Source organism: Actinomadura sp. DC4, assembly GCF_030406325.1.
In the GTDB taxonomy this organism is placed as follows: Bacteria; Actinomycetota; Actinomycetes; order Streptosporangiales; family Streptosporangiaceae; genus Actinoallomurus.
Genome location: NZ_JAUEQY010000028.1, coordinates 1 through 113507 on the forward strand (window position 1 = coordinate 1; position 113507 = coordinate 113507).

Annotated in this window: 102 protein-coding genes and 1 pseudogene (1 of these 103 running past the window's edge); 58 read left to right on the forward strand and 45 right to left on the reverse strand. The window is 72.0% G+C overall.

Annotated features, from left to right (window positions below):
• The first annotated feature begins 135 nt into the window (after positions 1 to 135).
• The 4 genes from QWU11_RS35560 (at position 136) to QWU11_RS35575 (ending at position 5778) form a co-directional block, all read left to right on the forward strand.
• Positions 136 to 381, forward strand: coding sequence for a hypothetical protein (locus tag QWU11_RS35560; protein WP_290118901.1), 246 nt, complete (start codon positions 136 to 138; stop codon positions 379 to 381).
• Between the two features lie 112 nt (positions 382 to 493).
• A complete protein-coding gene (locus QWU11_RS35565; protein WP_290118902.1) occupies positions 494 to 2974 on the forward strand; it encodes a penicillin acylase family protein in 2481 nt (826 codons plus the stop codon).
• Positions 2975 to 3104: 130 nt separating this feature from the next.
• Positions 3105 to 4124 carry a PP2C family protein-serine/threonine phosphatase gene (locus QWU11_RS35570; RefSeq protein WP_290118903.1) on the forward strand — a complete coding sequence of 340 codons (1020 nt, stop codon included), beginning with the start codon at positions 3105 to 3107 and terminating at the stop codon, positions 4122 to 4124.
• A 397-nt stretch (positions 4125 to 4521) separates the two neighbouring features.
• Positions 4522 to 5778, forward strand: a complete 1257-nt coding sequence (locus QWU11_RS35575; protein ID WP_290118904.1) for an MFS transporter — start codon at positions 4522 to 4524, stop codon at positions 5776 to 5778.
• A gap of 39 nt (positions 5779 to 5817) precedes the next feature.
• Here QWU11_RS35575 and QWU11_RS35580 read toward each other — a convergent pair whose 3' ends face one another.
• Entirely contained in the window at positions 5818 to 6369 is a 552-nt protein-coding gene (locus tag QWU11_RS35580; RefSeq protein ID WP_290118905.1) for an MBL fold metallo-hydrolase, read from the reverse strand.
• Between the two features lie 68 nt (positions 6370 to 6437).
• A complete protein-coding gene (locus QWU11_RS35585; RefSeq protein WP_290118906.1) occupies positions 6438 to 7661 on the reverse strand; it encodes an Ig-like domain-containing protein in 1224 nt (407 codons plus the stop codon).
• A 219-nt stretch (positions 7662 to 7880) separates the two neighbouring features.
• On the opposite strand from QWU11_RS35585, the gene QWU11_RS35590 reads away from it, so the two are divergent.
• Positions 7881 to 8375: a hypothetical protein gene (locus QWU11_RS35590; protein ID WP_290118907.1), complete on the forward strand. Its 495-nt coding sequence runs from the start codon at positions 7881 to 7883 to the stop codon at positions 8373 to 8375.
• A 4-nt stretch (positions 8376 to 8379) separates the two neighbouring features.
• Here QWU11_RS35590 and QWU11_RS35595 read toward each other — a convergent pair whose 3' ends face one another.
• Positions 8380 to 10026, reverse strand: a complete 1647-nt coding sequence (locus QWU11_RS35595; protein WP_290118908.1) for a thiamine pyrophosphate-dependent enzyme — start codon at positions 10024 to 10026, stop codon at positions 8380 to 8382.
• Between the two features lie 26 nt (positions 10027 to 10052).
• The gene (locus QWU11_RS35600) at positions 10053 to 11159 is read right to left on the reverse strand and encodes a beta-eliminating lyase-related protein (RefSeq protein ID WP_290118909.1); all 1107 of its coding nucleotides are present in this window, start codon (positions 11157 to 11159) and stop codon (positions 10053 to 10055) included.
• A 103-nt stretch (positions 11160 to 11262) separates the two neighbouring features.
• Between QWU11_RS35600 and QWU11_RS35605 the strand changes: the two genes are divergently transcribed.
• The gene (locus tag QWU11_RS35605; protein WP_290118910.1) at positions 11263 to 11682 is read left to right on the forward strand and encodes an ATP-binding protein; all 420 of its coding nucleotides are present in this window, start codon (positions 11263 to 11265) and stop codon (positions 11680 to 11682) included.
• A gap of 9 nt (positions 11683 to 11691) precedes the next feature.
• On the opposite strand, the gene QWU11_RS35610 is transcribed toward QWU11_RS35605, so the two are convergent.
• Positions 11692 to 12156 (reverse strand): helix-turn-helix domain-containing protein, encoded by a 465-nt coding sequence (locus QWU11_RS35610; RefSeq protein ID WP_290118911.1) that lies wholly within the window; start codon positions 12154 to 12156, stop codon positions 11692 to 11694.
• Positions 12157 to 12217: 61 nt separating this feature from the next.
• Here QWU11_RS35610 and QWU11_RS35615 point away from each other — a divergent pair, with 61 nt between their 5' ends.
• Positions 12218 to 13657, forward strand: a complete 1440-nt coding sequence (locus QWU11_RS35615) for an MFS transporter (protein ID WP_290118912.1) — start codon at positions 12218 to 12220, stop codon at positions 13655 to 13657.
• Here QWU11_RS35615 and QWU11_RS35620 read toward each other — a convergent pair.
• A complete protein-coding gene (locus QWU11_RS35620) occupies positions 13649 to 15361 on the reverse strand; it encodes an IlvD/Edd family dehydratase (RefSeq protein ID WP_290118913.1) in 1713 nt (570 codons plus the stop codon). The two genes, QWU11_RS35615 and QWU11_RS35620, sit on opposite strands and share 9 nt — an antisense overlap.
• Positions 15362 to 15456: 95 nt before the next feature.
• On the opposite strand from QWU11_RS35620, the gene QWU11_RS35625 reads away from it, so the two are divergent.
• From QWU11_RS35625 to QWU11_RS35640, 4 genes are all read left to right on the forward strand, one after another.
• Positions 15457 to 16116 (forward strand): maleylpyruvate isomerase N-terminal domain-containing protein, encoded by a 660-nt coding sequence (locus QWU11_RS35625; protein WP_290118914.1) that lies wholly within the window; start codon positions 15457 to 15459, stop codon positions 16114 to 16116.
• 77 nt (positions 16117 to 16193) lie between these two features.
• Positions 16194 to 17726, forward strand: coding sequence for a TIGR02677 family protein (locus tag QWU11_RS35630; protein WP_290118915.1), 1533 nt, complete (start codon positions 16194 to 16196; stop codon positions 17724 to 17726).
• Entirely contained in the window at positions 17726 to 19093 is a 1368-nt protein-coding gene (locus QWU11_RS35635) for a DUF2398 family protein (protein WP_290118916.1), read from the forward strand. Before QWU11_RS35630 ends, QWU11_RS35635 begins: the two co-directional genes overlap by 1 nt.
• The gene (locus tag QWU11_RS35640; RefSeq protein WP_290118917.1) at positions 19090 to 23331 is read left to right on the forward strand and encodes a TIGR02680 family protein; all 4242 of its coding nucleotides are present in this window, start codon (positions 19090 to 19092) and stop codon (positions 23329 to 23331) included. Before QWU11_RS35635 ends, QWU11_RS35640 begins: the two co-directional genes overlap by 4 nt.
• Before the next feature lie 154 nt (positions 23332 to 23485).
• Here QWU11_RS35640 and QWU11_RS35645 read toward each other — a convergent pair whose 3' ends face one another.
• From QWU11_RS35645 to QWU11_RS35675, 7 genes are read right to left on the reverse strand one after another with little or no spacing between them, the layout of a single operon-like run.
• A complete protein-coding gene (locus QWU11_RS35645) occupies positions 23486 to 25144 on the reverse strand; it encodes a complex I subunit 5 family protein (RefSeq protein WP_290118918.1) in 1659 nt (552 codons plus the stop codon).
• A complete protein-coding gene (locus QWU11_RS35650) occupies positions 25141 to 25485 on the reverse strand; it encodes a cation:proton antiporter subunit C (protein WP_290118919.1) in 345 nt (114 codons plus the stop codon). The genes QWU11_RS35645 and QWU11_RS35650 overlap by 4 nt, the downstream gene beginning before the upstream one ends.
• Complete coding sequence (locus tag QWU11_RS35655) at positions 25482 to 26153, reverse strand: MnhB domain-containing protein (RefSeq protein ID WP_290118920.1); 672 nt, start codon at positions 26151 to 26153, stop codon at positions 25482 to 25484. Before QWU11_RS35655 ends, QWU11_RS35650 begins: the two co-directional genes overlap by 4 nt.
• Complete coding sequence (locus QWU11_RS35660) at positions 26150 to 26419, reverse strand: hydrogenase subunit MbhD domain-containing protein (protein WP_290118921.1); 270 nt, start codon at positions 26417 to 26419, stop codon at positions 26150 to 26152. Before QWU11_RS35660 ends, QWU11_RS35655 begins: the two co-directional genes overlap by 4 nt.
• A complete protein-coding gene (locus tag QWU11_RS35665) occupies positions 26412 to 26684 on the reverse strand; it encodes a monovalent cation/H(+) antiporter subunit G (protein ID WP_290118922.1) in 273 nt (90 codons plus the stop codon). The genes QWU11_RS35660 and QWU11_RS35665 overlap by 8 nt, the downstream gene beginning before the upstream one ends.
• Positions 26681 to 26944: an MrpF/PhaF family protein gene (locus tag QWU11_RS35670; protein ID WP_290118923.1), complete on the reverse strand. Its 264-nt coding sequence runs from the start codon at positions 26942 to 26944 to the stop codon at positions 26681 to 26683. The genes QWU11_RS35665 and QWU11_RS35670 overlap by 4 nt, the downstream gene beginning before the upstream one ends.
• Positions 26941 to 27396, reverse strand: coding sequence for a hypothetical protein (locus tag QWU11_RS35675; RefSeq protein ID WP_290118924.1), 456 nt, complete (start codon positions 27394 to 27396; stop codon positions 26941 to 26943). Before QWU11_RS35675 ends, QWU11_RS35670 begins: the two co-directional genes overlap by 4 nt.
• Positions 27397 to 27730: 334 nt before the next feature.
• On the opposite strand from QWU11_RS35675, the gene QWU11_RS35680 reads away from it, so the two are divergent.
• The 4 genes from QWU11_RS35680 to QWU11_RS35695 all read left to right on the forward strand — a co-directional run bounded on the left by QWU11_RS35680 (position 27731) and on the right by QWU11_RS35695 (position 31508).
• Complete coding sequence (locus QWU11_RS35680) at positions 27731 to 28774, forward strand: S1 family peptidase (RefSeq protein WP_290118925.1); 1044 nt, start codon at positions 27731 to 27733, stop codon at positions 28772 to 28774.
• 87 nt (positions 28775 to 28861) lie between these two features.
• Entirely contained in the window at positions 28862 to 29446 is a 585-nt protein-coding gene (locus tag QWU11_RS35685; RefSeq protein WP_290118926.1) for a TetR/AcrR family transcriptional regulator, read from the forward strand.
• A 74-nt stretch (positions 29447 to 29520) separates the two neighbouring features.
• Entirely contained in the window at positions 29521 to 30279 is a 759-nt protein-coding gene (locus QWU11_RS35690; protein ID WP_290118927.1) for an SDR family oxidoreductase, read from the forward strand.
• Positions 30280 to 30359: 80 nt separating this feature from the next.
• Positions 30360 to 31508 carry an SLBB domain-containing protein gene (locus tag QWU11_RS35695; protein ID WP_290118928.1) on the forward strand — a complete coding sequence of 383 codons (1149 nt, stop codon included), beginning with the start codon at positions 30360 to 30362 and terminating at the stop codon, positions 31506 to 31508.
• Here the strand turns inward: QWU11_RS35695 and QWU11_RS35700 are convergent.
• Genes QWU11_RS35700 through QWU11_RS35710 form a run of 3 tightly spaced genes read right to left on the reverse strand, consistent with a single transcriptional unit; the run spans position 31502 to position 32588 of the window.
• Entirely contained in the window at positions 31502 to 31645 is a 144-nt protein-coding gene (locus QWU11_RS35700; protein ID WP_290118929.1) for a hypothetical protein, read from the reverse strand. The two genes, QWU11_RS35695 and QWU11_RS35700, sit on opposite strands and share 7 nt — an antisense overlap.
• A gap of 44 nt (positions 31646 to 31689) precedes the next feature.
• Positions 31690 to 32163, reverse strand: coding sequence for a CBS domain-containing protein (locus QWU11_RS35705; RefSeq protein ID WP_290118930.1), 474 nt, complete (start codon positions 32161 to 32163; stop codon positions 31690 to 31692).
• The gene (locus tag QWU11_RS35710) at positions 32160 to 32588 is read right to left on the reverse strand and encodes a pyridoxamine 5'-phosphate oxidase family protein (RefSeq protein ID WP_290118931.1); all 429 of its coding nucleotides are present in this window, start codon (positions 32586 to 32588) and stop codon (positions 32160 to 32162) included. The genes QWU11_RS35705 and QWU11_RS35710 overlap by 4 nt, the downstream gene beginning before the upstream one ends.
• Positions 32589 to 32828: 240 nt before the next feature.
• On the opposite strand from QWU11_RS35710, the gene QWU11_RS35715 reads away from it, so the two are divergent.
• Complete coding sequence (locus tag QWU11_RS35715; protein WP_290118932.1) at positions 32829 to 34547, forward strand: GAF domain-containing protein; 1719 nt, start codon at positions 32829 to 32831, stop codon at positions 34545 to 34547.
• Between the two features lie 139 nt (positions 34548 to 34686).
• Complete coding sequence (locus QWU11_RS35720; protein WP_290118933.1) at positions 34687 to 35520, forward strand: universal stress protein; 834 nt, start codon at positions 34687 to 34689, stop codon at positions 35518 to 35520.
• A 17-nt stretch (positions 35521 to 35537) separates the two neighbouring features.
• Here the strand turns inward: QWU11_RS35720 and QWU11_RS35725 are convergent, their stop codons facing one another.
• From QWU11_RS35725 to QWU11_RS35745, 5 genes are all read right to left on the reverse strand, one after another.
• Entirely contained in the window at positions 35538 to 36320 is a 783-nt protein-coding gene (locus QWU11_RS35725) for an HAD-IIA family hydrolase (protein ID WP_290118934.1), read from the reverse strand.
• Between the two features lie 44 nt (positions 36321 to 36364).
• Entirely contained in the window at positions 36365 to 38038 is a 1674-nt protein-coding gene (locus QWU11_RS35730; RefSeq protein ID WP_290118935.1) for a SpoIIE family protein phosphatase, read from the reverse strand.
• Entirely contained in the window at positions 38035 to 38703 is a 669-nt protein-coding gene (locus QWU11_RS35735) for a class I SAM-dependent methyltransferase (RefSeq protein WP_290118936.1), read from the reverse strand. Before QWU11_RS35735 ends, QWU11_RS35730 begins: the two co-directional genes overlap by 4 nt.
• A 322-nt stretch (positions 38704 to 39025) precedes the next feature.
• Positions 39026 to 39415 (reverse strand): hypothetical protein, encoded by a 390-nt coding sequence (locus tag QWU11_RS35740; RefSeq protein ID WP_290118937.1) that lies wholly within the window; start codon positions 39413 to 39415, stop codon positions 39026 to 39028.
• Positions 39416 to 39482: 67 nt separating this feature from the next.
• Positions 39483 to 41090 carry an adenylate/guanylate cyclase domain-containing protein gene (locus QWU11_RS35745; RefSeq protein WP_290118938.1) on the reverse strand — a complete coding sequence of 536 codons (1608 nt, stop codon included), beginning with the start codon at positions 41088 to 41090 and terminating at the stop codon, positions 39483 to 39485.
• A gap of 178 nt (positions 41091 to 41268) precedes the next feature.
• Between QWU11_RS35745 and QWU11_RS35750 the strand changes: the two genes are divergently transcribed.
• Together QWU11_RS35750 and QWU11_RS35755 are read left to right on the forward strand one after the other, a co-directional pair.
• Positions 41269 to 42198: an aldo/keto reductase gene (locus QWU11_RS35750; protein ID WP_290118939.1), complete on the forward strand. Its 930-nt coding sequence runs from the start codon at positions 41269 to 41271 to the stop codon at positions 42196 to 42198.
• Between the two features lie 172 nt (positions 42199 to 42370).
• Positions 42371 to 43318, forward strand: coding sequence for a hypothetical protein (locus tag QWU11_RS35755; protein ID WP_290118940.1), 948 nt, complete (start codon positions 42371 to 42373; stop codon positions 43316 to 43318).
• Positions 43319 to 43466: 148 nt separating this feature from the next.
• On the opposite strand, the gene QWU11_RS35760 is transcribed toward QWU11_RS35755, so the two are convergent.
• From QWU11_RS35760 to fdhA, 3 genes are all read right to left on the reverse strand, one after another.
• The gene (locus tag QWU11_RS35760) at positions 43467 to 45347 is read right to left on the reverse strand and encodes a thiamine pyrophosphate-binding protein (protein ID WP_290118941.1); all 1881 of its coding nucleotides are present in this window, start codon (positions 45345 to 45347) and stop codon (positions 43467 to 43469) included.
• Positions 45344 to 46117 (reverse strand): cyclase family protein, encoded by a 774-nt coding sequence (locus QWU11_RS35765; protein WP_290118942.1) that lies wholly within the window; start codon positions 46115 to 46117, stop codon positions 45344 to 45346. Before QWU11_RS35765 ends, QWU11_RS35760 begins: the two co-directional genes overlap by 4 nt.
• 121 nt (positions 46118 to 46238) lie before the next feature.
• Positions 46239 to 47447, reverse strand: coding sequence for a formaldehyde dehydrogenase, glutathione-independent (gene fdhA, locus QWU11_RS35770; protein ID WP_290118943.1), 1209 nt, complete (start codon positions 47445 to 47447; stop codon positions 46239 to 46241).
• 221 nt (positions 47448 to 47668) lie between these two features.
• Here fdhA and QWU11_RS35775 point away from each other — a divergent pair, with 221 nt between their 5' ends.
• Complete coding sequence (locus QWU11_RS35775) at positions 47669 to 49183, forward strand: LCP family protein (protein ID WP_290118944.1); 1515 nt, start codon at positions 47669 to 47671, stop codon at positions 49181 to 49183.
• Here QWU11_RS35775 and QWU11_RS35780 read toward each other — a convergent pair.
• Positions 49158 to 49622 (reverse strand): GNAT family N-acetyltransferase, encoded by a 465-nt coding sequence (locus QWU11_RS35780; RefSeq protein WP_290118945.1) that lies wholly within the window; start codon positions 49620 to 49622, stop codon positions 49158 to 49160. The two genes, QWU11_RS35775 and QWU11_RS35780, sit on opposite strands and share 26 nt — an antisense overlap.
• Before the next feature lie 50 nt (positions 49623 to 49672).
• Complete coding sequence (locus QWU11_RS35785; RefSeq protein WP_290118946.1) at positions 49673 to 50566, reverse strand: glycosyltransferase; 894 nt, start codon at positions 50564 to 50566, stop codon at positions 49673 to 49675.
• Between the two features lie 115 nt (positions 50567 to 50681).
• Between QWU11_RS35785 and QWU11_RS35790 the strand changes: the two genes are divergently transcribed.
• From QWU11_RS35790 to QWU11_RS35810, 5 genes are read left to right on the forward strand one after another with little or no spacing between them, the layout of a single operon-like run.
• Positions 50682 to 51551: a glycosyltransferase gene (locus QWU11_RS35790; RefSeq protein ID WP_290118947.1), complete on the forward strand. Its 870-nt coding sequence runs from the start codon at positions 50682 to 50684 to the stop codon at positions 51549 to 51551.
• Entirely contained in the window at positions 51541 to 52692 is a 1152-nt protein-coding gene (gene glf / locus QWU11_RS35795) for a UDP-galactopyranose mutase (RefSeq protein ID WP_290118948.1), read from the forward strand. The genes QWU11_RS35790 and glf overlap by 11 nt, the downstream gene beginning before the upstream one ends.
• The gene (locus QWU11_RS35800) at positions 52689 to 54599 is read left to right on the forward strand and encodes a glycosyltransferase (protein WP_290118949.1); all 1911 of its coding nucleotides are present in this window, start codon (positions 52689 to 52691) and stop codon (positions 54597 to 54599) included. Before glf ends, QWU11_RS35800 begins: the two co-directional genes overlap by 4 nt.
• Positions 54596 to 55492: an ABC transporter permease gene (locus tag QWU11_RS35805; protein ID WP_290118950.1), complete on the forward strand. Its 897-nt coding sequence runs from the start codon at positions 54596 to 54598 to the stop codon at positions 55490 to 55492. The genes QWU11_RS35800 and QWU11_RS35805 overlap by 4 nt, the downstream gene beginning before the upstream one ends.
• Positions 55492 to 58131, forward strand: coding sequence for an acyltransferase family protein (locus QWU11_RS35810; RefSeq protein WP_290118951.1), 2640 nt, complete (start codon positions 55492 to 55494; stop codon positions 58129 to 58131). Before QWU11_RS35805 ends, QWU11_RS35810 begins: the two co-directional genes overlap by 1 nt.
• A 4-nt stretch (positions 58132 to 58135) precedes the next feature.
• Here QWU11_RS35810 and QWU11_RS35815 read toward each other — a convergent pair whose 3' ends face one another.
• The 5 genes and pseudogenes from QWU11_RS35815 to QWU11_RS35835 form a co-directional block, all read right to left on the reverse strand.
• Positions 58136 to 59254: a GDSL-type esterase/lipase family protein gene (locus QWU11_RS35815; RefSeq protein ID WP_290118952.1), complete on the reverse strand. Its 1119-nt coding sequence runs from the start codon at positions 59252 to 59254 to the stop codon at positions 58136 to 58138.
• Positions 59255 to 59303: 49 nt separating this feature from the next.
• Complete coding sequence (locus tag QWU11_RS35820; protein ID WP_290118953.1) at positions 59304 to 62114, reverse strand: hypothetical protein; 2811 nt, start codon at positions 62112 to 62114, stop codon at positions 59304 to 59306.
• 200 nt (positions 62115 to 62314) lie between these two features.
• The gene (locus tag QWU11_RS35825) at positions 62315 to 62680 is read right to left on the reverse strand and encodes a GNAT family N-acetyltransferase (protein WP_290118954.1); all 366 of its coding nucleotides are present in this window, start codon (positions 62678 to 62680) and stop codon (positions 62315 to 62317) included.
• A 299-nt stretch (positions 62681 to 62979) separates the two neighbouring features.
• Positions 62980 to 63516 (reverse strand): annotated as a pseudogene (locus QWU11_RS35830) (Clp protease N-terminal domain-containing protein); the annotation flags it as partial.
• A gap of 2 nt (positions 63517 to 63518) precedes the next feature.
• A complete protein-coding gene (locus QWU11_RS35835) occupies positions 63519 to 63749 on the reverse strand; it encodes an RNA polymerase subunit sigma-70 (RefSeq protein WP_290118955.1) in 231 nt (76 codons plus the stop codon).
• Between the two features lie 136 nt (positions 63750 to 63885).
• Here QWU11_RS35835 and QWU11_RS35840 point away from each other — a divergent pair, with 136 nt between their 5' ends.
• The 6 genes from QWU11_RS35840 to QWU11_RS35865 all read left to right on the forward strand — a co-directional run bounded on the left by QWU11_RS35840 (position 63886) and on the right by QWU11_RS35865 (position 70373).
• The gene (locus QWU11_RS35840) at positions 63886 to 64173 is read left to right on the forward strand and encodes a hypothetical protein (protein ID WP_290118956.1); all 288 of its coding nucleotides are present in this window, start codon (positions 63886 to 63888) and stop codon (positions 64171 to 64173) included.
• Positions 64174 to 64276: 103 nt separating this feature from the next.
• Positions 64277 to 65875, forward strand: coding sequence for a carboxyl transferase domain-containing protein (locus tag QWU11_RS35845; protein WP_290118957.1), 1599 nt, complete (start codon positions 64277 to 64279; stop codon positions 65873 to 65875).
• Positions 65876 to 65879: 4 nt separating this feature from the next.
• Positions 65880 to 67805, forward strand: a complete 1926-nt coding sequence (locus tag QWU11_RS35850) for a biotin carboxylase N-terminal domain-containing protein (RefSeq protein ID WP_290118958.1) — start codon at positions 65880 to 65882, stop codon at positions 67803 to 67805.
• Positions 67806 to 67807: 2 nt separating this feature from the next.
• On the forward strand, positions 67808 to 68560 hold the full coding sequence (locus QWU11_RS35855; protein ID WP_290118959.1) for an enoyl-CoA hydratase-related protein: 753 nt from the start codon (positions 67808 to 67810) through the stop codon (positions 68558 to 68560).
• Positions 68561 to 68611: 51 nt separating this feature from the next.
• Entirely contained in the window at positions 68612 to 69385 is a 774-nt protein-coding gene (locus tag QWU11_RS35860; RefSeq protein WP_290118960.1) for a CPBP family intramembrane glutamic endopeptidase, read from the forward strand.
• A gap of 52 nt (positions 69386 to 69437) precedes the next feature.
• Entirely contained in the window at positions 69438 to 70373 is a 936-nt protein-coding gene (locus QWU11_RS35865) for a Ppx/GppA phosphatase family protein (protein ID WP_290118961.1), read from the forward strand.
• A 97-nt stretch (positions 70374 to 70470) separates the two neighbouring features.
• On the opposite strand, the gene QWU11_RS35870 is transcribed toward QWU11_RS35865, so the two are convergent.
• The 4 genes from QWU11_RS35870 to QWU11_RS35885 all read right to left on the reverse strand — a co-directional run bounded on the left by QWU11_RS35870 (position 70471) and on the right by QWU11_RS35885 (position 74328).
• Positions 70471 to 71676, reverse strand: coding sequence for a glycosyl hydrolase family 8 (locus QWU11_RS35870; protein WP_290118962.1), 1206 nt, complete (start codon positions 71674 to 71676; stop codon positions 70471 to 70473).
• A gap of 297 nt (positions 71677 to 71973) precedes the next feature.
• Positions 71974 to 72594: a TetR family transcriptional regulator gene (locus QWU11_RS35875; RefSeq protein WP_290118963.1), complete on the reverse strand. Its 621-nt coding sequence runs from the start codon at positions 72592 to 72594 to the stop codon at positions 71974 to 71976.
• A gap of 120 nt (positions 72595 to 72714) precedes the next feature.
• Entirely contained in the window at positions 72715 to 72861 is a 147-nt protein-coding gene (locus tag QWU11_RS35880) for a hypothetical protein (protein ID WP_290118964.1), read from the reverse strand.
• Positions 72862 to 73029: 168 nt separating this feature from the next.
• Positions 73030 to 74328 (reverse strand): helix-turn-helix domain-containing protein, encoded by a 1299-nt coding sequence (locus tag QWU11_RS35885; RefSeq protein ID WP_290118965.1) that lies wholly within the window; start codon positions 74326 to 74328, stop codon positions 73030 to 73032.
• Positions 74329 to 74380: 52 nt separating this feature from the next.
• On the opposite strand from QWU11_RS35885, the gene QWU11_RS35890 reads away from it, so the two are divergent.
• Positions 74381 to 74527, forward strand: coding sequence for a hypothetical protein (locus QWU11_RS35890; RefSeq protein WP_290118966.1), 147 nt, complete (start codon positions 74381 to 74383; stop codon positions 74525 to 74527).
• Between the two features lie 328 nt (positions 74528 to 74855).
• The gene (trxA, locus tag QWU11_RS35895; protein ID WP_290118967.1) at positions 74856 to 75215 is read left to right on the forward strand and encodes a thioredoxin; all 360 of its coding nucleotides are present in this window, start codon (positions 74856 to 74858) and stop codon (positions 75213 to 75215) included.
• Between the two features lie 10 nt (positions 75216 to 75225).
• On the opposite strand, the gene QWU11_RS35900 is transcribed toward trxA, so the two are convergent.
• On the reverse strand, positions 75226 to 76233 hold the full coding sequence (locus QWU11_RS35900; protein WP_290118968.1) for a hypothetical protein: 1008 nt from the start codon (positions 76231 to 76233) through the stop codon (positions 75226 to 75228).
• 468 nt (positions 76234 to 76701) lie between these two features.
• On the opposite strand from QWU11_RS35900, the gene thrS reads away from it, so the two are divergent.
• Positions 76702 to 78675: a threonine--tRNA ligase gene (gene thrS / locus QWU11_RS35905; RefSeq protein WP_290118969.1), complete on the forward strand. Its 1974-nt coding sequence runs from the start codon at positions 76702 to 76704 to the stop codon at positions 78673 to 78675.
• Positions 78676 to 78721: 46 nt separating this feature from the next.
• On the opposite strand, the gene QWU11_RS35910 is transcribed toward thrS, so the two are convergent.
• Positions 78722 to 79243, reverse strand: a complete 522-nt coding sequence (locus tag QWU11_RS35910) for an Asp23/Gls24 family envelope stress response protein (protein ID WP_290118970.1) — start codon at positions 79241 to 79243, stop codon at positions 78722 to 78724.
• A 141-nt stretch (positions 79244 to 79384) separates the two neighbouring features.
• On the opposite strand from QWU11_RS35910, the gene QWU11_RS35915 reads away from it, so the two are divergent.
• Both QWU11_RS35915 and QWU11_RS35920 read left to right on the forward strand, forming a co-directional pair.
• Positions 79385 to 79936, forward strand: coding sequence for an HIT domain-containing protein (locus QWU11_RS35915; protein WP_290118971.1), 552 nt, complete (start codon positions 79385 to 79387; stop codon positions 79934 to 79936).
• Positions 79937 to 79966: 30 nt separating this feature from the next.
• A complete protein-coding gene (locus tag QWU11_RS35920) occupies positions 79967 to 80356 on the forward strand; it encodes a DUF393 domain-containing protein (protein WP_290118972.1) in 390 nt (129 codons plus the stop codon).
• Between the two features lie 775 nt (positions 80357 to 81131).
• Here QWU11_RS35920 and QWU11_RS35925 read toward each other — a convergent pair.
• On the reverse strand, positions 81132 to 81974 hold the full coding sequence (locus tag QWU11_RS35925; protein WP_290118973.1) for a polysaccharide deacetylase family protein: 843 nt from the start codon (positions 81972 to 81974) through the stop codon (positions 81132 to 81134).
• A gap of 277 nt (positions 81975 to 82251) precedes the next feature.
• Complete coding sequence (locus QWU11_RS35930) at positions 82252 to 84393, reverse strand: elongation factor G-like protein EF-G2 (RefSeq protein WP_290118974.1); 2142 nt, start codon at positions 84391 to 84393, stop codon at positions 82252 to 82254.
• Between the two features lie 253 nt (positions 84394 to 84646).
• Here QWU11_RS35930 and pgsA point away from each other — a divergent pair, with 253 nt between their 5' ends.
• The 4 genes from pgsA to QWU11_RS35950 are packed head-to-tail and all read left to right on the forward strand — an operon-like array spanning position 84647 to position 87853.
• Entirely contained in the window at positions 84647 to 85267 is a 621-nt protein-coding gene (pgsA, locus tag QWU11_RS35935) for a phosphatidylinositol phosphate synthase (RefSeq protein WP_354670929.1), read from the forward strand.
• Positions 85268 to 85277: 10 nt separating this feature from the next.
• A complete protein-coding gene (locus tag QWU11_RS35940) occupies positions 85278 to 86159 on the forward strand; it encodes a phosphatidylinositol mannoside acyltransferase (RefSeq protein ID WP_290118975.1) in 882 nt (293 codons plus the stop codon).
• A 27-nt stretch (positions 86160 to 86186) separates the two neighbouring features.
• Entirely contained in the window at positions 86187 to 87323 is a 1137-nt protein-coding gene (locus QWU11_RS35945) for a glycosyltransferase family 4 protein (protein ID WP_290118976.1), read from the forward strand.
• The gene (locus QWU11_RS35950) at positions 87320 to 87853 is read left to right on the forward strand and encodes a hypothetical protein (RefSeq protein WP_290118977.1); all 534 of its coding nucleotides are present in this window, start codon (positions 87320 to 87322) and stop codon (positions 87851 to 87853) included. Before QWU11_RS35945 ends, QWU11_RS35950 begins: the two co-directional genes overlap by 4 nt.
• A gap of 17 nt (positions 87854 to 87870) precedes the next feature.
• Here QWU11_RS35950 and QWU11_RS35955 read toward each other — a convergent pair whose 3' ends face one another.
• Positions 87871 to 89871: a sugar transferase gene (locus QWU11_RS35955; protein WP_290118978.1), complete on the reverse strand. Its 2001-nt coding sequence runs from the start codon at positions 89869 to 89871 to the stop codon at positions 87871 to 87873.
• Between the two features lie 195 nt (positions 89872 to 90066).
• Between QWU11_RS35955 and QWU11_RS35960 the strand changes: the two genes are divergently transcribed.
• From QWU11_RS35960 to QWU11_RS36020, 13 genes are all read left to right on the forward strand, one after another.
• Positions 90067 to 91089 carry a DUF3048 domain-containing protein gene (locus tag QWU11_RS35960; RefSeq protein WP_290118979.1) on the forward strand — a complete coding sequence of 341 codons (1023 nt, stop codon included), beginning with the start codon at positions 90067 to 90069 and terminating at the stop codon, positions 91087 to 91089.
• A 118-nt stretch (positions 91090 to 91207) separates the two neighbouring features.
• Positions 91208 to 92137 (forward strand): pyridoxal 5'-phosphate synthase lyase subunit PdxS, encoded by a 930-nt coding sequence (pdxS, locus tag QWU11_RS35965; RefSeq protein WP_290118980.1) that lies wholly within the window; start codon positions 91208 to 91210, stop codon positions 92135 to 92137.
• A gap of 161 nt (positions 92138 to 92298) precedes the next feature.
• A complete protein-coding gene (locus tag QWU11_RS35970; RefSeq protein WP_290118981.1) occupies positions 92299 to 92913 on the forward strand; it encodes a hypothetical protein in 615 nt (204 codons plus the stop codon).
• An 81-nt stretch (positions 92914 to 92994) separates the two neighbouring features.
• Positions 92995 to 93600, forward strand: coding sequence for a pyridoxal 5'-phosphate synthase glutaminase subunit PdxT (gene pdxT, locus QWU11_RS35975; RefSeq protein ID WP_290118982.1), 606 nt, complete (start codon positions 92995 to 92997; stop codon positions 93598 to 93600).
• A 145-nt stretch (positions 93601 to 93745) separates the two neighbouring features.
• Complete coding sequence (locus tag QWU11_RS35980; RefSeq protein WP_290118983.1) at positions 93746 to 94498, forward strand: YebC/PmpR family DNA-binding transcriptional regulator; 753 nt, start codon at positions 93746 to 93748, stop codon at positions 94496 to 94498.
• A gap of 72 nt (positions 94499 to 94570) precedes the next feature.
• Complete coding sequence (locus tag QWU11_RS35985; protein WP_290118984.1) at positions 94571 to 95713, forward strand: GNAT family N-acetyltransferase; 1143 nt, start codon at positions 94571 to 94573, stop codon at positions 95711 to 95713.
• A 105-nt stretch (positions 95714 to 95818) separates the two neighbouring features.
• Positions 95819 to 96334 carry a crossover junction endodeoxyribonuclease RuvC gene (gene ruvC, locus QWU11_RS35990; protein WP_290118985.1) on the forward strand — a complete coding sequence of 172 codons (516 nt, stop codon included), beginning with the start codon at positions 95819 to 95821 and terminating at the stop codon, positions 96332 to 96334.
• Between the two features lie 24 nt (positions 96335 to 96358).
• Positions 96359 to 96967, forward strand: a complete 609-nt coding sequence (ruvA, locus tag QWU11_RS35995; protein ID WP_290118986.1) for a Holliday junction branch migration protein RuvA — start codon at positions 96359 to 96361, stop codon at positions 96965 to 96967.
• Between the two features lie 25 nt (positions 96968 to 96992).
• Positions 96993 to 98030: a Holliday junction branch migration DNA helicase RuvB gene (gene ruvB / locus QWU11_RS36000; protein ID WP_290118987.1), complete on the forward strand. Its 1038-nt coding sequence runs from the start codon at positions 96993 to 96995 to the stop codon at positions 98028 to 98030.
• 154 nt (positions 98031 to 98184) lie between these two features.
• Entirely contained in the window at positions 98185 to 98754 is a 570-nt protein-coding gene (gene yajC, locus QWU11_RS36005) for a preprotein translocase subunit YajC (protein ID WP_290118988.1), read from the forward strand.
• Between the two features lie 76 nt (positions 98755 to 98830).
• A complete protein-coding gene (gene secD / locus QWU11_RS36010; RefSeq protein WP_290118989.1) occupies positions 98831 to 100597 on the forward strand; it encodes a protein translocase subunit SecD in 1767 nt (588 codons plus the stop codon).
• Positions 100597 to 101787: a protein translocase subunit SecF gene (secF, locus tag QWU11_RS36015; RefSeq protein WP_290118990.1), complete on the forward strand. Its 1191-nt coding sequence runs from the start codon at positions 100597 to 100599 to the stop codon at positions 101785 to 101787. Before secD ends, secF begins: the two co-directional genes overlap by 1 nt.
• Before the next feature lie 168 nt (positions 101788 to 101955).
• On the forward strand, positions 101956 to 102495 hold the full coding sequence (locus QWU11_RS36020) for an adenine phosphoribosyltransferase (RefSeq protein WP_290118991.1): 540 nt from the start codon (positions 101956 to 101958) through the stop codon (positions 102493 to 102495).
• Between the two features lie 2 nt (positions 102496 to 102497).
• On the opposite strand, the gene QWU11_RS36025 is transcribed toward QWU11_RS36020, so the two are convergent.
• Positions 102498 to 102890 carry a DUF3592 domain-containing protein gene (locus QWU11_RS36025; protein WP_290118992.1) on the reverse strand — a complete coding sequence of 131 codons (393 nt, stop codon included), beginning with the start codon at positions 102888 to 102890 and terminating at the stop codon, positions 102498 to 102500.
• Between the two features lie 401 nt (positions 102891 to 103291).
• Here QWU11_RS36025 and QWU11_RS36030 point away from each other — a divergent pair, with 401 nt between their 5' ends.
• Complete coding sequence (locus QWU11_RS36030; protein ID WP_290118993.1) at positions 103292 to 105460, forward strand: bifunctional (p)ppGpp synthetase/guanosine-3',5'-bis(diphosphate) 3'-pyrophosphohydrolase; 2169 nt, start codon at positions 103292 to 103294, stop codon at positions 105458 to 105460.
• On the opposite strand, the gene QWU11_RS36035 is transcribed toward QWU11_RS36030, so the two are convergent.
• Positions 105450 to 106187 (reverse strand): ABC transporter permease, encoded by a 738-nt coding sequence (locus QWU11_RS36035; protein WP_290118994.1) that lies wholly within the window; start codon positions 106185 to 106187, stop codon positions 105450 to 105452. The two genes, QWU11_RS36030 and QWU11_RS36035, sit on opposite strands and share 11 nt — an antisense overlap.
• Entirely contained in the window at positions 106187 to 106894 is a 708-nt protein-coding gene (locus QWU11_RS36040) for an ATP-binding cassette domain-containing protein (RefSeq protein WP_290118995.1), read from the reverse strand. Before QWU11_RS36040 ends, QWU11_RS36035 begins: the two co-directional genes overlap by 1 nt.
• Between QWU11_RS36040 and QWU11_RS36045 the strand changes: the two genes are divergently transcribed.
• Positions 106889 to 107425 (forward strand): TetR/AcrR family transcriptional regulator, encoded by a 537-nt coding sequence (locus QWU11_RS36045; protein ID WP_290118996.1) that lies wholly within the window; start codon positions 106889 to 106891, stop codon positions 107423 to 107425. The two genes, QWU11_RS36040 and QWU11_RS36045, sit on opposite strands and share 6 nt — an antisense overlap.
• A 395-nt stretch (positions 107426 to 107820) precedes the next feature.
• On the opposite strand, the gene QWU11_RS36050 is transcribed toward QWU11_RS36045, so the two are convergent.
• Positions 107821 to 109050: a DUF349 domain-containing protein gene (locus QWU11_RS36050; protein ID WP_290118997.1), complete on the reverse strand. Its 1230-nt coding sequence runs from the start codon at positions 109048 to 109050 to the stop codon at positions 107821 to 107823.
• A 217-nt stretch (positions 109051 to 109267) separates the two neighbouring features.
• Complete coding sequence (locus QWU11_RS36055) at positions 109268 to 110188, reverse strand: peptidylprolyl isomerase (RefSeq protein ID WP_290118998.1); 921 nt, start codon at positions 110186 to 110188, stop codon at positions 109268 to 109270.
• A 116-nt stretch (positions 110189 to 110304) separates the two neighbouring features.
• Between QWU11_RS36055 and QWU11_RS36060 the strand changes: the two genes are divergently transcribed.
• The 3 genes in view from QWU11_RS36060 to aspS are tightly spaced (at most 41 nt apart) and all read left to right on the forward strand, a layout consistent with a single transcriptional unit that may run on beyond the window.
• A complete protein-coding gene (locus tag QWU11_RS36060; protein WP_290118999.1) occupies positions 110305 to 110988 on the forward strand; it encodes an MBL fold metallo-hydrolase in 684 nt (227 codons plus the stop codon).
• Between the two features lie 8 nt (positions 110989 to 110996).
• Complete coding sequence (gene hisS / locus QWU11_RS36065) at positions 110997 to 112259, forward strand: histidine--tRNA ligase (RefSeq protein ID WP_290119000.1); 1263 nt, start codon at positions 110997 to 110999, stop codon at positions 112257 to 112259.
• 41 nt (positions 112260 to 112300) lie between these two features.
• On the forward strand, positions 112301 to 113507 hold the 5' portion of the coding sequence (aspS, locus tag QWU11_RS36070) for an aspartate--tRNA ligase (protein ID WP_290119001.1). It continues 602 nt past the right edge of the window; 1207 of the gene's 1809 nt are visible here — the first part of the coding sequence; it begins with the start codon at positions 112301 to 112303; the stop codon falls past the right edge of the window.

The following is a 113507-nucleotide window of genomic DNA, read 5'->3' on the forward strand; positions in this document are numbered from 1 at the left end:
GCCGCACCCACCCCTCAAGCGCAGCCCGCTCCTCATCGGTCAATAACAACTCGGCCTTCGGCCGCCCTGTACGCGCCACCCACCGAGCCTACACATATAAACAGAAATTAAGACTCAGGACACTAGCTTCTCCGTATGAAGAAGTCTCTGGAGACGCTGGGCGGTCTCCTCATCGTCGGCGGCCTCGCCGGGTTCGTGCACCACCTGTTCGGCTGGGCGCCCTTCGGCTTCGTCGCCCGCATCGCGCGGGCGACGCCGCTCGTCCGTGACCACGAGTACGTGACGTACGCCGTCCTCATCGTGCTCGGCCTCGGGCTGCTGCTCGTCCCCGGCGACGAGGACGACGAAGACGGCGAGGACGACGACGAGGAGGGGAGCTGAGCCCTGCCGTCCGCCTCCCCGTGCACCCGGCGAGTCGGCCCGTCTTTGGGGAGCCGAAATGGGGCTGATGGTCTAGCCTTCCACCGGTATGTCCAGCTAAGAAGGGGTGTCGATGACCAGGTTCGCGCCACTCGCCCGGTTGCCGCGCCCCGCCCGCTGGCTGGTCCGGGTCCTGATCGTGCTGCTGGTGCTCGTCCTGGTCCTGACGCTGTACGTGCGGTGGACGATCCACCGCTCCTATCCGCAGACGAGCGGACGGGTCACCCTCACGGGGCTGAGCAAGGACGTCATGGTCTACCGCGACAAGTGGGGCGTCCCGCAGATCTACGCCGACGGCACCGACGACCTGATGCGCGCCCAGGGCTACGTGCACGCCCAGGACCGGTTCTGGGAGATGGACTTCCGGCGGCACGTCACAGCGGGACGGCTGTCGGAGCTGTTCGGCAGCACGACGCTCGACACTGACAAGGTCGTACGGACGATGGGCTGGCGCCGGGTGGCCCAGCAGGAGCTGCCCCTGCTGCGCCCCGACACGCGGCGCTACCTGGAGGCGTACGCGCAGGGCGTCAACGCCTGGCTGCGCACGCACGAGAACACCGCGACGCAGAGCCTGGAGTACTCCGTGCTCGGCCTGCAGAACAGCGGCTACCACCCCGAGCCCTGGACGCCGGTGGACTCCCTCGCCTGGCTCAAGGCGATGGCCTGGGACCTGCGCAGCAACATGGACGACGAGCTCGGCCGCGCGCTGGCCGCCACCAAGGTGCCGCGGTCCCAGGTCGACGAGCTCTACCCCGCCTACCCGTACGACCGGAACCCGGTCATCGTCGACGGCGGCAAGGACGCGCGCGGCGGCCCGGTGACCGAGCCCCGCGCGCGTACGCTGCCTCCCGCGCTGGAGAAGGTCTCCGCCGCGATCAACGCGATGCCGACGATGCTCGGCAACGGCGCGCCCGGCCTCGGATCCAACTCCTGGGTGGTCGCCGGCAGCCGCACGAGCACCGGCAAGCCGCTGCTCGCCAACGACCCGCATCTCGCGCCGGCCATGCCCTCGCTGTGGTACCAGGCCGGCCTGCACTGCCGGCAGGTCGGCACGGCCTGCCCGTTCGACGTCAGCGGGTTCACCTTCTCCGGCGTGCCCGGCGTCGTGATCGGGCACAACCAGCGGGTCGCCTGGGGCTTCACCAACCTCGGCCCCGACGTCAGCGACCTGTACCTGGAGCGGGTCTCCGGCGGGACGTACGAGTACAAGGGCAGGAAAGAGCCGCTCCAGACGCGGACCGAGCAGATCAAGGTGGCCGGCGCCAAGACGGTGACCATCACCGTGCGCGCGACCCGGCACGGTCCGCTGCTGTCCGACGCGATGGACGAGGCGCGCGACGCGGGCAACGGGCTCGCGGTCGCGCTCCGCTGGACCGCGCTGGACCCCGGCCGTACGGCGGACGCGATCGGGCTGTTGAACACCGCGCAGAACTGGAACCAGTTCCGTACCGCCGCCGCGTCGTTCGAGGTGCCGGCCCAGAACCTCGTCTACGCCGACGTCGACGGCAACATCGGCTACCAGGCCCCCGGCCGCATCCCGGTCCGTACGAAGGGCGACGGGACCTGGCCCGCCGAGGGCTGGACCGGTGAGCAGGAGTGGAAGGGCTATCTCCCCTTCGACCGCCTGCCCGCCGCGTACAACCCGAAGAAGGGCTACATCGCCACCGCCAACAACGCCGCGACCGGGCCCGGCTACCCGGACCTGCTCACCAAGGACTGGTCCTACGGCTACCGCGCGGCGCGCATCGCCCAGCTCATCGAGCAGACGCCGAAGATGGACGCCGCCGGGATGGCGCGCATCCAGATGGATGACCGCAACGGGTTCGCGCCGACGCTGGTGCCGCACCTGCTGCGCGTCGGCTCGGGACCGGCGGCGGGACTGCTGCGCGGCTGGGACTTCACCCAGGGCGCGGACTCCGCGCCCGCGGCGTACTACAACGCGGTCTACCGGCACCTGCTGCTGCGGACCTTCAACGACGAACTGCCGGACGGCGCCCGCCCCGACGGCGGCGACCGGTGGTTCGAGGTGCTGCGGAACCTGCTGGACAAGCCGGACGACGCGTGGTGGGACAACGTGCGCACACCGGGCGTGAAGGAGACCCGCGACGACGTCCTGCGCCAGGCGATGAAGGACGCCGACACCGAGCTGCGCAAGAGGCTCGGCGGCGACCCGGCGAAGTGGAAGTGGGGCGACCTGCACCGGCTGAGGCTGACCAACCAGACCTTCGGCGACTCCGGGATCGGCCCGATCGAGTGGCTCTTCAACCGCGGGCCGATCAGGCTCGCGGGCGGCGACTCACTCGTGGACGCCACCGGCTCGAACGCCCAGACCGGCTACGGCGTCGACTGGGTGCCCTCGATGCGCATGATCGTCGATCTCGCCGACCTGGACCGGTCGCGGTGGGTCAACCTCACCGGCGCGTCGGGCCACGCGTTCGACGCGCACTACTGGGACCAGGCGAAACTCTGGGCGCGCGGCGAGAGCATCCCGATGCGCGCCACGCCCGGGACGATCCGCCGGGAGGCGCGTCACACCCTCACCCTGACCCCCTGATCGCGCGCGGTATCGCACCCGGAGTGAGGAAAAGAACACGGTCCGGCGTCGGACTGACGTTATCCTGCCGCAGGGGGAGCGGGGGTGTGTCATCACTGATCTGGGGGGATCGGGGGAGCCGGGGCCGCTGTTGCGGTGGCTTCCGTTCGTGGCGATGGGCATCGTCGGGCTGAGCGATCTGCTGGCCGGTCCGGAGCTGAGGTTCCGGCCGTTGCTCGCGCTCGGGCCGGCGTTCGCCGCGCTGTGGTGCGGCATGCGCCGGACCGCGCTCGTGGGCATCGCGGCCGTCAGTCTCGGCGTGCTGCTGAGCTCTTATCACCACGCGCTCGGCAAACGGCAGAACACCCTGATGCTCGCCATGATGGCGGGCATCACGGTGGCGAGCGTGTTCGCCAGCTCCGGGCGGCAGAAGCGCGAGCGCCTGCTGGCGGAGGTGCGGTCGGTCGCAGAGGTGGCCCAGCGGGTGCTGCTGCGCCCGGTGCCGCGCCGCGTGGGCCCGGTGCACGTGGCGGTCAGCTACACCTCGGCGACGGCCGAGGCGCGCATCGGCGGCGACCTGTACGAGGTCGCGTCCACACGGTCCGGCGTGCGGGTGATCGTCGGCGACGTCCAGGGCAAGGGTCTGGAGGCGGTCGAGACGGCGGCGGCCGTGCTCGGCGCGTTCCGTGAGGCCGCCTACGACGAGGCCGACCTGACCGGCGTCGTGGCGCGGATCGAGACCGCACTGAGCCGCCGGCTGTCGGGGGAGAAGTTCGTCACCGCGGTCCTGGCCGAGTTCGACGACGGCGACACCGTGACGCTGCTCAACTGCGGGCATCCTTCGCCGCTGCTGCTGAGCCGCGGCGGCGTGGGCGTCTTCGCCGAGCCGGAGGACGTCGCGCCGCCGCTCGGCCTGACCGAGCTGGTCGACATCCGGCCGTGCCCGTACACCGTCGGGTTCGCGCCCGGCGACCGGATGCTGATCTACACCGACGGGGTGGTCGAGGCCCGCGACGGCGAGGGCCGGTTCTATCCTCTCGCCGACCGCTGCGGTTTGCTCAAGGTGCCCGACCCCGAACGGGCCCTGGAGGAGCTGCGCACCGACGTGCTGCATCACGTGGGCGGGCGGATCACCGACGACGCGGCGATGCTGCTGGTGCGCCGCCGCTGAGCCCCTGGGGCTCGTGTTGACGGTGATGTCTCCTGGAGGGAAGTGCGGTCCACCCGCCCCGCTACTCCTCACGCTTGGCAAAGAGCCCACTACTAAGAGTAGTGGGCTACTGAAAGTAAATCGACGCAGGTCACGGGGGCAGCGAAGCGACGTGCTCCGGGTCCGCCGTGCCATTCGAAGGAGCGGAAATGTCGGCGAGAACACTCGACCGCCTGATCCGGGAGGGACCGGCGATGACGCGATGTCGCCCTCCCACGCGCGCGCCGCAGACCAGACCGCCGGCCGCGCGCCGGCCGGAGATTCCGGCGTTACCGCCGGGGGCGCGTCCGGGTGACCGGACGGGGGGCGCCCCCGCGCGGACGCCGATCCGCCTGCGGGGCCGGTGCGGGGGTGCCGCATGATCTCCACTCTGCGGCAGTTCAGATCCTTCGGCCGGCCGGCCCAGATCCTGTTCATCAACGAGATCGGCGTGACGATCGCCCTTCTCATGCTCGCGCCCTACCTCGCCGACCACCTGGTGCACGGCATCGGGGTGGCGGTGTGGCTGGTCGGCATCGTGATGAGCCTGCGGCACTTCAGCGAGGGGCTCTTCGTCATCGGGGGCACGCTCGCCGACCGCATCGGGTACAAACCGATGATCATCGCGGGGTGCCTGCTCAAGTCCGGCGGCTGCGCGATGTTCGCGGCGTTCACCAGCCTGCCGTGGCTGATCGCCGCCTCGGTGATCACGGGGATCTCCAGCGCGCTGTTCATCCCCGCGAACCGCGCCTACCTCGCGCACGAGGAGAGCGAGCGGATCGTGGATGCGTTCGCGGTCTTCAGCGTCTGCCGGCGGCTGGGGGTCCTGCTCGGACCGCTCCTCGGCATCCCGCTCGTCCACTTCGGGTTCCGCATGGTGAGCCTGACCTCGGTCGCGATCCTGCTCGCACTCGCCGTTGCGCAGTGGCGTCTCCTGCCCGCCATCACGGGCCCGGAGACGGGGTCGTCCCGGCCCATCTGGGCGGACTGGCGCGAGGCGCTGAGCAACCGTCCGTTCCTGGCCTTCGCGGCGACGATGTTCGCGTCGTACGCGCTGCACTTCCAGATCACGTTCGGCCTGCCGCTGGAGATCCGGCGCATCTCCGGCGGGCACGCGGGGATGACGGCCCTGTTCGTGATCTCGGCCGTCCTCGGCCTGGCGCTCCAGGTACGCCTGATCACCTGGTGTGAGAAGTTCTGGACGCCCGGTCAGGCCATGGTCCGCGGGCTGATCGTCATGAGCCTGGCGTTCATCCCGCTGATGCTGCCGCCGCTGCACGGCTCGACCGTCATCCGGCTGCTCCCGATCCTGGTGTGCGCGGCGGCGCTGAGCATCGGATCGATGATGCTGCACCCGTTCGAGATGGCCACGATCGCCAATCTCTCCGAGGGCCGGGTCATCGGGACGTACTACAGCGTCAACAACCTGCTGTCCGGTTTCGGCGGGGTCTTCGGCAACCTCGTCAGCGCCGCCGCGATCAGCCTGTCGCACAGCACGGGCATCGCGAGCCTGCCGTGGCTGGTCCTGCTGCTGCTCGGTCTGTCCTCCGCGGCCTGCCTGCGGCTCGTGGACCGCGGCGGCCGGCTGACGCCGGGCCGCCTGCGGCCACCGCAGGAGGCCGTCGCGGCTCCGTGAGCGAGCGCGCCGCGCGGGGTACGCCCGCGCGGCGCGCGGTCAGCCGTCCACCGCGAACGGAGCGCCGTGCCCGGGGATGATGAGGCTGGGCCGCAGCGCCAGCAGACGCTCGCGCGACGCGCGCAGCGCGGTCGGGTCCTCGGCGAGCGGGTCCTCCTCGGGGCCGTCGGCGTGCCACCACAGGTGGGTGGCGGCGACCAGGCCGTCGGCGGTCTCGACGAGCGTGGCGATGTCCTGCGCGGTGTGGCCCGGCGCCTTCATGAGGCGCACCGACGGCGAGAGTTCGAAGCCCTCGGCGTCGCGGCTGTCCCATCGGTCGCCGGAGTAGATCGCCCAGTGGTCGTGGAACCGCGCCGCCGGGAACAGCGCGGCGTTGAGCGTGTGGTCCGGATGGTGGTGGGAGAACACCACGTCGGTGACGTCCTCGACGCCGAAGCCGAGTTCGGCGACCGGGTCCAGGATCAGCCGCCGGTCGGCCACCATGCCCGGGTCGACGACGGCGACCAGGTCGCCGTCCTGGATCAGCGTCACCGTGCCCGCGACGCGGTCACCCGCATAACCGCAGGTCAGAATGTGGACAGTTGCCGTCATGGCGCCCCCAGAGAACGGAAAACCCGCGGGGGTGATCCCCCGCGGGTTCCATTGTGCGGCCGGTGAGGTCAGCTCGGCGTCGGCGCGGTGGAGGACGGCGTGCCGGCGGCCGGCGGCGTCGTGGCGCCGCCCGTCGCGACGGTCATCACGGCCTTCTTGAGCGCGCCGCCCTTGACCCAGGTCTTCCAGGGCATCTGGTAGTAGCCCCAGCCGTTGTTCCACTCCAGCTTCCGCGAGGTCCCGCTGATGTTGATGACGTCGCCACGCTGGCTGATCTTGTAGAACCATGCCGCCCCGGCGACGGTCTGCCGGACGCAGCCGTGGCTGCAGTTGCGGTGGCCGAGGCATTCGTACTCGCCCGGGCTCTGGTGGAGGTACTCACCGCTGTTGCTGATCTGTACGTCCTTGAGCACCAGCTCGTGGTAGTAACCGGGCTCGTCCTTCTTGATGTTGGGCGAGGTCATCCAGACCTCGGCGAGCTTGCCCATCGCGAGGTGGACGCCGCTGGTCGTACGGAAGTCGTTGCCGTGCGAGTCGGCGCCGCCCATGCCGCCGCTGACCGGGATCGTCTTGGCGAGCTTGCCGTCGATGTAGACCCTGCTCTTGTCGCTCTTGAGGCTGACCTTGGCGATGTGCGAGGCGCCGATCTTGAACGTCCGGCTGTAGTCCTTGGTGCCGTACACCTTGGACGAGGCGCGGACCCCCGCCATGTGGGCGACCAAGGCCACCGACGTGTGCGCCGGCCAGTACGACTTGGTGCGGAAGATGACCTGCTGGGAGGTGATCCAGCGCCAGGCGCCCTCCACCGGCTTGGTGGACCGCACCTCCAGGGCCTTCTCGACCGCGCCCTTGTTGGAGACGGGGCTGTCGAAGTTCACCGTGATCGGCATGCCGATGCCGACCGTCTCGCGCGCCGACGGGGTCACGTCGCTGACCCGGATCGTCGAGGACGCCTTCATCGTGGTGAAGGTGCTCGTCGAGGTGGTGACCTTGCCGCCGCTGTTCTTCGCGGTCGCCGTCACCGTGTAGCTGGTGCCCGGCTTCAGCGTCCATTTGGTCTGCCAGGTCTTCTTGTCCGGCGACAGCGTGCCGTCGACCGTACGGCCACCGCCCTTGACGGTCACCTGGTCGAGCGTGCCGCCGGCCGCGGCCACCTGCACGCCCTTGTCGGGGCGTACCTTCTTGACCCCGTTCGCGGGGGTGATCGTCGCGGCGGCGTCGGGAGCCTTGGCCGCCGACTGACTGGCCGCGCTACCGCTGGAAGAGCAGGCCGCGACCGAGGCGAGCAGCATCCCGGCCACCACGGGAGCGACCCAACGACCTGATCGTGTGATATTCATCCTGCGCTGCACCCCTGTGACCCCACTCTGCTGCAGACCATGCCAACTCAACACAGAGAACCTTCGAGCCGTACATGGGATCGACCCCGCACAATCCGGGCATCATACTATCGATCACCGCAACGCTACGCTGGCGTTTCCCACGGTCCCCACATGATTGATCACGCCCCGATGGTTATCACCCGTTACCGTGCGACCGCCCTCGCTCTCCTGGCTCTCATTCCGGCGTGCGGATCAGCGGCCGGTTCCGGATCCGAGTGCTCGCTCGTCGGCGGCCGGACCGGCGTGGGGCTGGAGGTACGGCCGCCGCTCGCCGCCGGCGTCGCCCGCGCCTCGATGAGGATCTGTCGCGGCGACGCCTGCCGTACGTCCGCGGTCCGGCTCGACCCGTCCACCACGACGCGGCCCGGCGGCTGTTCGGGCGGCACGTGCTCGGGCACGGCGGTGCGGACCGGCGGCGTGCAGGGGTTCGTCGACGTCCCCGGCCTGCCGAAGGCCCCGGTGACGGTGACCGTCGTGCTGCGCGACGCCTCCGGCGGCCGCGTCCTGGACCGTACGCTGACGGTCACGCCGAAGGGCGTCTTCCCGAACGGCCCGCGCTGCGGCGAGGCGGGCCGCCAGACGGGCGTCGTCGCCGCCGGAGGACGGCTGACCGAGCGCCGCTGAGCCCTCAGGCGCCGGCGCGCAGCTCCGCGATCGTGCGCCAGACCGAGATCTGCTCCGGGTCGGTGCGGATCTCGATGACGGCGGGCCGGTCCTGGGCGAGCGCCTCGCGCAGGACGGCCGGGAACTCGGCGTCGGCGGTGACCAGCGCGCCGTACGCGCCGAAGGAGGCCGCGAGCGCGACGAGGTCGGGGTTGCCCAGGTCGGTGCCGATCGTACGGGAGGGATAGCGCCGCTCCTGGTGCATGCGGATCGTGCCGTACATGTTGTTGTTGAAGACGAGTACGACGATGGGCAGCCGGAGCCGTACGGCGGTCTCCAGCTCCTGCACGGTCATCAGGAAGCCGCCGTCGCCGGACAGCGCGACCACGGGGCGGTCCGGGTGCGCGAGCTTGGCGCCGATCGCCGCGGGCAGGCCGTACCCCATGGCGCCGGACGCCGCGCCGACGTAGGTGCGGGGAAGGCGGAAGGGGAAGAACGCGTGCAGCCAGCCGGAGAAGTTGCCGGCGTCGTTGGTGAGCACGGCGTCGTCGGGCAGCCCCTCGCGCAGCATCCGGATGATCTGCCGGTTGTCCACGCGGTCGGTGTGCTCCTCAGGAGGCACCGACATGGCCTCCTCGCAGGCCGTACGGCGCTCGCGCGCCCATGCGGACGCCTCGCGGAGCGGCGGGCCGGCGGCGAGCAGCGCGTCCAGGGCCTCGGTGAGGTCGGAGACCACGCCGAGCTCGACCGGGTGCGACTTGCCGATCATCGAGGGCTCGATGTCGACCTGGGCGATCCGATGGCCGGGCGTGATCGCGGTGTAGCGCTGTGAGGTGATCTCGCCGAGCCGGGTGCCGAACGCGAGCAGGACGTCGGCCTCGCGTACGGTCGCCACGATCTCCGGGTGCGCGCTGAGCTGCAGGTGCCCGGCGTAGAGCGGATGGTCGTTCGGGAACACGTCGTGCCGCCGCCACGCGGCGACGACCGGCACGCCCCAGCGTTCGGCGAAATCCACGAGCCGGGCCTCCGCGCCGCTGAGCCGCACCCCGGCGCCCGCGATGATCAGCGGCCGCTCGGCGTCGGCGAGCAGGCCGTGGAGGTCCTGGACCTCGGCCGCCGAGGGCCGTGGACGGGGGACGCGCACGGGCCGGGCGGGCGGCACGTCGACCTCGCCGGCGAAGACGTCCTCGGGGAGTGAGAGCACGACGGGGCCGGGCCGCCCGGAGACGGCCAGGCTCAGCGCCCGCGCGATCGTCTCGGGCATGCGCCGCGGGTCGGCCTCCTCGACGGCGTGCTTGGCGACGGGCCGCAGGAAGTCGGCGAGTGCGGCCTCCTGGAACGCCTCCCGGCCGCGGTGGCGGGAGTGGACCTGGCCGGCGAGGACGAGCATCGGCGTGGAGTTCTCCCGCGCGGTGTGCACACCGATCGACAGGTTGGCCGCGCCGACCGCCCGGCCGCCGAGGACGACGGCGATCTCACCGCTCGCGGCGGCGTACGCCTCGGCCGCGAACGCCGCGCCGCCCTCCTGCCGTGCCGGGACGAACGCGATCCCGGGCTCGTCGAGCAGAGCGTCCATGAACATCGTGAAGCTCTCCGACGGAACCCCGAACACGCGGCGCACACCGTGGTGGCGCAGACTGCCGACGAGATTCGCCGCGACGGTCGTCCCCATGAGATCGCATCCTCTCCCGAGCCGTGTCACCCATGACTACCACTCGCACGGGCGAGGAGACGGCCACCGATCTCGGCGACGTCCTCGGGGCTCCAGGCGAGTGCGGGGCCGGCGACGGTGATCTCCGCCATCGCGACGCCGGGGACGGCGGTGTCCTTCCATCCCGCGGCGAACCACACCTTCTCCTCCTCGGCGAGCGCCAGCGCCGCGTCGTCGAGGGCCCGCGCCGGGCGCGGCAGCAGGAGGCGGAACTGATGGGTGTGCGGCGGGCCGGGATGCACGCGCGCGCCCGGAAGCGCGGCGAGGGCGGCGGCGATCGTCCGCGCGTGCCGTACGTAGCCCGGGAGGAGCGGGAGCTCGCGGTCGAGGCCGGCGAGGGCGGCCAGCGCGGCCGGCCACTGCTGGAACAGCGTGCCGCCGTAGCGGTGCCGCCAGACGCGCGCGTACGCGGCGAGCGCGCCGGAGCCCGCGAGCGCGGCGCCGCTGATGCCGCGCATCGTCTTGTAGAAGGAGACGTAGACGCTGTCGGCGAGGGCGGCGACCTCGCTCAGGGAGTGCCCCAGGTAGGGCGTCGACTCCCAGATCCGCGCGCCGTCGAAGTGCACGCGGGCGCCGATGGCGCGCGCCGCGCCGGACACGGCGACGAGCTCGTCCCAGGAGGGCAGGACGAAACCGGCGTCGCGCAGCGGGAGCTCGATGACGACGGTGCTCACGGGCTCGCCGAGCGCGGTGATCTCGTCGGCGGTGGGGTTGCGGGGCTCGGCGGTCGGCCAGGTGCCGCGCAGCCCGCTCAGGTGCGCGTAGGCGTGCCGTTCGTGCACCTCCTGATGGCCGAGCGGGTGCAGCGCGACCGTACGGCACCCGCCGTGGTCGGCGCCGTAACGCACCGCGACCTGCTGGGCCATCGTCCCGGTGGGGAAGAAGACGGCGGCCTCGGTCCCCAGGAGCCCGGCCACGCGTTCCTCCAGCGTGGTCACCGGGCCGTCGCCGTAGTAGTCGGGCTGGGCGTCGAGGTTCCCGCCCGCCTCGATGCCGGCGAGCCGCTCCCTCATCGTCGCGGGCCGTTCGCCGGACAGGATCCGCCCGCAGGCGCGCATCGCGGCCATCCGCCGCTCCCGAGTGTTGTCAGGCACCGGGAGATCGTCCCAGACGGCCGCGACCGGGTCCCGGCGGTTTCCGCCCGGCTCGAACGGGAACTCAACGGACCCCATCGACCTCGGCTCTGGAGAAGTGATCGTGAAACTCTCACTGGTGTTGTGCCTGCCCCGGGACGCCGAGACCGTACGCGTGACCAGGAACGTGCTGGACGCCTCCCTGGCCGCGCTGGAAGTGACCGCCGACATCCGCGACGACATCGCCCTGGCGCTGGGAGAGGCGTGCGCGAACGTCATCGAGCACGCCGACTCCAGCGACGAGTACGAGGTGCGGGTCCAGCTGACGAACTGGCTCTGCGTCGTCGAGGTCGTCGACACGGGCCGCGGGTTCGACTCGGCCTCCCTGAACCAGTCCAGAGCCGGGGAACCGGCCACGGCCGAACACGGCCGCGGCCTGCAGATCATCGACGCGCTGGCCGAGAACCTGCAGATCACCAGCCGCCCCCTCGAGGGCGCGATGATCAGGTTCGAGAAGCCGCTCCAGACCTCGGTGTCGATCTGACGCGAGTCGTCAGCTCGGGTCGGGGCCGGCGAGGCTCCAGTCGGGGGCGATCACCTCGCGGGTGAGGTCGCGGCCGTGGACCCGCTCGCCGCAGGTGGCGCAGACCGTCGCCGCGTCCAGGGGGTGGTCGTGGTGCAGGACCTTCAGGGGCGGTGACGTCACGGCCCACTTGTCGCCCCACTCCAGCAGCGCCCGCATGACCGGGCCGAGGTCGCGCCCGGCCTCCGTGAGGTGGTAGCCCTCACGGTTCGCCCGCCGCTCCAGCACACCCGCGTCCACCAGGCTCTTCAGCCGGGCGGCGAGCCGGTCGCGCGGCGCGCCCGTGTTGCGGACGATCTGGCTGAACCGGTGGTTGCCGAACATCACCTCGCGGATGGCGAGCAGTGCCCACCGGTCGCCGATGACCTCCAGGGCGGAGGCGACGGAACAGGGGCGTCCGGGAAGCGTGGCCGGGTCGCGCCGTGGACTGGTCATGATCCCCACGATGTCAGCTCACGGTTTTGATTTCAAACCAAAGTCCGGTTATCGTCCCGGCATGACCCCAACGGTTGGATTTTCAAACCGCTCCCGCGTCGCGGCCGCCGTCGTCGTGCTGGCCGTGTTCATGACCAACCTCGACCTGTGGATCGTCAACGTCGCGTTGCCGGCGATGGGATCGAGCTTCTCCCACGGCGGCCACCCCGCGTCGCTGGCCGACCTGTCCTGGGTGCTCAACGCCTACGCGATCACGCTCGCCGCCCTGCTCGTCGTGCTCGGCCGGGCCGGTGACCGGATCGGGCAGCGCCCGGTCTTCATCGCCGGGGTCGTCGTCTTCACCCTCGCGTCGGCGGCGTGCGCCGTCGCGCCGACGCTGTGGGTCCTGGTGCTCGCCCGCGTCGTCCAGGCGGCCGGCGCCGCCGCCCAGCTCCCGACCTCGCTCGCGCTGCTGCTCGCCACCGTGCCCGCCGAACGCCGGACCGGGGCCACCCGCGCCTGGGCCGCGTTCGGCGGTCTCGCCGCGGCGGCCGGCCCGGTGATCGGCGGCCTCCTCGTGGAGGTCGACTGGCGGTGGGTGTTCGTCGTGAACCTGCCGATCGGGGCGGTCGCCGTCGTCGCCGGGCTGGCCGCGCTGCCCGCGCCCGCCGCACGCGAGGCCGGGCCGCTGCCCGACGTGTGGGGCGCCGTGCTCGTCACCGCCGCCGTCGCCGCGCTCACCGGCGCCCTCGTCGAGGCGCCCGACTGGGGATGGACGTCCGGCCGCACCTTCGGACTGCTCGCGCTGGCCCTCGTCGTCGGCGCGTGGTTCGCGTTCCGGTCCGCCCGTCACGCGAGCCCGCTGCTGGAGATCCACCTGCTGCGCCTGCCGAGGTTCGGCGTGGCCGGCGGCGGCACGTTCGTCTTCGGAGTGGCATTCGCGATCATGCTGCTGTCGAACGTGCTGTGGTGCCAGGACGTCTGGCACTGGAGCGCGCTGCGCACCGGTCTCGCTCTCGTGCCCGGCCCCGCGCTGGTGCCGATCGTGACCGTCCTGACCGCGCGAGCGGTGGGCCGCTTCGGCCACGGCCCGCTGGTCGCCTCCGGCGGCGCGCTGTTCGCCGCCGGGATGCTCTGGCGCGTCGTGGAGGTCTCCACCACCCCGGACTATGTACGCGACCTGCTGCCCAGCATGATCCTGGGCGGCATCGGCGTCGGCCTGACCCTCGGCACGCTCATCGCCGCCGGCGTCCAGTCGCTGCCGGCCGCCCGCACCGCCACCGGATCGGCCCTGGTCAACTCCTTCCGGCAGATCTCGGCCACCGTCGGCGTCGCGATCCTCGTCACCATCCTCGGCGCGCGGGTCGACGCCGGGTCGGTCGACGGCTTCCGCCTGGCCTGGGCCCTCGCCGCCGGCCTCAGCCTGCTGACCGCGGCCCTCGGCGGCCTGCTCATGCGGAGCGTCGCCGCGCCGGCCCCGGTCGTGCGGCCGGCGGCGGAGGTGGACGCCTCCTCAGTGTGACTCGCGCCGTACGTCGCTGCCGCTGGAGCCGGTCAGGAAGTCCAGGTCGGCGCCCTTGTCGGCCTGGAGGACGTGGTCGATGTAAAGCCGTTCCCACCCGCGGGCCGGCGCGGCGTGGGCGGTCGCGGCGGCCGGCTCCCGCGCCTCCAGCTCGCCCTCGGGCAGGTCCACGTCGAGCCGCCGGGCCGGCACGTCGAGGATGATCATGTCGCCGGTGCGCACCTTCGCGAGCGGGCCGCCGGCGGCCGACTCCGGGGAGGCGTGCAGGACGACCGTCCCGTACGCGGTGCCGCTCATGCGGGCGTCGCTGATCCGCACCATGTCGCGTACGCCCCGGGCGAGCAGCTTGGCCGGCAGCGGCGTGTTGCCCACCTCCGGCATCCCGGGGTAGCCCTTCGGGCCGCAGCCGCGCAGCACCAGCACGCTGTTCTCGTCCACGTCCAGGTCCGGGTCGTCCAGGGCGGCCCGCAGGTCCTCGATGCTGTCGAACACGACCGCGCGGCCGCGGTGGCGCAGCAGGGACGGCGACGCGGCGGCCGGCTTGATCACCGCGCCGTCGGGGCACAGGTTGCCGCGCAGGACGGCGATGCCCGCCTCCTCCTGCAGCGGGGCCGTACGGCGCCGGATGATCGTCTCGTCGTGGATCTCGGCCTCGGCGAGACGTTCGCCGATCGGCCGCCCGGTCACCGTGAGCGCGGAGCCGTCGAGCAGGTCGGCCACCTCGTTCAGCACCGCCCGCAGGCCGCCCGCGCGGTGGAAGTCCTCCATCAGGTGGGTCCCGGCCGGCTGCAGGTCGACCAGCAGCGGCACCTTCGCGCCGGCCTCGTCGAAGTCCTCCAGGGTCAGCGGCACGCCGACGCGCCCGGCGATCGCCAGCAGGTGCACGACCGCGTTGGTGGAGCCGCCGATCGCGGCCAGCGCCACGATCGCGTTGAGGAACGACCCGCGCGTGAGGACCGTGCTCGGCCGCCGGTCGGCGGCGACCATCTCCAGGATCGTGCGCCCGGCCTCGTGCGCGCGTTCGAGCAGCCGGCTGTCCGGCGCGGGGATGCCCGCCACGCCGGGCAGCGTCATGCCCAGGGCCTCGGCCACGCAGGCCATGGTCGAGGCGGTGCCCATCGTGTTGCAGTGCCCCCGGCTGCGGATCATCGAGGACTCGGCCTCCAGGAACCGCTCCTGCGACAGCGTGCCCGCGCGCACCTCCTCGCTGAGCCGCCACACGTCGGTGCCGCAGCCGAGCGGCACGCCGCGGAAGTGCCCGGTCAGCATCGGCCCTCCCGGGACCACGAGCGCGGGCAGGTCGACCGACGCCGCGGCCATGAGCAGCGCGGGGATCGTCTTGTCGCAGCCGCCGAGCAGGACCACGCCGTCGACCGGGTTGGCGCGGATCATCTCCTCGGCCGCCATCGCCGCGAGGTTGCGGAACAGCATCGCGGTCGGGCGCAGCTGCGTCTCGCCGAGCGAGGGCACCGGCATCTCCAGCGGGATGCCCCCGGCCGCCCAGATCCCCGCCTTGACGCTCGCGGCGACCTCGCCCAGGTGGCTGTTGCACGGCGACAGGTCCGAGGCGGTGTTGGCGATCGCGATGTGCGGCCGCCCGTCGAAGGCGTCCGACGGCAGCCCGCGCCGCATCCAGGCCCGGTGGATGAAGGAGTTCCGGTCGGTGCCCGAATACCAGTCCTGACTGCGGGGTGTCCCGGCCATGAGCCTGCCTCCTCGTTCGCGGCGTCTACCCGCCCATACTGCGACGTCGGCCCGCCACATTGCGACCCGCCCCGTGATCAGGAGAGTCTTTGCCCATGGAAGACCGGGAAGCCCTCAGCACCGCCTACCGCGACATCGTCGCCGCCGTCCGCGACATCGGCGCCGAGGAGGAATGGCTGCCGACCGGCTGCGCGGGCTGGTCCGTACGCGATCTGATCTTCCACCTGCGCGGCGACGCGCAGCGGGCGCTCGTGGCCCTCGCCAGCCCGGCCGGCACGGCACCCGACACCGACGCGGTCTCGTACTGGACGCACTGGCGGCCGGACACCGAGGGCGCGGCCCTCAACCGGCGCATGACCCGGATCAGCGCGAGCGTCTACTCCGGCCTGCGCCCGATCCTGGACAGCTACGTCGAGACCACCGAGGCCGTCGTGTACGCCGCGGTGCAGACCGACCCCGGCTTCGCGGTACGGACGCAGGGGCACGTGATGCGCGCCGGCGACCTCGTGCGCACCCTGGTCGTCGAGGCGGCGATCCACCATCTGGACCTCGTCGTCGCGCTGGACCGGCCCCTGCCCTCGGCCGGGCCGCTGCGGCTCGTGCGCGAGACGCTCGACGGCCTGCTCGGCGAGCCGCTGCCGCTGTCCTGGGACGACGTGGCGTACGCCCGCGCCGGCACCGGCCGTACCCCGCTGTCCGCGGCCGACCGGACCGCCCTCGGACCCCTCGCCGGACGTTTCCCGCTGTTCGGCTGAGAGCCGATCGGGGCGCGAGTTGTCAGTGGGGTTGCCTACCCTTCCTGGGTCGGGGTGGTGGATGACGGGGGAGACGTGTGACTGGGCGCAGGGCGCTGGACCTTGACTCGCCGGCGGTGAGCGAGCGGTTCCGGCTGTTCAACTTCACCCGCCGCGACGACCACGTCGCCTACCTCTGGGTGCTGCGGGCCATGGACCGGCTGCGCGCGGTGCACCACGTCCAGGTCGACAGCGACCAGGTCGCGGCGGCGCTCACCGAGCTGTCCGAGCTGTACGAGGACGTGCCCACCCTCGACGGCAACGTCCGCAGCCGCCTCGACGCGCTGCACGAGGACCGCGTGGTCCACCGCTTCGACGACGCCTCCCGCGCCGGCAACCTGGTCCGCTACCGCAACCGCCAGTCGGTCTACCAGTTCAGCGAGCTGGGCTACTGGGCCTACACCGCGGTCGAGGACCTCCTCGAGGCCCGCATCCAGGACGCCAACCTGTCCCGCCTGGTCTTCTCCGACATCCTCGAGGACCTCAAGGCGCTCGCCGCGGCCAACCGCGCGGGCGAGACCGAGCAGGTCTACCGCCGGCTGTCCCGGCTCGACTCGGTGATGGTGGACATGGGGCGGCGCTCGGCGCAGTTCCACGTGACCCTGGGGGAGATCGTCCGTTCCACCGACACCTCGCCGGACCTCTTCCTGCGTTACAAGAACGCCCTGCTCACGCACATGACCGACTTCATGGCCGAGCTCGACCGCTACCTCGCCCGGCTCGGCCGGGCGGTGCACGAGGTGGAGGACACCGGGCTGCCCGCCCTGCTCGCCCGCGCCGCCGAGGCCGACGAGCGGCCGTTCATGGCCTACGAGGAGCGGCTCGACGAGTGGGGGCGCCGCTGGACCGCGCTGCGCGAGTGGTTCGCCGCCGACGTCGCGGGCGACGCGCGCGCGGGCGAGCTGCGCGCGGCGACCCGCACCGCGGTCTCCGGCGTGATCGCGCTGCTGCGCCAGATCACCGAGGCGCAGCGCGGCGGCGTCAACCGCGCCACCCAGCTCCGCCACCTGGCCGAATGGGTGTGGGGCGCGCCCGACACCGCCGCCGCGCACGCGCTCATGTCCGGGGCGTTCAACCTGCGCTCGGCCCGCCACCTCGGCGGCGCGCACGACGACGCCGAGCAGATCTCCGAGCGCGCCACCTGGTGGGACGCGCCCGGCGTCGAGCTGTCGATCAGCCTGTTCCGTACGGGCAAGGCGCCCACGACCGGGGTGCCGCAGCCCGTGCGCGCCAACGCGGGCGCGCGGGTCGAGCTGCGCCGCCGGCAGGCCGCCGAGCGGGCGGCCGAGCGCGAGGCGGCCGGGCGGCTGCTCGGCGACGGGCCCTACGACCGGGTCCTGGACGAGACCGAGACCCGGGTGCTGCTCAAGCTCCTCACCCGCGCCCTGGAGGCGCGCACGGTCGTCGCCGGCCGGATCGAGGCCGCCTCGGGCGCGAGCGACACGGTGATGATGCGCCTGTCGCCGTCCGCGACCGGCAGCACGGTCGCCACGACGCGGGGAGTGCTGCATCTGCCCGGCTTCGCCGTCGAGCTCGGGCCCGCCGCGCGGCGCGTCCGCGGGGCCTCCTGATGCGGCGCCCCCGCGCCGCCGCCGGAGTCGAGACCACCGACCTCGGCGCCTACCAGCACGCCGTACGCCGTGTGCTCACCTGCGACCTGATCACCGCGACCCGGCCGCGGCCCGGCGTGCTCGAACAGGTGCTCCGGTGGGCCGACGAGATGAGCCGCGACTTCCGCGAGCTGCTCGGTTACACGCTGATCGCCGACACCCGCCAGGTCCGCCTCGTACGGCGGCTCGACCGGCTCGACCCCACGCAGGGGCTGATGTTCGCCCGCAAGGGAAGACCGTTCGACCAGCGGCGGATGGCCTACCTCTGCCTCGTGCTCGCCTCGTTCCAGCGGTCCCGCGTGGAGATCAGCCTGGCCGACCTCGTCCGCGTCTTCACCCCGGCGGCCAACGCGATCGGCGGCCTCGGCTTCGACCCGACGGTGAGCGCCCACAAGGCGGCGGTCGTGGACGTCCTCGGCTGGCTGGTCGACCGGGGCGCCCTGCGGCTGTCCGACGGGTCGCTGGAGGCGTGGGCGCGCGACAGCGAGCACGGCGACGCGCTCTACGACATCGACCACGACATCTGCACCGTGCTGTTCAAGCCCGCCCGGCCCGTGCAGCACCTCACCAGCGCGGCCGGCCTGCTCGACGACCCGCTGTCGCGCGTCGACGGGGCGGTCCACCCCCAAGCCGTGGCCCAGCGGGCGCGGCGGCTGCTGACCGAGCAGCCCGTCGTCTACTACGCCGACGTGGAGCCCGCCGTCGCCGACCTGCTGCGGCGGCCCGGACTGGCCGAGGACCTCGCGCGGTTCACCGGCCTCGTCGTCGAGCGCCGCGCGGAGGGCGTCATGCTGGCGGACGCGGGCGGGCTCTTCACCGACCGGCCGTTCCCCGGGCGCGGCGGGGCGATCAACCGTACGGCGGGCCTGCTGCTGGCCAAGATGGCCGACCTGCTGGAGGAGCCGGGGCACGAGCCGGTGCTCATCGAGACGCCGCGCCACACCGACGACCACGCCGAGCTCGTGGCGCGGATCGACTCCGGCCTGCCCGTCGCCGGGGTCGTACAGGAGCTCGCGTGGACGCCGCCGGAGGTCACCGACACGGCCGCCACGTCCCCGGCCACCGCTCCGCTGGTCGAGTGGAGCCGGCTCGACACGATGATCGACGAGCTGTTCGAGGAGTTCGGCGCGGCCTCCTTCACCAGCGCGTGGCAGCAGGACCCGCGGGGGCTGCTGGCCGCCGCGGTGACGTTCCTCGCCGAGCTGAGCCTGCTGCGGCCGGTCCCCGGCGGCGTCCTCGTGCTGCCCGCGGCGGTGCGCTACCGCAACATCACGCTGGCCCTCGCCGACAGCGCCCAGCTGTCTCTGTCCGGAGGAGAGACGTCATGACGGCACGGTTCCGGCCCTCACGCGCGGGCGTGATCAACGTCTGGGACTACGCCGACGAGGAGTTCGTCTTCGCCGACGGGCGGCTCGTGCTGCGCGGTCACAACGGCTCGGGCAAGACCAAGGCGCTGGAGGTGCTGTTCCCGTTCGTGTTCGACGGGGTGGCCGACGCGCGGCGCCTCGACCCGTTCAGCGGCGACAACCGGACGATGAAGTCCAACCTGCTCTACCGCGGGCAGGAGGCCGAGTACGGCTACGTCTGGATGGAGTTCGCCGACGGCGAGGGCGAGACGGTGACCCTGGTCATCGGCCTGCGCGCCCACCGCAATCGCGACGGCGTACGCTCCTCCTTCTTCGTCACCGGAAAGCGCGTCGGCGTCGACTTCGGCCTGCTGGGGCCCGACTCGCGGCCGCTCACGGACCGGCAGCTGCGGGAGGTCCTCGAGCCCGGCGCGGCGTACAAGACGGCCACCGAATACCGCGACGCCGTCGACGCGCGCCTGTTCGGCCTCGGCCGGGAGCGCTACACGCAGCTCCTGGACCTGCTCCTGGCGCTGCGCCGGCCCCTGCTGGCCAAGGACCTCGACCCGGGCAAGGTCTCCGACACGCTCACCGCGGGCCTGAGCCCGGTCGATGAGGACCTGGTCGACCAGGCCGCCCGCGACTTCGAGAACCTCGCCGCCGTACAACGGCTGTTCGACGACCTGACCGCGGCGGACGGCGCCGTCACCGCGTTCATGGCCGACTACACGACCTACCTCCAGGTGCACGCCAAGGCCAAGCTGGACCGGGTCCAGGCGGGACTCGACGGCGCCACCGGGCACGCTCATGCGATCGCCGAGGCCCTGGCCGAGGTGGCGCGCGCCGGGCGGGCCCGCGACCGCGCGGCCGCCGCGAGAGACGCCGCCGAGGCCGAGCGCACCACCCTCGGCGCGCGCCTGACCGCGCTCAAGAGCCACGACGCCTACCGCAAGCAGGGCGACCTCGACCGCATGCGCACCCAGATCGCCGCCACCGAGGCGGAGATCGTCAAGGAGCGCGCCCGGCTCGCCCGCGCCGGCGAGGGACTGCGGCAGCTCACGCGCGAGGCGGACGAGGCCGAGAAGCGCAGAGAGTCCGCGCGGGCCGACGCCGGCCGCTGGGCGGCCGCCCTGGAGGACGCCGCCGAGCGCGCCGGCATCACCTCCGACGGCGACGGCCCCGCCGACACGGGCGAGGACCTGCTCGTCGCGGCGAACGCGCGCGGCACCGCGCGGCGCGACGACGTCGCCCACGTGCGCACCCATCTGACGCAGGTCGGCACGGCCGAGACCGACCGCGCCCGCGCCGAGGGGACGCTGGCCGAGGCCGGCGAGAAGCTGCGCGCGCGGGAGGCCTCCTGCGCGGAGGCCGACGAGCACCTCGCGTCCGTACGCCGCGCGGCGGCCGAGAGCCTGGCGGCCTGGGCCACGCGGTGGCCCGAGGTCGCCGAGCCGGCCGGCGTCTCGGCGCTCGCCGCCGCCCTCGACCGGATCGGGGAGGCCGACGCGCCGAGCCTGCTCGAGGTCTTCGCCGAACGCTCCGACGACCGGCGTCTCGCGCTCGCCTCCCACCGGCAGTCGCTCGCCGGCACACGCGAACGGCTGGGCGCGGAGCTGTCGGCCGCCCGCGCGGCGCGCGCGGCGGTCGAGGCCGAGCGGGACGACGCGCCGCAGGCCGGAGACCTGCGCACCGCCGACCGTACGGACCGGCCCGGCGCCCCGCTGTGGCGGCTCGTGCGCTTCGCCGACGGCGTCGGCGACGAGCGAGCGGCGGGCATCGAGGGCGCCCTGTACGGCGCGGGCATGCTGACCGCCTGGATCCATCCCGACCCGTCTTTGACGTCGGCGGCGGTGGAGGCGGGGGAGTCCGACGGTTATCTCGTGCCGGCCTCGGAGCCCGCGGGCCGTACGCTCGCCGACGTCCTGGTCCCCGAGGAGCAGGACCTCGTCCCGGCCGCGGCGATCGCGGCGGTACTGCGCTCGGTCGCTCTCGTCGACGCCCCCGCCCTGTTCGAGAGTGTCCCGGCCGTCACGGACAAGGCGCAGTTCAGCCACGGGGTGCACGTGGGCGCGCGGCCGAAGCCTGCGCCGGAGTTCATCGGCGCGACCAACCGGTCGAACCGCCGCCGGGCGAGGCTGGCCGCCTACGACGAGTCCATCGCCAAGCTGGAGTCGGAGGACGCGGAGGCCGCCGCCGAGCTGTCCCGGCTGGAGACGCTGCTGGCCGGCTTCAAGCGCGCCCAGCGTGAGCTGCCCGCCGCCGGGCCGCTCATCGGCGCGGTCAAGCGCGTCGCGGACCACGCGATCCTGCTGACCGTCGCCCGTACGACCGAGGCGGAGGCGCGCAAGACCTTGGAGGGCGCCTCGGCCGAGGTCGACGCGCGCCGCCGCCGCCTCCGCCAGGCGGCGGCCGAACGCGGCATGCCCGCGACGGCCGACGCCGTCGACACGGTGGCCCAGGCCGTGGAGGACTTCGCCGCGGCGGCGGGCCGGCTGGACGCCACGCGGCAGAACGCCACGTTCCTGGACAACGACGTCGAGGGCCGCCGCGCGCACCTCGAACGCCTCCGCGTCGAACAGGCCGAGGACGCCGAGACGCTGTCCGCGAAGGAGAAGACGCACGGCGCGGCCGTCGAGGAGCTGGCCGAACGCGAACGAGCGCTGGACGCGCCGCTGAAGGAGGTCCTCGCGCAGATCTCGGAGATCGAGAAGCTGATCGAGACGGCGGATGGGGAGTTCTCGAAACAGCAGACGGAGGCGGCGCGCGAGGACCGTGTCCTGGTCAACGCCGAGGCGGACCTCCGCAACGGCCGCAAGCTGGTCGCGGAGGCGATGAGCGGCCTGTTCGAACAGGCGTCGTCGTTCGCCCCGTACACCCACCGCGACCTGCGCGTCCTGCTGGGCGTGAAGGACACCCGCCCCTGGCCCGCCGACGCGACCTGGGCCCCCGACCGCGCGGGCCAGGCCGTCGTCGACGCGTTGTCCGCCGCCACGACCCCCGCCGCCGCGCCCGCCACCGCTGGGTCCGGTCCGGTGGATCCGGCGGCGGCGGTGCGGGGAGCGTTGCCGGACGGGGTGTTCGCGCTGCTGGAGGCGTTCCGCGCCGAGGTCGGGGGCGGGCGCCCGGTCGCGGAGAGCACGCTCAAGAGCGCCGCCGGGCGGATGTCGGACGCGCTGCGCACCTTCGGCGACGCGCTGGCCTCCTGCGAGGCCGACTACCGGCTCGACTACGACCCGACCGGCGTCGTGATGGTCTTCGTCATCGACGAGGACGGCCGCAACCCGGTCGCGGTCTTCTCCCGCCGTGTCGCCGAGCGGGCCAGGGAGCAGGGCGTCCTGCTGGAGGACCGAGAGCGCACCGTCCTGGAGGACGAACTGCTCACCGGCCTGGCCCAGCAGATCCACGGCCGCGTCCTGGCCGCGCGCGACCTCGTACGCGGGATGAACACCGACACGCGGTCCCGCCCGATGTCCTCGGGCACCGCGATCGGCATCAGGTGGGCCCACTCGGACAAGATCGACGAGAGGCAGCGTGCGATCTCACGCCTGCTGGCCCGCGACGCGCAGAGCCTGGGCCCCTCCGGCCTGACCCAGCTCCGCGGCGGCCTGCGCGAGATGATCCGCGCCTACCGGGCCGACCACCCGCGGGCCACGTACAAGGAGGTCCTGGCGGAGGTCCTGGACTACCGCACCTGGCACACGTTCGAGCTGCTGCTCGTGGTCCCAGGCGAGACCGAGGTACGCCTGACGCGGGCCCGCCACTCGGTGATGTCGGGCGGCGAGAAGTCCGCCGCGATCCACCTGCCGCTGTTCGCCGCCGCCAACGCGTTGTACTCCTCGGCGAACCCGGACTGCCCCCGCATGATCGCGCTGGACGAGGCGTTCGCCGGCATCGACGACAAGTACAAGCCGGACCTGCTGGGCCTGACCGTGAAGTTCGACCTGGACCTGTTCATGACCGGCCACGACCTGTGGGTCCACTACGACACGGTCCCGATGGCCGCCCACTACGACATGCACCACGACAAGACCGCCCACGCGGTCTCGGCGATGCTCGTCCTGTGGGACGGCGTGCAGCTGCTCGACGCCGCGGCCGGCTTCGCGGGCAACGACGAACTCGCCGAAGAACTCCTCGGCGTCAAACCCAGCCGCCACGCACCACTCGTCGCCGAGAACACCCTCCTGACCCTCGAGGACGACGAGGAGGAACCCGAGGCCTGATGGCCGCCATCGCGGCCCCGCGATTACGCACGGCGGCCGGCGAAGGCCAGAAGCTCTCTCGAACGGACCGGCGGAGACCTGTCCCGCTCGGTGACATCCAGAAACCGGATGCCGCGCCGCGGGCGAGTTCGACCCGTCCTGACCGCCCGCCGGCTCACGTGAACAGCAGGACGCCGAACGCCGCCACACCCGCGACCAGCCATGCGACATAGTCGCCGATGTGGCCCGAGTGCAGCCGGTGCAGCCGGGCCGCGCGCGGTACGCGGCCCCGCAGGCTCACCACCGCGACGCCGAAGGCCAGCACCACCGCCAGCACGCCCGACAGCACCCCGGACGAGCTCCACGGCGTCGGAGCAGGCCCCTCCAGGTGCGTGTACGACGCGACCGCGTGCCCGACGACCTCCCCCGGCAGCAGGCCCACCAGGACTCCGGCCAGTGCCAGGACGGCTCCCGGAGCGACCATCGTCCACGGCAGCCGGGACAGCTTGAAGCGCGTCTCCGCCTCCTCTCGCGCACCGGAGTCGGCGGACGATCCCGTGCCCGCGCCACGGAACACCCGCAGCCACACCCGCAGGACCGCGCCCGCGGTCAGGGCCGACGCGGTGACCGCCAGGGCCGTCAGCCACCAGCCGCCCGCCTCCTCCATGACCGCCTTGCCCGCCCACGTCCCGTACGGCGGCAGGCCCGCCAGCCCGAGCCCGCCCAGGAGGAAGATCGTCCCGGCCACCGGCATCGACCGGCCCCGGCCGTGCAGGTCGTGCTCGTCCACGGTCTCGAAGCGGTTCAGCAGCAGGCCCGCGCCCGCGAACAGTGCCGCCTTCACGCCCGCGTGGCCCAGGAAGTACGTCGCCGCTCCGGCCAGCGCGTCCTTGTCCAGCAGGCCGACGCCGACGAGCAGCAGCCCGACGTGACTGATCGTGGAGTACGCCAGCAGCCGCTTGATGTGCCGCTGCAGCACGCACATCACCCCGCCGAGCAGCGCGGCGGCGGATCCGAAGACGAGCAGCGCCGTCCGTACCTCCGAGGCCGGGATCGCGTGCGCGAAGCTCAGCACGTACGTGCGCAGGACGGCGAAGACCCCGAGCTCGACCATCACGCCGGAGAACAGCATGCACACGGGCGTCGGAGCCACCGCGTGCGCGTCGGCCAGCCAGAAGTGGAACGGCACCGCCGCCGCCTTGACCAGGAAACCGGTGCAGATGAACGCGAACGCGAGCGTCACCAGCGCGTCGTCCCGTACCAGGCTCTTCCCGATCGCCGTGAAACCGAGCTGTCCCGTACGGGCGTAGACCAGCGCGATCCCGGTCAGGGTGAAGTACGCGCCGAGGGAGTTGACGATGCCGAAGTTCAGCGCCCCGTGCACGGTGTCCGGCTCCTCGGACTTGTAGCCGGTCAACGCGTACGCGACCACGCTCATCAGCTCGAAGAAGACGAACGCGTCGAACAGGTCGCCGGTCAGCACGAACGCGCACATCGCCCCGGTGAACAGCAGCATCAGCGCGTGGAAGATCGCCTGGACCTCGGCGAAGTAGCGCCACGACACGATCAGCGAGGCGAGCGCCACGGCCGCGACCGTCAGCGCGAGACCGAGGCTGAGCGGCGACGCCTCCAGCGCGATGCCGACGCCCTCGTGCCATCCGCCCAGCCAGACGGTGGTCCCGCCGGAGGCCAGGACGACGCCGAGCAGGACGATCAGCGCGGCGACCGTGAGCGTGGCCAGCGCGTCGACCGCGACGCGCGGCAGCCACCGCCCGGTCCCGGCGAGCAGCGTGGCCACGAGGAACGGCAGCCCGACCGCGATCTGCAGGATCATGGTTCGAGGGACCGGAGCCGGTCCGGGTCGACCGTGCCACGCCGCTTGGCCACCTGTACGGTCAGGGCCAGCAGCAGCGCGGTCACCGTCGCGCCGACCACGATGTCGGTGAGCGTCAGCGCCTGCACGACCGGGTCGACCACGTCGCGGGTCGGCTTGACGTCGGAGAAGACCGGCGCGGTCGCGTGACGCCGGTAGCCGATGGTCAGCAGCAGCACGTACGTCGCGGACTGCGCGACCGACAGGCACACCACGGCGTGGACGAGGTTGCGGCTGGTCACCAGCCCGTAGACGCCGATCAGCAGGATCCAGCCGGGGATCAGGTACGGCAGATGGCTCACTCGCTCGTCCTCACCGGTAGCGCCTGCTCGAAGAACTTGGCCAGTACGAGCACGACCGCGCAGCCGACCTCCAGGCCGACCGCGGCGCTCATCGCCGTCACCTGCCCGGCCGCGGCGAGCGCGAGCAGCACGAACGCCCCGGCCGCCACCGCCTCGCCGCTTTCGAACATCGGGATCGGCCGGACCCGCGCCAGCGCGGGATAGTCGCCCGCCAGGTAGATGAGATGGATCGCGCTGCCCAGGACGATGCCGCCCTGGAAGCCGCCGCCGGGCGACAGGTAGCCGTGCGCGACGATGTACACGCCGGCGACCAGCGTGACCGGCAGCAGCAGGTACCCGGTGATCCGCAGCGCGTCGAACACCTCCGCCGGCCCGTACGCGTGCGATCCGGCGGTCTCCTCCCGTACGTCGCGCAGCACGACGACGGCGGCCAGCGCGGACGCCATGAGGATCAGCTCCTCGCCCAGGGTGTCGAACGCCCGCTGGTCGAAGTTGATCGAGGAGACGACGTTCGGGGTGTGCCGCCGGATCGCGTTCGGCAGCGTGCGCTCGCCGTACGGGTGCCAGGCGCCGCCGAAGCCGGGCAGGTCCACCGTCCCGAGGACGAACAGCACCGCGACGCCGGCGCCGCCCAGCAGGAAAAGGATCAGCCGTCCCCGGGGGCTCACGGCTCGTCACCGTCGTCCGGCGAGCGGACGTGGTGGCGGCGGATCGCGTGGATCGCCAGGATCACGATCAGCGGGACGACGACCGTGCCCACCGCCGCCTGCGACATCGCCACGTCCGGCGCCTGGAGCACGACGAACAGGATGCCGAGCACGAGCCCGTACGCCGACAGCACGATCGCCTGGCGCGCCGGGTCGCGGGTGAGTACCACCGCGGTCGCCATGAACGCGGTGAGCAGCAGCGCGGCGGCGACGACCGGCTCATCCATCGCTCGCCCGCATCGTCGCCCGTCCCGCGGTGATCACCGTCGCCGGACCGGTGACGAACAGCAGCGCGCCGATGATCACCAGCTTGGCGACGTCGTGCCAGGACGACCAGGACGCGAGCGCGAGCCCGGCGATGACCAGCGGCGTGGCCAGCACCGAGGCCAGGGAGACGAAGTGCAGGCGCAGGTAGCGGTCGCGCGTCAGCAGCAGCCGTACGGCGGCGAACGCGCACACCGCCGCGCCGGCCCAGATCAGCAGCGTGCTCATACGGTCCGCCCGAGGAAGCGCGCGAACACCAGCGAGCCGGCGAACGACAGCAGCGCCACGACGAACGCCGCGTCGAGGTAGGCGGGCCGCCCGTACCCGGCGGCCAGCAGCAGGAGTACGAGCGTGGCGGCCGGTCCGGCGAGGATCAGCCCCGACAGCCGGTCGACCGGCTCGCCGCGCAGCGTCGCCAGCAGGCAGGGGAACAGGGCCGCGACCAGCAGCGCGAACGCCGCCGGCAGCGCCACGCCCAGGGGGCTCATCGCGACACCGCGCGTTCGGCGGGTGACGGCCGCGGGGAGATCCGGTGCACGACGAGGATGTTCCGGTCCGGGTCGACCGCGGTCACGAAGGTGCCGGGGGAGGTGGAGACGGCCAGCGAGGCGAAGCCCCGCAGCGCCGCGGCCCGGTGGTCCTCCGGCAACGGCAGCTCCGCGAGGCCGCCGCGCGGCCGGACCAGCCGCACCGAGTCGGCGAGGATCTGCGCCGGGATCGGGAGCGCCCACCGCAGCCACCCGGGGCGGGGCCGGTAGCGCTCGGGGTTGTCCGTGCTCAGCAGTGCGCGGCGGGCGACGACCGCGGCGGCGGCCGCCGCGGCCGAGGCGAGCGCGCCGACGACGAGCTCGGTCACGGAGATCTTTGAGATGACCGCGAGGTAGGTGGCGAGCAGTACCGCCCACCACACCGCGGGTTCGGCGAAGTCCCGTCCTGTCATGCCGCCGACCGTTCCCTCTGGACGCGGTTCGATGCGCGGCGCTGGTCAGACGGCCCTTTCCCGTACGGCGACCGAGGTTGTTACCGGCCGGTAACACATTTTTGGGGCGTATGGGGCCTTTGGTGAAATGGCCGGATTGGGACGTTCCAAAAGCCTTGCGGCGATTGACAAAGCTTGTCAGGGTTTTTCGTGGCTAGGCAGCCGGTTCTCACCCCCCGCTCCGGCGGCCGCAGGGAGGCCGACCAGGTCTGCGTGTGCCGCCGGGAGCCGAGCGCCAGTGCCCACGCCACCCGGGGCACGTCATCCGGGCGTGCCCGTTCCCCTGGGAGGCACCTTGCGGTTTCACCCCAACCGGCGTACCGGACTGACCGTCGCGGCCGCCGGAATCCTGGCGGCCGCCGCCGCACCCGCGGCGCACGCGGCCACCCCGAGTCCCACCGTGCAGGCGAAGACGGCCACCACGCTGGCAGAACAGCTGGGTTCCCGCTCCGCGGGCTCCTACCTCGACGCCTCGCACAAGCTGGTCGTCAACGTGACGACCGCGGCCGACGCGAAGACCGTACGGGACGCGGGCGCCACGCCGAAGACCGTCGCGCGCAGCGGCGCGCAGCTCGCCCAGGCCAAGAAGGCCCTGGAGGAGACGGCGGTTCCCGGCACGGCGCGGATGACCGATCCGAAGACCGATCAGGTCGTCGTCGCGGTTGACGGCTCTGTCACGGGCGCCCGTCTCACGAAGGTCGAGAAGGCCGCGTCCGCACAGGGAGCGGCCGTCCGGATACGTCACGTGAGCGGCAGGTTCCGCCCGCTGATCGCCGGCGGCGACGCGATCTGGGGCAGCGGTTACCGCTGCTCGCTCGGGTTCAACGTGACCACGAGCGGCGGTGCCGCCGGCTTCATCACGGCCGGGCACTGCGGCAACGTGGTCGGCACGTGGTACTCGGACTCGGGCGAGAGCAGCGAGCTCGCCACGACCGGCACCAGCGTGTTCCCCGGCAACGACTACTCGATCGCCACGTACACGGGCGGCGCCGCGCACCCCAGCGAGGTCGACCTGTACGACGGCTCGACGCAGGCGATCACCGGCGCGGGCAACGCGACGGTCGGCGAGTCGGTCCAGCGCAGTGGCAGCACGACCAATGTGCACGGCGGCACCGTCAGCGCCACGGACGCGTCCGTGACGTATGAGGAGGGCACCGTCAACGGGCTCATCGACACGGACGTGTGCGCCGAGCCCGGCGACAGCGGCGGCGCGCTGTTCGACGGCGGCACGGCACTCGGCCTCACCTCCGGCGGCAGCGGCGACTGCACCTCCGGCGGCGAGACCTTCTTCCAGCCGGTCCCGGCCGCGCTGAGCGCCCTGGGCGCGAGCATCGGCTGACCGTCTCCGCTCATGCGGGGCCTCGCCATCCAGGCGGGCCCCGCGCTTTATTTGACAGCACGGTCCACTAAGCCTAGTTTCGTGTGCATGGCCCGTACGAAGGAGTTCGATCGCGACCGGGCGCTGCGCCGGGCCGTGGAGGTGTTCTGGGACCGCGGCTACGAGGCCGCCTCCACCGAGGACCTCCTCGCCGCCATGGGCATCGGCCGGCAGAGCATGTACAACGCGTTCGGCGACAAGCGGCGGCTCTACCTCGAGGCGCTCCGGCACTACCAGGCCGAGTCCGGCGCGGAGATGTTCGAGCGGCTGAGCTCGGCGGACTCGCCGCTGTCGGCGCTGGCCGGCGTCCTGCTGGAGGTCGCCCGGCAGACCGAGGAGGAGCGCCGCCGCGGCTGCATGGCGGTCAACGCCAGCACGGAGTTCGGCCAGGGCGACCAGGACGTCGGCGCGATCGTGGGCGGAGGCGTGGACCTTTGCTACGCGTCGTACGAACGCCTGCTGGCCTCGGCCAAACGCGCCGGCGAAGTGCGCCCTGACCTGGACGAACGGGCCGCGGCACGGTTCCTCTACTCCACTCTCGTCGGGATGCGCGTGCAGGCGCGGTCGGGCGCGACGCCCGAGACGCTGCACGACGTCGCGACCGTCGCCATCGACGGGCTGCGCGCGAGATAGACCCCGGTGTCGCCGATACCGGGGCATTCTTGTGCCTTCATTTTGGACAGCACAGTCAAGTAAGGATGATGATCATGAATGGACGACTGAACGGCAAGACCGCGCTGGTGACCGGATCCACCAAGGGGCTGGGGCGGGCGGTCGCGAACGCCTTCGCCGCCGAGGGCGCCCACGTCGTCCTCACCGGGCGGGACAAGGCGGTCGGTGAGAGCGCCGTCGCGGAACTGCGCGCCACCGGCGGGCGGGCCGACCTGGTCGTGGCCGACCTCACCGAGGGCCTGTCCGCCGCGCGGCACGTGGCCGAGGAGGCCGAGCGCCTGCTGGGCGGCCGGGTCGACATTCTTGTCAACAACGCCGGTGTGTTCCCGCTCGCGGCCACGGCCGACTTCGACGAGGAGACCTACGACCGGACCTGGACGGTGAACGTCAAGTCGGCGTTCTTCCTCACCGCCCGGCTCGCCCCGGCCATGGCCGCCCACGGCGGAGGCGTGGTGCTCAACCTCGGCTCGATCGTGACCTCCCACGGCCTCGCCGGCTCGGCCCTCTACAGCGCGACGAAGGCCGCGGTCGAGTCGCTGACCATGTCCTGGTCGGCCGAGTACGGTCCCCAGGGCGTACGGGTCAACACCATCGCCCCGGGCCTGGTGCTCACCGAGGGCACCACGGAGGGCGCCGAGCACCTCGAGGCGATGGCGGCGCACACTCCGGCCGGCCGCCCCGGCCGCGCCGAGGAGATCGGCCCGCTCGCGGTCTACCTGGCGAGCGACGACGCCGCCTACGTCCACGGTTCGTCCTTCACCCTGGACGGCGGGTGGACCACCGCCCGCCGCTGATCGGGGACGCCGGCCGTCTTTCTCCGGTGACGGCTGAACCCGGCGGCCGTGCACCGCGTACAGGGCCGTGGAGGTGTCCGATGACGACCATGACCCCCACGGCCCCGCCGACCGTACGGCTGCTGGCCGCCTACCACGAGTCCGGCCGCGCGGCCGGACTGCGGGACCACCTGGAGAGGCACGGCCCGGTTCCCCCGCCCGCCGCCGGGCAGCACCTGATCGAGGACCTGGAGGAGGCCGGGCTCACCGGCCGCGACGGGGCCGGCCTGCCCGTCGCGCGCACGCTGCGGGCCGTCGTCTCCTCCGGCCGTACGCCCGTCGTGGTCGTCGACTCCGCCGATCGCGAACCGGCCGGCGGCAAGGACCGGCTACTGCTCGCGATCGCGCCCCACCTGGTCCTCGACGGCGCCGTCCTGACCGCGATCGCGGTGGGCGCCGACGAGATCGTCCACGGCGAGGAGGCGGCCGCCGCTGTGGCCGAGCGGCACCGGGCCGGGCTGACCGGCACCCTCATCCGGATGACGCACGCCGGCCTCGACCGCGAGGACCCGGTGGCGGTGGACGGCCGGGCGTACGCCGAGCGCCCCTATGTGGTCGGCGGGCGGCCGAAGCTGGTCCTCGACGCGGAGACCTGCGCCCACATCGCCCTTATCGCCCGTCACGGGCCGGCGTGGTTCCGCGCGTGCGGCACCGAGGAGGCGCCCGGCACCGCGCTGTTCACGGTCTCGGGCGCGGTCGTGCGGCCGGGCGTGGTCGAGGCCCCGACCGGCACGAGCGTCGGGGCCCTGCTGCGCATGGCGGGCGGGCCGTCCGAACCGGTGCAGGCCATCCTGACCGGCGGCTACTCCGGGACCTGGCTGCCCCCGGCGCTGCTGGAGGTGCCCGCGACGCCGTCGCTGCTGGCCCGCGCCGGCGCGACGCTCGGAGCCGGCATCGTGATCGCGCTGCCCGCGCGGGTGAGCGGCCTGGCCGAGTCCGCACGGGTCCTCGGCTGGCTCGCGGACCGGAACACCGGCCGGTGCGGGCCGTGCCTCACCGGCCTGCCCGCCGTCGCCGCCGACTTCGCCGCGCTCGCCGCCGGCACCGCGGACGAGGCCGTCCGGGGGCGCCTCGACGCCCGGCTGTCGATGCTAACCGGCCCGGACGCCTGCCGGCACTCCGTCGGCCCGGCACGCTTCGCGATCAGCGCGCTGCGGGTGTTCGGATCACCTGGCGGGGCGGGTCACTGATCTTGTTCGTCCAGCTGCCGGCTGAGTACCTGTACGGCATGGGTGAGCAAGGCGACCTTGGTCTCGAGCTGGAGAATGCGTTCCTCCAGCAGGGCCGGCGAAGGGGCGCGGACCCCGACGTCGATCTGCCGTGTCATCGTTCCTCTTCCTCTCTCGCGGCACGGGTGATGGCCCCGTGTGGTCAGCCCGGCAGCACCGGCTCGATCCGGTACAAGGCGGGCTGTGCCGCCCGGCCCTCCGCCGCGTGGTGCCGGAGGCCCGCCACCGCCGCGACCAGGTCGCGCGCGGTGACCAGTCCGACCAGCCGCCCGTCGTGGCCCGTGACCGCCACGAAGTCGAGCTGAGCGGCCAGCATCGCCCGCGCGGTCGCGGCGACCGAGTCCGCGACGGTGACGCAGGGGGGCGGGCGCCGGTCAACGACCGTGCTGACGGGCATCCGCATGCGGTCGGGCCCGCCGCCGTCCCAGGCCGCGGCCATGGTCTCGGCGTCGAGGACCCCGATGCAGTGCCCGTCCGTACCCACCACCGGGACGTGGTGGAAACCGCCCTGGCGCATCAGCTCCCACGCCATGAGCGTCGTCTCCTCGGCCGCGACCGTCAGCACGTCGGTGGACATGACGTCGGAGACGAGGTTCTCCTCGAAACTCGAAGTCATCGAGTGGCCTCCAGATAAGTCGGATGGATGCGCCGCCCGCTGACGTACTCACCACGGATCCTGACGAAGTACCCGAGCCCGCCGGGCGCCCAGGACCGGAGGGGGAGCCGGGAGAGACGCTCGACCTCCGTGGCGACGCGTACGACCCGAGCCTCTCCGATCACCGTCACCGACCAGCCCGAACGGCTGCCCGGCTCGAAGGCGTCCGCCTCGAACGCGACGACGGCGTCACGTGTGGCCGACACCAGCTTCGAGTCGGACGGCATCGAGATGATCACGTCGTCGCCGTCGAAGACGAAGTGGACCGGCTGGATCGCGGGCAGCGCGCGGTCGGTGAAGACCACCCGCCCGAGGGTCACCGACCGCATGAGGGCGAGGCAGTCGTCGCGATCGAGGACCTCGAGCCCGTTCGCGTCGAGTCTCATGTCTCGATGCTGCCCCCGGGCCGTACCACCCGGCAGGGGCGAAGGTCCCGCCGCGCCGGGCTTTTCTCCGTGGCGGGCCACCGGCCAAAGACCTTCGCCGGCCGGCGCCGAGGAGTCGCGGGCACGGTCGGCGGGGTAGGACTGACGAGGGACTCGCGAGGTCCTACCTGAAATGCCGCCTGACCTCTTGTTTCATACTGGTTTGAGCGGAACGTGAACACAGGACGGGAGGCATGGATCATGCCCCCTGAGCGGCAGCCCGGCGAGGACCGAGCCCGCATGGTGCTGCCCCAGCTACGACTGGACGATCTGCTCGCGGAGCTGCAGACGCGGCTCGCCGCCGTGCTGGCGACCCGGGACCGGGTGCACGCGCTGCTGGAGGCGGTCGTCTCGATCGAGAGCGACCTCGAGCTGGAGACCGTGCTGCGGCGGATCGTCGAGGCGGCGACCACACTGGTCGACGCCCGTTACGGCGCGCTCGGGGTGATCGGAGAGGGCAACCGGCTGGCCCGCTTCGTGACCGTCGGCGTCACCGAGGAGGAGATCGCCGAGATCGGCTCCTGGCCCACCGGCCAGGGCATCCTCGGCCTGCTGATCAAGGAACCCGGCCCGCTGCGGCTGGCCGACCTGTCCGCGCACGAGGCGTCCTCGGGCTTTCCCGCCGACCACCCGCCGATGCGGAGGTTCCTGGGAGTGCCGGTACGCGTGCGCGACGAGGTGTTCGGCAACCTCTACCTCACCGAGAAGGCCGGGGGCGGGGAGTTCGACGAGGACGACGAGAGCGTGGTCGCCGCGCTCGCCACGGCCGCCGGAGTGGCGATCGAGAACGCCCGCCTCTACCAGGACGCCCGGCAGCGAGAGCGCTGGCGGGAGGCCTCCGCCGAGGTCTCCACCTCGCTGCTGTCCGGCACCGCCCCGGCCGAGGTGCTCGCGCTGGTCGCCCGCCGCGCCCGGGAGATCTGCGACGCCACGTTCGCCACGGTGTCGCTGGCCGACGGTGACGAGATGACGGTCGAGGCGGCCGACGGCGACAATGCCGAGGCGCTGATCGGCCGGCGCGTGGAGATCGACGACGTCGTGGCGCGCCCGGTGTTCCGCGGCGGCGACTCCCTGATCCTCGGCGACACCGCGGAGGCCGCGCGCGGCCTGCGGTCGCCGCCGCCCGTCCCGATCGGCCCGGCCCTGATCGTTCCGCTCGGCACGGGCCCGTCCGTACGCGGCGTGCTGTCCGTGGCCAACGCCCCGGGCCGGCCGGCCTTCACCGAGTCCTCGCAGCGGCTGCTGGAGGCGTTCGCCGCCCAGGCGGCCGTCGCGCTCGAACTCGCCGAACGCCGCCGCGACGCCGAGCGCCTCGTCCTCCTGGAGGACCGGGACCGCATCGCCAAGGACCTGCACGACACCGTGATCCAGCGCCTGTTCGCCACCGCCATGACGCTGATGAGCGCGATCAAGATCACGCAGCGTCCGGACGTCGCCGTACGGGTCCAGCGCGCCGTGGACGACCTGGACGAGACGATCCGGCAGATCCGCTCGACGATCTTCGCGCTGCAGACGACGCCGGGCGACCGGCCGACGCTGCGCAACCGGATCCTCGCGGTCACCGAGGGCTTCACCGAGAGCCTCGGGTTCACCCCCGCCGTACGGCTGGAGGGCCTGCTCGACACCACGGTGAGCGACGAGATCGGTGAACAGCTGATCGCGGTGCTGCACGAGGCGCTGTCCAACGTCGTACGGCACGCCCGCGCCGGCCGCGTCAGCGTGGCCGTGGACGCGGCCGACGAGCTCGTACTCGTGGTCGAGGACGACGGGATCGGCATCGCGCCCGGCGGCCGGCGCAGCGGCCTCCGCAACCTCGCCGCCCGCGCCGGTGACCTCGGAGGCTCCTTCGCGACGCGCGACCGGGAGGGCGGGGGCAGCGTGCTGGAGTGGCGCGTGCCCCTGCCGGCCCCGTCCGGCTGAGCCGCTGGGAGGCGAGCGGCCCCGCACTTGGGACCTTCGGCCTCTTATGAGTCACCGGCCGTCGCCGCGAGGCTGAGGGAGCAGGCTCGCGGCGGTGCAGGGGGTACCCGCCGCACGCGCCGACCATGAGGAGAACGACATGATCCAGCCGATCGTCGTCGGTACCGATGGTTCGTCCCGCGCCGACCTCGCCGTGGAATGGGCCGCCGACGAGGCCACGCTCCGGCGGCGTCCGCTGCACGTCGTCCACGCCGCGGAACGCTGGGAGCCGGATGTTCCCTTCCACCTGGCCCCCGGCATGTGCGAGTCGCTCACCGAGACCGGGGAACGCGTCCTGGCCGAGGCCGCCGAGCGGGCGGCCAAGGCCCGCCCCGGCCTCCGGATCACCACCGAGCTGATCTTCGGCTCGCCGTCGCGCGTGCTGCGGTCGCTGGGCGGCCGGGCCGAGGAGATCGTCGTGGGCGTCCGCGGCCTCGGCGGCTTCGACGGCATGCTGCTCGGCTCGACCGGCCTCCGGGTCGCCGGTCGGGTCCCCGTACCGCTGATCGTGGTGCGGGGCGAGCCGGGGGAGTGCCGCGCCGAGGTGCTCGCCGGCGTGGACCTGTCCCCGGCCTCGGCCGAGATCCTGAGGTACGCCTTCGAGGCCGCGGCGCTCCGCGAGGCGTGGGTGCGCGTGGTCCACGTCTGGCACGTGCCCGCCGCGTTGCGCACCATCTCGGTCCGCGAGACCGCGGCGGTGAACCAGGAACGCCTCACGGACGCCGTCGCACCCTGGCGGGCGGCCCACCCCGGGGTCGGCGTGGTCGAGCAGACGCCGTGCGGCCACCCGGTCGGCGCGCTCGCCGAACGCTCCTCCCGCGCGGCCCTCCTCGTCGTCGGCGCCGCCGGCCGCGGCCCCTGCCTCGGCCCGGTCGCCCACGGAGTGCTCCAGCACGCCGCGTGCCCCGTCGCGGTCGTGACAGCCCAAGAGTGACATGGGGTGACGCGGACTTATTCGACCATGTCCACCAGGTCGGCGATCGAATTGGTGATCCGGGACGGACGGAACGGGAAACGGTCGACGTCGCCCGCCGCGGTCACGCCGGTCAGCACGAGAATGGTGTACAGGCCCGCCTCCATGCCCGAGACGACGTCGGTGTCCATCCGGTCGCCGATCATCGCGGTCGTCTCGGAGTGACCGCCGACGGTGTTGAGCGCGCTGCGCATCATCAGGGGGTTCGGCTTGCCGACGAAGTAGGGCGTGACGTTGGTCGCCTTGGTGATCAGCGCCGCGACCGCCCCGGTGGCCGGCAGCGAGCCCTCGGCCGACGGGCCGACCGGGTCGGGGTTGGTCGCGATGAACCTCGCCCCGCCGTCGATCAGCCGGATCGCCCGGGTGATCGAGGTGAAGCTGTACGTCCGGGTCTCACCGAGGACGACATAGTCCGGGTCGATGTCCGTCAGGACGTACCCCACCTCGTGCAGCGCGGTCGTCAGCCCGGACTCGCCCAGGACGAACGCCGAGCCGTGCGGGCGCTGGTCGCTGAGGAACTGCGCGGTCGCCAGCGCGGAGGTGTAGATCGCGTCGACCGGTACCTCCAGCCCCGCGGCCTTCAGCCGTACGTGCAGGTCACGCGGCGTGTAGATCGAGTTGTTCGTGAGTACGAGGAACCGGCGGCCGGCCGCCGTCAGGCGGGACAGGAACTCCTGCGCCCCGGGCACCGGCCGTCCCTCGTCGACGAGCACCCCGTCCATGTCGGTCAACCAGCATTCGATCTGCTTGCGCTCGCTCATAGGCTCAATATCCCCTAACGACGTGAACGGCGTGTGGACCGGGGTTACAGCGCGAGTTCGAACCACACGGCCTTGCCCGCCGCCGTGTGGCTCGCGCCCCAGCGGTGCGAGAGCCGGCTGACGAGGAAGATGCCGCGCCCGGACTCGGCCTCGGTGTCCGGCTCGTACAGGACCGGCAGATGATGGTCGTCGTCGGTGACCTCGCACAGCAGCGTCTCGGTGCGCAGCAGCCGCATCGTGATCGGGCGCGTGGTGTAGCGGATCGCGTTGGTGACCAGCTCGGTAGCCAGCAGCGACGCCGAGTCGATGTGGTCCTCCAGGCCCCAGCCGGTGAGCGTGGTGGCGATCAGCCCCCGTACGTGCCGGGCCGCCTGGGCGTGCGGGCGCATGATCCAGTTGGCCACGCTGGCGCTCGGGATGCCGTCGAAGCGCGCGATGAGCAGCGCGACGTCGTCCTCGCGCTCGCCGGTGTGCAGCGCCTTCAGGACGTTCTCGCACAGGTCGTCGGGGGTCTCGGTGTTCGTGGTGAGGCTCTCGCGCAGCGCGGAGATCCCCTCGGTGATGTCGCGCTCACGCGACTCGACCAGGCCGTCGGTGCACAGCGCGATCAGGCTGCCGTCCGGTGCCGGCACCTCGATCGTCTGGAACGCGACGTTCCCCACGCCGAGCGGGACGCCGGGCGGCACCGGGATCAGTTCCGTACGGCCGTCCGCGTACCTGAGGACCGGGGGGACGTGCCCGGCGTTCGCGATGGCGCAGCGCCGCGCGACCGGGTCGTACACGCAGTAGACGCAGGTGGCGATGTACTGCTCGCCGTGCTGGCCGACGGTGTCCTCGAAGAGCTGGTCGAGGTGGCGCAGGACCTGGCCCGGCGGCGGGTCGAGGGCGGCGAGGGTGCGCACCGCCGTACGGAGCTGGCCCATGGTCGCGGCCGAGTGCACGCCGTGCCCCATGACGTCGCCGACGATGAGCGCGACCCGGCTGCCGGACAGCGGGATCGCGTCGAACCAGTCGCCGCCGACCTGGGCGGACGGGTTGCCGGGAAGGTAGCGGTAGGCGATCTCGACGCCGGGCAGCCGCGGCGGGTGCTTGGGCAGCATGCTGCGCTGCAGGGCGTCGGCGACGCGCGCCTCGCGCTGGTAGAGCAGCGCCTTGTGCACGCTGATCGCGGCCTGGTCGGCCATGAGCGTCGAGGTCAGCACGTCGATCTCGTCGAAGCCGGGCCGCTCGGGGTCGCGCAGCAGCACGACGAACCCCAGCATGTGCTCGCCGGCCCGCAGCGGCGCGACGAGGAGGGAACCGGGAGTGGCCGATGGCAGGACGCACTGGAGGACCTCGCGGTCGTGGTCCGGGTCCGGCCACATGACGAGCTGCCCGCTGGCCACGCTGGCGGCGAACGGCCCGGTGAGGTCGGAGACGGCCAGCGTGCCGGCGAGCGTACGCTCGCGTGTCCGCGCGTCGTCGGCGACCGAGACCTGCCTCAGGACCGCGTCCGGCGGCGCGCCGGGCAGCGGGGGCAGGTCGCCGTCGGCGAGAACCGCCTCGTAGAGATAGGCGGCGGCGAGATCGGCGAGGCGCGGCACCATCGTCTCGCAGAGGGCCGTCACGACCTGGGTGAGCTCGAGGTCACCGCCGATCCGTACGGTGGCGGCGTGCAGGAACGCGAGGTGCTCGTGTACCTCGGCCGGCTCGGCGCGCCGGCCCCGCCACCTCCTCACCGACGGCCGTCGCGGCGGCAGAACAGGAACAGCTGGACCTCGGGGAGAAGCTCGGTGCTGGCCGGGGCGTACGAGAGATGCCGCAGGCCGATGACCTCGAACCCGGCCTCGATCACGAGCTTCTCCAGCTCGCTCCGTACGTAGCCGGTGACGCGGACGGGGCTTCCCAGGAAATGGATCGGAGTGTCGTCGAGATCGGCCTCCACCATGCTGAGCAGAAAATACCCCTCGGGTTCGATGACCTGGTGGATTTTCGTCAGTGCGGAGGGGATCTCGGCGCGGGGAAGCATCAGCAGGGAGAAAAATGCGACGACCGCCGCGAAAGCGCCCAGAGTGGGATCGAGGTCGGCGATGTCGAGATGACGGAATTCGGCGTCCGGCACGTCCCGGTGGGCAAGGCGGAGCATCTCGCCGGAGATGTCCACTCCGGTCACCTTGTGTCCAGCATCGGAGAGTTGCCGCGCGGTGGGAATCCCGGTGCCGCATCCGACGTCGAGCACCCGCGAACCGGGCGCGAGCCGCTCCAGGAGCCACTCGCCGGCCGCGATCTGCCCCTCTTTGTGCGGGAATGCCGCGTCGTAGTGCTCACCGATGCGATCGAACGCCCAGGCCTGTGCGGCCTGCCGATCAGCACGGGAGTACAGACCGCCGGGGTCCTGCGTCATCACACCGTCCCTCCTCAACCATTGGGGTACACCGAGGCGCGCAGCCTATTCAACACGGATTCCGCCGCAAGCTCGGCAGAACCCCGGTTAGAAGCCTTGACAGAATTGGTCTCCATTAGCGGGTGCGGGAGGAGTGGCCGCCGGAGGGCGGTGAAAGCGTTTTCCGGATGGTCACATACTGCGGGGCGCCTTGCGGAGAAGGCTCGTGGATGGTGTGGAACGCTCCGTTTCCGGGGTGCCCGCCCGGAATGCGGGCTGGCCTTGATCGGCCATCGCGCGTCCGCGCGGTTCACTCGCCGCGCTCCCGGCCCGCCGTGGTCCGTCAGCAGTACGGGCCGAGGGCCTTCCTGATGCGGGCCGGGGCCGGGCGCATGCCCGGTGCGGCGCACAGGCCGTCCGTGCCGTATGTGACGCCGCGCCACGTGCCGCCGGCCCGCCGGAGCACCGCGTGGGCCGGGTCGGCGACCGGCTTGGTGAGCTGCACGGTCGTGGTGGCCCAGTCGCCGTCGCACACGATGGGGCCGGTCACGCGGAAGCCGGTCCAGTCCTTGGCGTCCATCGCCTTGATGAACGCCTCGGCGGACAGGCAGGCCGGCGATGGCGCCGGCGAGGACACGGCAGGGGACGCGGCGGCGGGCTTCGCGCCGGAGTGGCAGGCGGCCGTACCGGCGGCGCACGCCAGGACCGTGAGGCAGAGCAGTGGCCGTGACACCGAACCCCCTGTGCGCGAGTCGTACCGCGCCGACCGTACGCCATTCTTGATCGCCGGCGCACGCGGATCACCTGCGGTGGTTGATGATCCGCAGGACGCGCTGGATGCGGCGGGGCGGCGGGACGCCGAACGGGGTGGCCAGGCGGGTACGGGCCGGGCGGCCCCGCAGGGTCACCGTGTTGCCCAGCCGCCAGCGCGCCGCCTCGGCCGGCTTGGCCGCGGCGACGACCGTGGCCGAGGCGAGGAGGCGTTCGTTGGTGGACTTGGCGATGTCGCTCAGCCGGGCGGCCTCGTTGACCGGGTCGCCGATGACGGTGTACTCCAGCCGCTGCTCCGCGCCGATGTGGCCCGCGACCACCTGGCCCGACGAGACCCCGATGCCGGCGATCAGCTGGGGCAGGTCGGCCTGCAGCCGGTGCGAGAGCGTACGGGCGGCGGCGAGGGCCTGCCCGGCCGGGTCCTCCAGCGGCTGCGGAGCGCCGAAGATCGCCAGAGCGGCGTCGCCCTGGAACTTGTTGATCAGGCCGCCGTGCGCGGACACGACCTCCACGACGATGCCGAAATAGGCGTTGAGCAGGGCGACGACCTCACCCGGCGGCCGGGTCGCGGCCAGGCGGGTCGAGCCCTGCAGATCGGCGAAGATCACCGCCGCGTCGCAGACCTCGCCGCCGCCGAGCGCGACGCCGTGTTCGAGGGCGTGCCGGGCGACGTCCTCGCCGACGTGCCGGCCGAACAGGTCGCGTACGCGCTCGTTCTCCCGCAGGCCCGCGGCCATGTGGTTGAACCCGGCCTGCAGGCCGCCGAGCTCGCTCGCGTCGTACACGGGCACGGAGGCCTGGAGGTCGCCGCGCTCGATCCGGGCCAGCCCCTCGCGCACCGCCCGTACCGGATCGGCGACGGCGCGCGCGGCGATGTAGGTGATCTGGAACCCGACCAGCAGCGCGAGCCCGCCGAGCACGAGGATCGTGACCGCGAGCTGGGTCAGGGCCATCCCGGTGACGACGAGCGCGGACAGCGCGGTGATGACCAGGCCGAGCAGGGGCACGGCGGTGCCGAGCGCCCAGGCGAGCATGGTCCGCGGGGTGATGCCGAACCAGCCGTCGTGCTCGGCCGCCCGTTCCGCCATCACGACCGCCGCGATCGGCCGCAGCAGCCGCTCGGTCAGCAGGTAGACGATCGCGCACGTGGTGATCGCGCCGAGCAGTGTGATCATGCTGACCTTCAGGGCGAGCAGCGGGGAGAAGGCCAGGTCGATCGCGGCCCACCCGACCGCGCCGAACCCCCAGAGCGTCGCCTGCATGGTCATCAGCCGCAGCGGCCCGCGCAGCACGGCCCGCCGCTCGGCCTCACTCGGCTCGCGCTGGTGACCGGCGAAGCGGCGCAGCGGCCGGAACAGCCGCATGCCCCACACCACCCCGAACGGCGCGCCGAACACGACGTACGAGGAGAAGACGACGAGGTTGATCAGCCGGATGCGCTCCGGGTCGCCGAGCCCCGGAGGGTCGGGCATGACGAACGTCGAGAACAGCATGACGAACAGGGCGCCGCTGAGATTCGCGCCGCCGACGGCGAAGATGAGCAACCATCGCGTACGGCGTTCGAGCACGGCACGGGAGGCGCCGGCCGGCCCGTCGAGCCAGGCCCGGAACCCCCCGGCCCGCGTGCTGCCGGCCACCGTCACCTCTCCTCGTTCGTGTCTCGTCCGTGCTCCGTCCGTGCCAGTTGGGGACACCAGTGTTACCGAAACCCGGGAGCGGGGTAACGGGAGGTAGCTGATTTGGGCCCCGAAAGGCGGTTCCTTGGGCGATCGGGCCGCGTGGCCGGGTTCCGCCGGGGCGTGGGAATCTTGGGGGATGACGGCGACGCGGCGGATGGGGCTCGGACTGGCGGCGCTCGGCAGGCCCGCGTACATCAATCTCGGGAGGGACGGGGCGCTTCCCGCCGACCGTACGGTCTCGGCGATGCGGGAGGCCACCTTTCAGGTGCTCGACACCGCGTACGCGGCCGGGGTCCGCTGGGTCGACGCGGCGCGTTCGTACGGGCGGGCCGAGGAGTTCCTGGCCGCCTGGCTGGACGACCGCGATCCCTCCGGGGTCACCGTCTCCAGCAAGTGGGGCTACGCCTACGTCGGGGACTGGCGGACCGACGCCGAGGTGCACGAGGTCAAGCGGCACGACCTCTCGCGGTTCCGGGAGCAGGCGGGCGAGACGCGGCGGCTCCTCGGCGACCGCCTCGACGTCTACCAGGTGCACTCGCTCACCGCCGACAGCCCTCTCTTCGGCGACGCCGGTCTCCGGCACGCCCTGGCCGGGCTCGCGGCCGACGGCGTACGGATCGGGTTCTCCACGTCCGGGCCGGCGCAGGCCGACACCGTACGGCGGGCACTGGAACTGGAGGCCGACGGGCGGCGGCTGTTCACGACGGTGCAGTCCACCTGGAATCTCCTCGAGCCCTCCGCCGGCCCGGCACTGGCCGAGGCCAAGGCGGCCGGCGCGTACGTCATCGTCAAGGAGGGCCTCGCCAACGGCCGGCTCGCCGTCGACCCGCCCGGAGAACTTCGCCGCGCCGCCGAGCGCCACGGCACGGGCGCGGACACCGTGGCGCTCGCGGCCGTGCTGGCCCAGCCCTGGGCGGACACCGTGCTGTCGGGCGCGGTCAGCGTCGCCCAGCTCGCCACCAACCTCGCCGCCGAGACGATCACCCTCGACCCGGACGAACTCGGTGGCCTGGAGACGCCGCCCGGGGAGTACTGGCGGGACCGCGCCGCACTGCCCTGGAACTGAGTCCGCAACCGGGGAAAAGTGATGTCCGGCCCGTGCGGCGAATGCCGGGACATGGTCGTTTCGATACGCGAATATGGCTATTGCCACCCGGCCGCCGAACCGTGACGGCCGGGGCGCGCGCTGGAGACGAGGACATCGATGGCATCTCAACGCCGTACAGAGGGTTCGGCGCATGGGCACGTCTGACATCAGGGGAGCCATCCTGGCGGCGATGGCGACCATCATCTACTACCTGGGGTTCATCGTCTTCCGGGTCGCCGCGACCCGCATGCCCGTGCTCCGCGGCACGCGTCCGCTCCGCCTGGTGCGATACACCTACACCAACTGGCTCTGGCTGACCGGTGTGGTCATCGTGCTGGCCGGCGTCGCCACGCAGGTCGAGGCCCTGACGATGCTGCCGCTGAGCCTCGCCGAGCCGATCTTCGTCGCCTGCCTGGCCTTCATCCTCTTCTACGCGGGCGTCTTCTTCCGCGAACGCCTGACCGCCCGTGAGTGGCTGAGCATCGGCCTGTTCGGCGCGGCCACCGCCTTCATCGGCATCTCGAACGGCGACCGCGAGGTGCTGACCAGCAGCGTCGCGAGCCCGCTCGTACTCGCCACCGTCGTGGTGCCCGGCGTCGTGATCAGCGCGATCGTGCTGGTCGGCGGCGACGTACGCGCCTTCGGCCGGCACGCGAAGCCCCTGACCGGCGTGGCGTACGGCTTCGGCTCCGGCATCAGCCTCGGCATCTCCGAGCTCGCCATCAAGGGCGTCGCGTCGGTCTACAACACGCACGGCCTGGCCGCCGCGGCGTACACCACGCCGTACCCGTACGTCGCGATCGGCATGGCGGTCATTGGCCTGGCCCAGCTGCAGATCGGCCTGCAACGCTGCCGAATCTCGATCGTCGCGACGGTGCTGACGGTGGCGGCGAAGACCGAACTCGCGGTGTTCGGCCCGATCTTGTACAAGGAGCCGTGGCCGGCCGACCGGTTGATGCTGATCCTGCGCCTGAGCGGCTTCGGCCTGGCGCTGGTCGCCCTCGTGATGTTCCCTCGCCACGAGACGTCCCAGGAGACGTCGGGCATCGCGTTCCTCCCTGCCCAGGCGGGCCTGGCCCCGAGACGCGAAAGAGCCTGACCGGCACCTCCCGTTGGGCGGCCGTCCCCCCCGACCGGGCCGCCCTACCTCAGCCGGCGGTCTCGCCTCGGCAGAGCGTCGCACCAGGCGCGGGCCGCCTACCTTTCCATGACCCTCCCCCTTCTCCCGCTCTGGAGAGGATTGTCGTTCAGCGGCCGCGGAAGGCCTCCTCCAGCCACCAGGACGGTCCGCTCGTGACCTTCGCGTGCACTAGCAGGGGGCGGTCGCGTGGGCCGTTGAGCCAGGTGGTCACCGGCTCCAGGTCTTCGACGCGGCGTACCGTGATGGCCTGGCAGCCGAAGCCCCGGCCGATCGCGGCGATGTCCGTCGGCGGGAACCGTACGGTGTCCAGCGGGTGGCCGTCCGGGCCGAAGTGGTGGACCTCTGCGCCGTAGGCCTCGTCGTCGTAGATGACGATCAGTAGCCCCAGACTCAGGCGGACGGCTGTTTCGAGTTCGGCGATGCCCATCAGGGCGCCGCCGTCGCCCAGGGCGGCCACGGTCAGGCGGTCCGGGCGGGCGACCGCCGCGCCGATGGCGGTGGACAGGCCCAGGCCGATCGACTGGAACGCCTGGGTGAAGACCAGCCCGCCCTCGGGGACCTCCAGGAACATCGCGGGATAGGCCATGAAGTTGCCCGAGTCGACCGCGACCGTACGCTCCACCGGGAGGAGGTCGTCCAGGCGAATCGACAGCGTCCGCGGATCGATCGTGGTCGCGTCCGAGGCGTCCTCGTAGGGGACCGCGCGCCAGCGTCCCTCCCTCGCGAGGCGTTCCGCCAGTTCCGGAGAGCGGGCGCCCGCGGAAGCGTGCGAACGCCGGGCGAGCTCCGCCTCGACCGCCAGCGCCGTACCGGACACGTCGCCGATCACGCCCAGGTCGATCGGGCGGTGCGCGCCGAGGGCCTCGCTGTCGAGGTCGATCTGGACGACCGTCGTGTCCTCGCCGACGAGCGAGCCGTGGCGCAGGGTCCACATGTTCATCGAGCAGCCCCACCCGACGAGCACGTCGGCGGAGCGGACCAGCTCGGCCGCCACGGGCGTGGCGAAACCGCCGCTGACGTCCAGGTCGAACGGGTCGCCGCGGAACAGCCCGCGCGCGACCGCCGACGTGGCCAGCAGCGCGCCGACGCGTGAGGCCAGCGCTCGCAGCGGCCCGCCGGCCCCTCGCGCGCCGCGTCCGGCCAGGAACACCGGCCGCCGGGCCCCCGCCAGAACGTCGGCCAGCCCGGCCACGGCCGCCGGGGGCGGCACCGGCGCGGCCGGCGGAGGCACCGAGGACACCGTCACCGGCCCCCGGCCCGCCGCCGGCCCGGCCACGACGGACGATGGTGGCACCGACCCGGCCGACGGGGGCTCTGAAGGCGCCGCCGATGGCCCAGGGTGCGGCACCGCACTCCCGGCTGCCGGAGGTGGTGCGACGGGCGGTGGTGTCGTGGGCAGAGCCGTCGGTCCGTGGTGCGGTGTCGCGGGCCCGATGGCGGGTGGCGGCGGGATCGGGGCGGGTGACAGGGGCACCGGGGGTGGCTCCACCGGGCCGGGGTGAGGCGCTGCCTGTACGTCCAGTGGCAGGCCGAGCACGACGGTTCGGCGTTCCATCACCGCCGTGCGCCAGGCGCGGGTCACGTCCTCCATGGCCGAGGCGGGGGAGTGCACCCGTTCCGGTATCGCGCCCACGGCGGTGGCCAGCGCGGACTGGTCGATTCGGAAGTTGGAGCGCACCGCGGAGGCGGCGGTCTCGGCGGCCAGTACGAGCAGCGGCGTGCGGCTCTTGGCCGCCTCCGTGATGCCGGTCAGGGCGTTGGTCAGCCCCGGGCCCTGGTGCACCGACAGCACGCCGACGCCGCCGCCGGAGCGGGAGAACGCGTCGGCCATCGTCGCGGCGCCGGCCTCGTGCCGGGCCGCCACGAATCGCGCGCCGCCCGCGACCAGCGCGTTGGTGACGTGGAAGTTGCCGCTACCGACGACGCCGAAGACGGTGCGGACGCCGAGCCGGGTCAGCGCGGCGCCCACGGCCTCCGCGACGTTCAATGCTCGACCAGGGCGAGGACGCGCGCCGGGCTGCCCGAGCCGCCGACGATCGGCAGCGGCGAGGCGATCAGCGCGGCCCCGCGTACGGGCAGACGGTCGAGGTCGCGCAGCTGGGTGAGCCCGTACTTGCCCGCGCCGAGCAGGAACGAGTGGCACGGGAACGGCGGGTCCAGGCCCGGCGCGCCACCCGCGTCGGTGCCGACCGTCTCCACGCCGAGCCCGGCGATCGGCGTCTCCTCGGCCAGCCAGCGCGCGCACTCGGCGGAGATCCCCGGCGTGTGCGAGCCGCTCTCGTCGGCGTTGAGGAACTCCTCCTGGTCGCCGGAGCGCGCGTCCCAGCCGGTCCGGTAGAGCAGCCAGCCGCCGTCGGGCAGCGGGCCGTTGGCCTTCGTCCACGCGCGCACGTCGTCGATCTGGAGCAGGAAGTCCGGATCGGCGGCCACCCGGTCCGCGACGTCGAGGACGACGGCGGGCGCGACGAGCCGGCTCGGCGCGACCTGCGAGACGTCCTCACCGTCGCGGCCGGTGACCCAGTGCACCGGGGCGTCGAAGTGGGTGCCGGTGTGCTCGCCGGTGACGATGTCGTTCCAGTACCAGGCCGGCCCCCGCTCGTCGTAACGGCTGATCTCGCGCAGCGAGAAGTTGACCGTGTTGCCGAACGGCTCGGGCAGCTTGAGGATCGGCGTGGTCTCCGACAGAGGCGCGGTCAGGTCGATGACCTCGATCGAGCCGTCGCCGATCGCCGCGGTCAGTTGAGCGAGCAGGGACATGGTTCCTCCCACCGGCCCGTGAGCGGGGGGCGTCCCCGCGGGCAGTGGCCCGAACGTACCGGGCCTGGCACGGCGACGGCCAGCACCCCGCACGACCTGTGGACAACCGCCCGGCGGCGGCTCAGGCGCTCAGCACCCCGTGCGGGTCGAGGACGTACTTGCGCGCCGCGCCCTGGTCGAACTCCCGGTACCCGGCCGGCGCGTCGTCCAGCGGGATGACCGTCGCGTTGACGTTGCGGGCGATCTGCACGCGGTCGTGCAGGATCGTCATCATCAGCTGCCGGTTGTACCGCATGACCGGGCACTGGCCGGTCGTGAGCACGTGCGACTTGGCCCACCCGAGGCCGATCCGGATGCCGAGCTGACCGATCCGCGCGTTCTCGTCCACGCCGCCCGGATCGCCGGTCACGTAGAGCCCCGGGATGCCGAGCCCGCCCGCCGCCCGGGTGATCTCCATCATCGAGTTGAGCACCGTCGCCGGCCGCTCGCCCGCCGACCCCTCCTTGCCGTGGCCGCGCGCCTCGAACCCGACGCAGTCCACCGCGGCGTCCACCTCGGGCACGCCGAGGACCTGCTCGATCTGCTCGCCGAGATCGTCGTGCTGGGACAGGTCGACGGTCTCGCAGCCGAAGCTCCTCGCCTGCCGGAGCCGCTCCTCGACCATGTCGCCGACGATCACGACCGCCGCGCCGAGCAGGAGGCTCGCCGTCGCGCAGGCCAGCCCGACCGGCCCCGCGCCCGCGACGTACGCCGTCGAGCCGGTCGTGACCCCCGCGGTGTACGCGCCGTGGTACCCGGTCGGGAAGATGTCCGACAGCATCGCCAGGTCGGTCAGCTTGGCCATCACCGTGTCGCGGTCGGCCGGGATCCTGAGCAGGTTGAAGTCGGCGTACGGGACCGTGACGTAGCGCGCCTGGCCGCCGTGCCAGCCGCCCATGTCCACATAGCCGTACGCCGCGCCGGCCCGCGCCGGGTTGACGTTCTCGCAGACGCCGGTGTGGCGTTCCTTGCAGTTGCGGCACCGCCCGCAGGCGATGTTGAAGGGCACGCTGACCAGGTCGCCCCGCTTGACGAACTCCACGTCCGAGCCGAGCTCGACCACCTCGCCGGTGATCTCGTGCCCCAGCGTCTGGCCCACGGGCGCGGTCGTACGGCCGCGCACCATGTGCTGGTCGGATCCGCAGATGTTGGTGGCGAGGACCTTCAGGATCGCTCCGTGCTGGAGCCCGCGCCCGTTCTGCTCCCGCAGCGTGAGTTCCGGAAAGTCCAGGTCCTCGACGGTGACGGTGCCGGATCCCTGGTAGACGACGCCTCGGTTGGTGTCCGCCACGACTCGATCCCTCCTGCTCGCGAATACCCCGCGGGAGGGCGGCAAGACCCCGCCCGCGCGGAGGTCTTGGCCTGTCGAATTCTACGCTTCGTCGGATTGACCGTTAATGTCTGCTTCCGGAGTGGATCTTGACTTCGGGACAACGCGCCGTGAACGTCCTGCGTCCAACCAAGAGTGGAAGTCTCGTACGGCCAGGGCCTGCGACCGACTGATGAGGTGTGATGGCCGACAACGACGCCGACGACGCGGCGAAGCCCCCGGGCGACGAGGACGCGGAGCCGACCCCTCAGGACGCCGGGCCCGCCTCGTCGGACGCCGAGCCGGAGAAAGAGCCGGCCGAGGACGAGCCCGACGACGCCGAGGCCGAAAAGACCGAAGAGGCCGAAGAAACCGAGAAGACCGAGGCCGCGAAGCCCGTACGCAAGCGCCACCGCGTCCTGCGCTGGGCCGCCGCCATCGTCGCGGTCGTCGTCCTCGCCGCCGGCGGTACGGCCGGCTACCTGTACGTGCACCTCAACGGCAACATCCACAAGGAGAACGTCGAACAGCAGCTCGGCCCCGACCGCCCGGCCAAGCTGAACAAGTCGATGAACATCCTCCTGCTCGGCTCCGACTCCCGCGACGGTGACAACAAGGCCTACTGGTCGCCGGACATCAGCGGCGAACGCTCCGACACCACGATCCTCCTGCACCTGTCGCCGAACCGGGACCGCGTCGTCGCGGTCAGCTTCCCGCGTGACTCGATGGTCCAGGTGCCGCAGTGCGAGAAGAAGAACGGCCAGAAGGTCGCCCCGTTCTTCGGCATGCTCAACGCCGCCTTCGCGTACGCGGGTGCCTCCTGCACGTGGAAGACGATCGAGTCGACCACCGACATCCACATCGACCACTACGTGAAGATCGACTTCACCGGGTTCAAGCGGGTCGTCGACGCGCTCGGCGGCGTGGAGATCTGCGTGCCGCACGCGGTCAACGACCCGCGCGCCAACCTGAGCCTGCGGGCCGGCCGCCAGGTGGTCAAGGGCAACGACGCGCTCGGCTACGTCCGTACGCGCTACGGCATCGGCGACGGCTCGGACCTGGAGCGCATCCAGCGGCAGCAGAAGTTCATGGCCTCGGTGGTGAACAAGGCCACGAGCAGCAGCATGCTCACCGATCCGACGCGGATCTACACGTTCCTCGACGCCGTCACCAAGTCCATCGCGACCGACGACAAGCTCAGCGTGTCCGCGATGCGCAAGCTGGCCACGAGCATGAAGGGCATCAGCGCGGGCACGGTCCGCTTCGTCACCGTGCCCACGCAGGTCTACCCCCGCGACCCGAACCGCGTGCAGTGGGACATGGCCCAGGCCAAGCCGCTGTTCGACGCGATCCGCGGCGACGACGCGCTGCCCGCGCCGAAGCCGGCGCCGCCGGTGGCCGAGCAGCCGAAGCCCGAGGACGTGAAGGTCCGGGTCGTCAACGGGCCGAAGAAGGCGGTCAAGGCGCTCAAGGACCGGCACTTCAAGGTGACCACGGCCAAGGGCCCCGTACAGACCGAGACCAAGATCCTGTACGGGCCGGGCGGCGAGCGCCAGGCCGACGCGGTCGGGGTCGCCGTCCCCGGAGTGCGGATCCTGCCCGACCCGACCGTGCCGCCGGGCACCGTGTCCCTGGTCGTCGCGCCCGCGGGCGTTCAGGTGACCCCGGTGATCCCGAAGGTCACCGGTGAGATCAAGGCCGACCAGGTGCCGTGCTAGGGGAGAGCCTCAAAGTGACGTAGGGCACGGTGTCGCCCGGGAGCACGTAGCGGTCGACCTCGACGAACCCGTGCGCCCGGGCGAACCGCAGCCCATCCGGGTTGGACGCGAGGACGACCGTCTCGATCGCGTCGCCGCCGAGCTCTCGCGCCTCGGCGAGGCCCCGCGCGCAGAGCTCCCCGCCGAACCCGCGCCCGCGGTGGCCGGGGAGCACGCGGGCGATCACCGTGGCCGCCGGCTCGTCGCTCGTAGGCGGCCGTACGGTCATGCAGCCCACGAGGACGTCGCCGAGGTAGGCGACGTCCAGGCGGTAGCGCGTGGCGCGCTCGCGTACCTCGTCGAGGGTGAGGACGCCGGTGGGAATGATCTCGTTGTGGACGTGCTGCCAGTCGCGGAGCATGGCATCGCCGTTCACCCGCTCGATGCGGAGGCTGGGCATGGCCCCGAGGAAACCGGCGGAGTGGCCGGGACGTCAACCGATATTCGGCGTCACCGGCCCGGCGCCGGCCGCCCGGTGAGCACCGCGGCGTTGGGCCGGGGCCCGGCGCGAAGGCCCGCCCACAGCCCCCGGCCCAGCTCGCGGGCCAGTCGGGGGCGGTCCGTGGACCCGGCGAACGCCCGGGCCCACCGTCGTACGGTCGAGCCCGCGTAGAGCAGGCGCTCGCCCGGCGCCAGGCACGCGCTCCGGGTGAACAGCCACGTCTTGTTCCGCACCTCGTAGAAGAAGCGCGCGCCCGGGTCGAACGACGGCGACGCGGTGCGGTGCACGACGACGCTGTCCGGGCACAGCAGGCCGAGGCGCCCGCGCAGCAGCCGAAGGGTGTACTCGAAGTCGTCGTTCCACAGGAAGTAGTCGGCCACCGGCAGCCCGCACTCCCGTACGGCGGCGGCGTCGGCCAGCACGGACACGAACGACGCGGAGCGGATGCGCGCGTGGCCGGGAATGCCGGCGGGCCGGGTGCGCGGAGTGTTCATGGGGTGGTCGCGGCCGTCGGTCCAGACGACCCGGCTGGCGGCGAGCGCGGGACGGTACCGGCCGAAGGTGGACAGCAGCGCCGCCAGCGCGCCCGGTGAGGGAACGGTGTCATCGTCCATGAGCCACAGCGCCGTCGCGTCGAGTTCGAGAGCGCGGGCGATGCCTGCCGCGAACCCTCCGGCGCCGCCGGTGTTGTACGGCAACCGGAGCAGGTCGACGTCGGGGAACCGCGACTCCAGCAGCTCAGCGGTGCCGTCGGAAGAGGCGTTGTCGACGACGACCACGACGTCGGGAACGCGGGTCTGCGCGCCGATGGCGGCCAGCGCCCCGGCCAGGAGATCACGCCTGTCGTGGGTGACAACCACGGCGACCACATAAGCGTCTTCCTGACGGACAAGCTCTGACATCTCACACCTTTACCGAGTCAACGCCATAAATGATGCGAAAAGCCTTCCACAGGGACCTTAAGCTACATTCCGCTCGTCTTACCTCATAACCGTTCCTCCGCACCGAGACGGACGCATGGCCGAACCCTTCTCGCTCCTCCTCACCGTGTACGCGGGGGACCGTACGGACTATGTCCGCGATGCGTTCCACAGCGCGGTCGACGCCCAGACCCGCCGCCCTGAGCAGGTCGTCCTCGTGCAGGACGGCCCGCTGCCGGCCGACCTCGACGCGTGCCTGACCGAGGTACGGGCGGGCAGCCCGGTCGAGGTGACCTTCCTGCGCCTGGAGCGCAACAGCGGGCTGGGCGTCGCGCTCGACGAGGGGCTGGCCGCCGCCCACCACGACGTCGTCGCGCGGATGGACGCCGACGACATCGCGATGCCGCGGCGGTTCGCGGTGCAGCTCCCGGTCATCGAGGAGGGGGCGGACCTCGTCGGCGCGGGCATGCTGGAGTTCGGCGCGGATCGCGACGACATCGTGGGCCGCCGTACGCCGGTCTCCGAGCCCGGCGACATCGCCCGGTACGCGCGCCTGCACGACCCGTTCAACCACCCGACGGTGGTGTACCGGCGCCGCGCGGTCCTCGCGGCGGGCGGCTACGGTGACCTCCCGCTGATGGAGGATTACTGGCTTTTCGCCCGTATGATCGCGAGCGGCGCGACCATGGTGAACCTGACCGAGCCTCTCGTGTACTACCGGGTGGGCGACGGCGCGTACGAGCGGCGCGGAGGCGTGGCCCTGCTGCGCGCCGAGCTGCGCCTGCAGCGCGAGCTCCTGCGGGGCGGGTTCACCACACGCGCGCAGTACGTCCGCAACGTGAGTGTCCGCGGCGGGTACCGGCTGACCCCGGCCTTCATCCGCCGCCCGCTGTACCGGCGGTTCGTCGCCCCGCGAGGGGTGCGCGGAGCGCCGGACGTCTCCGCAGAGGGTGCGCGTGAACGCTGATCTGGTCGTCGCGGGCTCAGGCCTGTTCGGCCTCACGGTGGCCGAGCGCTGCGCCCGCGACCTCGGCCTGCGCGTGCTCGTCGCCGAGCGCCGCGACCACATCGGCGGCAACGCCTACAGCGAGGTCGAGCCCTCGACCGGCATCGAGGTGCACCGGTACGGCGCGCACCTGTTCCACACCTCCAACGAGCGGGTGTGGGACTACGTCAACCGGTTCACCGCCTTCACCGACTACCGGCACCGGGTCTTCTCGATCTTCAAGGGCCGGGTCTACCCGATGCCGATCAACCTCGGCACGATCTGCGCCTACTTCGGCCGCGCGATGGGCCCGGACGAGGCACGGCGGCTGATCGCCGAGCAGGCCGCCGAGGTCGCCGACCCGCGCAACCTGGAGGAGAAGGCGATCTCGCTGATCGGCCGGCCCCTCTACGAGGCGTTCATCCGCGGCTACACCGCCAAGCAGTGGCAGACCGACCCGCGCGAGCTGCCACCGGAGATCATCACGCGGCTGCCGGTGCGCTACACGTTCGACAACCGCTACTTCGCCGACCGCTACGAGGGCCTGCCGGTGGACGGCTACACGGCCTGGCTCGAACGCATGGCCGACCACCCGCGCATCGAGGTACGGCTCGGCACCGACTTCTTCGACCTGGACGCGTCCGGCAACGTCCCTGTCGTCTACACCGGCCCGCTCGACCGCTACTTCGGCCACTCCGAGGGCTCGCTCGGCTGGCGCACGCTCGACTTCGAGCGCGAGGTGCTGGACACCGGCGACTTCCAGGGCACCCCGGTCATGAACTACGCGGACGAGGACGTGCCCTACACGCGCGTCCACGAGTTCCGCCACTTCCACCCCGAGCGCGCCCACCCGGAGGACCGGACCGTGATCGTGCGGGAGTACTCCCGTTTCGCCACGGCGGCCGACGAGCCGTACTACCCGATCGACACCGCCGAGGACCGCGCCCGGCTCGCCCGCTACCGGGAGCTGGCCCGCGCGGAGAAGGACGTCCTGTTCGGCGGGCGCCTCGGGACGTACCGCTATCTCGACATGCACATGGCCATCGCCTCCGCGCTGACCATGTACGACAACCGCCTGCGGCCGCGCTTCGCCGGCCGCGCCGGCGACAAGGGGGGAACATGAGAGTTCTGCAGCGGGTGGTCCTGCCCGCCGACCGCGACCTGGACGTGCTGAAGCTGTACGTCGAGGGCCGCGGCGGGCGCGGGGAGGCGACCGCCGCGGGACCGGGGGGCGGCGGCCGCGAGGTCCGCGTCGCCGGGCGGCGGAGCGCCGCCGTCGCGCCGGGCGGCCGGGCGTCGTTCTGCACCTACTTCAACGCGTTCCCGGCGAGCTACTGGCGCCGCTGGAGCGTCGTGGAGCGCGTACGCCTGCGGATGCGCGTCCGCGGCGACGCCGTCATCGTCGTCTACCGTTCGACCGGCAAGGGCTTCGTCCAGCGGGTGACCCAGATCGAGGTCGACGCCGACACGGCCGTCGACCGCGAGCTCGACCTGCCGCTGGAGCCGTTCATCGACGGCGGCTGGTACTGGTTCGACATCGCCGCCGGCGATCGTGAGGTCGTGCTGGAGCAGGCCGAGTGGTGCGCCGACACCGACCGGGCCCAGGGCAGCACCAGCATCGGCATCACGACGTTCAACCGGCCGGCCTACTGCGTCGAGCAGCTGCTCGCGCTGGGCGAGGCGAGCGACGTCCTGGACGTCGTGGACGAGATCTTCGTCATCGACCAGGGCACCAAGCGGGTCGAGGACCGGCCGGAGTTCGCCGGGGCGGCCGAGGCCCTCGGCGGGCGGCTGCGGATGATCGACCAGGGCAACATCGGCGGATCCGGCGGCTTCTCGCGCGCGATGACCGAGACGCTCGACGCCGGCCGCAGCGACTACGTGCTGCTGCTCGACGACGACGTCGTGGTCGAGCCCGAGGGCGTTCTGCGCGCCGTGGCCTTCGCCGACCTGGCCCGTACGCCGACGATCGTCGGCGGGCACATGATGGACATCTTCAACCGGTCGGTGCTGCACGTGTTCGGCGAGTCGATCGCACGTTACCGCTGGTGGATGACGCCCACGGCGCACACCTTCCTCGGCCACGACCTGGCCGCGCACCCGCTGCGCGAGACGCCGTGGTTGCACCGCCGCGTCGACGTCGACTACAACGCCTGGTGGATGTGCCTGATCCCGCTCGACGTCATCCGCAAGGTCGGGCTCTCGCTGCCGTTCTTCATCAAGTGGGACGACATCGAGTACGGCGTCCGCGCGCGCGAGGCGGGGTTCCCCACGATCTCGCTGCCGGGCGCGGCCGTCTGGCACGTGCCGTGGCACTCCAAGGACGACACGCTCGACTGGCAGGCCTACTTCACCGAGCGGAACCGCCTGGTCACGGCGCTGATGTACTCCCCGTACCCGCGCGGCGGCAACATGCTCAAGGAGAGCATGTTCATCGCCACCAAGCACGCGCTCGCGATGCAGTACTCCACCGTCGAGCTCATGCTCCTGGCGGTCGAGGACGTGCTCGGCGGCCCGGAGGGCCTGCACCCGTCCATGACGACGAAGATGGCCGAGCTGCGCGCCCTGCGCGAGGGCTTCCCCGACGCGCGGGCCGAACCGGACCTCGACGAGTTCCCCGAGGTCAAGCGCCGGAACCCGCCGAAGAAGGGGCGTGAGCCGGTCGCCCCGGAAGGCCGCAAGGCGCTGATCAGGACGGCGCTGGCGGGCGCGGTACGCCAGCTCCGCCCGGTCGACTCGTTCACGCGCGAGCACCCCGAGGTCACCGTGCCGCACGTCGACCAGACCTGGTGGCTGCTGTCGCGCTACGACAGCGCGCTGGTCTCCTCGGCGGACGGCACCAAGGCGGCGTGGTACCAGCGGGACCCCCGGCGGTTCCGCGCGCTGGCGCGGCGGAACATGGCCCTGCACGCGCGGCTCGCGCGCGAGTGGCCCGAGCTGAGCAAGCGCTACCGCGCCGCCATTCCCGAGCTCGCCTCGACGGAGCGCTGGAGGGAGACCTTCGAGGCCGCCCGCCGGGAGGAACGGTGACGGTGGAGCCGCTGCTCGCCCCCGGCCGGGGCGGCGGACTGCCCGACGTCGCGCGGCGGCGCTACCTCCTGCGGCTGCTCGTACGCCGTGAGCTGCGCAGCCGCTACCAGGGCTCGCTGCTCGGCCTGGGCTGGTCCTACGTGCGGCCCGCGGTCAACTTCGCGGTCTACTTCTTCGTCGTCGGCGTCTTCCTCAAGATGAGCCAGGCGATCCCGAACTTCCCGGTGTTCCTGTTCTCCGGCATGGTCCTGATCAGCTTCTTCACCGAGACGCTGATCACCACCGCGTGGTCGGTCGTCGGCAACGCGTCGCTGGTGAAGAAGGTCTACCTGCCGCGCGAGCTGTTCCCGGTCTCCTCGATGCTGGTCTCCGGCGTGCACATGCTGCCGGCGCTGGCCGTGCTGATGGGCGGCGCGGTGTGGGCGGGCTGGGCGCCGTCGTGGATCGCGGTCGGCTCGATGCTGCTGGCGTTCGGCATCGTGGCGACGCTCGCGATGGCGTTCGGGCTGCTGTTCGCCGCGGTCAACGTGTTCTTCCGCGACTTCGGGCAGGTCGTGGACATCATCAACATCGTCGTCCCGTGGTCGGTCCCGATGATCTACCCGTGGACCACGGTGCAGGAGGCCACGCAGGGCGGCTGGCTGCTCCAGGCCTACCTCGCCAACCCGCTCACCAGCGCGGTGCTGCTGTTCGAGCGGGCCTTCTGGTGGCCGACCAACGACCAGGCCCTCACGCTGCCGAACGGCGCGCCCGCCCTGCCCGGCGGCAGGCTCGCCTTCCCTTACCACCTGACCACGCGCGGCCTGGCGAGCCTGCTCGGCGCGCTGGTGCTGCTGGCCGTGGCCCAGCTGGTCTTCGCGCGGCTGCAGCGACGCTTCGCCCAGGAGCTCTGATGGAGTCCATCGTCGTCGACGGGGTGTCCAAGCACTTCACCCTCCGCCACGCGCACTCCATCAAGGAGATGACCGTACGCGCGGCGCGCCGGCAGAGCCTCTCGGAGCGCTTCACCGCGCTGGACGAGGTCTCGCTCACCGTGGAGCAGGGGGAGTCGCTGGCCCTCATGGGCCTCAACGGCTCGGGCAAGAGCACGCTGCTGAAGCTCATCTCCGGCGTCATGCAGCCCGACCGGGGCTCGGTGCGCGTACGCGGCCGCGTCGCGGGGCTGATCGAGGTCGGCGCCGGACTGCACCCCGACCTGACCGGGCACGAGAACATCTTCCTCAACGCCGCGATCCTGGGCATGACCAAGGCCGAGACCGAGGCGAAGTACGACGAGATCGTCGCCTTCTCCGAGATCGAGTCCTTCCTGGACACCCAGGTGAAGTTCTACTCCTCCGGCATGTTCATGCGGCTCGGCTTCTCCGTGGCCGTGCACACCGACCCGGAGATCTTCCTCGTGGACGAGGTGCTCGCCGTCGGCGACCCGCCGTTCCAGAAGAAGTGCCTGGAGCGCATCCAGGAGTTCCACGCCGATGGCCGTACGCTCGTCATCGTCTCCCACGACATGGGCACGCTGGAGAAGGTCTGCGGCCGGGGCCTGGTGCTGGAGCGGGGCCACGCGGCGTACGAGGGCGACATACAGAGCGCGGTCGACTTCCTCACCCCGCCGGACACGCCGCTGGAGGCCGAGCGGCGCAAGCGGGCCCGCGCGGAGGCCGACCCGGGCAGCACCGCGCGCGCCGAGACCGCGCTCCTGGTGCGCGAGGCCATGCCGGACGCGCCTCGGCTGCCCGACCCGCGCGCCACGCTGGAGCACGGCCTGTCGCTCGCCGCCGGGCAGGACGGCATGGCGCTGGAGTTCGGCGTGCACACCGGCGGCACGCTGACGGCCATCGCCGCGGCCCGCGAGGGCAAGAACGTCTTCGGCTTCGACTCGTTCGAGGGGCTGCCCGAGGACTGGCGCGACGGCTTCCCGGCCGGCCACTTCGCGCTCGACGAGCCGCCGGAGGTGCCCGGCGCCGAGCTGGTCGTCGGGCGCTTCGAGGACACGCTGGCGGGGTTCCTGGAGGAGCATCCGGAGCCGGTGGCGTTCGTGCACGTCGACGCCGACCTCTACTCCTCGGCCCGTACGGTGCTCACCCTCCTCGGCCCCCGGCTGAACGCGGGCACGGTCATCGTCTTCGACGAGTACTTCGGCTATCCCGGCTGGCGGGAGCACGAGTACCGGGCCTGGCAGGAGTACGTGGCCGAGTCCGGCGTGCGGTTCGCCTACGAGGGCTACACCGAGGACGACGAGCAGGTCGTCGTGCGGATCACCGGGGTCGCGGGCGGGGACGGCCGGGTCGCGCTGACGGCCGAGGTCGCGCCGCCCGCCGCCGAGATGCCCTTCGGCCTGACGCGCCTCACGAAGGACCCGGCCCCCGCCGAGGCGGTGCGCACGAACGCGGCCCGTACGAAGCCGGCTCCGGTCCGTCCTCGCGCGAAGGAGCCGGTCGCGGCCCGCAAGACGGCCGGCCGGCTGCGGGAGCTGGACGTGCTGCGCTTCGTGGCCGCCGCGGCCGTGATGCTGCACCACTTCACCGGCGTCCCCGCGCCGGAGTGGCCCGGCGGCAGCGCCCGCCGGATCTTCCCCGAGCTCGGCCCGGTCACGCGTTACGGCTTCCTCGGCGTCGAGCTGTTCTTCCTGATCAGCGGTTTCGTCATCCTGCTGAGCGCGTGGGGGCGGCGGCCGGGCGACTTCGTCGTCTCGCGCATCGTGCGCCTCTTCCCTGCGTACTGGGTCGGCGTGCTGCTCTCGCTCGGCGCCTACCTGGCCTTCAACTCCTGGGTGCCCTTCGGCCCGGGCACCGACGGCCCGCTGAAGCGGTTCCTGCCGAACCTGACGATGCTCCAGGAGGGCGTCGGCTCCCAGCGCATGGAGGTCGTCTACTGGACCCTTTATGTCGAACTGCACTTCTACGTGCTGATCGCGTTGTTCGCGTGGGCGCGCATCACCTTCAGCCGGTGCGTCGCGTTCATGGGCGCGTGGCTCCTGTTCAGCGTGTTCGCGCTCGAATCGGGCTCCGGCTTTCTCAAGGTCGTTCTCCTGTGGCGGTACGCGCCGTTCTTCGTCGCCGGAATGGGCTTCTACCTCATCTACAAATACGGCTCGAATCTCATCGTCTGGCTGCTCATCGCGGCGAGCTGGGCCCTCGGCTGCTATTACGACGTGAAGTACAACTTCCCCGACTTCACCGCCGCGCCGCACTCGCTGTACGTCATCCCGGCCGTGGTCACCGTGATCTTCGGCGTCATGGCGCTCGTCGCGACCCACCGGCTGTCCTGGCTGCGCTGGCGCGGCTTCACGGTGCTGGGCATGTTGACGTACCCGCTCTACCTGGTGCACCAGACGATCTCCCGCACGTTCGTGCCGCGCCTGCTGCCGTACATGGGCCGCTGGGAGGTGCTCGGGGTGCTGGTGGCGAGCGCGCTGGCGGCCGCGTACCTCATCAACCTGCTGGTCGAACGCCCGGCCCAGCGCCACCTGCGGCCCCGGCTCAAGGCGGCGATGGCCCGCATCCGCGCCGGGGACTCCGAAGGGGTCGCTCGGTGACGTCTTACGACGCCGGGGAGAGGCCGATCGCGTCGATCTCCGCGCTGCACGCCGCGTAGGACAGCCGCAGGGTGTCGCGGCCGGCGTTCAGGTCGACGGGGGCCGCCGCGATGGTCCAGCGGTCCCAGCCGTACGCCGGGTAGCGCAGCTCGCCCTGCGGCCGCCCGTTGACCGTGAGCCGCTGCTCACAGGCGCCGCCTGCGCCGTTTCCGGCACGCACGTAGAGGCGGTACCGCCCGGCGTCCGGCAGCTGCAGCGCGAACTCCAGGAAGCTTCCCGCGGCGGACAGGTAGCCGACCTTCCCGTCGCCGGAGGCGTTCGCCGTCGTCAGCCGCTCGCCGTTGTTGACGGTCGCGTACGTCGGCGACTCCGCCTCCCAGCGCGTCATCGGCCGGCCGGTCAGCGCGGAGTACCAGCGCGCGGCCATCTTGGCGTAGCCGCCGTTGGTGGGGTGGACGCCGTCGCCGGACAGGTCGTCCTTGGACAGCACGGAGTGCATGTCGACCAGGTGGACGTGCAGCCCCGCGCCGGCCTTGTCCGCGACGATGCCCGGGATGGCGGCGTTGTACGCGCGGGCCCGCGCCTCGTTCTTCCGGTTCGCCAGCGGCGTGATGGTCGAGACGTACACCTGGGCGGCCGGCACGGTCGCGGTGACGAGGTCGAGCAGCGCGCCCAGCCGGGACGGTGCCGCGGGCAGGCCCCACCGCTGGATGACGTCGTTCGTGCCGATCTGCAGGAGGACGATGTCGGGCCGGTACTTCAGCAGCCAGTCACGCGCGTGCGCGGACACCTGCCGGATGCGCCAGCCGGGGTGCCCCTCGTCGTCGCGGTCGCCGAGCTGCGGCGGCCCGCTGGACCGCGAGCCGACGAAGTCGGTCCTCATCCCGTCGGCCTTCATGTACTGCCACAGGTCGCTGCGGTAGCCGCCCGAGGACAGGCCGTCGGTGATCGAGTCGCCGAGCGCCATGACGCGCAGGGGCATCGCGACCGGCGCGTCCCGGTGGGGCGCGACCGCCAGCGCGCGGTGCGTCGAGCCGCCGGCCTGCAGGCGCATACCGGCGCAGGCCGCGAGGCTGACGAACAGCGCGACCGCGGCGATGATGATCCGGTCCAGTCGTGTCACGGGCGGGGGTCCCGGGTTCGGGGAGAGGGCGGACTCACAGCACTATGACTCACGGCAAGGGCCGCCGCCACAAGGTCGGCCGTTCACCCGTGTGGTCGGCGCTGATCCCGACCGCCAGCAGATCGGAGCCGAGCGTGGTCAGCCCGGTGAGCCACTGGTCGCCCCGGCCGGACAGCCCGGTGCCCTCGGGCGCCTGCGCGCTCCACGAGCGCCCGTCCGCCGACGTCCACAGGACCACGTCCTCCCGGCCCGGCCGTCCCGCGGTGCCCGCGAGGACGAAGCCCCTCGGCGTCGCGGTCACGGCGGTGGACAGGGAGCTGTGGTCGCTGGAGTCGGCGCCGTCCTGACCCGCGCGGGGCAGCCGCACCTCCTGCCAGGACACGCCTCCGTCGGAGGAGACGAACGCGAAGGCCGTACGGCCCGACGAGGTCGTCGCGGTGCCGGTCGCCACGAGCGTGCCGCCCCTGACGGCCACCCGGTCGAACCAGCCCTCCAGGGAGCCCGCCGGCTGCGGCAGCTCCTTCAGCGTCCACTTGCGCCCGTCGGCCGAGGTCCAGACGGCGGGTCGGCCCTGCGGCGCGTCCTTGACCGCCGGGTCGCTGAGGCCGCCGACGGCGACGAAGCCGGAGGGCGTGGCCACGACGCCGCGCATCCAGCGGTTGGCCGTCGCCTTGCCGCCCAGGTCGCCGCCGCTGCCGGCCTTCCAGGACTTCAGGTCGGGGGAGAACCAGGCGCCCGCCGAGAACCCGGACTCGCCCACGACCACGTAGCCCGCCTTCCCCGCGGCGGCGGCGTAGGTGGCGACGTGGCCGGAGCCCGGGTCGAACCCCTCGGCCGCGCGCCAGCTCGTGCCGTCCGCGGAGGTGACGACGAGAGGCCGCCCCGCGTCGTAGCCCACGGCGACCCAGCCCGCGCCGCCCGGGGTCACGTTGATGAGCCGCTGCTTGCCGGGCCGCGCGAGCGCCTGCCCGGAGTCGCCCGCGCGGGTCCAGCGGGTGCCGTCGGGCGAGGTCCAGACGGCCCCGTCGCCGTTGGTGCCGCCCACCGCGACCTGCAGGTCCGGGCCGGCCGCCACGGACGTCACGGTCTGGTCGGGCTGGTCGGCCCCCGCGATCGCGGACACGTCGACCGGGACCTCCTGGCCGAGCGTGTCGCGTACCGCGAGAACTCCGTCGGTGTCCTGGCCGTCGTCCTCGCGGCCGGCGACGATGGTCGCGCCCGCGGTGACCGCCACGCCCTCGACCGTACGGCCCGAGGAGGTCGGCACCTCGCCGCCGTTCTGCCAGGTCCGGCCGTCCTCGCTGCGGGCGAGCAGGACCTTCTTGTCGGCGCCGATCACCGCGGCGAGGCCGCGGTCGGATCCGGAGAGGCGCTGCAGCCCTCCGTAGCCCGGCAGGTGGATCTCCCCGGCGGGCTGCCACCGGTCGCCGTCCGCGGAGGTCATGATCACGCCGTACCGCTCGGACTTGCTGCTCGCGTTGCGGCCGGCGACGAACCCGTCCGACGTCGCCCCGATGGCGATGCCCGGCCCGGCCGTGCCCTTGGGATGCGGGACGTCGGCCGCGGCCCAGGACCGCCCGCCGTCGGCCGAGCGCCACACGCCGTCCTGGGTGACCAGGCCCTTGGCGTCGGTGGTCCAGCCGTAGACGATGACGGCGTTGTCGTGCGCGGCCACGTCGATCAGCGAGAGCGGGCCGCCGGACAGCGACATCTTCAGCTGGTCGTTGCCCAGGCGCTCCCACTGCCGTCCGTCGGAGGACAGCCACACGACCGGTACGGCGTCGCTGTAGTCGCCCTTCTGCGAGGTGTCCCCGACGGCGACGAAACCGCTGCTCGTACGGGCCACCCGGGTGATCTTGTCGTGCCCGAAGACCGCGCCGGTGGAGTCCGGCTGGCGGGTCCAGGTCCGCGCGTCGCGGCTCGTCCAGACCGCGGTGCCGGTACGCGAGCCGCCGAGGGCGACCCAGGCGCCCTCGGACCCGGCCACGACCCGGGGCGTGTCGCCGTACCCGGGCTCGGCGCCGTCGGGCGTACGGACGTCGGCGAGGCGGAACGAACGCCCGCCGTCGCTGGAGACCAGGAACTCCCCGCGGTAGTCGGCGGTGTCGGCCTCGCCGCCGATCGCGACCACGATCGAGCCCGCCGAGGCCACGCCGACCAGCTCCTGGTCGCGGCCGTCGGACTTGGCCGCCGGGTCCGGCGCGAACGTCGTCGCGGCGAGCTTCGCGGCGGGACCGGCCGGAGCGTCGTGGGCGCCGTGCCGGGTCAGGACCACGGCGCCGGCGGCGATCAGGGCGACCACGGCCAGGCCGGCGACGCCGATCAGGATCGGCCGCAGGGGCAGGCCGCGCCGGCCCGTGCGCTGGCGCTGGGCGGTCTCGCGGCGCCAGGGCTCGTCGTAGACGGCCGGCGGCGGGCCCGGCGGGCGGGCCGGGGGCATCGGCGGCCGGGACTCGGGCGGACGCGGGGTGGAGCGCGGGCTCGTGGCCGAGGGCGGCAGGTCGAAGGCGGTGGCGTTCGGGTCGGCGCCGCGCGGAGGAAACGCGGGGTTCGGCTCGGTCTGCGGGAGCGGCAGGTAGTAGGTCGGCGGCATCGCGGGCGCGTCCGTCACTGTGGGCTCGGCCGGGGGCGGCTCGGCCGCCGGGTCCCAGCGCGGCTGCGGCGGGATCCGCCAGGGGTCGGAGGGTGCGGCCGGGTCCTCGAAGCGCGGCTGCTCGGAAGGGTCGACCGTCTGGTCCTCGTTCGGCGTCGGCGCCCAGGGCGGGAGTGCGGCCGGCGGAGTGGCGGGACCCCACCCGGCGGGCGGAGACGACCAGGGGTCCTCGGGTGGCGGGTCCGCGCTCGGCTCTTCGTCAGGCATGTCGTGCCTAGTCACGCTCACCCTCCCCGTGCATCGCCGTCCAATGGCGACCCCCCGCGACGCGACCCTCGACCATAAGAAAGCCGTGGCGGCATCTTATCGGGACAAAGTGGTCAAGTGGGCTCTTCGTAGCACGGTGTGACCTATCCGCTAACCATTCTCCGGAGCCGATTACCGCCCACGCACTTTCGGTGACCGCGTCACGTCATGAATGGCCGCTCGACGTACGCGGCGAGCGTCGGCCGATGGCTCATGCCGGGCTTCCGGTAGAGCCGTATCGCGGCCGTGTTCCCCGCGTCGACCATGAGGGCGCCGCACCCGTGCCGCCGTGGCGTCTCGGCGAGGACGCGGCCGCAGGCGGCGCTCCCCAGGCCACGGCCCTGGGCGTCCGGGTGCGCGGCCACTCCGGCGATCAGGCCGGCCGACGGCGCGGACCAGGCGAGCGCGGCCGTGGCCACGAGCCGTCCCGCGCCGTCGCGGACGCCGGCCCGCGCTCGATCCCGGCACGCCCGGCATGGCGTTCGAGCCCGGGGCGGCGACGCTCCCACTCGCCCATGCTCGCCCATGCTCGCCCGCGCCCGTTCAGGGCCTGGGCCTGTCTCGAGGTCCCGCTGTCCTGCTGCGCGGCGCCCAGGCGGCTCGCCGCGTTGTCCTCAGTCGGCAGCCAAACCAGGCTGCCTCCTTCGTCCGCCGTGCGAGGCACCACCTGGACACCGCTCGCTACGGACGGGACCTCGAGACGGGCCCTGGGCCACCCACCGGCAGAGCGAGTCGCCGCCGCACGGCGCCACCGGCTCGTCATGGTCGTCGGTCGCGCGCATCACACGGCGGTCCGCCGGGCGGATCTCTATGCGGCCTCGGCGGAGATGCGCCGGATCACGTCGTCGCGCAGGCCGGCCAGGTCGGCGCCCGCGTCCACGAGAACCTGGGCCGCGAGGCCCTCGCCCTCGCGGATCAGGCCGAGGAGGATGTGCCCGCCGCCGATGTGCTTGTGCCCCAGGCGCAGGGCCTCGCGCAGGGAGAGTTCGAGGACCTTCTTGGCGCGTTTGCTGAAGGGGATGTGGCCCGGCGGCGCCGGCTTGTCACCGCGGGCGTCGAGCGCGCCGGGGCCGAAGCTCGCCTCGGTGACCCGGCGTACCTCGTCGAGGTCGATGCCGAGTGTCGCGAGCGCCTGCGGATCGAGCTCGCCGGCGGGCGGCCCGACGACGCCGACGACCCGGCGGCGCAGGTCCGCGGGGTCCAGGCCCCGGTCGCGCAGCGCCTGGGAGCCGGGCCCCTCGGCCGCCTCCGCCATCGCGAGCAGCAGGTGCTCGGTGCCGATCTGCCGATGGCGCAGCCGGCGGGCCTCCTCCTGCGCGTTCTGCACGACCTCGCGTGCCTCTTCCGTGAACCGTTCGAACATTCCTACCGCTCCTTTCCGAGAATCCGCCGGCCGCCGTGCTTCTTGTGGACGGCCTGCCGGCTCACGCCGAGACAGACCGCGATCTCCTGCCAGGACCATCCCTGGTCGCGTGCGCTCTGGACCTGCAGCGCCTCGAGCCGCTCGGCGAGCTCGCGCAACGCGCGGACCGCCCGTAGCCCGACCGCCGGGTCACGGCTGCTCGCCTCCTGGGCGAGCTGTACTCCATCGCTCATGGCTGTCAACATAGGTTGACGCGAGACTCCTTGTCAACCAAGGTTGACGACGCCTGGATCGAGCCGGCCGCCACCGCCGTGCGTACTCCCGGGTGCCGGGCCCGCCGAGGCCCGCCGACCATCAGGGAGAAGCCGCATGTTCAAGCCCCGTGCCAGCCGCCTGCGTGAGAGCGAGGGGAAGGATCTCCGTGCCCTGACCGAGCGCCACCGCGCCGCCGAACCGGCCGAGACGCTCGCCGGGGAACGCGCCGTCGTCGAGCGCCTCGCCGGGCTCACCTCGGCGCTGGACGACCCGTGGGCCGCGGCCACCGTCCTGTTCGGCGGCTCGCCGCGGGAGGCCGATCCCGCGCCGCCGCCGCGTGTCCGGGCCCGGCCGCGCCGGCGGCTCGTGCGGGCGAGGCCGGGCGCGATGTCCACCGAATGAGATTCGACTCACCGGGGTGGATCTTCCCCTCCGGCCCGCCACTTGGCCATACTCGTCGGACGGGGCGTCCGTCCGGGCGGCCCGAAGCGGCGGAAGGCGAGGGATGACGGTTCTCACCAGCGCGCTCGACCCCGCGGGCGAGGCGTACGCCGAGCGCCGGGCGGCGATGCTGGCAAAGCTCGCCGATCTGGACGCCGAGCACGCCAAGGCGGTGGCCGGGGGCGGCCCGAAGTACGTCAACCGGCACCGCGGCCGGGGCAAGCTGCTCGCGCGCGAGCGGATCGAGCTGCTCCTCGACCCGGACTCGCCGTTCCTGGAGCTCTCGCCGCTGGCGGCGTGGGGCAGCGACTTCGCCGTCGGCGCGAGCATCGTCAGCGGCATCGGTGTGGTCGAGGGCGTCGAGTGCGTGATCTCCGCCAGCGACCCGACCGTCCGCGGCGGATCCAGCAACCCCTGGACCGTGGCCAAGTCCTTCCGCGCCTCCGACATCGCGCTGGAGAACCGCCTGCCGCTGATCAACCTGGTCGAGTCCGGCGGCGCCGACCTGCCGACGCAAAAAGAGATCTTCATCCCGGGCGGGCGGGTCTTCCGCGACCTGACGCGGCTCTCTGCCGCCGGCATCCCGACGATCGCGCTCGTCTTCGGCAACTCCACGGCCGGCGGCGCGTACCTCCCCGGCATGAGCGACTACGTCGTCATGGTCCAGGACCGCGCCAAGGTCTTCCTCGGCGGGCCGCCGCTGGTGAAGATGGCGACCGGCGAGGAGTCCGGCGACGAGGAGCTGGGCGGCGCCGAGATGCACGCGCGCAGCAGCGGCCTGGCCGACTACATGGCCGCCGACGAGCACGACGCCCTGCGCATCGGCCGCCGGATCGTCGCCCGCCTCGACTGGCGCAAACAGGGCCGTACGCCGCTGCCCGCCGTGCCCCCGAAGTACGCCGAGGAGGAGCTCCTCGGCATCGTCCCAGAGGACCTCAAGATCCCCTTCGACCCGCGCGAGGTGATCGCCCGTATCGCCGACGCGTCGGACTTCGACGAGTTCAAGCCCCTGTACGGCACGAGCCTCGTCACCGGCTGGGCGACGCTGCACGGCTACCCGATCGGCGTGCTCGCCAACGCCCGCGGCGTGCTGTTCGGCCAGGAGTCGCAGAAGGCCGCGCAGTTCATCCAGCTCGCGAACCAGACCGGCACCCCGCTGCTCTTCCTGCAGAACACCACCGGCTACATGGTCGGCAGGGAGTACGAGCAGGGCGGCATCATCAAGCACGGCGCGATGATGATCAACGCGGTGTCCAACAGCCGGGTCCCGCACCTGACCGTCGTCATGGGCGCCTCGTACGGCGCCGGCAACTACGGCATGTGCGGCCGGGCGTACGCCCCGCGCTTCCTGTTCACCTGGCCGAGCGCCAAGTCCGCGGTGATGGGCCCGGCGCAGCTGGCCGGCGTGATGTCCATCGTCGGCCGCCAGGCGGCGCAGGCGCGCGGGCAGGAGTTCGACGAGGAGGCCGACGCGCAGATGCGCGCGCTGGTCGAGGCGCAGATCGAGTCCGAGTCGCTGCCGTTCTTCCTGTCCGGGCGGCTGTACGACGACGGCGTCATCGACCCGCGCGACACCCGTACCGTCCTCGGGCTCTGCCTGTCCGCGATCAACAGCGCGCCCGCCGCCGAGAAGCCGAGCGGTTTCGGCGTATTCAGGATGTAGGCGAATGATCTCCAGACTGCTGGTGGCGAACCGGGGCGAGATCGCCCGGCGGGTCTTCCGTACCTGCCGCGACCTCGGCATCGAGACGGTCGCGGTGTTCTCCGACCCGGACGCCGGGCTGCCGCACGCGGCCGAGGCCGACCGCGCGGTGCGCCTGCCGGGCGCGACGCCCGCGGAGACCTATCTCGACCAGAAGGCGGTCCTGGCCGCCGCCCGTGCGGCCGGCGCCGACGCCGTCCATCCCGGTTACGGCTTCCTGTCCGAGAACGCCGGCTTCGCCGAGCTGGTCACGGGTGCGGGCCTGACCTGGGTGGGCCCGCCCGCACGGGCGATCGGCGCGATGGGCCTCAAGGTCGAGGCCAAGCGGCTGATGCGCGCGGCGGGTGTGCCCGTGCTGCCCGACCTCGACCCCGGCGCGATCACCGAGTTCCCGGTGCTGGTCAAGGCCTCCGCCGGCGGAGGCGGCCGCGGCATGCGGGTCGTACGCGAGGCGGGCGACCTGGAGGAGGCGGTCGCGTCGGCGCGGCGGGAGGCCGAGTCGGCCTTCGGCGACCCGGCGGTGTTCTGCGAGCCGCTGCTGACCGGCGCCCGCCACATCGAGGTGCAGGTGCTCGCCGACGACCACGGCACGGTCTGGACGCTGGGGGAGCGGGAGTGCTCCATCCAGCGGCGCCACCAGAAGGTCATCGAGGAGGCGCCCTCGCCGGCCGTCGACGCCGAGCTCCGCCAGCGCCTGTGTGAGGCGGCCGCCGCCGCGGCCCGCGCCATCGGCTACACCGGCGCCGGCACCGTGGAGTTCATGCTCTCCCCGGACGGCGGCTTCTTCTTCCTGGAGGTCAACACCCGGCTGCAGGTGGAGCATCCGGTCACCGAGTGCGTCTACGGCGTCGACCTGGTCGCGCTGCAGATCGAGGTGGCCGAGGGCGCCGCGCTGCGCGACCCGCCCCGGCCCTCCGGCCACGCGATCGAGGCCCGGCTCTACGCCGAGGACCCCGCCGAGGGGTACCGGCCGAACAGCGGCACGCTGCACGCCTTCGCGGTGCCCGGCGTCGACGCGGAGTTCCGTGCCCCGGCGGTGTACGGCCTGCGTCTGGACGCCGGCGTGACCTCCGGCAGCGTGGTCTCCACGCACTACGACCCGATGCTCGCCAAGGTCGTCGCGTACGCGCCGACCCGGTCCGCCGCCGCCCGCCGGCTGGCCGCCGCGCTGGCCGGCGCGCGAGTCCACGGCCCGGTCACCAACCGCGACCAGCTCGTCAACGTCCTGCGGCACGAGGCGTTCCTGTCCGGCGCGACCGACACCGGCTTCCTCGACCGCCACGACACGACCGCCGCGCTCGCCGGCGAGGAGGCCGTACGCCTGTCGGCGCTGGCCGCCGCCCTGGCCCAGGCCGCCGCGAACCGCGCGTCCGCACGCGTCCTCGGCGGCCTGCCGAGCGGCTGGCGCAACGTCTCCTCCCAGCCGCAGCACGCGGCGTTCGAGGAGGCCGAGGTGGCCTACCGCATCACCCGGGACGGTCTGGTCGCGGAGGGGCATGAGGACACCGTGGTCGCCGAGGCCGGCCCGTCGGAGGTGGTCCTGGAGACCGGCGGCGTACGCCTGAGGTTCGCGGTCGCCAGGTACGCCGGACGCGTCCACGTCGACTCGGCGCTCGGCGCGGTCACGCTCACGCCCCTCGAACGCCTGCCCGACCCCGCCGAGCGGATCGCGCCCGGCACCCTGCTCGCGCCGATGCCCGGCTCGGTCATCCGCGTCGCGGTGAGCGAGGGCGACACGGTCGAGCGGGGCCAGCCGATGCTGTGGCTGGAGGCGATGAAGATGGAACACCAGATCCTCGCCCCGGCGGACGGCGTCGTGGCCACGTTGCACGCCGAGGTCGGAAACCAGGTCGAGACCGGCGCCGTGCTCGCCGTCGTCACCGAGGAGTAGAGATGGATCCGCTCGTACGGCTCGCCGATGACGGCGGCGTCGCGACGATCACCATGGACTCGCCGCGCAACCGCAACGCCCTGTCGCGGCGGCTCGTGGCCGAGCTGCGCGAGGCGCTCACCGCCGCGCTCGGCGACGACGGCGTACGCGTCGTGGTGCTCACCGGGGCGGGCACGGTGTTCTGCGCGGGGGCCGACCTGAAGGAGCAGTCGGCCGGCGGGCCGCCGCCGGACGTGCCCGGCCTCGTCCGCCTCATCTGGGACAGCCCCAAGCCCGTCGTGGCGCGACTCAACGGCCCGGCGCGGGCCGGCGGGCTCGGCCTGGTCACCGCGTGCGACCTGGCCGTCGCCCCGGACACCGCGACGTTCGCCTTCACTGAGGTACGGCTGGGCGTCGTGCCCGCGATGATCGCGGTCACGTGCCTGCGGCGCATGGACCCGCGGGCCGCCGCGGAGTACTTCCTGACCGGCGAGGTCTTCGACGCGCGGCGCGCCCAGGAGATCGGGCTGGTCAACCGCGCCGTGCCGGCCGGGGAGCTGGACGACGCGGTCGCCCACTACACCGGGATGCTCCTGCGCGGCGCGCCGGAGGCCCTTGCCATCGCCAAGCGGCTGCCGCGCGTCGTCCCGGCGCTGGACGTCGAGGAGGGCTTCGCGCGGATGACGGAGCTGTCCGCCGAGCGCTTCGGCTCCGAGGAGGCCAAGGAGGGCATCGCCGCCTTCCTGGAGAAACGCGACCCGCGCTGGCTCCCGTAGCCCCTGCTAACGTGCGCGTGTGACAATCCCCGGCCGGCTCAGTCGCGCGGCGTGACGCTCACCCCTGAGGCGCCCGCGCTCGACCGGCGGCTGCTCACCGCCGAGATCTGGGTCGTCTTCGCGCTCTCGCTCGGCGCCAGCGGCGTGTCGGCGCTGCTGCAGCTCATCGCCTCGCTCACCGCGCCCAAGTCGCTCTCCCACCAGCGGGCGCTGCTCGTCGGCTCGCTCGCGCCGGGGCGGCCGTGGATCGACCTGATGTTCCAGCTGTTCAACCTGGCGGCCGGCGTGGCCCCGGTGGCGCTCGTGGCCTACCTCCTGGTGCGCTCGGGGGAGTCGCTGTCGACCCTGGGCGTCGACCGGCGCCGGCCGGGGCAGGACGCCCTGCGCGGCGCGATCCTGGCAGCGGTGATCGGCGGAGCGGGCCTGGCGCTGTACCTCGGCGCATATCACGCCGGCGCCAACCTCAACGTCGTGCCCGCGCAGCTGCCCGCCGTGTGGTGGCGCATCCCGGTGCTGATCCTGGCCGCCGCGCAGAACGGCGTGCTGGAGGAGGTGCTCGTCTCCGGCTACCTCCTCCACCGGCTCAACCAGCTCGAGTGGCGGCCGAACCGGGCCCTGACCGTCAGCGCGCTCCTGCGCGGCTCGTACCACCTCTACCAGGGCTTCGGCGGGTTCGCCGGCAACGTCGCGATGGGCCTGATCTTCGGCCGCGCCTACCAGCGCTGGGGACGCGCGGCGCCCCTCGTCGTCGCCCACACGCTCATCGACGCGACCACGTTCGTCGGTTACACCCTTCTGCACGGGCATGTCTCATGGCTCCCGTGAGATGGCGGTATCTGCCGAAAAGGACATGGGATGAACCGATAGCGTCTAAGGCATGAGACTCGGTGTCCTCGATGTGGGCTCCAATACCGTGCATCTGCTGGTGGTGGACGCGTACCAGGGAGCGGCGCCGCTGCCGGCCTTCTCCCACAAAGACGAGTTGCGGCTCACCGCCCACCTGGAGGACGGCAACCGGCTGTCCGACCTCGGCGCACGGCGCCTGCGCGCGTTCGTCGACGACGCACTGCGCATCGCCGAGGACAAGGGCGTCGAGGAGGTCGTCGCCTTCGCGACCTCGGCCATCCGCGACGCGGTCAACGGCGAGGAGGTCCTCGACGGCATCCGGGACAACAGCGGCATCGACATCCCGGTGCTGTCCGGCGAGGACGAGGCGCGGCTGACGTTCCTGGCCGCGCGCCGCTGGTTCGGCTGGTCGTCGGGGCGGCTGCTCGTCCTGGACATCGGCGGCGGCTCGCTGGAGATCGCCTCCGGCGCGGACGAGGAGCCCGACTCGGCGGTGTCGGTGCCGCTCGGCGCCGGCCGGCTCACCCGCGACTGGCTCAGCGCCGACCCGCCGCCCCCCGAGGAGGTCCGCCAGCTCCGCAAGCACGTCCGTACGACGATCGCCCGTGAGGTCGGCGGCATCCTGCGCTACGGCGCGCCCGACCATGCCGTGGCCACCTCCAAGACGTTCCGGCAGCTCGCCCGCATCACCGGCGCGGCGTCCTCGAACCAGGGCCCGCTCGTACGCCGGGTGCTGTCCCACGCCGCGGTCACCGAGTGGGCCGGGCGGCTCCCGGCGATGACCGCCCACGAGCGCGCGGGGCTGCCCGGAGTGTCCGAGGGCCGGGCGCCGCAGCTCCCCGCCGGGGCGATCGTCGCCGACGCCGCCATGGACCTCCTGGACGTCAGCGAGGCCGCCGTGTGCCCGTGGGCGCTGCGCGAGGGCGTGATCCTGCGCCGCCTGGACCTCCTGCCCCAGGCGCGCTGAACCGGTGGCCGACGGGCCACCGGCCCGTACGCGCCCAGGACCTGTCTCGAGGCCCCGCTGTCCGGCTGCGCCACCAACGGGGACCTCGAGACAGGCCCTAGCTCACCGGGGACCAGTAGTCGCCGGCCATGACGAGGTAGACGAGCATCTTGATCGTCTCGCCGTAGTAGGTGTCTTCGTAGGGGTTGGACGCGAGGAAGTTCCAGAGCGCGTCGGTCCAGGCCTGGTCGCCCGCCGCCATGGCGGCGACGCCGACCGGGTCGTTGGCGGCCTCGCTCTGGTCGTCGGTCTGCGCCGGCGTCCCGTCGAGCCTGGTGTGCGGGTAGATCTCGGCCGGGTCGCCGCCCGCGTGACTCTTGTAGCTCGCCGACTCCTTCTTCGCGACGCCGAGGCTGACCGGGGCGCCGTACACCAGCGCGTCGGTGCCCATGTGCCACGGGACGCGCACGGAGTTGTAGCCGACGATGTTGTCCGGCTGGTCCTCCTGGTAGTCCGCCGGAGCGGGCTTGGGGCTGTTGCCGTTCGCGCCGACGACGAAGTCCGACAGCAGGTTCGCGGTGGGGGAGTAGGCGGCGGTGAACGCCGTGACGACCGCCTCGGTCCGCGTGATGACCTTGTTCCAGTCGTGGGCCGTGTCGTAGGCCGCGAACGCGCGCAGGTGGTCGAGCATGAAGTCCGAGGGCCGGGTGTCGGTGCTCGGCCCGTCGTCCTCGCACTTCAGGTGCCCATCGGAGGCGACGTCGGCCGCGTAGAGCCTGGCCAGCCAGTCCTTGGCGGCGGCGGTGTAACCGCCCCACTGCCGGTCGGCCAGGATGAGGCCGTACCCGACGTCGAGGTCGCCGTCGGTGGCCCCGTCCGGTGTGCCCGAGTCGGCGTACGCGCACGACTTGCCGTCCAGGATCCACTGCATCATGCCCTTGGCGTCGCGGTGGGTGGAGACGACGTGCCACAGGCCGTCGAACTCCGCCTTGGCGTCGGCGTCGTAGCCGGCCATGAGCGGCACGATGTTCATGCCGTAGCCCTGCGCCTCGGACACGGTGCCCTTGTTGGGCGCGTCGCCGGTCGCGTAGACGAGGTGGCCGCCGCACGCGGCGCGCAGGTAGTGGCTCTTCCACGAGTCGTACTGCCTCTTGACGGCGGCGTCCCGTGTGGCCTGGCTCGCCGAGGGCATGACGCCGGTCTTGTAGGTGACGTGGGCGGGGAAGGGGCGCGCGGCCGTGTCCGCGGCGTCGGCGTGAGGGGCGGGCACGGCGGCCGCGACCGCCAGCGCGACGACGGCCGTCAGGACCTTTCGTCTGAGCATGGAGGAACTCCTCGGGGGCGGAGAACACTCGTTAGGAAGGTTTCCTAACAAGGCCAGAGGATGATCGCGCATCGCGCTTCCGTCAAGAGGTGTCGGCGAATCCTGACGAGATCTGTCATCGACCCGTGTCGAGTCGCCGCGCCGATCGGGAGAACGCCGGGGTCCTCCTGAGGCGAAAAAGAAGACGCAGCTCAGGAATGTCCGAGGAACATATCAGGGCCATCGTCGACCCCGTTCACCGGCGCGAGGAAAACGCTTATCACGGCCGATGGAAATGCCAGGACCTTACGGCGACGGTCAGGTCGCCCAATGGCGGGTGATCTCCTCGCGTGCCGGGGGCGGGCCTGGGAGAGGATCGGCCGGGCTCATGCGCAGGGCGTCGAGCATCAGGGCCAGGGACCGCTCGCGCAGGAGCCGCGTCCGCTGCTCGTCCGCCAGCCGCACCGCCGCGACCTGTTCGAAGACCAGGGCGATGTCGTCCAGCACGACGTCGGGCCGGATCGCGCCCGCCGCGCGAGCGCGCTCGAACAGCCGTGTGCTCAGGTCCTGGGCCCTCAGCGCCTCGCGGCGCAGCTCCGCGTCCGGCGTGAAGCTCCCCGCGAGCCGCAGCGTCAGCGCGTACAGGTCCGCGGCCACCACGCGCCGCATGAAGCGGCGGAACATCGCCCCGTGGTCGCCCCCGTCGGCGAGGGCGGCCTCCGCCTCGCGGTTGTAGAGCCGTACGGCGTCCGCGCAGAGCCGGCGGAGGAGCTCCTCCTTGGAGGTACAGCGCCGGTAGAGGGCGCTGATGCCCACCCCCGCCCGTTCGGCGACGGTCGCGATCGGGGCGGCCGGATCGGCGGCGAAGACGGCGCGCGCGGCAGCGAGGATGAGCTCGTCGTTGCGCACCGCCTGAGCGCGGCGGCCGTTCAGCGGCACGGACCGGCCTCCATCCGCTCAGCATATGAGGATCGAGGCGTTCCGTCGGGGCGCGGACTCCGCAGGCGTTCGACGCCGTACGGAGCCGGAGGCATCGCGGTCACGGCCGTGCGGCGGCCGTCAGTGGTGGCGGACGACGTGGTGCACGACGTGGTGGTGGACGACGTGGTGATGGACCACGTGATGGGAGTGGCCTCCGCAGGCCGTGAGCGCCAGAACCAGGGCCGCACCGATCACGCCCGCCGAACGAAGCCGCTGAACCTTCACGTCTTTCCCCTCCGATTTTCAGGTCTTCTCCAGCGCACGTCCAGAGACCTTGGACGTGCGTACAAGACAAGAGACGTGACGCGAGGACGCGCGGTTCCATCGGGAACCGCGCGTCCTCGCGTGGTCCTGCGGGGGCGTCCGGGCGGGGGGACGCCCCTCAGCGTGGGGTCAGAGGTCCATGCAGGACAGCGCCCGCTGGAACGCCGCCTTCTGGCCGTCGGGCTGGCCGGCCGCGCCGAGCAGCTCGGCCAGGTCGAACCACGTGCGGGCGGCGGGGCGGTGCGCCTCCATCTTCTCCAGGTAGTCGACCGCCTGCGACAGGGCGTTCACCGCCTCCTCGCGCTGGCCGAGCCCTTCGTAGGCCTCGCCGAGGACCGTGTACGCCTGGGCGATGGCATGGCCGGCGGTGTCCTTCAGAAGGTCGGTCGCGCGTGTGGCGAACGCGGCCGCCTCGACGGGCCGGCCCAGCGCGAGCTCGGCCCGCGCCTGGATGGTGAGGCACCAGGCCATGTCGACCGTGCTCGCCGAGCTCGACTCGAGCTCGCGCTCGGCCTTGAGGAGCACCTCGCGCGCCCGCTCCGCGTCCTGCGGACGGGCGATCAGGAGGAACAGCGCGTAGGCCGTGCGCAGGCGGCTGAGGTTACGCGGGTCGTTCTCCTCGCCGAGCAGCGCGATGGCGCGTTCGGCGAGCCGCAGCGCGGCGTCGAACTCCCCGCGCTGCTCCGCGACCAGACCGGCGTTCCAGTACGCGGCCATCAGCGCCCGCGGGGTGCCGATGGCCTCGGCACGCTCGATCAGCGCCTGGGCGAGCTGGTTGGCGTACGCCAGGTCGCCGCGGAAGTAGTACGCCGCGAGCACCGTGGCGCCGAGCATGACCATGGAGTCGCTCCACTGGCCGCCGCCCTCGGTGAGTCGCTCCAGCGCCTCCTCCCCGGCGCGGATGCTCGCCGCGAGGTCGCCGCGCTCGCGGAGACAGCGGCTGAGCGCCGTGTGGAGCTCGGCCCAGTGGTCCGGGTCGGCCTGCGCCGAAGTCAGCTCTGCGGCCCGCTCAAGCTCGACGATGGCCTCTTCGAGGGAGCCGGTCGCCTCCAGTGCCAGGGCGTGTCCCCAGCGCGCCTCGTGGGCGAGCGCCGGCAGGTCGGCGAGCGCCGGATGGGACAACACCTCGGCGAAGCAGGTACGGGCCTCGTTGGTGGCACCGTTCTGCAGGGCGATCTGGGCGTACCTCATCGTCTCCTGGAGGCCGGTCATCGCCTCCTCGGTCACGCCCGTCGTGAGGTAAGCGGTCGAACAATCTAGCTTCCGTGCCAGCAGAGCCACCATGCTGGGGGCAGGCGTGCGCTTGCCGCTCTCAATGAGTGACACATAGCTGTCGGAGAGCTCCGGCCACGCTAGCTGGGCCTGAGACATGTTCTTCCTCAAGCGCAGGTTACGTATCCGTTCGCCCAGCGATTCTTGACTTGGCATCCCGCCCACCTCTACAAGAAAGTGACAGAACCACACGAAAGGATAGAAAAGAATGTCACACCTTCGCAGGGCCGTGGCCTTGATCATTCTGGCGATGATGGGCTGGTTCTTGGCGTTCGGTTCCATCGGAGCGGGCATCACGGCCGCGTCCGCCGCTTCTACCACCGCGAACGAGACCGTGCCGATCGCCTGCTGCTGACCGCACTGACCTGCTGACTTTCTGGTCAGCAGGGCTGTCGGTCGAGGGCGTACCGGCGACGGTGCGCCCGACCGGGATCGACGCTTCGGCGGCCCGCGAGCGCCGGATCGTCGATCCCGGGCACATCGCAAGAAGCCGGGAGTGGCCTAGAGCGGCCACAGCCGGACGGTGCCGAGACCGGTTCCCGCAGGTGGAGACCGCGGCCTCGGACCGCCCGCGGTGGCGTCGTGCCTCTGCGGGGAGCCGCGGAATTGCGGCCACCGCTCCGCTGTTGTCGGTGGGGCGGTGACACGGAGGCGCCGCGTCTTCGACCCAGGGAGCTGAGGAAATGGCCACGACGACACTGACCGCCGCCAACTTCGACCAGACGGCAGCCGGTGAGGGCATCCTGCTGGTCGACTTCTGGGCGAGCTGGTGTGGCCCGTGCCGCATGTTCGCGCCGGTGTACGACCGGTCGTCGGCCAAGCACGAGGACATCGTCTTCGGCAAGGTCGACACCGAGGCCGAGCAGGACCTGGCCGGACGCTTCGAGATCACGTCGATCCCCACGATCATGGCGATCCGCGACGGCGTCATCGTCTTCGCCCAGCCCGGCGCGCTGCCCGAGCAGGCGCTGGAGAGCCTGATCGAGCAGGTCCGCGCCCTCGACATGGACGACGTGCGCAGCAAGCTCGCCGCCCAGTCCTGACCCGCGCCGCTCAGACGAGTATCGGGATGAGACAGACCGCGAACAGGCCGTAGAACGCCGCGGCCCAGGTCAGCGTCCTCCCGGTGAACCTCCCCGAGGTGAGCGCGATCAGCAGGAACAGCATCGCGACCACCGTCACGATCCCCGAGAGCAGCAGCGGGCCGTCGAACCGCCACGGCGTGAACAGGATGCCCAGCCCCGAGGGGACGGTCGCCTGGATCATCATGGCGCCACTGATGTTCGCCAGGGCGAGATGCGTCTTGCCCTGGCGAACCCAGATGATCGCGTTCATGATCTCGGGCAGCTCGGTCGCGATGGGGGACAGCAGCAGCGCGGTGACGGCGGCCGGCAGGCCGAGCATCGGGCCGATGGCCTCCAGCGCGTGCACGAAGAGCTGCGAGGCCACGAAGATGACCGCGAGGGTGACGACGGCCTGCGTGACGACCGCCCACGTGGCGGGCCTTTCGCGACGCGGCTGCAGCTTGAGCGGCTCGACGTCGACGGTGCCGCCCTCGTCCCCGGTGTCGCCGTCGGCGCGCAGCTCACGCCAGAAGTAGACCCCGTACGCCGCGAAGAACAGCAGCCCGAGCCAGGGCTTGAACGCGAAGCTCAGCAGCCCGAGCGTGACCTTCACCGCGAAGATCACCAGGAACCAGCGCTGGTCGCGCGCGAGCTTGGCCGTGTCGCCGAGCCGCTCCGCCCCGGTCTCGGCCCGTCGCCGGCGGCTCGTCACCAGCATGAAGCCGGTCACGCCGTACGCGGCGGTGGCGAGGGCGAGCGGGCCGCCCATCGCGGCGCCGACCCCGATGTCCTTCTGCTCCGGTCCGGCGCCGAACACGACCGCGACGAACGTCACGACGCTCTCCGGCAGCGCGGTGCCGAAGGCGGCCAGGACCGTGCCGACCGCGAGCGGGCCGACCTTGAGGCGCAGGCCCAGCCACTCGACCGCGTTGACGAACCACTCACAGGAGAGGTAGATCGCGACCGCGCAGGCCAGCAGGATCACCACGTGCAGCATGAAATTCCTTCGGTCATGCGCCGTGGGACGGATCGGATGAGACTTCGGCCCACGGCGACGGACAGACGTCACCATTTGCCGAAGGTCTCGTCCACCCCTGAGCGGGGCCCGGGCACCGGGAGCGCGCGCGCTCCAGCATGTCGATGACCGGCGGGCGGGACTACTCCCCTTCGCCACGGTCAGCCTACCTGCTCGAAACGACCCCACGCCGCGAGGTGTGGATCGGTTACCCTGGGGGCATGGCAGCCGTGTTCGCGACGACGACGCCGGGGCGACCCCGGCGCATCGGCTGCACGCACTGACTCACGCAGCATCGAGGCCCCGGGAGCGATCCCGGGGCCTCGGCGTTCCGGCCTCGTGACCGCTCCCGCGAAACAGGAGTGGATCATGGAGAGCGAGGAGTCCGGCGGCGGCGAGCAGTCGGTAGCATTCGATCGCGACAACACCCATCACCTTCGAGGAGCATCAGTGCCTGAACTGCGCATCACCCTCGGCGGAAGCGAGCGTGTGGTGGCGGCGGGCACCACCGTCGGAGAGGCGCTCGACGCCGACGGCCGCACCGTCATCGCGGCACGCGTCAACGGCCAGGCCCGCGACCTCGCGTACGTCCTGAACGAGGGCGACGCCGCCGAGCCCATCGAGGTCGGCTCGGGCGAGGGCCTGTCCATCGTCCGCCACTCGGCGGCGCACGTCATGGCCCAGGCCGTACAGGAGCTGTTCCCCAAGGCCAAGCTGGGCATCGGGCCGCCGGTCGACAACGGCTTCTACTACGACTTCGACGTGGAGCAGCCCTTCCAGCCCGATGACCTCAAGCGCATCGAGAAGCGCATGCGCGAGATCGTCAAGCAGGGCCAGTCCTTCTCCCGGCGGGTCGTCACCGACTCCGGCGCGCGCGAGGAGCTGGCCGGCGAGCCGTACAAGCTCGAGCTGATCGGGCTCAAGGGCGCGGCCGGTTCCGCTCCGAGTGACGAGGAGAGCGTCGAGGTCGGCGGCGGAGAGCTGACCATCTACGACAACCTCGACGCCAAGACCGGCGAACTGTGCTGGAAGGACCTGTGTCGCGGGCCGCACCTGCCGAGCACCCGCGCGATCCCGGCGTTCAAGCTCATGCGCTCCGGCGGGGCGTACTGGCGGGGGAGCGAGAAGAACCCCCAGCTCCAGCGCATCTACGGCACCGCCTGGGAGTCGCGCGACCGGCAGGACGCCTACCTCAAGTTCCTCGAGGAGGCCGAGAAGCGCGACCACCGCAAGCTCGGCGCCGAGCTCGACCTGTTCTCGTTCCCGAGCGAGATCGGCAGCGGCCTGGCGGTCTTCCACCCCAAGGGCGGCATCGTCCGGCGGGTGATGGAGGACTACTCACGCGGGCGCCACGAGCAGTCGGGCTATGAGTTCGTCAACACCCCGCACATCACCAAGGGCGACCTGTTCAACACCTCCGGGCACCTCGGCTGGTACAAGGACGACATGTTCCCGGCGATGGAGGTCGACGGGGCCGAGTACTACCTCAAGCCGATGAACTGCCCGATGCACAACCTGATCTTCCGTGCGCGCGGACGGTCCTACCGCGAGCTGCCGCTGCGGCTGTTCGAGTTCGGCACCGTCTACCGCTTCGAGAAGTCCGGCGTCGTGCACGGCCTCACCCGCGTCCGCGGCATGACCCAGGACGACTCCCACATCTACTGCACCAAGGAGCAGATGGTCGGGGAGCTGAAGAACCTCCTCACCTTCGTACTCGACCTGCTGCGCGACTACGGCCTGAGCGAGTTCTTCCTGGAGCTGTCCACCCGCGACGACTCCGAGAAGTTCATCGGCGCCCAGGAGGACTGGGACGAGGCCACCGCCGCGCTCCAGGAGGCGGCCGACGAGTCCGGCCTCGAACTCGTGGCGGACCCGGGCGGGGCGGCCTTCTACGGCCCGAAGATCTCGGTGCAGGCCAAGGACGCCATCGGCCGCACCTGGCAGCTGTCCACCATCCAGGTCGACTTCAACCAGCCGAAGCGGTTCGGGCTGGAGTACCAGGCCGCGGACGGCACCCGCCAGCAGCCGGTGATGATCCACCGGGCGCTGTTCGGCTCGATCGAGCGATTCTTCGGCGTCCTGCTGGAGCACTACGCCGGCGCGCTGCCGCCCTGGCTGTCACCGGTGCAGGTCGTCGGCATCCCGATCTCCGACGACCACGTGCCCTACCTGGAGCAGGTCGCCGTACGCCTGCGTGAGCGCGGCGTACGGGTGGAGGTCGACTCCTCCTCCGACCGCATGCAGAAGAAGATCCGCAACGCGCAGAAGCAGAAGATCCCGTTCATGCTGCTGGCCGGCGACGACGACGTCTCCAAGAACGCCGTCTCGTTCCGCTACCGCAGCGGCGAGCAGAACAACGGCGTCTCGGTGGACGAGGCGGTCGAGGAGATCGCCAAGGCCGTCGAGCAGCGCGTCCAGATCTGAACCGCGTCGCCCGGCCGCGCCTCCGCGGCGCGGCCGGGGACGGGCCCTAACCGATCGTCAGGCGCTCTTCCCCGGCCGCTGCGGCCTCCTTCGCCGTCACCGGCATCCGGACGTCGTCGACGGTCACGTTGACCTCGACGACCCGCAGGCCGAGCATGCGGTTGGTCTGGGTGGCGACGTTCGCCTTGACGAGACGGGCCACCTCCATGACGACGTGGCCGTACTCGATCACGATGGTGACCTCGATGGACACCTCTTGCCCGTCGATGCTGGCCTTGACGCCCTGGTCGCCGCGCCGGTGGCCGACGCCGATGCGCTCGCGGACGTTCTCCACCGTACGGGCGACGTCTCCGCCGAGGTCGGCGACGCCCTCCACCTCGGTCGCGGCCAGGCCGGCGACCTTCTCGACGACCTCGTCCTCGATGTCGATGCGGCCCTTGATCTGATCGGCGGGCTGTCCCGGTTCCGTCGCGAGGGCGGTGACGATGTTGGCCCGTTCGGTGTTCTCTTCCGAGGCCGGCTCGTCGGCCCGCTCGGGCGGTGGCTTCTCGTCGGCGAGTGCGGGCATGGCGGCCTCCAGTCGTGGGTCGCCTCATTTTGACGGACCGCACCCCCACCTGGCATCAAAAGCCACTTAAAACCCATAACGCGCGTCCCTGGCCCGCAACCCCGGAGGGGTGCGCCGGCGGCGCGGTCCTATGCTTCTGGCATGACCGAGCCCAAGCGTGAGGAGCAGTTCGGCGTCGGCGATCCCGACGCCTTCCAGCGGCTGTGGACCCCCCACCGGATGGCGTACATCAAGGGTGAGAGCAAACCCACGGGCTTGGGCCCGGACGACGGCTGCCCGTTCTGCGAGATCCCCAAGATGGACGACGAAGAGGGTCTGATCGTACGCCGTGGTGAGCACGCCTACGCCGTGCTCAACCTGTACCCCTACAACTCGGGCCACCTCATGGTGTGCCCGTTCCGGCATGTCAGCGACTACACCGAGCTGGAGACGGCCGAGACCGTAGAGGTCGCGCTGCTCACCAAGCGCTCGCTCACCGCACTGCGCAAGGCGAGCGGCGCCCACGGCTTCAACGTCGGCATGAACCTCGGCACCGTCGCCGGCGCGGGCATCGCCGCCCACCTGCACCAGCACGTCGTCCCGCGCTGGGGCGGCGACACCAACTTCATGCCGATCATCGGCCAGACCCGCGTGCTGCCGCAGCTGCTCCGCGACACCCGCCAGATCATCGCGGACGCCTGGCCGCTCGACTGAGCCCGGCTCTCGACCGAGGAGGCGTCACCCATGGGCCGGCCCATCCTGCTGTACGACGGCGACTGCGGCTTCTGCACGACGTCGGCACGTTTCATCGAGCGGCGCATCCCGACGAGCGCGAAGATCGTCCCGTACCAGGACGCGGACCTGGAGGCGCTCGGCACGACCGAGTCCCGCGCGAGCGGCGAGGTCCTCTGGGTACGTGACGGCCGCGTACGCGGCGGCGCCCAGGCCATAGCGAGCCTCCTGATCGACGCGGGCGGCCTGTGGTGGCCCCTCGGCGAGCTCATCCGTCTGCCGCCGGTCCGCTGGCTCGCGGCGGGCGTCTACCACGTGGTCACGGTCAACCGTCACCGCCTTCCCGGCGGCACCCCGGCCTGCGCCCTCCCCGCCGCCGAACGCCCCGGCGCTGAGAGCTGACCCTCTTCAGGTCCGGGCTTGGGTGGCCGTGACGGCCGGGGACCCAGGACAGCGGCGGATCCGAAACCGCACGCCGGAGCAGGCCTCGCAGGGCCACAGGCCACGCGTCATCGGTCTTGGGTCACCGGCCACGGGTCACGGGTCGCGGGCAACCGGCCACGGTCACGGGTTGCGGGCAACCGGCCACGGGTTGCGGGTCGCCGGCTGCGGCTGCGGCTGCGGCTGCGGGCACGGGCCACCGGCCGCCGGTTGCGGGCCGCGGATGAACGGCCATGGTGGCTGGGGTCGTAGGGGCCCGGTCCGCCTGCCGCCAGTCCGCCCGCGTCGACCTGGCCGACCGTCACCGCCCTTCCTCCGTTTACCCGCCCTGACCCGGCGGTCGGCCGCCGGCGTCTACCCGGCCGATCCTCGCCGCCTGCCCGCCGCCTGCCCGCCCCTCACCCGCCGTGAGCCGCCGGCCGGTCACGGGGCGTCGGGCGTTGGACTTCGCCGCCGTGGCGGCGCGAAGGTCCGGGACGGTGACGAACCGGATCCCGGGGGCAGGTCGCGGATCATCGCGGGCGGCCCCGCAGTGCCACCAGCCGGCGACGGGTGTTGCAGGGATCCCATCTGCGGTCAGTTCGCCTGTGTCCACCTGGCCGACCGTCACCCGCTTTCCGGCCGCTGACCGCTCCGACTCGGCGGCCGGCGTCTCCCCAGCTGATCGTCAGCGCCTTCTCACCGCTGACCGCCCTGAGTGAGTCGCCCCCCTGAGAGCAGCGGCCGGTCGCGGGCGTCAGGCCTTGGACTTCGCCGCGGTGGCGGCGAGCAGGTCCGGGACGGTGACGAACTCGAACCCGCGGGCGCGCAGGCCGCGGATCATCGCGGGCAGGCCCCGCAGTGCCACGAGCCGGTCCCGATGACCCGTGTCGTGGGCCAGCAGGATGGTCCCGGGCTCGCACGAGTCGACGATGTAGTCGACGAGCCGGCTCGGCGGATGGCCGAGGTAGGCCTCGCGCATCTTCAGCGACCACAGCACCACGTGGTAGCCGAGCTGGCCCGCCGCGCTCAGCGTCGCCCCTCCGATGTTGCCGAACGGTGGGCGCAGCAGCTGCGGCTCCTTGCCGGTCACCTCGAAGATCGCGGCGTGGGCGCGGTACATCGCCTGCAGCGACTGCTCGTGTGTCATGCGGGACAGGTCGCTGTGGCCCCAGGTGTGGTTGCCGACCGCGTGCCGGTCCATGCGGCCGTGGATCAGCCGGGCGTTCTTCCGCACCCGCTGCCCGACGAGGAAGAACGTCGCCGGGATCTTGGCCTCGTCGAGGATGTCGTGCGCCATCGGGGTCCAGTTCGGCATCGGACCGTCGTCGAAGGTCAGGGCGACCAGCTTCTGGGAGGTGTCGACCGCCCACGAGACGTCGACGTGCGCCGGAGCGGGACGCCACGGGCCCTCGGTCGGGACGCCCGGCGCCGAGACCGGCGTCTCCGGCATCGCGTCGGCGTCGTCCAGCAGCCCGCCCGCCACGACGCCGCCCAGCGTGCCCAGCCCGCCGGTCGCCAGGCCCGCCACCGTCCCGGCGCCCCCGGCGGTCAGCGCCCGCAGGATCGAGCGCCGCGACGCCTTCTCTCGCTCCGTCATCGCCACTCGCCCACTGAAACCGCCCTGCGCGCCCCGTACGGCGCCGCTGCGGGCCTGCCGTACGCTCGGCCTGAGCCGCGTTCACCCGGCCCCCCGGAGCGCTCTCTCGCCCGCCTGCGCTCGTCCCGAGCCCCCGTCTCGCTCATGCTCCGATCATCGCAAACCGCGGGTTAACGCTTCGTCATCCCCCAGGAGGATCATGCGGGCGCCGCGAGGACGAGACGCGCCGGCCCCGCCTCCCCCCAAGGGAGCAGCGGGGCCGGCGCGACCGCGGGTCCTACGAGTCGGCGGTGACCTTCTCGGCCAGTTGCGCGGGCAGCGGTTCGTACCGCAGGAAGGTGCGGTTGAACGTTCCCGTGCCGTGCGACATCGAGCGCAGGTCGATCGCGTACCGCGTGATCTCCAGCTGTGGCACCTCCGCCTTGATCAGGGACCGGCCGCCCGCGATCGCCTCGCTGCCCAGCACGCGGCCGCGCCGTGAGGACAGGTCCGACATCACCGCGCCGACGTAGTCGTCGGCGACCAGCACCGCGACCTCGTCGACCGGTTCCAGCAGCAGGACCTTCGTCTTGGCCGCCGCGTCCTTCAGGCCGAGCTGCCCGGCGGTCTGGAACGCCATGTCGGAGGAGTCCACCGAGTGCGCCTTGCCGTCGTACAGCGTGACCCTCACGTCGACCATCGGGTAGCCGGCGAGCACGCCGCGCTCCATCTGGACGCGTACGCCCTTCTCGACCGACGGGATGAACTGCCGGGGCACGACACCACCGACGATCTTGTCGTTGAACTCGAAGCCCGAGCCCGAGGGCAGCGGCTCCACCTCGACGTGGCAGATGGCGTACTGGCCGTGTCCGCCGCTCTGTTTGACGTGCCGGCCGAGGCCCCGCGCGGTCCCGCCGAACGTCTCCCTCAGCGGCACCCGCAGCGTCACGGTCTCGACCTCGACGCCGTAGCGGCTGCTCAGCCGCTCGAGCAGCACGTCGGCGTGCGCCTCGCCCATGTTCCACAGCACGAGCTGGCGCGTCTCGGAGTTGTTCTCCAGCCGCAGGGTCGGGTCCTCGGCCACCAGCCGGGCCAGCGCCTGGGAGAGCTTGTCCTCGTCGGCCTTCGACTTGGCCTGGATCGCCGTCGGCAGCAGCGGGTCCGGCATCGACCACGGCGCCATCAGCAGCGGATCCTCCTTCGCCGAGATCGTGTCGCCGGTCTCGGCATGGGTCAGCTTGGCGACCGCGCAGATGTCGCCCGCCAGGCAGGAGGACATCGTCCGCTGGAGCTTGCCCAGCGGCGAGGTCAGCGCGCCGACGCGCTCGTCGATGTCGTGGTCCTCATGGCCACGGTCCTCCAGGCCGTGCCCGGACACGTGCACCGTGGCGTCCGGCGTCAGTGTGCCGCTGAAGACCCGTACCAGCGAGATGCGCCCGACGTACGGGTCGGAGGTGGTCTTGACGACCTCGGCCACCAGTGGCCCGTCCGGATCGCAGGTCAGCTCCCTGGCGGACCTTCCGTCGGTGCCGGTGACCGCGGGGATGCCGTGCTCCAGCGGCGACGGGAAGGCCTGGGTGATCACCTCGAGCACCTCGAGCATGCCGATCACCGGGCCGGGGTTGTCACCGTGCGGCACCGACGTGGTGAGCACCGGGTAGAAGCTGCCGCGCGCGACCGCCTTCTCCAGGTCCTCGATGAGGGACTTGACCTCGATCTCCTCACCGGACAGGTAGCGGTCCATGAGGGTCTCGTCCTCGCTCTCCTGGATGATCCCCTCGATGAGAGCGCCGCGCTGCTCGGACAGGCGGTCCAGGAACTGCTGGTCCGGGTCGCGCTCGGCGCGATCGCCGGAGGAGTAGTCGAGGCACTTCTGCGACAGCAGCGCGATCAGCCCGGTCTCACACGGGAAGTAGCACGGGAGAACGCCGTCGCCGAAGGCGTCCTGGCACTCGGTAAGCACCTCGTCGAAGTCGCCCCGCTGCTGGTCGATCTTGGTGATGACGACCGCGCGCGGCATGCCGACCGCGGCGCACTCGTCCCACAGCATCCGGGTGACGCCGTCGATGCCGTCCACCGCCGAGACCACGAACAGCGCCGCGTCCGCCGCGCGCAGCCCGGCACGCAGGTCGCCGACGAAGTCGGCGTACCCGGGAGTGTCCAGCAGGTTGACCTTGACGCCCGAGTGGGCGAAGGACGAGACCGAGAGGTTCACCGAGCGTTGCTGGCGCATCTCGACTTCGTCGTAGTCACTGACCGTCGAGCCGTCCTCGACGCGACCGGGCCGCTGGATCGTACCGGTCGCAGCGAGCAGCGCCTCGACGAGAGTCGTCTTCCCCGCCCCGGAATGGCCGACCAACGCGATATTGCGTATCTTCTCGGGTTGGTCGACCGATGGTGCCCTGCCGGCGGCTCCTTGGGGACCTGTCTTATCCGCCACGCGCCCACCTCCACTGAGGACCTGGGTGTGACGGGCGCCACACCCGTGGTCACCACCCTTACGGTCTTGGCCACATATCACAAGGGGGTGACAAGCAAACGCTCGAGTCCTCCTCGGTTCTGCCCTTCCCACCTGCGCCGACGCCACGCACTACGATTGGCCCGCCGGGGGGATCGGTCACGGTAACGGGCGGAAACGGGGTTGCGGGTCCTTTGACGGATGTCACCAACGCAACCGGATCACGATTACAAGGATGGGAATGCTCAACCAACTACGGCCGGCGCTCTCAAAGGCCACCTCGCCGGTCGCGCACGCACTGGCCCGTACCGGCGTGACACCCAACACGGTCACGATCATCGGCACGCTCGGATGCGTCGCCGGCGCGCTCGGCTTCTACCCCTTCGGTGAGTTCTTCTGGGGGACGGTCGTCATCACGGTCTTCGTCTTCTTCGACCTGTTCGATGGGGCCGTGGCGCGGGTGACCGGGAAGACGAGCCGCTTCGGCGCGTTCCTCGACTCCAACATGGACCGCGTCTCCGACGCCGCGATCTTCTCCGGGCTGATCCTGCGATACGCGGGCAAGGACCACAACGACATGCTCCTGGTCTGCCTCGCGCTGTTCTGCCTCATCTCCGGGGTGCTGGTGTCGTACGCCCGGGCGCGCGCCGAGGGCATGGGGATCAACGCCACGATCGGCCTCGCCGAGCGCGGGGAGCGGCTCATCGTGAGCCTGGTCGCCATCGGCCTGGCCGGACTCGGCGTCCCGTACGTCCTCGCCGCCGGGCTCTGGATCCTCTCGATCGCCAGCGCTATCACCGTGGTGCAGCGCTACATCGTCGTACGGCGTCACGTGGAGGCCGGAGACCTCTCATGAGAGCGCGCGCGTGAGAGACGAGATGGCCGACTACGCCTACGCCCTGGGCTGGTCGGCCGTCCGCCACATGCCCGAGCCCGTGGCCCGCGAGATCTTCATGCTCATCGCCGACCGCGCCTGGCATCGCCGGGGCCGCGGCGTACGCCGCCTGGAGTCCAACCTCCGGCGCGTGGTCGGCGACGGGCCCTCGGAGGAGGAGCTGCGCGAGCTGAGCCGCCGGGGCATGCGCTCCTACCTCCGCTACTGGCTGGAGTCCTTCCGGCTGCCGTCGATGGGCCGCGAGCGGATCCTGTCCGGCATGCACATCACCGGCGTCGACGCCCTCTACAAGGACCTCGACGACGGCCGCGGCGTGATCGCCGCGCTGCCCCACATGGGCAACTGGGACCACGCCGGCGCCTGGATCGCGCTGTCCGGCACACCCTTCACGACCGTCATGGAGCGCCTCAAGCCCGAGTCGCTCTACGACCGCTTCGTCGCCTACCGCGCCGGCCTGGGCATGGAGGTGCTGCCCGCCTCCGGCGGCGGCGACGTGTTCGGCACGCTGACCGAGCGGCTGGCCGACGCCCGGCTGGTCTGCCTCGTCGCCGACCGCGACCTCACCGCGACCGGCGTCGAGGTCGAGTTCTTCGGCCGCACCGCCAAGATGCCGGCCGGGCCGGCGGCGCTGGCTCTGCGCACCGGTGCCGCGCTGCGGCCGGTCACCCTGTGGTACGAAGGAGACGACTGGTGCGTCCGGGTCCACGACGAGATCCCGGTGCCCGGTGAAGGCGCTCGCGACGACAGGATCCACGCGATGACGCAGTCCCTGGCGCACACCTTCGCCCAGGGTGTCGCCGCCCACCCGGAAGACTGGCACATGCTCCAGCGCGTCTGGGTGGAAGATCTGTGACAGCGACATGAGAAGAGCGAGCGGCCAGTGAGGATCGGCATCGTCTGCCCCTACACATGGGACGTTCCCGGCGGCGTGCAGTCGCACGTCCGCGACCTGACCGAGGCGCTGCTCGCCTTCGGGCACGAGGTCTCGGTCATCGCCCCGGCCGACGACGACGCGCCGCTGCCGCCGTACGTCGTGTCGGCGGGACGTGCGGTGCCGGTGCCCTACAACGGCTCGGTGGCGCGCCTGTCCTTCGGGTTCCTGTCCGCGAGCCGCGTACGCCGCTGGATCCGCGAGGGGCGGTTCGACGTGCTGCACGTGCACGAGCCGGCCTCGCCGTCGCTGGGCGTGCTCGCGTGCTGGGCCGCCGACGGCCCGATCGTCGCGACCTTCCACGCCTCCTTCGAACGCTCGCGCGCCCTGTCGGCGGCCGGCCCGATCCTGCAGAGCGCCCTGGAGAAGATCACCGCCCGGATCGCCGTGTCGGAGAAGGCGCGCAAGACGCTGGTCGAGCACCTCGGGGGAGACGCCGTGCTCATCCCCAACGGCGTCACGACCGAGCGGTACGCCATGGCGACGCCGCTGCACGGCTGGCCCGGCGACGACGGCGCGCTCGGCTTCCTCGGCCGGATGGACGAGCAGCGCAAGGGCCTGCCGGTGCTGCTGCGCGCCTTCGAGACCCTCGGCCGCGAACGCCCCGGCCTGCGGCTCCTGCTGGCCGGGCCGGGCGACGCCGACGAGATCCGCGCCAAGATCTCCCCGGAGCTGCGCGAGCGCGTGGTCAACCTGGGCCTGGTGAGCGAGGCCGACAAAGTACGCGCGCTGCACTCGGTGGACGTCTTCGTCGCCCCCAACACCGGCGGCGAGAGCTTCGGGATCGTGCTCGCCGAGGCGATGTCGGCCGGCGCGCCGATCCTGGCCAGCGACATTCCGGCCTTCAACCGCGTGCTGCTCGGCGGCCGCGCGGGCGCGCTGTTCCCGGTCGGCGACGCGGCGGCGCTGGCCGCCGCCGCGGCCGAGCTGCTGGACGACGCCCCGCGCCGCAAGCAGCTCTCCGACGAGGCCAGGGCGGCCGTACGCGCCTACGACTGGTCCACGGTCGCCCGCGACGTGGTCCGCGTCTACGAGACCGTCGCGGGCGACACCGGCGTGGTCGAGATCTCCCAGAGCCGTCCATGATCGAGCTCATCCTCAACATCGCGCTGCTGGTCGCCGTCCTGATCCTCCTGGGCGTCTACGTCTCCTGGCGCGCCACCCGGCTGGACCGGCTGCACGTGCGGCTGGAGACCGCCCGCGCGGGCCTGGACGCCGCCCTGGTCAGGCGTGCGGCGGTCGCCCTCGAACTCGCCGCCTCCCGCCAGCTCGACCCGGCCACGAGCCTGCTCCTCGCCGCGGCCGCCCACGAGGCGCGCATCGCCGACGGCGACAACCGGGAGTTCGCCGAGAGCGACCTGTCCCGGGCCCTGCGCGCGGTGGTCGACCAGCCGGACTTCCGGGCCACGCTCGCGGCCCGCCAGGACGGCCCGGCGCTGATGGAGGACCTGGACGCCGCGGTACGGAAGGTCTCCTACGCCCGGAGCTTCTACAACAACGCGGTGACGGCGACCCGCGCGGCCCGGCGCAAACTGCTGCCACGCGTCCTGCCGCTGTCCGGCCGGGCCCCGCTACCGGAGTTCTTCGAGATCGACGACGCCCCTCCGGAGACCTGACGGCGCCCCACCGACGATCACTCCGGGGAATCCGGTCGTTCCCGCGGAACGGGCGGCGTCGCCTTGTGGTCGTGTGACCCGGGGGGCCAGACGTAGACATGTCCGGCCCCTGCGGCGCCGCCGTGCGAACGGTCCCTGACGAACGACAGACCGACGTCCAGCGTCTCCTTCACGATCTTCCTGTCGAGCGCGGGGCTCGCGTGGTGGAAGTACTCGATGTCCAGCTCGGCCCGCCGTCGCAGGTACGCGTCGCTCTGCGGGGCGAGGCCGACGCTCTCGTTGCCGAACATGCTGATCAGCCCCGGCCGGGTGCCCGTGTAGGCCTCGTACCACTCCCCGAACCGGGAGGGGCCCAGGACACGGGCCATGGTCTCGATGTCGCCCGCCAGCAGGGGGCGTGGCCCGACGAGCGACATCTCCCCCTTGAGGATGTTCGCCAGCTGCGGGAGCTCGTCGATGGTGAACTTCCGGAGCACCCTGCCGACCGTGGTGGCCCGCGGGTCACCGGAGCCGAGGCTGGCGTCCGTGCCCCTGGCGCTGGTCATGGTGCGGAGCTTGTGGATCCGGAACGGGACGCCGTCCTTGCCGACTCTCCACTGCGAGAACAACGGCGTACGCCTGTCCTCGAGGAACTTCAGCGACGCGCCGGCGGCGACCGGAATCCCGCAGATCGGAAGGAGCGCCGTGGTCAGCTTGATGTCCTGCCGCCGCTTCCCGGGGCTGTTCAGCCAGTACGGCCCGGTCGCCTCCGCCGCCGCGGTGCGCCGGAGTCCGGCCCCGGACACCGTTCCGGCCAGTTCGGCCCCGAAGGCCACGCCGAACCCGGTCTCGGCCGCGTGTTCCAGATCCCAGCCGTCGCCGCCGGCCCATCCGGCGGCGGCCACCGTCGCGGTCCCCACGCTCCCGTCGATGACGAGGCGAGGCGCGACGCTCTTCCAGCCCGGCGACGCGTACGCGTCGGCCAGGCCGGTCAGCGCCGGCGCTCGCCGCAGCAGCGACGGCAGGCTCGCGTGCGCGCCGCCCATCATGGCCCCCGCGGCCATTCCCTGCCACACCGCTCCGGCCAGTTCGCGCAGGTCGACGTCGCCGGTGCGGAACAGCTGGTCGATGACGTCCAGGCCGCCGGAGAACGCGGTTCCCAGCGCCGCCTCGCGAATGATCCGCAAGGTGACGCGCAACGCCAGGCCCTCAAGCCGGATCAACGGTGTCAACGCCGCCCCGGACAGCGGGCCGAGGACACTCGCCGCCGAGATCAGAGCCAGCACGAACGCCGACGAGGCCAGGAAGTGCCACCGCGCCTTGACGGTCGCGTCGGCCGCCGTCTGGCAGTACGCGGCGAGCCGCCCGGACCGCCGCCGCAGATCCTCCAGCCACCCGTCCTCGCCGTACACGGCGCGCGCGGCCGACCCGAACGCGTCCGTGGCGGCTCCGGCCCCGCCGGTCGTCACCCACCGGGTGTAGGCGGCGACGTCCACGGCCGCCTGGTCGGCCACCCGCCCCATCGCCATCGCGGCGTCCCGCAGCGCGTTCATGCCGTCGAGGTCGCCGTCGGGCCAGGTGCACCCCACCCCCACCGCCTCGAAGAACCACTGCGCCTGACGCACGAGCGGCGGCGCCGGCACCGTGGACGGCAACCCATGGGGGGTCTCCGGCAGCGCGTACGGCGCGGGTGCTCGGGGCGGTCGCGGTCCGGCGAGCCGCCGGCCGCCCAGCCCGTCCGCGATCACGCCGTCCGCCTCGGCGTACCAGGCCCCGGCGTCGGCCAGCCCGGCTCCCATCTCCCGTACCAGGTTCACGGCCGCGACCAGGTCATCCAGCAGGTCGTCCCGCGGTCCGACGAATCCGGGTGCCCCCGCCTCGCCCTCGAACAGCGCCTTCCCGAGGTCATCGCTCCCGAACGGACACGCCGTCACCGCCCGGCAGAACGCGTCCACGCCGCGCGCCAGGTCCCCGGAGGCCGCGCCGACCCCTTTTCCCGCGCCGGACCACACCTCGGGCACGACGCTGAATCCCGGCATCGGACCCCCTGATCGCTGTAGGACGAAGCAGCCACGCACCCTAACGTCCCGCGATCGGGAGACACCCCTTCCGGGCCCCTGTGACGGGTGAGCGGAGTGTGGCCTGCCGGCCTCGCCGAGAACGGTCCGGCCGTCCCGCGCATCGGCTAGCCTCGCGAACGCGGAACGTCTGATTTGTGCGAGGAGGTCCAGCTAGTGCGCTGTTCACGCGTCGCGCCGGCGGTCACCGCCGCGCTTGCAGGCACCACCCTCGTGGCCTGCTCCAACCCGCCGGAAGAGGCCGCCACGGCGCCGCCCCCGGCGGCCTCCGAGCCGGCCCCGACTCCGTCGGCCACGCCGACCGTGCCGGCCCCGGCGAACCCCTTCACCGGTACCGATGCCACCCCCGGCCCCGTGCTGGCCGTGAAGATCGACAACACCCGGTCCGCCAAGCCGCAGCTCGGGCTGCGTTCGGCCGACATCGTCTACGTCGAGCAGGTCGAGGGCGGCCTCAGCCGGATCATGGCCGTCTTCTCCTCCAAACTGCCCGCCCGCGTCGGGCCGGTGCGCAGCGCCCGCATCTCCGACCTGCACCTGCTCCCGCAGTTCGGCAGGCCGGCCTTCGCCTACTCCGGCGTACAGGGCAAGATGAAGCCCTACGTGGCCGAGGCGCCGCTGCTCGACGTGTCCCAGGACCGCTCGAACACCGGCTACCTGCGCGCCGGATCGCACCCGGCCCCGTACAACCTCTACGGCACGCCGAAACGGCTCCTCGCCCGCGCGCACGGCGCCTCGAAGGCCTCCGACATCGGCTTCCGCTTCGGCCCGGCGCCGGACGGCGGGCGTACGGTCAAGAGCTTCACCGCCCGCTATCCGGCCGCCTCGCTCCGGTTCCGGTGGTCGGCCAAGGACAAGCGCTGGCTGGTCACGCAGGACGGCTCGCCTGACCGCGCGGCCGAGGGTGGCCGGCTCGGCGGCCAGACGATCGTCATCCAGAAGGCCCACACGACCCGTTCGCAGTTCCACGACTTCCTCGGCAACTACACGCCGCTGGTCAAGACGGTGGGCAAGGGGAAGGCGACCGTCCTGCGCGACGGCAAGGCCTACGACGCCCGCTGGTCCCGTGCCTCGGAGAAGGACGGCACGACCTTCACGACCGCGTCGGGGCGGCCGATGACCTTCGCCCCGGGTCAGGTCTGGGTCGTCCTCGTCAACGACGGGAAGCCCACCACGCCCTGAGCCCGTCACAGTGTCGGTTCACAACCTGATTCTTGACGCATTGGCAGGGGCGAATCGCCCCTTACCTGGCTCTACCATGGAGACGACCGCTTGATCGACATTCTGAAGAGGTAGCGCCGTGTCCACCGCCACTCCTGATGCCACCACCGACCAGTCCAGCGCCGTCCCCGAGACCGGCACCGCCCGGGTCAAGCGGGGCATGGCGGAGATGCTCAAGGGCGGCGTGATCATGGATGTCGTCACGCCCGAGCAGGCCAAGATCGCTGAGGACGCCGGAGCCGTCGCCGTGATGGCCCTGGAGCGCGTGCCGGCCGACATCCGGGCCGAGGGCGGCGTGTCGCGTATGAGCGACCCGGACATGATCGACGGGATCATCGCCGCCGTCTCGATCCCGGTCATGGCCAAGGCGCGCATCGGCCACTTCGTCGAGGCGCAGGTCCTGCAGGCGCTCGGCGTCGACTACGTCGACGAGTCCGAGGTGCTGACCCCGGCCGACTATGACAACCACATCGACAAGTGGGCCTTCACCGTCCCCTTCGTCTGCGGCGCCACCAGCCTCGGCGAGGCGCTCCGCCGCATCACCGAGGGCGCGGCGATGATCCGCTCCAAGGGCGAGGCCGGCACCGGCGACGTGTCCAACGCCACCACGCACATGCGGCAGATCCGTCAGGAGATCCGGCGGCTCGGCTCGCTTCCCGAGGACGAGCTGTTCGTCGCGGCCAAGGAGCTCCAGGCCCCGTACGAGCTGGTCAAGGAGGTCGCGCGGGCCGGAAAGCTGCCGGTGGTGCTGTTCACCGCGGGCGGCATCGCGACGCCCGCCGACGCCGCCATGATGATGCAGCTCGGCGCCGAGGGCGTCTTCGTCGGCTCCGGCATCTTCAAGTCCGGCGACCCGGCCAAGCGCGCCGAGGCGATCGTGAAGGCCACCACCTTCTACGACGACCCGGACGTCCTCGCCAAGGTCTCGCGCGGTCTCGGCGAGGCGATGGTCGGCATCAACGTGGCCTCGCTGGCCGAGGGCGACCGTCTCGCCGGCCGCGGCTGGTAACTCCCGGGTGTCCCGTCCCGGCACGAGGCGCACTCAGTGCGTGGTTCGGTGCCTGATGTCGGATCTCCTCTCCACAGCGGGGGAGTGGCGGGCTACTCTGGGCGGCGGCTGAGACGACGGCGCCGAGGTACGTCCGCACGCCGCAGGAGGGGACGACGCGCATGGGTTGGTCGGTCGCGTTGGCGTGTTCGAGCGTGGAGGATCCCGGCCGGGCGTTCCGGTCCGGGCTGGCCCAAGATCCTGATGCCGCCGCGGCGCTGGCCCGGCGGCTCTACCCCCGGTCCACGGTCGCCGAGACGGGCGACACCGTGCTCGACTTCGCCATGTGGCCGTACGAGGACGAGCTCTTCGTCGGCGCGTACGGCCACGCGCTCGTCGCCTGCGACCGCCGGCTCTTCGGCGTCGACGACCAGGCGCGCACGCTCGCCGACGAGATCGCCGGGGCGCTTCCGGGCGCCTCCTGCGGCGTCTTGGTGCTCCACAGCGTCGTGTCCGGCTGCTGGTTCCGCTGGTACGAGGACAACCGGCCCCGGCGCGACGTCTTCGTGACGGCCGACGACGGCGTGGTCGTCGACCTCGGCGACCGGCTGCCCGCCGAGGCGCCGTTCTGGAAGGCCGTCGACGACGGCGCGTCCGACGTGCCCCTGCCGTTCGACTACGAGGAGTACGGCCTGGCCCTGGCGCGCGAGCATCTCTTCGGCCGCGACATCGCCGAGCGCGCTCCGGACGGCTTCCTCGCGCTCGAACTCCCGCTGCGCCGGTTCAAGATCGGCTGAGCGCAGGGAAGCCCGGCGGGCGCTTGGAGCGTTGTCACTGACACTAAGCTCAGAGGAACTCCCAACGCGAAGGGCTGGTCCGTGGCTGCTGTCCCGACGGTCGGTGTGCTCGCACTGCAGGGCGACGTCCGTGAGCATCGCCGGGTGCTCGAGTCCTGCGGCGCCGCCACGGCGGTCGTCCGCCGGCCCGAAGAACTCGACCGCGTCGACGCTCTGGTCATCCCGGGCGGTGAGTCCACCACGATGTGGCGGCTCGCCCGCACGTTCGAGCTCCTCGGCCCGCTGCGTAAGCGCGTCGAGCAGGGCATGCCCGCGTACGGCTCGTGCGCCGGGATGATCATGCTGGCCGACCGCATCATGGACGGCGTCGCAGGTCAGGAGACTATCGGTGGCATCGACATGGTCGTACGCCGCAACGCGTTCGGCCGCCAGGTCGACTCCTTCGAGAGCGACGTGGAGATGGACGGCCTCGACACGCCGTTTCACGCCGTCTTCATCCGGGCGCCGTGGGTCGAGTCGATGGGCGAGGAGGCGCGGACGCTCGGCCGTGCCGCGACCGGCGACTCCGCCGGTAGGATCGTCGCCGTCCGGCAGGGCCATCTCCTCGCGACGTCGTTCCATCCCGAGCTCACCGGCGACTCGCGCATCCACGAGTACTTCCTCGCGATGGTGAAGGGATCGCCCTGAACTCTCGCTCCCCCGGGGGTGGGGAGCCACGTTCGGGGCGGATTCCCGTCGCGCCCACGCCGCGGCAGTGCAAGCACGACTTTTCTGAGATAGGAGGAAGGGGCGCAGGTGCTTCGGCTGGCCGAGGCCGCGCCCCGCAAACCAGATGAGTGGCCACTCCAAGTGGGCGACGACGAAGCACAAGAAGGCCGCGGTTGACGCGAAGCGGGGCAAGCTCTTCGCCAAGCTCATCAAGAACATCGAGGTGGCGGCCCGCACCGGCGGCGGCGACCCGGACGGCAATCCGACGCTTTACGACGCCATCCAGAAGGCCCGCAAGAACTCCGTTCCCCTCGACAACATCGAGCGGGCACGCAAGCGCGGCGCGGGTGAGGAGGCCGGCGGCGCGGAGTGGCAGACGATCATGTACGAGGGCTACGCGCCCGGCGGCGTCGCGGTGCTCATCGAGTGCCTGACCGACAACCGCAACCGTGCGGCCTCCGACGTACGCACCGCGCTGACCCGCAACGGCGGCTCCCTCGCCGACCCCAACTCCGTCTCGTACATGTTCGCCCGCAAGGGCGTCATCATCCTGCCCAAGGAGGGCACGACCGAGGACGACGTGATGATGGCGGTCCTCGACGCCGGCGCCGAGGAGGTCAACGACCTCGGTGAGTCCTTCGAGGTGATCAGCGAGGCGGGCGACCTGGTCGCGGTGCGCAAGGCGCTGCAGGAGGCCGGTGTCGACTACGAGTCCGCCGAGGCCAACTTCCTGCCCAGCGTGAGCGTGCCGCTGGACGAGGAGCACGCCAAGAAGGTCTTCCGCCTGCTGGAGGCCCTGGAGGACAGCGACGACGTGCAGAACGTCTTCGCCAACTTCGACGTCTCCGACGAGATCATGGAGAAGATCGACGCCTGACGCGCGACGCCTCACCCCGCCTTCCGGGGCGGGGGAGGCGTGCGTGACGCCGATGCCGTAGCGTCGTGGCCTGTGGAGATCCGTTCACTCGACCCCGGCGACATCGACGCGGCGCACGACCTCCAGGTGCGCGCCTTCGGCCCGAAAAGCGGCGACAACATGCGGGCGCGGACGCTGCGGACCGTCGAAGAGGGCCGCATGCTCGGGGTCTACGACGGCCCCCGCCTCATCGCTTCGGCCTTCTACCACGCGCTCGACCAGTGGTGGCACGGCCGTCCCGTGCCGATGGGCGGCGTCGCGGGGGTGTGCGTCTCTCCCGAGGACCGCGGCCGGGGAGTCGGGCGACGGCTCGCCGCCGCCCTGCTCGACCTCATGGAGGGCCGGCCGCTGTCGGCCCTGTTCCCGGCCACCGCCCCGGTCTACCGCGCGGTCGGCTACGAGCACGCCGGCGCCCAGCACCTGCTCACCCTGCCGCCCGAGCCGCTGCGCACGCTCGCCGCCGGCCCGGTCAAGGTACGCCGCGCGGGTCCGGCCGACGCGGCCGAGGTCACCGCGCTGATGCGGCGGCTGCACGCCGAGGCGCGCCACAACGGCCCGATCGACCGTGGCGAGACCTTCATGCGCCAGGTGCTCGAGGACGAGAAGGTCTTCGCCTACCTGGCCGACGACGGCTTCCTCGCGTACGGCTGGGACGGCGGCCCCGAGGCGCTGGCCGTGCACCGCTGCGTCGCCGGGTCGCCCGAGACCGCACGGGCGCTGTGGGCCGTGGTCGGCTCCGGGTCCTCGACGGCCCTGACCGTACGCGCCTGCGTCGAGCCGGACGACCCGCTGCTGTGGCTGCTCCGCGACCGATCCGAGGACGAGGTCCGCCGCGTCACGTGGATGCTGCGGGTGCTCGACGCGCCCGCGGCCGTCGCCGCGCGCGGCTTCCCCGAGGGCGTCACGGCGGAGGTCTCCCTGGTCGTCGAGGACGAGACGCGCCCGCGCAACGCGGGCGCCTGGCGGCTGACGGTCGGCGGGGGAGAGGGACGCCTCGAACGCGACTCCGGGGCGCGTGAGGCCGTACACCTGCCGGCCGGCGGCCTCGCCGCCCTGTACGCGGGCGTCCCGGTCGCGACGCTGCGCCGCGCGGGCCTCGCCGCCGGCGGCGAGGCGGCCGACCCGGTGCTCGACGCCGTGTTCGCCGGGACGCCGTACATGCTCGATTACTTCTGACCTGACCGCGACACGCCGCACCGAGCCGGGCCGCGGAGCGTGCGGGCCGAGTAGCCTCGCTGCGAACACATGTTCGGAGCCGGACATGGGCCGAGAGGAGTCTTCGTGCGGGTGCTGGGCGTCGATCCCGGGCTGACCAGGTGCGGAGTCGGCGTCGTCGACGGCGCGCCGGGAAAGCCACTCCGGCTGGTGAGCGTGGGCGTGATCCGTACGAGCCCCGGCGACGACATCGGCGTACGGCTGATCGGGCTCGAGCGCGGCATCGAGGAGCTTCTCGACGCCACCAGCCCGGACGCGGTCGCGGTCGAGCGGGTGTTCAGCCAGCACAACGTCTCCACGGTGATGGGCACCGCGCAGGCGGGCGCGATCGCGATCGCCTGCGGCGCCCGCCGCGGCCTGCCGGTCGCCCTGCACACCCCGAGCGAGGCCAAGGCGGCGGTGACCGGAAACGGCCGCGCCGACAAGGCTCAGGTGACCGCCATGGTCACCCGGCTGCTGCGCCTCGACGCGGCGCCCAAGCCGGCCGACGCGGCCGACGCGCTGGCCCTGGCCATCTGCCACGTGTGGCGCGGCGGCGCCCAGGCCAAGCTCCAGGCGGCCCGCACACGCCAGGGACGCTGACATGAGACACGAAGGGACGCAGGAGTGATCGCATTCGTCAACGGCCGGGTCGCCTCGGCGGGCCCCGACGGGGCCGTCGTCGAGGTCGGCGGGGTCGGGCTCTCGGTCCTGTGCACGCCGGCCACGCTCGCCGGGCTGCGGGTGGGTGACAACGCGCACGTGGCCACCTCCCTCGTCGTCCGCGAGGACTCCCTCACGCTTTACGGCTTCGCCGACGACGACGAGAAGACGGTCTTCGAGCTGCTGCAGACCGCCAGCGGCGTCGGCCCGCGCCTCGCCCTGGCGATGCTCGCCGTGCACTCGCCGAACGCCCTGCGCCGCGCCGTCGCCACCGAGGACGTCACCGGCCTGACGAAGGTGCCGGGCATCGGCCGCAAGGGCGCCCAGCGCATCGTGTTGGAGCTGAAGGACCGCCTCGGCCTGCCACTCGAAGGACGCGACGACGACGCGCCCGTGCCGTCCTTCGCCGCCGCCGCGTGGCGCGCGCAGGTGCACGCCGGGCTGACCAACCTCGGCTGGACCGCCCGCGACGCCGACGCGGCGGTCGACGCGGTCGCCGCCGACATCGACGGCCAGGACACCTCCGACATCGCCGCCCTGCTCAAGATGGCGATGAGGAAGCTGAGCCGATGACCGCCGTACGCCACGGAGGCCGCCCGTGACCGAGGACCGCTTCGTCTCACCCGTCGCCGACGGTGAGGAGAAGGTCATCGAGGCGGCGCTGCGGCCCAAGCGCCTCGACGAGTTCATCGGCCAGGCCCGCGTACGCGAGCAGCTGTCGCTCGTCCTGCACAGCGCCGTCCGCCGCGGCCGGCCGCCGGACCATCTGCTCATGTCCGGGCCGCCCGGACTCGGCAAGACCACGCTCGCGATGATCATCTCGAGCGAGCTGGGCATGCCCCTGCGCATCTCCTCCGGCCCGGCGATCGAGCGGGCCGGCGACCTCGCCGCGGTGCTGTCCACGCTGTCCGAGGGCGAGGTGCTGTTCCTGGACGAGATCCACCGGATGGCCCGCCCCGCCGAGGAGATGCTCTACGTGGCGATGGAGGACTTCCGCGTCGACGTCGTCGTCGGCAAGGGGCCGGGCGCCACCGCGATCCCGCTCGACATCGCGCCGTTCACCCTGGTCGGCGCGACGACACGGGCCGGGCTGCTGCCCGCGCCGCTGCGCGACCGGTTCGGCTTCGTCGCGCACATGGACTTCTACGAGCCGTCCGACCTCGAGCGCATCATCGACCGCTCGGCCCGGCTGCTCGACGTGCGGATGGAGCCGGCCGGCGGCGCCGAGATCGCCCGGCGCTCGCGGGGCACGCCACGCATCGCCAACCGGCTGCTGCGCCGCGTACGCGACTACGCCGAAGTACGCGCCGACGGCGTCATCACCGAGGAGATCGCGCACGACGCGCTGTCGCTTTACGAGGTCGACGCCGAGGGCCTTGACAGACTTGACCGCGCGGTTCTCCGCGCGCTGTTGCGAAAGTTCGGCGGCGGGCCGGTGGGGCTGTCGACACTCGCGGTGTCCGTGGGAGAAGAACCGGAGACGGTCGAGGTCGTCGCCGAGCCGTTCTTGGTACGAAAAGGCCTGATCGCACGCACTCCGCGCGGCCGGATCGCGACGCCGGGGGCCTGGCGGCACCTCGGAATCACGCCACCACCCACGGTTGAAGGTACGCTTTTCGAAGTGACGGAGGAGTGACGAGGAACTTCCCGGCGTGCTGAGGCGTCACCTCGTTGCCGGGGTTTCGTCAACTCCTTTACACTCCGGAGCTTGTCGCCGTCGTCAGGCGACACGCCTTTCGCACGCGAATCGTCGGCGGCGGGCTGAACACACATATCGGAAGGATGCCCCGGTGCAGGGCAACACAGAACTAACAGCGCTCACCCAGCTCGCTGCTCAGAAGAGCAATCCGCTGGTCACGCTCTTGCCGGTGATCCTCATCGGCGTCGTCTTCTATTTCCTGCTCTTCCGCCCGCAGCGCAGGCGGCAGCAGCAGCAGCAACAGATGCAACGGCAGATCGAGCCCGGTCAGCGCGTCATGACGACCGCGGGCATGATCGCCGAGGTCGTCGTCGTCGAGGACGACGCGATCGTCCTCGAGATCGCGCCGGGGGTCGAGGTCCGTTTCGTGAAGCAGGCCATCGGCCAGGTGCTGCACGACGACGAGGAGATCGAGGACGAGACCGAGGCCGAGGGCGAGGAGCCGGAGGAGTCCGAGGAGTCCAAGAAGTCCGCCGAGCTCGAGCCCGCCGAGGCGGAGCGTGTCGAGGCCGAGCGCGATGAGATCCCGGAGGCCCGGGAGACCTTGCAGGACGATGTCGAGGCGAAGACCGAGACTCTTCCCGGCGCGACCGGGAAGAAAGCCGAGGACACGCCGTTGAGCGAAGGCGAAGACAAGTCCGGCAAGAGGCCTTCGGCCTGACCAGAGCCTGACCGCAGACAAAGGACGAAAGACGACCGTGGCTCCGCCAAACAGAAACGTTTCGAGACCGGGGCGCGTGCTGCTCACGCTGCTCGTGATTGCCGTAGCCCTGGTGGGCCTGATGTTCTGGCAGGGCCAAAAGACGCCCAAGCTGGCTCTGGACCTGGCCGGGGGCACCACCGTGACGCTCACGGCGGAGCCCACGAAGGCCGGGGCCAAGATCGGCGACTCCGAGATGTCCCAGGCGATCAACATCATGCGCGAGCGCGTGAACAGCCTGGGCGTCTCCGAGGCCGAGGTCACCAAGCAGGGCAGCAACGTCATCATCGTCCAGGTGCCCGGTCAGGGGCAGGAACGCGTCGTCAAGCTCATCGGCACCACGGCCAAGCTGGAGTTCCGGCAGGTCATGGTCGCCGAGCCGGTCGGCGTCCCGCAGCAGGCCGCCACGCCGACGCCCACGCCGACCCCGACGGGCAAGGCGTCCAAGGGCGCCAAGACCCCCAAGCCGTCCGGGTCGCCGTCCGCCAAGGCGTCGGCGACCGCGTCGCCCAAGGGCCGCGCGCTCGCGAAGGCGCTGACCGCCCCGACGCCCAAGCCGTCCGGGTCGGGCAAGGCGGCCACCCCGGCGCCGAGCGCCTCGCAGTCGCTGACCCCCGAGCAGCAGCAACAGCTCGAGCAGCAGCTCGCTCAGCAACAGCAGCAGCAGGCCGGCGCCGAGGACTTCACCGGCGTCGACCCGGCCGTCAAGGCGCAGTTCGACAAGCTCACCTGCACGGGCAACGACGTCGGCCAGGGCCAGACGTTCAACCCGGCCAAGCAGGCCGCGGTCTGCGCCCGGCCCGACCCGAAGACGCACAAGAGCGACTACAAGTTCGTCCTCGCCCCGACGCAGATCTCCGGTGAGCAGGTCACCAAGGCGCAGGCGCTCGCGCCGGACCCGCAGTCCGGCCGGGTCCAGTGGACCGTCAGCCTCGACCTCAACGGTTCCGCCACCAAGACGTTCGCCGACTTCACCCAGAAGGCCGCGGCGCTGGGCGAGAACAACACGCGCAACCACTTCGCCATCGTCCTGGACGGCACGGTCTACTCCTGGCCGAGCGTCAAGGAGGCCATCACCTCCGGCAACGCCCAGATCGAGGGGCAGTTCACCCAGCAGGACTCCACCGACCTGGCCAACGTGCTGAAGTACGGCGCGCTGCCGCTGAAGTTCAACCAGAGCTCGATCGAGTCGGTCTCGGCCACACTCGGCAAGGACCAGCTGTCCGCCGGCCTGATCGCGGGCGCGATCGGCCTGGGCCTCGTCGTGCTCTACTGCCTCTTCTACTACCGCGGGCTCGGCTTCGTCGCGATCTCCAGCCTGGTCATCGCGGGCTGCCTGACGTACGAGGCGGTCGTGCTGCTCGGCAAGTTCATCGACTTCCGGATGTCGCTCGCCGGCATCGCGGGTGCGATCGTCGCGATCGGCATCACGGCCGACTCGTTCGTGGTGTTCTTCGAACGACTACGTGACGAGGTGCGCGAGGGCCGGAGCCTGCGCACCGCCGTCGAACGCGGCTGGCACCGCGCCCGGCGTACGATCATCGTCGCGGACGCGGTCTCCTTCATCGCCGCGCTGCTGCTCTACTGGTTCGCCATCGGAGGGGTCAAGGGCTTCGCGTTCACGCTGGGGCTGACCACGCTCATCGACGTGATCGTGGTGTTCTTCTTCACCAAGCCGCTCGTGACGTTGCTGGCCCGTACGAAGTTCTTCGGTCGCGGCCACAAGCTGTCCGGACTCGATCCGAGCACACTGGGTGTGGGCAAACGCACCACCGTCCGCCCGACCAGTGCCAAGGAGGCCTGATGTCACGCCTGGGCAACATCGGCGGCCGGCTCCACCGCGGCGAGATCTCGCTGGACTTCGTGGGGCGGCAGAAGACCTGGTACGCCGTATCCGGCCTCATCCTGGTCGTCAGCATCGCCTCGCTGCTCACCCTCGGCCTCAACTTCGGCGTCGAGTTCAAGGGCGGCACGGTCTTCCAGTTCCCGAGCAAGCCGGGCACCACCACGTCGGACGCCCGTAACGCGGTCACCGACGCCGGGGTCGTCAAAGAGGACCCCATCGTCCAGAAGACCGGCACCGGCTGGCGCGTCCAGACCGAGACCCTGACCTCCGCGGGCGTGACCGCCGTCCAGAAGTCGGTGCAGACCAAGTTCGGGCTCGCCAAGCCCGACGACGTCAGCCCGCAGACGGTCGGCGCCAGCTGGGGTAAGGACATCTCCAAGAAGGCGCTCGAAGGCCTGGTCGTCTTCCTGATCGCCATCGTGGTCTATCTGTCCATCGCCTTCGAGTGGCGGATGGCGGTCGCCGCGCTCATCGCGCTCGCGCACGACATCCTGATCACGATCGGCGTCTACTCCCTCGTGCAGTTCGAGGTGACGCCGTCCTCGGTGGTCGGCCTGCTGACGATCCTCGGTTACTCGCTGTACGACACCGTGGTCGTCTTCGACAAGGTCCGCGAGAACACCCGTTCGCTGACCACGTCGAACGCCATGACCTACAGCCAGGCGGCCAACCTGGGCCTCAACCAGACCCTGGTCCGGTCGATCAACACCTCGGTGATCGCCCTGCTGCCCGTGGGCGGCCTGCTGTTCATCGGTGCCGGCATCCTGGGCGCGGGCACCCTGAAGGACCTGGCGCTCGTCCTCTTCGTCGGCATGCTGGCCGGCGCGTACTCCTCGATCTGCATCGCCACGCCCATCCTGGCCGACCTGCAGGAGCGCCAGGACAAATACCGCACCCTCGCCAAGCGGGTGCAGGCCAAGGCGACCAGCTCCAAGCGCCGGTCCAAGGCGGCGACCACCGAGGTGCCGGGCACCGGCACCGGGGACGAGGCCGGCGAGGAGCCGCAGGACACGGTCCCGGGGGACGACGACACCGGCGAGACGACCTCGGTCGGCGCCGGCGGCATCCGGCTCGTCCAGCAGGGGCCGCGGCAGCAGCCGCGGAAGGCCGGGACCCGTGGCCGGCCCAGCGGCAAGAAGAAGCGCTGACCTCTTCTCGATTGCGCAGTCCGGCGGGCGATACACCCCGATACAAGGGGAGTGTCGCCCGCCGAAGCGTGTACGGTCATAGCGGCGTCCGGGGACTGATCGTTCTTCCTCCCCGAGGCGCCGAGTTCTCATCGCGCCGGGCCCGGCGAAGTGCCGTCAAGGAGGATCGTGACCAGTCGCCCCGTCGACCTGACGCAGCTGATCACCGACCACATCAGGGAAGTCCCCGACTACCCCAAGCAGGGCGTGGTCTTCAAGGACATCACTCCGCTCCTCGCCGACCACACCGCCTTCGCGGCCGTGGTCGACGCCATCGTCGCCCACTACGGCAGGGGGACGATCGACAAGGTGGCCGGCGTCGAGGCGCGCGGGTTCATCCTCGCCGCCCCGGTGGCGTACCATTTCGGCGCCGGGTTCGTCCCGGTCCGTAAGAAGGGCAAGCTCCCGGCGGCCACCTACGCGGAGAGCTACGACCTGGAGTACGGCGCCGAGACGATCGAGGTGCACCAGGACGCCTTCGCGCCGGGAGAGCGGGTGCTCATCGTCGACGACGTCCTCGCCACGGGCGGCACGGCGCGTGCCGCCGCCGATCTCGTACGCCGGACCGGCGCCGAGGTGACCGGGTTTTCGGTCCTGATGGAGCTGGGCTTCCTGCACGGTCGCGACAAGGTCGGCGACCTCGACGTCCACGCCCTGGTGACCGTCTGAGGTCAGAGCGCGGCGAGCGCCATCAGCAGCACGACGACGGCCAGGGCGAACAGGGCGAAGCTCCCACGCGCCTTGGCGCCCATGCCCTGATAGCGGTCGTACGGCTCGTACGGGCTGTCCTCGGACACGACGACGGTCATCGAGTCGCCGCGCTCCTGCGGCACGCTCGACGCGTTGACGATGGTGGCCTCATAGGTGCGTTCGCCCAGGTGGTAGCGGACGATCGGGGTCACGTCGTACGTTCCGGCGGCCCGGCGGGAGGGGCTCGCGAGAGTGTCGACGACCTGGGCCTGGAGCTCGGCGCCGGTGCGCCGTGCGCGGAGGTAGGCGAACTCACGGCGGCCGGCACGGGCGACCCCCACGAGAGCGAACGCCATCAGAGTCACGGCGATCACGAGAAAGACCATGAACCTGATCATGCACGTACGGCAGCCCGGAAGACGACGGACCCCCGGTTCCGGCGCGTACGGCGGAGGCCCCGGCCCGCGCCGGGCTTCCTGCGGTTCGGGCCGGAATGGCGGATCGGCGCCGACTGGAATTCCGCGCCCGCTAAACTGGTCTTCCAATGCAGGCATGGGGAGGCTGAGTGCCCGGTGAGGTGGTGTCAACCGACGCGGCGTCCGATGCCGCTCTGACGCCGCGCATCGAACCCCATACGCTCCCGGCGCCACAGCCGGACGGCACACCCGCTTCCGCAGCGGACGAGGGTGATCGCTCTCCCTCGAGCCCGACTGCGCCCTCGGCCGCCCGGGTCCGCCGGCGGCTCGCCCGGCTCGGCGCCCAGCGTGGACCCATCATGAACCCTGTACTCGAACCCCTGATCAAGACGCTCCGGAACACACATCCCAAGGCGGACGTGCGTCTCGTCGAGCGCGCCTACGACGTCGCGGCCCACCATCACCGCGAGCAGAAGCGCAAGAGCGGCGACCCGTACATCACGCACCCGCTCGCGGTCGCCACGATCCTCGCCGAGCTCGGCATGAACACCGAGACGCTGTGCGCCGCGCTGCTGCACGACACGGTGGAGGACACCACCTACACCCTCGACCAGCTGCGGGGCGACTTCGGCGACGTGATCGCCGCCCTGGTCGACGGGGTGACAAAGCTCGACAAGGTCAAATACGGCGAGGCGGCCGAGGCCGAGACCGTGCGCAAGATGGTCGTCGCCATGTCGCGCGACATCCGCGTCCTCGTGATCAAGCTGGCCGACCGCCTCCACAACATGCGCACCCTGCGTTACCTGCCGCGTCACAAGCAGGAGCGCAAGGCCCGCGAGACGCTCGAGATCTTCGCGCCGCTCGCGCACCGCCTCGGGATGAACACCCTCAAGTGGGAGCTGGAGGACCTCGCCTTCCAGACGCTCTATCCCAAGCGGTTCGACGAGATCGCGCGGCTGGTGTCCGAGCGGGCGCCCCGCCGCGACGTCTACCTCCAGGACGTCATCCAGCACGTCTCCAAGGACCTGCGCGAGGCCAAGCTCAAGGCGACCGTCAAGGGCCGCCCGAAGCACTACTACTCGATCTACCAGAAGATGATCGCCCGCGAGCTGAGCTTCGAGGACATCTACGATCTCGTCGGCATCCGGGTGCTCGTCGACACCGTCCGCGACTGCTACGCGGCCCTCGGCACGATCCACGCGCGATGGAACCCGGTCCCCGGCCGGTTCAAGGACTACATCGCGATGCCGAAGTTCAACATGTACCAATCGCTGCACACCACGGTGATCGGTCCCGAGGGCAAGCCGGTCGAGCTGCAGATCCGCACCCGCGCCATGCACAACCGCGCCGAGTACGGCATCGCGGCGCACTGGAAGTACAAGGAGGAGACCGTCGGCGACGGCGGCCCCTCCGCGGGCAAGGCCGGCGACATGGCGTGGCTGCGCCAGCTCCTCGACTGGCAGAAGGAGACCACCGACCCGGCCGAGTTCCTCGAGTCGCTGCGCTTTGACCTGTCGGTCTCGGAGGTCTTCGTCTTCACCCCGAAGGGCCAGGTCCTCGCGCTGCCGCAGGGCGCGACCCCGGTCGACTTCGCGTTCGCCATCCACACCGAGGTCGGCAACCGTACGATCGGCGCCCGCGTCAACGGCCGCCTCGTCCCGCTGGAGTCCACGCTCGACAACGGCGACACCGTGGAGATCTTCACCTCCAAGTCGCCGGACGCCGGGCCCAGCCGCGACTGGCTCAACTTCGTCAAGAGCGCCCGCGCCCGCAACAAGATCAAGCACTGGTTCTCCAAGGAGCGCCGCGAGAGCGCCATCGAGCAGGGCAAGGAGTCCCTGGCCCGCGCGATGCGCAAGCAGAACCTCCCGCTGCAGCGCATGCTGTCCGGCGAGGCCCTGCTGACGCTGGCGCACGACATGCACTACGCCGACGTCTCCGCGCTGTACGCCGCGATCGGCGAGAGCCACGTGTCGGCGCAGAACATCGTCCGCAAGCTCGTCGACGCCCTCGGCGGCGACACCGCCGAAGAGCTCGAGACCTCGATCCCGACCCGCAAGCGCCGCTCCCGCCCGGCGGGCGACCCGGGCGTGGTCGTCGCCGGCGACTCGGACGTCTGGGTCCGCCTGTCCCGGTGCTGCACCCCGGTGCCGGGCGACGAGATCGTCGGGTTCGTCACCCGTGGCAACGGTGTCTCGGTGCACCGCGTCGACTGCGTCAACGTCACCAACCTGCAGACCCAGCCCGACCGCATGGTCGACGTGAAGTGGTCCCCGAGCGAGGACTCGGTCTTCCTCGTGGCCATCCAGGTCGAGGCGCTCGACCGCCCGCGGCTGCTGTCGGACATCACCCGGGTCCTGTCGGACCAGCACGTGAACATCCTGTCGGCCTCGGTGGCGACCAACCGCGACCGCGTGGCGATCAGCCGGTTCAGCTTCGAGATGGGCGACCCGAAGCACCTGGGCCACGTGCTCAAGGCGGTCCGCTCCGTCGACGGCGTCTACGACGTCTACCGCGTCACGAGCTGAACAACCGCGCCCCCGCGAACAGGCAGCACGCCGCCAGTGCCAGTGTGACGGCCGCGCCGGCCGCGACCGTGCCGTTGGCGTAGTGCCCGAGGAACACCTGCCGTACGGCGTCGACCGTGTAGCGGAACGGCACGACGCGGGAGGCACCGCCCAGCCAGCCGGGGGCGAGCGCCATCGGCAGCAGCAGGCCGGACAACAACATGAGGGGCATCACCGCCGTGTTGACCATCGCGGCGAACTCCGGCGGCGTCGCGACGCGCATGGCCAGCCCGTACGACAGTGCGGACAGCGCGCCGGCCAGCACGGCGACGAAGGCCAGCCCGGCGAGGACGCCGGCGAGCGGGGCGCGCAGCCCGAACACGAGGCCGACCAGGACCAGGACGACGGACTGCGCGACGAGCTGGACGACGTCGCGCAGGACGCGGCCGAGCAGGAGGGCGACGGGCCGTACGGGCGTGACCCGCATCCGGTCGATCACACCGAGGTCGCGGTCCATCAGCAGGCCGAGCCCCACGAACGTCCCGCCCAGCAGGGCGAGCTGGACGAGGATGCCGGGCACGAGGGTCTGCCAGGACGAGCCGCTCACGCGGAGGTCGAGGCGGGTCAGCAGCGGGCCGAAGAGCGCCAGGAACAGCAGCGGTTGGAGCATGCCGAACAGGAGCTGGGCACGGGAGCGGAGCGTCGCCCGCGCGTACCGGCCGAAGACGGTGCCGATGTCGGTGATCATCAGACGGCGATGGGGTCGTGGGCCGTGGTACGGCCGGTGATGGCGAGGAACGCGTCCTGGAGGCTACCGCCGCCGTGGCGGCTCTTGAGGTCACCGGGCGTGCCCTCCGCGACGACCGAGCCGGAGTCCACGACGACGATGCGGTCGGCGAGCACGTCGGCCTCGTCCAGGTAGTGCGTGGTGAGGAAGACCGTGGTGCCGCGCTCGGTGCGGATCCGGCGGACCAGGTCCCACAGCTCGGCGCGGCTGCCGGGGTCCAGTCCGGTGGTCGGCTCGTCGAGGAAGAGCACCTCGGGCCGGTTGACCAGGCCGAGCGCGATCTCCAGCCGGCGGCGCTGGCCGCCGGACAGCGCGCCGGAGGGCCGGTCCATCAAGGCCGTCAGGTCGAGGTCGCGGGCGAGCTCCTCGGCCCGCTCGCGCGCCGTCGCCCGGTCGAGTCCGTGCAGCCGGGCCTGGGTGGTCAGCTCCTCGCGTACGCCGCAGGCGGGGTCCAGGCCACCGGACTGGGCGACGTAGCCGATCCGCCGCCGCACCCTCGCGGTGTCGTGGACCAGGTCGTGGCCGGCGATCTCGGCCCGGCCGCCGCTGGGCGGCAGGAGCGTCGTCAGTATGCGCAGGGTCGTGGTCTTGCCGGCGCCGTTGGGGCCGAGGAGGCCGAGGATCTCGCCGCGACCGACGGTCAGGTCGACGCCGCGGACGGCGTGCACGGGACCGCCGCGGCGGCGGAGGTGTCGGTCAACACCGTCTACAACTACTTCGAGGCCAAGGAGGACCTCATCCTGCCGCCGGACCAGGCGTCCGCGCGGCGGCTCGCCGACATCGTGCGCGACCGGGCGGTCGGTGAGTCGGCCGCCCAGGCCGTCGTGGGCCGGCTACGCGACGAGGCACGCCGCCGCGACCGCCGCCTGGGCCTGACCGAGGGATTCGGGAGGGTCTACCGCATGATGCGCGCCGCCCCGACGCTGACCGCCCGGCTGGAGGAGCTCGGCCACCAGATGACGGAGGAACTGGCCGCGGTACTGGCCGAGGAGACGGCCGCCGAGCCGGACGACCTCCGGCCACGCGTGGTCGCCGCCCAGCTGGGAGCCTGCCAGGCGCTGGTATTCGCCGAGATCGGCGAACGCACCGGCGCGGGCGAACCCCCGGACACGATCGCCGCCGCGATCCTGAAGATCCTCGACACGGTCGAGGAGATGCTCGGCGACCCCGTACGCGACTACGCGATCAAAAAAGCCTGACAAGACGCGCGGAGCGGCACGTACGAGAGGCCGCCCACGTCTTTTGACGTTTCGCGCTGACGGAAGGGGGAGCGCCGAGGGCGATCTGGTATCTGGTCCCGCCCTGCCAGGGCCCGGCGAGCAGCACCCGCGGCGCCCCGGCCGGAGGGCCGGCACTACTGAGAGCCGGCCGAACGCAGGAGGTCGCGACGCGGCCGCTCTTCGACGGCGTTCACCGAGCTCCGCGCCGGGTGACCGGAGCGTTTGGAGATGGCAAGCCCCCGGCTGGGACGGCCGCGTCATGGGACAACCGCGCGCGGTCACGCCCTCCGCCCGTACCACGACCGACCCTACGGCCGCGTGAGCCCGGCCACGACCACGCCCCGGCGGCTCAGGACGCCCCCGCCGGGGTGCGGTCAGGAGAGTTCGGACAGAGTGTGTTCGGCCTCGGCGAGCCAGGCGCGGCGGGCCGTCAGGGCCTCTTCGGCGTCCTTGACGTCCTTGTCGCGGCCCGCGTTGCGCGCCTTCTCCAGCCGCTTCTCCAACTGCTCGATCGAGGAGCGCAGCTGCGCGACCGTGGCCTCGGCGCGGGCGCGCGCCTCGGGGTTGGTGCGCCGCCACTCCGACTCCTCCGCGGAGCGGACGGCCTCCTCCACCTTGCGGAGCCGGCCCTCCAGGCGCTCGCGCGAGTCGCGCGGGACCATCCCGATGGCCTCCCAGCGCTCCTGGATCGACCGTAGCGACTGCCGGCAGGTCCGGACGTCCCGTACGGGCAGCAGCCGTTCCGCCTCGGTCAGGAGCTTCTCCTTGGCCTCGGCGTGCTCACGGAACTCCGCGTCACGCTCGGCGAAGACCGCCGACCGCGCCGAGAAGAACTCGTCCTGGGCGCCCTTGAACCGCGTCCACAGCTCCTCCTCGGCGTCGCGGGAGGCCCGCCCGGCCAGTTTCCACTGGCGCATCAGCTCCCGGTACGCCGCCGCCGTCGTGCTCCAGTCGGTCGAGCCCGACATCGCCTCGGCCTCGGCGACCAGCCGTTCCTTCTCCGAGCGGGCGCTCTCGCGCTCCACCTCGAGGTGGGAGAAGTAGGACTTGCGGCGTTTGGTGAAGGCGTTGCGTGCCGAGGACAGCCGCTTCCACAGTGCCGTCTCGGTCGGGCGGTCGACCCGCTCGGCGGCCTTCCACTCCTCGACGAGCTGCCGCAGCCGCTCGCCGCCGTTCTTCCAGTGCGTCTCCTCGGTCGCGATCCGCTCGGCCTCGGCGACGATGCGCTCCTTGACCTCACGCGCCGCCACGCGGGCGTGGTCGCGGGCGACCTTCAGCTGCTCGCGGCGCTCGCCCAAGAGGGAGTTCAGCCCGTCGAGACGCCGCCCGAGGCCGTCCAGATCGCCGACGGCGTGCGCGCCGGTCACGGCCTCGCGCAGGCGGGAGATCGTGTGCTCGGCCTGGGACGTGGCCAGATCGGTCGTCTTGATCCGCTGCTCCAGCAGATCGATCTCGGTCACCAGGGCGTCGTACTTGCGCCGGAAATAGGCGAGAGCCTCCTCGGGCGCGCCGGCCTGCCACGAGCCGACCGTGCGTTCCCCGTCCGCCGTACGCACGTAGACGGTCCCGTCCTCGTCGACCCGGCCCCACGGATCAGTGCTCACCGTCGGCCTCCCCGGGCAGGAGCGAAACCGCCGCGGGCCGCCGGGCGGCCTTCGCGACGTCCTCGCCGACACGGCACGGGATTCCCCAAAGGTTCGGTGGCGCTGCGCACCGCTGCCTCCTGTGTCAGAGCCCGAGGCGTCCCCTCACGCATCGAGCCCACCATGATGACGACCGTGGGAGAAGCGCTCCCGCAGGCCACCCTAGCCAATCGCATTGCTACATCTTCGCGACGGTGAGGTCTTTTATTTCGATTTTCTTCTTTGGGGCGGTGTTGCCGGTCTGGTCGGCCGGAGCGGCGCCCGCCTTGGCGACCGAGTCGACGACGTCCATTCCCTTGGTGATCTGACCGAAGACGGTGTAGTCGGCGGGCAGCGGAGAATCGCCGTACACGATGAAGAACTGGCTCCCGTTGCTGTTCGGAGCGCTGCTGTGCGCCATCGCGATGACACCACGCTTGTACGTGGCCTGCCCGGACTTGCCGGCCTTCGGGACGTTCTCATTCCCGAAGCCGTACGCCGGGCCGCCGGTTCCGGTGCCGGTCGGGTCGCCGCATTGCAAAACCTTGATACCCTCGGTGACCAGCCGATGACATTTTGTGTTGTTGAAGAATTTCTTGCTCGCCAGATATTTGAACGAGTTGACCGTGCACGCGGCCTTGGTGCCGTCCACCTTGGCGACGATCGTGCCGAGGCTCGTGTCCAGCGTCATCTGATATTTGCCCTTGACCGGCTTCACCGGCGGCTTGCCCACGTCCTTGGCGCCCTGAGCGGCCTCGGCGGGCAGCGGCTGGTACGCGCATTCCCCCGGCTTGGCCGACACGCTCGGCGCGGCGCTCGGTGTCGAGGAGGCCTCCGCGGAGGTCTTCTTCTTGTCCGGCCCGCCCATGGCGAACGCGATGGCGCCGCTGCCGCCCGCCACCACCGCGACGACGACGACCGTCCCGATGATCTTCATGCGGCGCGCCCGGGCCTGCCGGATCACGCGACGCTGCTGCTGGCGCTCGTAGCGCTGCCGGGCCAGCTCCTTCTTGCGGTCTTTACCCGCCACCGGTTCGCACCTCTTGATTCGCATCGTGAACTGGGAAACGTGTTGCGCATCGTAGCGGTCCCGGCCGGTATTTTCGGCGTCGCATGGCACAGGCGCCCAAACCGGCCGAACATCGGCACGCTTCGTCGCTCCACGTTATGTCGTTCGCGATCGCGCACGTGCCGCCGGTACCCTCAAGCGACCGGCAGCAGTCAGAAAGGACGACCTTGCTCATCGCCAGTTTCCCTGCGGGAGCCTTCGCGACGAACTGTTACATCGTCGCGCCGGAGGCGGGGGAGGAGTGCGTGATCATCGATCCGGGGCAGGACGCCGAGGCGATGGTCGACGACGTGCTCCGCGAGCACCGGCTCAAGCCGGTCGCCGTGGCGCTGACCCACGGCCACATCGACCACGTCTGGTCCGTGGCCCCCGTCTGCGGGGCACGCGACGTCCCGGCCTACATCCACGCCGCGGACCGCGAGCTGCTGTCCGACCCGGTCAAGGGCTTCCCGCCCGCCGTCGGCAGCCAGCTGCTCGGCGGGCTGACGTTCACCGAGCCGGACGACGTACGCGCGCTGGAGGACGGGCAGGCCCTGACGCTCGCCGGCCTGGACTTCGTCGTCGACCACGCTCCGGGCCATACACCGGGCTCGGTGACGTTCCGGCTCGCCGCCGAGCCCGTGATGTTCTCCGGCGACCTGCTGTTCGCCGGCTCGATCGGGCGTACGGACATGCCGGGCGGTGACTACGCCACGATCATGGACAGTCTGGCGCGGGTGTGCCTGCCGCTGCCGGACGAGACGGCCGTGCTGCCCGGCCACGGCGCCCAGACCACGATCGGCCACGAGCGGACCACCAACCCGTTCCTGCGGGAATCCGCGCCGCTCGACGGCCCGCACAGGGGACTCTGAACGGACAGATGAGCTCGAACTTCCAGGCCCCCAAGGGGGTCAACGAGTACTTCCCGCCGCGCTCGGCGGCCTATCTCGCGGCGCGTGACGCCTTCGCGGCCGCCGCCACGCGGGCGGGCTACTCCTATCTGGAGCTGCCGGTCTTCGAGGACACGCGGCTGTTCGCGCGCGGCGTCGGCGAGTCGACCGACGTCGTGACCAAGGAGATGTACACCTTCGAGGACCGCGGCGGGCGCTCGATCACGCTGCGCCCGGAGTTCACCGTCGGCGTGCTGCGCTCGGTGCTCCAGCACGGCCTGCACAAGGGCGAGCTGCCGGCGAAGGTCTGGGCGACCGGCCCGGCGTTCCGCTACGAACGCGCCCAGGCCGGGCGATATCGGCAGTTCTACCAGGTCGATCTGGAGGCGATCGGCTCGGAGGACCCGGCGGTCGACGTCGAGACGATCGCGCTGGCCTGGGACTGGTACCGCGAGCTGGGCCTCACCCGGCTCACCCTCAACCTCAACTCCCTCGGCTGCCGAGAGTGCCGTCCGGTCTACCGCGCCGCGCTGCAGGAGTTCCTGCGCGCGCTGGACCTGGACGAGGACACCCGGGCCCGGATCGAGATCAACCCGCTGCGGGTGCTGGACGACAAGCGGCCCGAGGTCCGCGCCCAGGTGGAGGACGCGCCGCTGGTCACCGACTACCTCTGCGGCACCTGCAAGGCCCACCACGACAAGGTCCGCGAGCTCCTCGCCGACCTGTCGATCCCGTGGGTCGACGAGCCCCGGCTCGTACGCGGCCTGGACTACTACACGCGCACCACCTACGAGTTCGACCACCCGCTGCTGGGCGCGCAGTCCGGCATCGGCGGCGGCGGGCGCTACGACGGGCTCTCAGAGGACATCGGCGGGCCGGCGCTGCCGGGCATCGGCTTCGGGCTGGGCCTGGACCGCACGGTGATCGCGATGGAGAAGGAAGAGGTCGCCGCGGCGGCCTCGACCGGCGTGGCCGTCTACGGCGTGCCGCTGGGCGAGGAGGCGCAGCGCCGCGTGTTCGGCCTCGTCGCCGAGCTCCGCCGCGCCGGGATCGCCACCGACATGGCCTATGACGGAAAGAAGCTGAAGGGCGCGATGCGGGGCGCCGACCGGTCCGGCGCCGCGTACGCCGTGATCCTCGGCGAGCGCGACCTCGCCGAGGGCGCCGCGCAGCTGAAGGATCTGCGCAGCGGCGAGCAGGAGGCCGTTCCGCTCGACCGCATCGCCGGCGTGCTCAAGGAGAAGCTGGGCTGAGTCCCGGCGCTCGACGACGTTCAAAGAAGGGCTTTGCAGAAATGATCCGCACACATGAGGCGGGTTCGCTCCGCCGCGAGCACGCCGGACAGCAGGTGGTGCTCGCCGGGTGGGTCGCGCGCCGCCGCGACCACGGAGGCGTGACGTTCATCGACCTGCGCGACGCGTCCGGCATCGCGCAGGTCGTCTTCCGCGAGGAGCAGCTCGTCTCCGCGCACGGAGCTGGGGCGCACGACCTGCGCGCGGAGTTCTGCGTCAAGGTCACCGGCGAGGTGCGCGTCCGGCCGGCGGGCAACGAGAACGCCGAGATCCCGACCGGCGAGGTCGAGGTCGTCGCCTCGGAGATCGAGGTGCTGAGCGAGTCGGCGCCCCTGCCGTTCCCGATCGAGACCGACGTGAACGTCAACGAGGAGGTGCGGCTGAAGTACCGCTACCTCGACATCCGCCGCGAGGCCCAGGCCCGCGCGCTGCGGATCCGCTCCACCGCCTCCTACCTCGTCCACGACGTGCTGCGCGGCCACGGGTTCGTCAACGTCGAGACCCCGACGCTCACCCGCTCCACGCCCGAGGGCGCGCGCGACTTCCTCGTGCCCGTACGCCTCAAGCCCGGTCACTGGTACGCCCTGCCGCAGTCGCCGCAGCTGTTCAAGCAGCTGCTCATGGTCTCCGGCCTGGAGCGCTACTACCAGATCGCCCGCTGCTACCGCGACGAGGACTCCCGCGCCGACCGGCAGCCGGAGTTCACCCAGATCGACATTGAGATGTCCTTCGTCGAGCAGGAGGACGTCCTCCAGGTCGCCGAGGACCTCGTCGGCCGCCTCTGGGGCGAGGTCGCGGGCCATGAGATCCCGCGCCCGATCCCGCGCATGACCTACGCGGACGCGATGAACCGCTACGGCTCCGACAAGCCGGACCTGCGCTTCGGCAACGAGATCGTCGAGATGACGGCGTTCTTCAAGGACACGCCGTTCCGCGTCTTCCAGGCGCCGTACGTCGGCGCGGTCGTGATGCCCGGCGGCGGGTCCCAGACCCGCAAGGAGCTGGACGGCTGGCAGGACTGGGCCAAGGCGCGCGGCGCGAAGGGCCTGGCGTACGTCCTCGTGCAGGAGGACGGCACGCTCGGCGGCCCGGTGGCCAAGAACCTCTCCGAGGCCGAGCGGGAGGGCCTGGCGGCCCACGTCGGCGCCGCCCCGGGCGACGCCGTCTTCTTCGGCGCGGGCAAGCAGCACGCGACCCAGGAGCTGCTCG

Excerpts from the sequence above, each read along its gene's own strand:
- QWU11_RS35560 (WP_290118901.1), top strand. The coding sequence starts at position 136 with ATGAAGAAGTCTCTGGAGACGCTGGGCGGTCTCCTCATCGTCGGCGGC.
- QWU11_RS35565 (WP_290118902.1), top strand. The coding sequence starts at position 494 with ATGACCAGGTTCGCGCCACTCGCCCGGTTGCCGCGCCCCGCCCGCTGG.
- QWU11_RS35575 (WP_290118904.1), top strand. The coding sequence starts at position 4,522 with ATGATCTCCACTCTGCGGCAGTTCAGATCCTTCGGCCGGCCGGCCCAG.
- QWU11_RS35580 (WP_290118905.1), bottom strand. The coding sequence starts at position 6,369 with ATGACGGCAACTGTCCACATTCTGACCTGCGGTTATGCGGGTGACCGC.
- QWU11_RS35585 (WP_290118906.1), bottom strand. The coding sequence starts at position 7,661 with ATGCTGCTCGCCTCGGTCGCGGCCTGCTCTTCCAGCGGTAGCGCGGCC.
- QWU11_RS35590 (WP_290118907.1), top strand. The coding sequence starts at position 7,881 with ATGGTTATCACCCGTTACCGTGCGACCGCCCTCGCTCTCCTGGCTCTC.
- QWU11_RS35595 (WP_290118908.1), bottom strand. The coding sequence starts at position 10,026 with ATGGGGACGACCGTCGCGGCGAATCTCGTCGGCAGTCTGCGCCACCAC.
- QWU11_RS35610 (WP_290118911.1), bottom strand. The coding sequence starts at position 12,156 with ATGACCAGTCCACGGCGCGACCCGGCCACGCTTCCCGGACGCCCCTGT.
- QWU11_RS35615 (WP_290118912.1), top strand. The coding sequence starts at position 12,218 with ATGACCCCAACGGTTGGATTTTCAAACCGCTCCCGCGTCGCGGCCGCC.
- QWU11_RS35620 (WP_290118913.1), bottom strand. The coding sequence starts at position 15,361 with ATGGCCGGGACACCCCGCAGTCAGGACTGGTATTCGGGCACCGACCGG.
- QWU11_RS35625 (WP_290118914.1), top strand. The coding sequence starts at position 15,457 with ATGGAAGACCGGGAAGCCCTCAGCACCGCCTACCGCGACATCGTCGCC.
- QWU11_RS35635 (WP_290118916.1), top strand. The coding sequence starts at position 17,726 with ATGCGGCGCCCCCGCGCCGCCGCCGGAGTCGAGACCACCGACCTCGGC.
- QWU11_RS35640 (WP_290118917.1), top strand. The coding sequence starts at position 19,090 with ATGACGGCACGGTTCCGGCCCTCACGCGCGGGCGTGATCAACGTCTGG.
- QWU11_RS35645 (WP_290118918.1), bottom strand. The coding sequence starts at position 25,144 with ATGATCCTGCAGATCGCGGTCGGGCTGCCGTTCCTCGTGGCCACGCTG.
- QWU11_RS35660 (WP_290118921.1), bottom strand. The coding sequence starts at position 26,419 with ATGGATGAGCCGGTCGTCGCCGCCGCGCTGCTGCTCACCGCGTTCATG.
- QWU11_RS35665 (WP_290118922.1), bottom strand. The coding sequence starts at position 26,684 with ATGAGCACGCTGCTGATCTGGGCCGGCGCGGCGGTGTGCGCGTTCGCC.
- QWU11_RS35670 (WP_290118923.1), bottom strand. The coding sequence starts at position 26,944 with ATGAGCCCCCTGGGCGTGGCGCTGCCGGCGGCGTTCGCGCTGCTGGTC.
- QWU11_RS35675 (WP_290118924.1), bottom strand. The coding sequence starts at position 27,396 with ATGACAGGACGGGACTTCGCCGAACCCGCGGTGTGGTGGGCGGTACTG.
- QWU11_RS35685 (WP_290118926.1), top strand. The coding sequence starts at position 28,862 with ATGGCCCGTACGAAGGAGTTCGATCGCGACCGGGCGCTGCGCCGGGCC.
- QWU11_RS35690 (WP_290118927.1), top strand. The coding sequence starts at position 29,521 with ATGAATGGACGACTGAACGGCAAGACCGCGCTGGTGACCGGATCCACC.
- QWU11_RS35695 (WP_290118928.1), top strand. The coding sequence starts at position 30,360 with ATGACGACCATGACCCCCACGGCCCCGCCGACCGTACGGCTGCTGGCC.
- QWU11_RS35700 (WP_290118929.1), bottom strand. The coding sequence starts at position 31,645 with ATGACACGGCAGATCGACGTCGGGGTCCGCGCCCCTTCGCCGGCCCTG.
- QWU11_RS35705 (WP_290118930.1), bottom strand. The coding sequence starts at position 32,163 with ATGACTTCGAGTTTCGAGGAGAACCTCGTCTCCGACGTCATGTCCACC.
- QWU11_RS35710 (WP_290118931.1), bottom strand. The coding sequence starts at position 32,588 with ATGAGACTCGACGCGAACGGGCTCGAGGTCCTCGATCGCGACGACTGC.
- QWU11_RS35715 (WP_290118932.1), top strand. The coding sequence starts at position 32,829 with ATGCCCCCTGAGCGGCAGCCCGGCGAGGACCGAGCCCGCATGGTGCTG.
- QWU11_RS35720 (WP_290118933.1), top strand. The coding sequence starts at position 34,687 with ATGATCCAGCCGATCGTCGTCGGTACCGATGGTTCGTCCCGCGCCGAC.
- QWU11_RS35725 (WP_290118934.1), bottom strand. The coding sequence starts at position 36,320 with ATGAGCGAGCGCAAGCAGATCGAATGCTGGTTGACCGACATGGACGGG.
- QWU11_RS35735 (WP_290118936.1), bottom strand. The coding sequence starts at position 38,703 with ATGACGCAGGACCCCGGCGGTCTGTACTCCCGTGCTGATCGGCAGGCC.
- QWU11_RS35750 (WP_290118939.1), top strand. The coding sequence starts at position 41,269 with ATGACGGCGACGCGGCGGATGGGGCTCGGACTGGCGGCGCTCGGCAGG.
- QWU11_RS35755 (WP_290118940.1), top strand. The coding sequence starts at position 42,371 with ATGGGCACGTCTGACATCAGGGGAGCCATCCTGGCGGCGATGGCGACC.
- QWU11_RS35765 (WP_290118942.1), bottom strand. The coding sequence starts at position 46,117 with ATGTCCCTGCTCGCTCAACTGACCGCGGCGATCGGCGACGGCTCGATC.
- QWU11_RS35775 (WP_290118944.1), top strand. The coding sequence starts at position 47,669 with ATGGCCGACAACGACGCCGACGACGCGGCGAAGCCCCCGGGCGACGAG.
- QWU11_RS35780 (WP_290118945.1), bottom strand. The coding sequence starts at position 49,622 with ATGCCCAGCCTCCGCATCGAGCGGGTGAACGGCGATGCCATGCTCCGC.
- QWU11_RS35785 (WP_290118946.1), bottom strand. The coding sequence starts at position 50,566 with ATGTCAGAGCTTGTCCGTCAGGAAGACGCTTATGTGGTCGCCGTGGTT.
- QWU11_RS35790 (WP_290118947.1), top strand. The coding sequence starts at position 50,682 with ATGGCCGAACCCTTCTCGCTCCTCCTCACCGTGTACGCGGGGGACCGT.
- QWU11_RS35800 (WP_290118949.1), top strand. The coding sequence starts at position 52,689 with ATGAGAGTTCTGCAGCGGGTGGTCCTGCCCGCCGACCGCGACCTGGAC.
- QWU11_RS35810 (WP_290118951.1), top strand. The coding sequence starts at position 55,492 with ATGGAGTCCATCGTCGTCGACGGGGTGTCCAAGCACTTCACCCTCCGC.
- QWU11_RS35820 (WP_290118953.1), bottom strand. The coding sequence starts at position 62,114 with ATGCCTGACGAAGAGCCGAGCGCGGACCCGCCACCCGAGGACCCCTGG.
- QWU11_RS35825 (WP_290118954.1), bottom strand. The coding sequence starts at position 62,680 with ATGGGCGAGCATGGGCGAGTGGGAGCGTCGCCGCCCCGGGCTCGAACG.
- QWU11_RS35835 (WP_290118955.1), bottom strand. The coding sequence starts at position 63,749 with ATGAGCGATGGAGTACAGCTCGCCCAGGAGGCGAGCAGCCGTGACCCG.
- QWU11_RS35840 (WP_290118956.1), top strand. The coding sequence starts at position 63,886 with ATGTTCAAGCCCCGTGCCAGCCGCCTGCGTGAGAGCGAGGGGAAGGAT.
- QWU11_RS35845 (WP_290118957.1), top strand. The coding sequence starts at position 64,277 with ATGACGGTTCTCACCAGCGCGCTCGACCCCGCGGGCGAGGCGTACGCC.
- QWU11_RS35850 (WP_290118958.1), top strand. The coding sequence starts at position 65,880 with ATGATCTCCAGACTGCTGGTGGCGAACCGGGGCGAGATCGCCCGGCGG.
- QWU11_RS35855 (WP_290118959.1), top strand. The coding sequence starts at position 67,808 with ATGGATCCGCTCGTACGGCTCGCCGATGACGGCGGCGTCGCGACGATC.
- QWU11_RS35865 (WP_290118961.1), top strand. The coding sequence starts at position 69,438 with ATGAGACTCGGTGTCCTCGATGTGGGCTCCAATACCGTGCATCTGCTG.
- QWU11_RS35870 (WP_290118962.1), bottom strand. The coding sequence starts at position 71,676 with ATGCTCAGACGAAAGGTCCTGACGGCCGTCGTCGCGCTGGCGGTCGCG.
- QWU11_RS35885 (WP_290118965.1), bottom strand. The coding sequence starts at position 74,328 with ATGCCAAGTCAAGAATCGCTGGGCGAACGGATACGTAACCTGCGCTTG.
- QWU11_RS35890 (WP_290118966.1), top strand. The coding sequence starts at position 74,381 with ATGTCACACCTTCGCAGGGCCGTGGCCTTGATCATTCTGGCGATGATG.
- trxA (WP_290118967.1), top strand. The coding sequence starts at position 74,856 with ATGGCCACGACGACACTGACCGCCGCCAACTTCGACCAGACGGCAGCC.
- QWU11_RS35900 (WP_290118968.1), bottom strand. The coding sequence starts at position 76,233 with ATGCTGCACGTGGTGATCCTGCTGGCCTGCGCGGTCGCGATCTACCTC.
- QWU11_RS35910 (WP_290118970.1), bottom strand. The coding sequence starts at position 79,243 with ATGCCCGCACTCGCCGACGAGAAGCCACCGCCCGAGCGGGCCGACGAG.
- QWU11_RS35915 (WP_290118971.1), top strand. The coding sequence starts at position 79,385 with ATGACCGAGCCCAAGCGTGAGGAGCAGTTCGGCGTCGGCGATCCCGAC.
- QWU11_RS35920 (WP_290118972.1), top strand. The coding sequence starts at position 79,967 with ATGGGCCGGCCCATCCTGCTGTACGACGGCGACTGCGGCTTCTGCACG.
- QWU11_RS35925 (WP_290118973.1), bottom strand. The coding sequence starts at position 81,974 with ATGACGGAGCGAGAGAAGGCGTCGCGGCGCTCGATCCTGCGGGCGCTG.
- pgsA (WP_354670929.1), top strand. The coding sequence starts at position 84,647 with ATGGGAATGCTCAACCAACTACGGCCGGCGCTCTCAAAGGCCACCTCG.
- QWU11_RS35950 (WP_290118977.1), top strand. The coding sequence starts at position 87,320 with ATGATCGAGCTCATCCTCAACATCGCGCTGCTGGTCGCCGTCCTGATC.
- QWU11_RS35955 (WP_290118978.1), bottom strand. The coding sequence starts at position 89,871 with ATGCCGGGATTCAGCGTCGTGCCCGAGGTGTGGTCCGGCGCGGGAAAA.
- QWU11_RS35970 (WP_290118981.1), top strand. The coding sequence starts at position 92,299 with ATGGGTTGGTCGGTCGCGTTGGCGTGTTCGAGCGTGGAGGATCCCGGC.
- QWU11_RS35980 (WP_290118983.1), top strand. The coding sequence starts at position 93,746 with ATGAGTGGCCACTCCAAGTGGGCGACGACGAAGCACAAGAAGGCCGCG.
- secF (WP_290118990.1), top strand. The coding sequence starts at position 100,597 with ATGTCACGCCTGGGCAACATCGGCGGCCGGCTCCACCGCGGCGAGATC.
- QWU11_RS36030 (WP_290118993.1), top strand. The coding sequence starts at position 103,292 with ATGAACCCTGTACTCGAACCCCTGATCAAGACGCTCCGGAACACACAT.
- QWU11_RS36035 (WP_290118994.1), bottom strand. The coding sequence starts at position 106,187 with ATGATCACCGACATCGGCACCGTCTTCGGCCGGTACGCGCGGGCGACG.
- hisS (WP_290119000.1), top strand. The coding sequence starts at position 110,997 with ATGAGCTCGAACTTCCAGGCCCCCAAGGGGGTCAACGAGTACTTCCCG.